Annotated in this window: 95 protein-coding genes (2 of these 95 cut by a window edge); 44 read left to right on the forward strand and 51 right to left on the reverse strand. The window is 60.5% G+C overall.

Features of this window, described 5'->3' with window-relative positions; all coding sequences use genetic code 11:
* Together FY528_RS09375 and FY528_RS09380 are read left to right on the forward strand one after the other, a co-directional pair.
* Positions 1-821, forward strand: the 3' portion of a protein-coding gene (locus tag FY528_RS09375) for an urease accessory protein UreD (protein ID WP_149070742.1). 37 nt of this gene lie to the left of the window's left edge; the window shows 821 of its 858 coding nt (coding positions 38-858); its start codon lies off the left edge, out of view; the stop codon is at positions 819-821.
* A gap of 92 nt (positions 822-913) precedes the next feature.
* Positions 914-1507, forward strand: coding sequence for a DUF4202 domain-containing protein (locus FY528_RS09380; RefSeq protein WP_149070743.1), 594 nt, complete (start codon positions 914-916; stop codon positions 1505-1507).
* Here FY528_RS09380 and cobA read toward each other — a convergent pair.
* From cobA to FY528_RS09455, 15 genes are all read right to left on the reverse strand, one after another.
* Entirely contained in the window at positions 1451-2245 is a 795-nt protein-coding gene (cobA, locus tag FY528_RS09385; protein WP_262383957.1) for a uroporphyrinogen-III C-methyltransferase, read from the reverse strand. The two genes, FY528_RS09380 and cobA, sit on opposite strands and share 57 nt — an antisense overlap.
* 17 nt (positions 2246-2262) lie before the next feature.
* On the reverse strand, positions 2263-2985 hold the full coding sequence (locus FY528_RS09390) for a precorrin-2 dehydrogenase/sirohydrochlorin ferrochelatase family protein (protein WP_149070744.1): 723 nt from the start codon (positions 2983-2985) through the stop codon (positions 2263-2265).
* A 49-nt stretch (positions 2986-3034) separates the two neighbouring features.
* Positions 3035-4540 carry a rubredoxin gene (locus FY528_RS09395; RefSeq protein WP_149070745.1) on the reverse strand — a complete coding sequence of 502 codons (1506 nt, stop codon included), beginning with the start codon at positions 4538-4540 and terminating at the stop codon, positions 3035-3037.
* Between the two features lie 35 nt (positions 4541-4575).
* Positions 4576-8091 carry a nitrate reductase gene (locus FY528_RS09400; RefSeq protein WP_149070746.1) on the reverse strand — a complete coding sequence of 1172 codons (3516 nt, stop codon included), beginning with the start codon at positions 8089-8091 and terminating at the stop codon, positions 4576-4578.
* Between the two features lie 37 nt (positions 8092-8128).
* Positions 8129-9457: an MFS transporter gene (locus FY528_RS09405; protein ID WP_149070747.1), complete on the reverse strand. Its 1329-nt coding sequence runs from the start codon at positions 9455-9457 to the stop codon at positions 8129-8131.
* Between the two features lie 64 nt (positions 9458-9521).
* Positions 9522-10763 carry an alginate export family protein gene (locus FY528_RS09410; protein WP_262383963.1) on the reverse strand — a complete coding sequence of 414 codons (1242 nt, stop codon included), beginning with the start codon at positions 10761-10763 and terminating at the stop codon, positions 9522-9524.
* Positions 10764-10863: 100 nt separating this feature from the next.
* Positions 10864-11220, reverse strand: coding sequence for a nitrite reductase small subunit NirD (gene nirD / locus FY528_RS09415; protein WP_149070749.1), 357 nt, complete (start codon positions 11218-11220; stop codon positions 10864-10866).
* 147 nt (positions 11221-11367) lie between these two features.
* Complete coding sequence (nirB, locus tag FY528_RS09420) at positions 11368-13872, reverse strand: nitrite reductase large subunit NirB (RefSeq protein ID WP_149070750.1); 2505 nt, start codon at positions 13870-13872, stop codon at positions 11368-11370.
* A 289-nt stretch (positions 13873-14161) separates the two neighbouring features.
* Positions 14162-14914 (reverse strand): urease accessory protein UreG, encoded by a 753-nt coding sequence (gene ureG / locus FY528_RS09425; RefSeq protein ID WP_149070751.1) that lies wholly within the window; start codon positions 14912-14914, stop codon positions 14162-14164.
* A gap of 94 nt (positions 14915-15008) precedes the next feature.
* Positions 15009-15692 (reverse strand): urease accessory protein UreF, encoded by a 684-nt coding sequence (locus FY528_RS09430; protein ID WP_149070752.1) that lies wholly within the window; start codon positions 15690-15692, stop codon positions 15009-15011.
* A gap of 134 nt (positions 15693-15826) precedes the next feature.
* On the reverse strand, positions 15827-17542 hold the full coding sequence (gene ureC, locus FY528_RS09435) for an urease subunit alpha (protein WP_149070753.1): 1716 nt from the start codon (positions 17540-17542) through the stop codon (positions 15827-15829).
* Between the two features lie 177 nt (positions 17543-17719).
* Positions 17720-18409, reverse strand: coding sequence for an urease subunit beta (locus tag FY528_RS09440; protein WP_149070754.1), 690 nt, complete (start codon positions 18407-18409; stop codon positions 17720-17722).
* A gap of 26 nt (positions 18410-18435) precedes the next feature.
* Complete coding sequence (locus tag FY528_RS09445; RefSeq protein WP_149070755.1) at positions 18436-19122, reverse strand: HupE/UreJ family protein; 687 nt, start codon at positions 19120-19122, stop codon at positions 18436-18438.
* A gap of 250 nt (positions 19123-19372) precedes the next feature.
* Entirely contained in the window at positions 19373-20746 is a 1374-nt protein-coding gene (locus tag FY528_RS09450; protein WP_149070756.1) for an NAD(P)/FAD-dependent oxidoreductase, read from the reverse strand.
* A gap of 166 nt (positions 20747-20912) precedes the next feature.
* A complete protein-coding gene (locus tag FY528_RS09455; protein ID WP_149070757.1) occupies positions 20913-21596 on the reverse strand; it encodes a carboxypeptidase-like regulatory domain-containing protein in 684 nt (227 codons plus the stop codon).
* A gap of 110 nt (positions 21597-21706) precedes the next feature.
* On the opposite strand from FY528_RS09455, the gene FY528_RS09460 reads away from it, so the two are divergent.
* The 16 genes from FY528_RS09460 to FY528_RS09535 all read left to right on the forward strand — a co-directional run bounded on the left by FY528_RS09460 (position 21707) and on the right by FY528_RS09535 (position 35339).
* A complete protein-coding gene (locus tag FY528_RS09460) occupies positions 21707-22105 on the forward strand; it encodes an ArsR/SmtB family transcription factor (RefSeq protein ID WP_149070758.1) in 399 nt (132 codons plus the stop codon).
* A 40-nt stretch (positions 22106-22145) separates the two neighbouring features.
* Complete coding sequence (locus FY528_RS09465; protein ID WP_149070759.1) at positions 22146-22460, forward strand: (2Fe-2S) ferredoxin domain-containing protein; 315 nt, start codon at positions 22146-22148, stop codon at positions 22458-22460.
* An 86-nt stretch (positions 22461-22546) separates the two neighbouring features.
* Positions 22547-23239, forward strand: a complete 693-nt coding sequence (locus FY528_RS09470; RefSeq protein ID WP_149070760.1) for a YjjG family noncanonical pyrimidine nucleotidase — start codon at positions 22547-22549, stop codon at positions 23237-23239.
* Between the two features lie 126 nt (positions 23240-23365).
* Positions 23366-23917, forward strand: coding sequence for a hypothetical protein (locus FY528_RS09475; RefSeq protein WP_149070761.1), 552 nt, complete (start codon positions 23366-23368; stop codon positions 23915-23917).
* A gap of 6 nt (positions 23918-23923) precedes the next feature.
* Positions 23924-24847 (forward strand): hypothetical protein, encoded by a 924-nt coding sequence (locus FY528_RS09480; protein WP_149070762.1) that lies wholly within the window; start codon positions 23924-23926, stop codon positions 24845-24847.
* A 93-nt stretch (positions 24848-24940) separates the two neighbouring features.
* Entirely contained in the window at positions 24941-26611 is a 1671-nt protein-coding gene (gene pruA, locus FY528_RS09485) for an L-glutamate gamma-semialdehyde dehydrogenase (RefSeq protein ID WP_149070763.1), read from the forward strand.
* A 166-nt stretch (positions 26612-26777) separates the two neighbouring features.
* Complete coding sequence (locus FY528_RS09490; protein WP_149070764.1) at positions 26778-27170, forward strand: NADH-quinone oxidoreductase subunit A; 393 nt, start codon at positions 26778-26780, stop codon at positions 27168-27170.
* A 70-nt stretch (positions 27171-27240) separates the two neighbouring features.
* On the forward strand, positions 27241-27795 hold the full coding sequence (locus tag FY528_RS09495; protein WP_149070765.1) for an NADH-quinone oxidoreductase subunit B: 555 nt from the start codon (positions 27241-27243) through the stop codon (positions 27793-27795).
* Between the two features lie 82 nt (positions 27796-27877).
* Entirely contained in the window at positions 27878-28444 is a 567-nt protein-coding gene (locus tag FY528_RS09500; RefSeq protein ID WP_187632063.1) for an NADH-quinone oxidoreductase subunit C, read from the forward strand.
* Between the two features lie 105 nt (positions 28445-28549).
* A complete protein-coding gene (locus FY528_RS09505; protein ID WP_149070766.1) occupies positions 28550-29818 on the forward strand; it encodes an NADH-quinone oxidoreductase subunit D in 1269 nt (422 codons plus the stop codon).
* A 22-nt stretch (positions 29819-29840) separates the two neighbouring features.
* Positions 29841-30410: an NADH-quinone oxidoreductase subunit NuoE family protein gene (locus FY528_RS09510; protein WP_149070767.1), complete on the forward strand. Its 570-nt coding sequence runs from the start codon at positions 29841-29843 to the stop codon at positions 30408-30410.
* A 122-nt stretch (positions 30411-30532) separates the two neighbouring features.
* A complete protein-coding gene (gene nuoF / locus FY528_RS09515) occupies positions 30533-31873 on the forward strand; it encodes an NADH-quinone oxidoreductase subunit NuoF (protein WP_149070768.1) in 1341 nt (446 codons plus the stop codon).
* A gap of 119 nt (positions 31874-31992) precedes the next feature.
* Positions 31993-32994, forward strand: a complete 1002-nt coding sequence (locus FY528_RS09520) for an NADH-quinone oxidoreductase subunit G (RefSeq protein WP_187632064.1) — start codon at positions 31993-31995, stop codon at positions 32992-32994.
* Positions 32995-33098: 104 nt separating this feature from the next.
* Positions 33099-34175, forward strand: a complete 1077-nt coding sequence (nuoH, locus tag FY528_RS09525) for an NADH-quinone oxidoreductase subunit NuoH (RefSeq protein ID WP_262383964.1) — start codon at positions 33099-33101, stop codon at positions 34173-34175.
* A gap of 63 nt (positions 34176-34238) precedes the next feature.
* Positions 34239-34808 (forward strand): NuoI/complex I 23 kDa subunit family protein, encoded by a 570-nt coding sequence (locus FY528_RS09530; protein ID WP_149070771.1) that lies wholly within the window; start codon positions 34239-34241, stop codon positions 34806-34808.
* A gap of 18 nt (positions 34809-34826) precedes the next feature.
* A complete protein-coding gene (locus FY528_RS09535; RefSeq protein WP_149070772.1) occupies positions 34827-35339 on the forward strand; it encodes an NADH-quinone oxidoreductase subunit J family protein in 513 nt (170 codons plus the stop codon).
* Positions 35340-35562: 223 nt separating this feature from the next.
* On the opposite strand, the gene FY528_RS09540 is transcribed toward FY528_RS09535, so the two are convergent.
* The 4 genes from FY528_RS09540 to FY528_RS09555 form a co-directional block, all read right to left on the reverse strand.
* Complete coding sequence (locus FY528_RS09540; protein ID WP_187632065.1) at positions 35563-35946, reverse strand: hypothetical protein; 384 nt, start codon at positions 35944-35946, stop codon at positions 35563-35565.
* Positions 35947-36008: 62 nt separating this feature from the next.
* Positions 36009-36611 carry an RNA polymerase sigma factor gene (locus FY528_RS09545; protein WP_262383958.1) on the reverse strand — a complete coding sequence of 201 codons (603 nt, stop codon included), beginning with the start codon at positions 36609-36611 and terminating at the stop codon, positions 36009-36011.
* Between the two features lie 285 nt (positions 36612-36896).
* Positions 36897-37379 (reverse strand): MaoC family dehydratase, encoded by a 483-nt coding sequence (locus tag FY528_RS09550; RefSeq protein ID WP_149070773.1) that lies wholly within the window; start codon positions 37377-37379, stop codon positions 36897-36899.
* 106 nt (positions 37380-37485) lie between these two features.
* Positions 37486-45276, reverse strand: a complete 7791-nt coding sequence (locus tag FY528_RS09555; RefSeq protein ID WP_149070774.1) for a T9SS type A sorting domain-containing protein — start codon at positions 45274-45276, stop codon at positions 37486-37488.
* Between the two features lie 400 nt (positions 45277-45676).
* Between FY528_RS09555 and nuoK the strand changes: the two genes are divergently transcribed.
* The 6 genes from nuoK to FY528_RS09585 all read left to right on the forward strand — a co-directional run bounded on the left by nuoK (position 45677) and on the right by FY528_RS09585 (position 52735).
* Complete coding sequence (nuoK, locus tag FY528_RS09560; protein WP_044004096.1) at positions 45677-46009, forward strand: NADH-quinone oxidoreductase subunit NuoK; 333 nt, start codon at positions 45677-45679, stop codon at positions 46007-46009.
* A 112-nt stretch (positions 46010-46121) separates the two neighbouring features.
* Entirely contained in the window at positions 46122-48068 is a 1947-nt protein-coding gene (gene nuoL / locus FY528_RS09565; RefSeq protein WP_149070775.1) for an NADH-quinone oxidoreductase subunit L, read from the forward strand.
* A gap of 15 nt (positions 48069-48083) precedes the next feature.
* A complete protein-coding gene (locus FY528_RS21435; protein WP_149070776.1) occupies positions 48084-48455 on the forward strand; it encodes a superinfection immunity protein in 372 nt (123 codons plus the stop codon).
* The gene (locus FY528_RS09575; protein WP_149070777.1) at positions 48455-49924 is read left to right on the forward strand and encodes a complex I subunit 4 family protein; all 1470 of its coding nucleotides are present in this window, start codon (positions 48455-48457) and stop codon (positions 49922-49924) included. The genes FY528_RS21435 and FY528_RS09575 overlap by 1 nt, the downstream gene beginning before the upstream one ends.
* 48 nt (positions 49925-49972) lie before the next feature.
* Positions 49973-51385: an NADH-quinone oxidoreductase subunit N gene (locus FY528_RS09580; RefSeq protein ID WP_149070778.1), complete on the forward strand. Its 1413-nt coding sequence runs from the start codon at positions 49973-49975 to the stop codon at positions 51383-51385.
* 240 nt (positions 51386-51625) lie between these two features.
* The gene (locus tag FY528_RS09585) at positions 51626-52735 is read left to right on the forward strand and encodes a S41 family peptidase (protein ID WP_149070779.1); all 1110 of its coding nucleotides are present in this window, start codon (positions 51626-51628) and stop codon (positions 52733-52735) included.
* A gap of 3 nt (positions 52736-52738) precedes the next feature.
* On the opposite strand, the gene FY528_RS09590 is transcribed toward FY528_RS09585, so the two are convergent.
* The 5 genes from FY528_RS09590 to FY528_RS09610 form a co-directional block, all read right to left on the reverse strand.
* Complete coding sequence (locus FY528_RS09590; RefSeq protein WP_222931802.1) at positions 52739-53533, reverse strand: 3'-5' exonuclease; 795 nt, start codon at positions 53531-53533, stop codon at positions 52739-52741.
* Positions 53534-53892: 359 nt separating this feature from the next.
* A complete protein-coding gene (locus tag FY528_RS09595; protein WP_149070780.1) occupies positions 53893-54549 on the reverse strand; it encodes a response regulator in 657 nt (218 codons plus the stop codon).
* A 95-nt stretch (positions 54550-54644) separates the two neighbouring features.
* Positions 54645-57731: a sensor histidine kinase gene (locus FY528_RS09600; protein WP_149070781.1), complete on the reverse strand. Its 3087-nt coding sequence runs from the start codon at positions 57729-57731 to the stop codon at positions 54645-54647.
* A 93-nt stretch (positions 57732-57824) separates the two neighbouring features.
* The gene (locus FY528_RS09605) at positions 57825-58478 is read right to left on the reverse strand and encodes an SdpI family protein (RefSeq protein WP_149070782.1); all 654 of its coding nucleotides are present in this window, start codon (positions 58476-58478) and stop codon (positions 57825-57827) included.
* Between the two features lie 21 nt (positions 58479-58499).
* On the reverse strand, positions 58500-58754 hold the full coding sequence (locus FY528_RS09610) for an autorepressor SdpR family transcription factor (protein ID WP_149070783.1): 255 nt from the start codon (positions 58752-58754) through the stop codon (positions 58500-58502).
* 106 nt (positions 58755-58860) lie between these two features.
* Here FY528_RS09610 and FY528_RS09615 point away from each other — a divergent pair, with 106 nt between their 5' ends.
* The gene (locus FY528_RS09615; RefSeq protein WP_149070784.1) at positions 58861-59367 is read left to right on the forward strand and encodes a DUF2314 domain-containing protein; all 507 of its coding nucleotides are present in this window, start codon (positions 58861-58863) and stop codon (positions 59365-59367) included.
* Between the two features lie 483 nt (positions 59368-59850).
* On the opposite strand, the gene aspS is transcribed toward FY528_RS09615, so the two are convergent.
* Complete coding sequence (aspS, locus tag FY528_RS09620) at positions 59851-61614, reverse strand: aspartate--tRNA ligase (RefSeq protein ID WP_149070785.1); 1764 nt, start codon at positions 61612-61614, stop codon at positions 59851-59853.
* A gap of 272 nt (positions 61615-61886) precedes the next feature.
* Here aspS and FY528_RS09625 point away from each other — a divergent pair, with 272 nt between their 5' ends.
* The 8 genes from FY528_RS09625 to FY528_RS09660 all read left to right on the forward strand — a co-directional run bounded on the left by FY528_RS09625 (position 61887) and on the right by FY528_RS09660 (position 71963).
* On the forward strand, positions 61887-62792 hold the full coding sequence (locus FY528_RS09625) for an ABC transporter ATP-binding protein (protein WP_149070786.1): 906 nt from the start codon (positions 61887-61889) through the stop codon (positions 62790-62792).
* Positions 62793-62914: 122 nt separating this feature from the next.
* Positions 62915-66538 carry an ABC transporter permease/M1 family aminopeptidase gene (locus FY528_RS09630; protein WP_149070787.1) on the forward strand — a complete coding sequence of 1208 codons (3624 nt, stop codon included), beginning with the start codon at positions 62915-62917 and terminating at the stop codon, positions 66536-66538.
* Between the two features lie 191 nt (positions 66539-66729).
* Positions 66730-67191, forward strand: coding sequence for a T9SS type A sorting domain-containing protein (locus FY528_RS09635; protein ID WP_149070788.1), 462 nt, complete (start codon positions 66730-66732; stop codon positions 67189-67191).
* Positions 67192-67456: 265 nt separating this feature from the next.
* On the forward strand, positions 67457-68023 hold the full coding sequence (locus FY528_RS09640) for a hypothetical protein (protein WP_149070789.1): 567 nt from the start codon (positions 67457-67459) through the stop codon (positions 68021-68023).
* Positions 68024-68130: 107 nt separating this feature from the next.
* A complete protein-coding gene (locus FY528_RS09645) occupies positions 68131-68577 on the forward strand; it encodes a nucleoside deaminase (RefSeq protein WP_149070790.1) in 447 nt (148 codons plus the stop codon).
* Between the two features lie 102 nt (positions 68578-68679).
* Entirely contained in the window at positions 68680-69288 is a 609-nt protein-coding gene (locus FY528_RS09650; protein ID WP_149070791.1) for a superoxide dismutase, read from the forward strand.
* A 177-nt stretch (positions 69289-69465) separates the two neighbouring features.
* Entirely contained in the window at positions 69466-70758 is a 1293-nt protein-coding gene (locus FY528_RS09655) for a nucleoside permease (RefSeq protein WP_149070792.1), read from the forward strand.
* Between the two features lie 89 nt (positions 70759-70847).
* Positions 70848-71963 carry an AAA family ATPase gene (locus FY528_RS09660; RefSeq protein WP_149070793.1) on the forward strand — a complete coding sequence of 372 codons (1116 nt, stop codon included), beginning with the start codon at positions 70848-70850 and terminating at the stop codon, positions 71961-71963.
* A 101-nt stretch (positions 71964-72064) separates the two neighbouring features.
* On the opposite strand, the gene FY528_RS09665 is transcribed toward FY528_RS09660, so the two are convergent.
* Positions 72065-72484 carry a nucleoside-diphosphate kinase gene (locus FY528_RS09665; RefSeq protein WP_149070794.1) on the reverse strand — a complete coding sequence of 140 codons (420 nt, stop codon included), beginning with the start codon at positions 72482-72484 and terminating at the stop codon, positions 72065-72067.
* Between the two features lie 328 nt (positions 72485-72812).
* On the opposite strand from FY528_RS09665, the gene FY528_RS09670 reads away from it, so the two are divergent.
* From FY528_RS09670 to FY528_RS09685, 4 genes are all read left to right on the forward strand, one after another.
* The gene (locus FY528_RS09670) at positions 72813-73856 is read left to right on the forward strand and encodes a DHH family phosphoesterase (protein WP_149070795.1); all 1044 of its coding nucleotides are present in this window, start codon (positions 72813-72815) and stop codon (positions 73854-73856) included.
* 39 nt (positions 73857-73895) lie between these two features.
* A complete protein-coding gene (locus tag FY528_RS09675) occupies positions 73896-74849 on the forward strand; it encodes an FKBP-type peptidyl-prolyl cis-trans isomerase (protein WP_149070796.1) in 954 nt (317 codons plus the stop codon).
* Positions 74850-74925: 76 nt separating this feature from the next.
* Positions 74926-75483, forward strand: a complete 558-nt coding sequence (locus FY528_RS09680; RefSeq protein ID WP_149070797.1) for an FKBP-type peptidyl-prolyl cis-trans isomerase — start codon at positions 74926-74928, stop codon at positions 75481-75483.
* Positions 75484-75496: 13 nt separating this feature from the next.
* Complete coding sequence (locus FY528_RS09685) at positions 75497-75925, forward strand: FKBP-type peptidyl-prolyl cis-trans isomerase (RefSeq protein ID WP_149070798.1); 429 nt, start codon at positions 75497-75499, stop codon at positions 75923-75925.
* A gap of 109 nt (positions 75926-76034) precedes the next feature.
* Here FY528_RS09685 and recO read toward each other — a convergent pair whose 3' ends face one another.
* The 4 genes from recO to FY528_RS09705 all read right to left on the reverse strand — a co-directional run bounded on the left by recO (position 76035) and on the right by FY528_RS09705 (position 80379).
* Positions 76035-76751: a DNA repair protein RecO gene (gene recO / locus FY528_RS09690; protein WP_149070799.1), complete on the reverse strand. Its 717-nt coding sequence runs from the start codon at positions 76749-76751 to the stop codon at positions 76035-76037.
* 113 nt (positions 76752-76864) lie between these two features.
* Positions 76865-79204, reverse strand: coding sequence for a type IX secretion system anionic LPS delivery protein PorZ (gene porZ / locus FY528_RS09695; RefSeq protein ID WP_149070800.1), 2340 nt, complete (start codon positions 79202-79204; stop codon positions 76865-76867).
* A 54-nt stretch (positions 79205-79258) separates the two neighbouring features.
* The gene (locus FY528_RS09700) at positions 79259-79894 is read right to left on the reverse strand and encodes a thymidine kinase (RefSeq protein ID WP_168682252.1); all 636 of its coding nucleotides are present in this window, start codon (positions 79892-79894) and stop codon (positions 79259-79261) included.
* Between the two features lie 152 nt (positions 79895-80046).
* Positions 80047-80379 carry a 2Fe-2S iron-sulfur cluster-binding protein gene (locus tag FY528_RS09705; protein ID WP_149070802.1) on the reverse strand — a complete coding sequence of 111 codons (333 nt, stop codon included), beginning with the start codon at positions 80377-80379 and terminating at the stop codon, positions 80047-80049.
* 36 nt (positions 80380-80415) lie between these two features.
* On the opposite strand from FY528_RS09705, the gene FY528_RS09710 reads away from it, so the two are divergent.
* The 3 genes from FY528_RS09710 (at position 80416) to FY528_RS09720 (ending at position 88181) form a co-directional block, all read left to right on the forward strand.
* Entirely contained in the window at positions 80416-81657 is a 1242-nt protein-coding gene (locus tag FY528_RS09710) for a DUF8457 domain-containing protein (protein WP_149070803.1), read from the forward strand.
* On the forward strand, positions 81650-82711 hold the full coding sequence (locus FY528_RS09715; protein ID WP_222931803.1) for a hypothetical protein: 1062 nt from the start codon (positions 81650-81652) through the stop codon (positions 82709-82711). The genes FY528_RS09710 and FY528_RS09715 overlap by 8 nt, the downstream gene beginning before the upstream one ends.
* 517 nt (positions 82712-83228) lie before the next feature.
* A complete protein-coding gene (locus FY528_RS09720; RefSeq protein ID WP_149070805.1) occupies positions 83229-88181 on the forward strand; it encodes an Ig-like domain-containing protein in 4953 nt (1650 codons plus the stop codon).
* A 446-nt stretch (positions 88182-88627) separates the two neighbouring features.
* Here FY528_RS09720 and rodA read toward each other — a convergent pair whose 3' ends face one another.
* The 6 genes from rodA to purH all read right to left on the reverse strand — a co-directional run bounded on the left by rodA (position 88628) and on the right by purH (position 96351).
* On the reverse strand, positions 88628-89905 hold the full coding sequence (gene rodA, locus FY528_RS09725) for a rod shape-determining protein RodA (protein ID WP_149070806.1): 1278 nt from the start codon (positions 89903-89905) through the stop codon (positions 88628-88630).
* A 101-nt stretch (positions 89906-90006) separates the two neighbouring features.
* A complete protein-coding gene (gene mrdA / locus FY528_RS09730) occupies positions 90007-91848 on the reverse strand; it encodes a penicillin-binding protein 2 (protein WP_149070807.1) in 1842 nt (613 codons plus the stop codon).
* 133 nt (positions 91849-91981) lie between these two features.
* Positions 91982-92500 (reverse strand): hypothetical protein, encoded by a 519-nt coding sequence (locus FY528_RS09735; RefSeq protein ID WP_262383959.1) that lies wholly within the window; start codon positions 92498-92500, stop codon positions 91982-91984.
* Between the two features lie 20 nt (positions 92501-92520).
* On the reverse strand, positions 92521-93444 hold the full coding sequence (gene mreC, locus FY528_RS09740; RefSeq protein WP_149070809.1) for a rod shape-determining protein MreC: 924 nt from the start codon (positions 93442-93444) through the stop codon (positions 92521-92523).
* 108 nt (positions 93445-93552) lie between these two features.
* Complete coding sequence (locus FY528_RS09745) at positions 93553-94578, reverse strand: rod shape-determining protein (protein ID WP_149070810.1); 1026 nt, start codon at positions 94576-94578, stop codon at positions 93553-93555.
* A 237-nt stretch (positions 94579-94815) separates the two neighbouring features.
* Complete coding sequence (gene purH / locus FY528_RS09750; RefSeq protein ID WP_149070811.1) at positions 94816-96351, reverse strand: bifunctional phosphoribosylaminoimidazolecarboxamide formyltransferase/IMP cyclohydrolase; 1536 nt, start codon at positions 96349-96351, stop codon at positions 94816-94818.
* Between the two features lie 312 nt (positions 96352-96663).
* On the opposite strand from purH, the gene FY528_RS09755 reads away from it, so the two are divergent.
* The 3 genes from FY528_RS09755 to FY528_RS09765 are packed head-to-tail and all read left to right on the forward strand — an operon-like array spanning position 96664 to position 99170.
* Positions 96664-97812 (forward strand): acyl-CoA dehydrogenase family protein, encoded by a 1149-nt coding sequence (locus FY528_RS09755; protein WP_149070812.1) that lies wholly within the window; start codon positions 96664-96666, stop codon positions 97810-97812.
* Positions 97809-98555, forward strand: coding sequence for a PIG-L deacetylase family protein (locus tag FY528_RS09760; protein ID WP_149070813.1), 747 nt, complete (start codon positions 97809-97811; stop codon positions 98553-98555). The genes FY528_RS09755 and FY528_RS09760 overlap by 4 nt, the downstream gene beginning before the upstream one ends.
* A 12-nt stretch (positions 98556-98567) precedes the next feature.
* Positions 98568-99170, forward strand: a complete 603-nt coding sequence (locus tag FY528_RS09765; RefSeq protein ID WP_187632066.1) for a class I SAM-dependent DNA methyltransferase — start codon at positions 98568-98570, stop codon at positions 99168-99170.
* Here FY528_RS09765 and FY528_RS09770 read toward each other — a convergent pair.
* The 9 genes from FY528_RS09770 to FY528_RS09810 all read right to left on the reverse strand — a co-directional run bounded on the left by FY528_RS09770 (position 99130) and on the right by FY528_RS09810 (position 106482).
* Positions 99130-100335, reverse strand: coding sequence for a glycosyltransferase family 2 protein (locus FY528_RS09770; RefSeq protein WP_187632067.1), 1206 nt, complete (start codon positions 100333-100335; stop codon positions 99130-99132). The genes FY528_RS09765 and FY528_RS09770 overlap by 41 nt on opposite strands.
* A gap of 106 nt (positions 100336-100441) precedes the next feature.
* Positions 100442-101590, reverse strand: coding sequence for a BamA/TamA family outer membrane protein (locus tag FY528_RS09775; RefSeq protein WP_149070814.1), 1149 nt, complete (start codon positions 101588-101590; stop codon positions 100442-100444).
* Positions 101591-101670: 80 nt separating this feature from the next.
* Positions 101671-102879: a BamA/TamA family outer membrane protein gene (locus FY528_RS09780; protein WP_149070815.1), complete on the reverse strand. Its 1209-nt coding sequence runs from the start codon at positions 102877-102879 to the stop codon at positions 101671-101673.
* An 86-nt stretch (positions 102880-102965) separates the two neighbouring features.
* Positions 102966-103862 carry a geranylgeranylglycerol-phosphate geranylgeranyltransferase gene (locus FY528_RS09785; protein WP_262383960.1) on the reverse strand — a complete coding sequence of 299 codons (897 nt, stop codon included), beginning with the start codon at positions 103860-103862 and terminating at the stop codon, positions 102966-102968.
* A 148-nt stretch (positions 103863-104010) separates the two neighbouring features.
* Positions 104011-104205, reverse strand: a complete 195-nt coding sequence (locus tag FY528_RS09790; protein WP_044511773.1) for a cold-shock protein — start codon at positions 104203-104205, stop codon at positions 104011-104013.
* A gap of 114 nt (positions 104206-104319) precedes the next feature.
* Positions 104320-104805, reverse strand: a complete 486-nt coding sequence (locus FY528_RS09795; RefSeq protein WP_149070816.1) for a KdsC family phosphatase — start codon at positions 104803-104805, stop codon at positions 104320-104322.
* A 111-nt stretch (positions 104806-104916) separates the two neighbouring features.
* Positions 104917-105153: a Fe-S cluster assembly protein IscX gene (gene iscX / locus FY528_RS09800; protein ID WP_149070817.1), complete on the reverse strand. Its 237-nt coding sequence runs from the start codon at positions 105151-105153 to the stop codon at positions 104917-104919.
* A 117-nt stretch (positions 105154-105270) separates the two neighbouring features.
* Complete coding sequence (locus tag FY528_RS09805; RefSeq protein ID WP_232066256.1) at positions 105271-105624, reverse strand: 2Fe-2S iron-sulfur cluster-binding protein; 354 nt, start codon at positions 105622-105624, stop codon at positions 105271-105273.
* Between the two features lie 36 nt (positions 105625-105660).
* Positions 105661-106482: a Rossmann-like and DUF2520 domain-containing protein gene (locus tag FY528_RS09810; RefSeq protein ID WP_149070819.1), complete on the reverse strand. Its 822-nt coding sequence runs from the start codon at positions 106480-106482 to the stop codon at positions 105661-105663.
* Positions 106483-106670: 188 nt separating this feature from the next.
* Between FY528_RS09810 and FY528_RS09815 the strand changes: the two genes are divergently transcribed.
* Positions 106671-109286, forward strand: coding sequence for a T9SS type A sorting domain-containing protein (locus tag FY528_RS09815; RefSeq protein ID WP_187632068.1), 2616 nt, complete (start codon positions 106671-106673; stop codon positions 109284-109286).
* Between the two features lie 84 nt (positions 109287-109370).
* Here the strand turns inward: FY528_RS09815 and ccsA are convergent, their stop codons facing one another.
* From ccsA to FY528_RS09845, 6 genes are all read right to left on the reverse strand, one after another.
* Positions 109371-111965 (reverse strand): cytochrome c biogenesis protein CcsA, encoded by a 2595-nt coding sequence (gene ccsA / locus FY528_RS09820; protein WP_149070821.1) that lies wholly within the window; start codon positions 111963-111965, stop codon positions 109371-109373.
* Between the two features lie 100 nt (positions 111966-112065).
* Positions 112066-112494, reverse strand: coding sequence for a cytochrome c maturation protein CcmE domain-containing protein (locus FY528_RS09825; RefSeq protein WP_149070822.1), 429 nt, complete (start codon positions 112492-112494; stop codon positions 112066-112068).
* Positions 112495-112596: 102 nt separating this feature from the next.
* Positions 112597-112899, reverse strand: a complete 303-nt coding sequence (locus tag FY528_RS09830; RefSeq protein WP_222931804.1) for a CcmD family protein — start codon at positions 112897-112899, stop codon at positions 112597-112599.
* The gene (locus FY528_RS09835) at positions 112880-113551 is read right to left on the reverse strand and encodes a cytochrome c biogenesis protein (RefSeq protein ID WP_149070823.1); all 672 of its coding nucleotides are present in this window, start codon (positions 113549-113551) and stop codon (positions 112880-112882) included. The genes FY528_RS09830 and FY528_RS09835 overlap by 20 nt, the downstream gene beginning before the upstream one ends.
* A 129-nt stretch (positions 113552-113680) precedes the next feature.
* Positions 113681-114322 (reverse strand): heme exporter protein CcmB, encoded by a 642-nt coding sequence (locus tag FY528_RS09840; RefSeq protein ID WP_149070838.1) that lies wholly within the window; start codon positions 114320-114322, stop codon positions 113681-113683.
* A gap of 226 nt (positions 114323-114548) precedes the next feature.
* Positions 114549-115343, reverse strand: the 3' end of a protein-coding gene (locus tag FY528_RS09845; RefSeq protein WP_262383962.1) for a hypothetical protein. Its footprint extends 2403 nt past the window's final position; only the last 795 of its 3198 coding nucleotides appear in the window; its start codon lies off the right edge, out of view — the gene reads right to left on this strand; the stop codon is at positions 114549-114551.

Here is a 115343-nt window from a genome sequence, read left to right on the forward strand (position 1 = left end):
CGGCCGTGCGCGGCCAGTCGGTGCTGACGGTGCGCCGCAACGTGCAACCCCTGAAACTGCTGAGCCCGCGCACCGCGGCCGGCAGCTGCCACGTGGTGCTCAGCAGCTACGGGGGCGGTCTGCTGGCCGGCGACGTTATCCGCCTGCGCGTGGCCGTGCAGCCCGGGGCGCGCCTGCTGCTCAGCACCCAGGCCAACACCCGCGTGTACCGCTCCGATGATGGCGCCGTAGCCGAGCAGCTCACGGAGGCCCACGTAGCGGCGGGGGCCCTGGCCGTAGTCCTGCCCGACCCCATTGTATTGCAGGCTCAGAGCCGCTACCGCCAGCACCAGCACTGGCACCTGGCCGCTGGCGCCCTGCTCCTGCTGGCCGACTGGTTTCACTCCGGCCGCATCGATAGCGGGGAGCAGTTTGCCTTCACCGGGTACGAGTCGGAGTTGCGCATCAGCCAGGAAGAACGGCTGACGGTACTCGACCGGTTCGCGTTTCGGCCCGAGGAACACATTGCCACCTCACCCGCCCACTTCCGCCAGCACCAAACGTCCCTGGCCGTGTACCTGGCCGGCTCCCCCCACGACGCCCGCTATCAACAGCTGGCAGCCGTGCTTCAGGCCCAGCAAACCCAGACCCGCGCCGGCCTGCCCGTTGATGTATCGGCCCACGACTGCGTGGTGGCCCTCACGCAGGCCCGCCCCGGCGTATTGCTGCTACGGGCCCTGGGCACCAGCCGCACCGCCCTGCAGCCCATCTACGACCAGCTGTACCAGGCGCTGGCCTCGACCGAATTACTGGCCTTCGCCGCTGGCTTGCGCAAGTACTAGCCGCGGCTTTCCCTTGACTTAGCCTAGGTGCAAGGTCTTATCTTTGGCTAACCCCGCCTTCGCCCGTTTCTTCCTCCCTACGTGTCCGTGCTATGCCTCTGCCCTCTGCCCGCTTTGCGGCGGCCCTCGAAAAGTTTGATACCCTGAATGGCGAAGATCCTAACCAGGATACGGACGCGGAAGGTCGTGCCTGGCCCAAGGAGCTACTCTACGGACACCGGATGAGTGCCTGCCTGGCCCGCGTAGCCCCCGCAGCCCCGGAGGCCGTGCAGCTGGCGGCCCGCGGCCAGCACATTCGCCGCTGGGTTATTCCGCGCCAGGACTTCCCCATGGACCGCGCCGGCTACCACCAGTGGCGCAACACGCTTAAGAAATACCATGCCGAGGTAGCCGGCCAGATCTTAGTCGAGGTAGGCTACGATGAGGCCACCATTGCCCGGGTGCAGGCCTTGCTGCAAAAGCAACAACTCACCCGCGACGCCGATGTGCAGCTATTGGAAGACGTGATTTGCCTAGTGTTTCTGGAATACTACTTTCTGGATTTTGCCCGCCAGCACCCCGAGGAGAAAATCATCGACATCGTGCAGAAAACCTGGCGTAAGATGAGCGCCCAGGGCCACGCACTGGCTCTACAGCTCCCACTGCCCGCCGAGGCCCAGAGCCTGGTGGCTAAGGCGCTGGCCTAGAAAATGCCCCGTAACATCGTGCCCCAGGCCCACCACCGCCCCTATTACAATAAGCGCGGGGTAGGTAATCTGCTGGCTGGCTACCAGCGCGGGCAGGGTGCGTACGGGCCCCACGGCCAGTTTGCGCTGGGGCAAAGTGAGGTGCTGCACCACGGCGGCCGGCGTGTCGCCCTTGCCCATTTCGCAGTAGGCGGCGGCAATTTCGGCGGCTTTTTTCAGGCCCATGTAAATCACCACGGTGGAGTTGCTCTGCATAGCCAGGCGCAGGTCGGCCGACAGGCTACCATCCTTTTTGGTGCCCGTTACCATCCAGACGCCCTCACTCACGATGCGGTGGGTCAGGGGAATATCCTCGAAGCCCAGGGCCTGCATGCTGGAAATGCCGGGGATATAGTGGGTGGCAATGCCGTGGGCGCGGGCAAACAGAATTTCCTCGAAACCCCGCCCGAAGATGAACGGGTCGCCGCCCTTGAGGCGGATAACGCGGCCCCGGCTCCGGGCTTTTTCCAGGATCAGGGCGTGAATGGTTTCCTGGGGCGTGTAGTCGCCGTAGGGCTTTTTGCCCACATACAGGCACTCACAGCCGGCCGGGGCCAGGGCTAGCAGCTCCTGGTTGGCCAGGTTGTCGTAGAGAATAACGGCGGCGGTTTGCAGCACCCGGTGGGCTTTGAGCGTGAGCAGCTCCGGGTCGCCGGGGCCGGCGCCTACCACGTACAGCTCCGGTACCACATTCATCATATTTTCCTGCGGGCTACTCAAGGGGTCTGGTCTTTGGAGTCGGAAGAGGAAAGCCAAGCCCGGGCCTGCACGGTGGCCAGGGCCCCGGCAGCCAGCAACGCGCCCCAGGCCAAGCGCCGCCACCGCCGCGTAGCGGGAGCCTCGTAGCCCGGGCCGCCGGCCAGCCCGGCCGTTACTGCGTTCAGGGTGCGGACCTTGGCGGCAAAGTCGCCGGTGAGTTGCTGGCGGATGGCGGGCATCTTCTGCAGCACTGCGTCGAGCTCCTCGGGCAGGGCTTCCTCCAGCACGGCCCGCACCCGCTTGGCCACCGTGGGCGACTGGCCATTGGTGGAAACCGCAATTTTCAGCGCCCCTTTCTGCACCACCGACGAGAGGTAGAAGTCGCACAGCGGGGGCGTGTCGGCCACGTTCACCAGCAGGTGGCGGCTGCGGGCGGCTTGTTTGATGCGCGCGTGCAGGGCCGGGTCGTCGGTGGCGGCAAACACGATGTCGGCTTGTTCCAGCAGGGCGTCGGTGTAGGGTTCTTCGCGCAGCTGCACCTGCGGATACCGGGCGGCCAGCTCCCGCAGCGCGGGCAGAAAGGTGATGCTGACCACCGTGACGGCCGTGGCCGGGCTGCTGCGCATAATGGCGGTGAGCTTTTCCAGGCCCACGTTGCCGCCACCCACGAGCAGCACGCGCAGCTGCTCCAATTTGAGAAAGACCGGAAAAAGCGGATTGGCACTGGGTGGGGAAAGCATGGAGCAAGGATTGGGTGAAGATGAAAGCGCAAGGCCATAACCAGGCTGGCTACGGAGCCGCCCCGATGGAGCTCAGCCCCGCAGCTACCGGCTCGTCCCAAGGCTCGAACTCGGCCGCCGGAGCCTCGCAGGTGGGGCAATGATAATTGGGCAGTGCGGCCCACGCCGTGCCCGGCGCGACGCCCTGCTGCGGGTCCCCGTAGGCCGGGTCGTACATCGTCAGGCAGCGGCGGCAGCGCGGCAGGGCCTCGGCAGCGGGCGGCGGGTTTTCGGCCGGGAGCTGCGCGGTTGTTTCCGGCTCCGGCGGCGTTTCGGCCCCGGTTTGGGCGTAGAACTGGTGGCATAGCTCGGCCAAGTACCAGCCCAGCATATCGGGGCGCACTTGCTGGCGGAAAGACACGAAGTCGCGGGAGTTGGGGTTGAAGTCGCGGGTATGCAGGACTTCGTACTGCTCGGCCCCGCCGGCGCGGCCCGGCTGGGTGCGGATGATGATGGAGCCGAACAAGCCGGTCTGGGGCCGGGTTTTGATGGCAAAGCAGAGCTGGTAGGTGCGCACATCTTCCTCGTTAAGGTAGCGCACCAGCTCGTGCTTGAGGGCCAGGCCGGTGGGGCAGTTATCCTCGACCTGCCAGTTCAGCTCGTTGGCCGCGTGCCGCACGTTGAGGCGGTGGCGGCAGAGCACGGCATCCCACTGCGGTCGGTCAGCCGGGGAAATTCCTTTTATAATCAACGACTTCCAGGGAGTGGTGCAGAGCTGCCCCACCCGCGTTTGCAAACACACCTGGGCCATATCCCGCAGAAAAGCCAGCGAAAACTGCTCGTTGCGTCGGTAGATACCCAGCCAGAGTTGCTGCCCGCTGCGGTTGAAGCCCTCGTAGTAGGGCAGCATAAACGGCGGCAGCGCCAGCGGCCCGGCCACCACCCGCGGGCCCAGGGGCTGGGCGGCGCTAACCTGGGCGTACAGCCGGATGCCGGCCGTCGTCAGGTCGTTGTCAAACTGGCCCACCGTCGGCAGCAGCACCCGCTCTATGGCCGCGCTCAGCCCCGGCACGTCTTCGGAATACACCAAGTGGGGCCAGGTGTAGAGGTGGCCGGTGCGGGGAAAGCGCAGGTGCAGGTGCCAGTAGTTGCTGGTTTCGGCGGCAATGAAATTAAGGTGGCCGGTAAAAAACGGCACAAACGTCTGCCGGCTGTCGACCAGGTTAATTTTCAGCCGGGGCCGGTAGTCGAACAGGTCCAGAATGTCTTTGTACACGCCCTCGCGCAGCCAAGCTGCGCTGTAAAATACGTCCTCGCCCACGTAGGAGCTAACGATATTAGGGCGGGCTTCCGGGTCGGGCTCGGCCAGCACATCGGCCGCGGCCAGGGCCTGTAGCAGGGCGCGCCGCCGGGCGGGCTCCACGGTGAGCAGCAGTTGCTGCCGGTGCCCGAGCTGCACCTGCTCGATGCCGGCCGCCTCGGCGGCGCTGAGCACGGCCAGCAGGTCGCCGGCCGGCACAATGCCTCCAGGCAGGTTTACGGCGACGAGCGAAAGGGAAGGTTCAGGGGAAGTCATGCGGAATTAGGCAGTACTGGCTGCCAGCGGGCGGTTTAAGTGGTGGGAACCAGAGCGGCCAGCTCTGCGGCCAGAAGCTGCTGCACCTCGGGCCGGCAGGAGCCGCAGCCGGTGCCCGCGCCGGTGGCCGTGCCCAGGCCCTTGAGCGTATCGCAGCCGGCCGCTATGGCCTGGCGCAGGTTGCCGGCGCCCACGTTATTGCAGCTGCACACGAGCTTGCCCAGGACCGGTGGGGCGGGCCGGCCACTGCGCAGCAGCTGCAGGCGTTTGTCGCTGAGCTCGGTTTTGCCCTCAATCAGCGCCCGAAATTCCTGGAACTCGGTTTTGTCGCCGATGAGGATGGCGCCGACGAGCCGGTCCTGGTGCACGATGCACTTCTTGTAGTAGCGCCGGGCCTTGTCGATGAAGGTAATTTCCTCGTAGCTGCCATCCTGCGCGGGGCACTCGGGCAGACCAATGCTGCAGAGGTCGAAGCCGTGAATTTTGATGATGTTCATGAAGGTGCTGCCCCGGTAGCGGCTGCCCACGTCGCCACTCAGGTAGCGGGCCACCACGGCGGCCTGCTGCTCGGCGGCGGCCGTGATGCCGTAGAGCGTGCCTTCAAACTCGGCAATTTCGCCCACGGCAAACACGCTGAAGTCAGAGGTTTGCAGCCGCTCATTCACCACCACGCCGCGGCGACACGCCAGCCCACTTTCCCGGGCCAGCTCCAGGTTGGGCACCGTACCGATGGCCAGAATCAGCGCGTCGCAGTCGAGGCGGCGGCCGCTTTTCAGGCCCACGCCACTCAGGCGGGTACGGCCGTAGAACAGCTCCACCTCGTCGTTGAAGTACAGCTCGCAGCCCTGGTCCACCATTTCTTCCTGCAGCAGCAGGCTGCCTAGGGCATCGAGCTGCCGATCCAGAAAGCGGGAAATCCGCTGAATGATGGATACCCGCACCCCGGTTTCGCGCAGAGAGGCTGCCATTTCCAAACCCAGCAGCCCCCCGCCCACGATGACGACGTGGGCATTCTGGGCCGGCAAATGGCTTTTGAACGCGTCGGCATCGAGGCGGCTGCGCATGGTGAAGATGCCGGGCAGGGCGGGCACGTTGCGGGGCACGGCCGCCCGGCTGCCGGTGGCCAGCAGCAGCACGTCGTAGTCGGTGCGCTGCCCGCGGGAGTCCACCACGTATTTCTCCGCCCGATTGATTTCCTCCACGCTCACGCCGCGGCGCAGCTCGATATTATAGCCGGGCTCCTCCTCGTCGCGCATTTTCACCAGCTGCTCCCAGTGCTGGTGCCCGCTGATGTAGTCGGGCAGCATCACCCGGTTGTAGAACGGGAAGTCTTCCTTGCTGAAAATAGTGATGCTGTCGGCCTGGTTCAGCTCCCGGTAAGCCTGCACGAAGCCAAAGGCGCCGGCCCCCGCTCCCACCACCACGATGCGCTGCCGGGGCTTGCGGTACTTTTCGAGCTGCACGGCGCAGAACTTAAAGTCGGGCTCCTTGGAAATGGGGTCCACCGCCCCCGAGGTCAGGTTGTTGGCCCGGTGTAAATCCGAGCCGAGCTGTTTGCCCCAGTGCATGGGCAGAAACACCACGCCCGGCCGAATGCCTGCGCTCAGCCGCGCCGCCACCCGCACCTCGCCCCGCCGGGAGCTGACCGTCACCAGCTCCCCTTCGGCCACGCCAAGCGCCGCCGCATCCCGGGGGTGCAGTTCCACAAAGGGCTGGGGAATGTGCTGGCGCAGCTTGCTGACTTTGCCGGTCTTGGTCATCGTGTGCCACTGGTCCCGGATGCGGCCGGTGGTCAGGATGAAGGGAAAATCCTGGTCGGGAACTTCGCTGCGGAATACGGCGGCCACGGGGTGAATTAGGGCCCGACCGGAGGGCGTGTAGAACTGGTGGTCGGTGAAGAGGCGGGCGGTGTCAGGATTAGCTTGGCCAGGGCGGTAGGGCCACTGCACCGAGCCGTGCTGGCGCAGTACCGCGTAGGTCAGGCCCGTAATGTCGAGCGTAGTACCGGCTGTCAGGCGGGTGTGCTCCTGGTAGATGGCTTCGGTCGTCGGGAAGTCGAAGCCAGCAAAACCCATCTTCTGAGCAAAGCGGCAGATGATTTCCGCGTCGGGCAGGGCTTCGCCGGGGGCGGCCACTACCTGGGGCAGGTGGCTGATGCGCCGCTCGGAGTTGGTCATGGTGCCTTCCTTCTCGGCCCAGGCTGCAGCGGGCAGAATCACGTCGGCGTAAGCCAAGGTTTCGGGCTTGGAGCTGATGTCCTGCACCACCACGAATTTGGCCTTGGCCAGCGCCGCCTCCGCCTGGCGCACGTTGGGCAGGCTGGTCAGCGGGTTGGTGCAAAGTATCCAGATGGCCTTAAGGCGGCCATCTTCCAGAGCTTCGAACATTTCGGTGGCCGTGTAGCCGGGCGTTGAGGCTAATGGGCCGCTGCCCCAGAACTGCTGCACCTCGGCCCGGTGGGCGGGGTCGGCCAGGTTGCGGTGGGCCGGCAGCAGGTTGGAGAGGCCCCCCACTTCCCGCCCGCCCATGGCGTTGGGCTGCCCGGTCAGGGACAAAGGCCCCGCTCCGGGCTTGCCGATCTGGCCGGTTATCAGGTGCAGGTTCAGCAAGCTCAGGTTTTTGTCGACGCCCACCACGCTCTGGTTCAAACCCATGGTCCACATCGACAGAAAGGCCCGGGCCGAGCCAATGTAGCCGGCCGCCAGGCGGATATCGGCCTCCGCCACCCCGCACAGCTCGGCGGCTTCGGCTACGGTGCGCTCCAGAATCAGCTGCTGGTACTGCTCGAAGCCTTCGGCGTGCTGCCCAATAAAAGCCAGGTCTAGGTCGCCATTTTCCAACAGCACCCGGGCCAGGGCCTGGTTCAGCACCACGTCGGTGCCGGGGATGAGCTGCAGGTGCACGTCGGCCAGGGCGCAGGTGTCCGTCACGCGCGGGTCCACGACGATGATTCGGGTAGCCGGGTTGGCGGCTTTGTGGGCTTCTACCCGGCGCCACAGAATGGGGTGGCACCAGGCCGGGTTGGCCCCGGTCACCAGCAGACAGTCGGAAAGCTCAATGTCGTCGTAGCAGACCGGCACGCTGTCTTCGCCGAGGGCCATTTTGTAGCCCACCACCGCGCTGCTCATGCACAGGCGGGAGTTGGTGTCGAGGTTGTTCGAGCCGATAAAGCCCTTCATCAGCTTGTTGAGCACGTAGTACTCCTCGGTCAGGCACTGGCCCGAGGCGTAGAACGCCACTGAGTCGGGGCCGTACTGCGCAATGAAGGTTTTGAACACGGCGGCCGTGCGCTCCAGGGCCTCGTCCCAGCTCACCCGCTGCAACGGGCGGCTGCGGCTGTAGCGCATCTGCGGAAACAGCAGCCGGTCCGTCCGGTCATTGACGGTGTACTGCAGATTCAGGCCCTTGCTGCACAGCGCCCCGCGGTTCACGGGATAGTCGGGGTTGCCCGTCACGGTCACGTCGCCGTTCTTTTCCGGCTTGACCAGCACCCCGCAGCCGACGCCGCAGTAGCAACAAGTGGACGGAACGGCATGAGAGGACAGGGCCATAATTACAGCGTGAGTAAGTCAGAAAATAACGTCCGGCCTAAGCGCCGGCCAGCGTGAGAGGGGCTTCCGGGGAAGCTTCGGCCGTAGTCTTGCCGATTTCCTTGCGCGCCAGGCGCACCAGCAGCACCAAGCCGCCCACGCCTATTACCCCGATACCGATGTAGAGAAAAGCCGTGCTGTAGCTGATGGAGGCCGACTTAAACAGGAAGCCCACCATCATAGCGCCCAGGTTGCCGCCCGCGCCTACCACGCCGCTCACGCTGCCCAGGGCCTGCTTGTTCACGAAGGGCACGATGGAGTAGGTGCAGCCGTTGGCCATTTTCAAAAACAGGGCAAACCCCAGCATGGCCACAATGGCCAGGGGCAGGCTCGGGGCCAGGGCAAACAGGGCAATACCCACGCCTTCCAGCACCAGCAGCCCACTCAGCAGCAGCCACTTGCCCTGCATGCCGTAGGCCCGCCCGGCCTTATCGCTCACCCAGCCGCCCAGGCCGCGGGCGAAGATGTTCATGAACCCGAAGATGCCGGCCAGCATGCCCGCCATAACCAGCGTAGCCCCGAAATGGTCGACGAAGTAGACGGCGGCCACGTTGTCGATGGTGATTTCGATGCCGAAGCAGGCCCCGTAGGCCAGGGCCAGCACCCAGGTGCGGTAGTCGCGCAAAGCCAGCAGAAATGTGCCCTTGGGCTTTTGGGCCGCGTCGCGCTGAATGTCGGCGTAGTTGCCCCGGGGTGTATCCTGGGTGTACTTGTAGTAGAGCCAGGCCATGATGAGCAGAACAACGCCCGGCACCACCATAGCCAGGCGCCAGGAGTTAGCCTGGTCTACGTAGCCCAGGGCGACGAAAGCGGCGGCCACCAGGGGCATCACCATGTTGGCAATGCCGCCGCCGAGGTTGCCCCAGCCGCCGGCCACGGCGTTGGCCGTACCTACCACGTTGGGCGCAAACATCATGGAGGTGTGAAACTGGGTAATGACGAAGGACGCGCCGATAACCCCGATAGCCAGGCGGAACAGCAAAAAGCTGTAGTAGCTGTTGCTCAGGCCAATGAGCATCACCGGCACGGCCCCCACCACGAGCAGCAGCGTGTAGGTCAGGCGCGGGCCCAGCGTGTCGCAGAGCTTGCCGATAACCAGGCGGGCCAGGATGGTGGCCGACACGGAGGCAATGACGATGTTGCCGATCTGGCCTTTGTCGAGGTGGAGCTGCTCGCGCACCAGGGGCATGAGAGGCGCAATGCCGAACCAGCCGAAAAAGCAGAAGAAGAACGTGAGCCAGGTCAGGTGGAAGGTGCGCATCTGTACGCCTTTGCCGGAAAACAGGGCGAGCTTATCCAGCGGCCGGGCACTCAGTGAATCGTCCATGTCGACAGAGGTTAGAGGTGAATTTGGCAGTGCGTGGTGGTAGAGCAGGGCTCCACGCCCGCGCTTAGTTTTTGAACAAAACCGGCTTGAAGGGGAGCATGGCCCAGGCCCACTGGTTGTGCGCCTGCCCGGCCCGGCCCTTCAGCGCATCGAGCGAAGCCGTGGCCAGAAAGTGCGAGTAGCCCAGCTTGAAGTTGAACTCCGGACTCACGTTGGCATTGAGCACCAGATCCAGCTCCTCCCCCAGCCGGGAGCTCAGGGCCTGCTCGGTCGTGCCCGGCGAATACACCACCGCTGGTGCCTCGAAGTGGTGCACATGCGCCAGCAGGCTGGCTTTGGGCGTGAGCTTGAAGTTAGTTTTCAGGTAGACGTCCACGAGGCCGGCGGTGCGGCCGTTCTGCCCGTGGTTGTTGCCCACGTAGAAGTAATCCATGTGGCCGTAAAAGGCGTGGTTAGTGCCGTAGAGCGGCACGAAGGCGTGGTTGTGGGAGTCGGTAGCGTCGGAGCCCGAGAGGTAGTCGACGCCCAGCGTGAGCGGGGTGAGCTTGGTAGTTAGCGTGACGCTGCCCGCCGCCAGGTAGGCCCGCACGGCGCGGCCGGCGGCATCATAGCCGGTCTGGTAATAGGCTTCGCCGGTCAGGGTTGCCCGGCCGGCGGTAGCCTCGCCGGTCAGGCCGTAGGTTTGCCGGTAGTAGGTGGTCGAATCAGTCCGCTGCCGGCCGTCATTGAAAAACAGGGCCGAAACCTTGCCGCGGGTCCAATCCTTGTGCAGCCAGAGGTACTGCATGGATTTGTAGTTGTCCACGCCGCCGTAGTAGGTATCGGTCAGCTTGGCGGGCTCGGGGGAAAACGCCTGGTTGAACCCCGCCCCGCCGTGCACCACGAAGCCCGCGCTGTCGGCATACAGGAGCTTCAGCGCGTCGTGGCTGCGGCCCTGCTGGGCCCAGTCGAGCCCGCCCAGAAACCGGGCGTTGTCATAGTCGAGCACTTGCCGGCCCACCCGCACGGCCAGCCGGGAAGTCAGCTGGTACTGCCCGTAGGCCTCGAACACGTTGAACAGGTTGGGGTCCGTTTTATAGATCTGGCTGGTGCTGCCCCAAATGCGCACGTCCTGCACCGAAAGCCGCACGCTTACCTTGTTGCGCCCATAGTCTAGGTTGAGGCGGGACCGTTGCTCAACGAAGAAAGCCGGCTTTTCGCGGGGCGTGTTCACCGTCCGAAACCCGTCGCGCAGCTCCGTGCGCGGCCGAATTTCCGCCGATACCACTACTTGCCCCAGCGCCGCCGGGCCGGGCAGCAGCGCCACCGCCAACAATGCCCAAGAAAGTCTATTCGCAGTACAGTGCTCGGGCATAAAAAGCGGTTAGCGGTAAGCAGACAGATTATTAGCGGCGGATGGTAAAGCCTTACCCGGCTTCCAGCCCGATGAACACCAGGCCGTCTTCGACCTTCACCGGGTAGGTCCGGATGCTGCACTCGTCTCCGTTCAGGCATTCCCCTGTGAGCAACGAGAAAGTGCGCTTGTGGAACGGGCAGGCTACTTTGGGCTCACAGGCCTCGCCGGTGCTGCCAATCATGCCGCGGGCCAGGGCCATCTGCTGCTTGTGGGGGCACAGATTCTGGGTGGCGTACCACTCGCCGCGGCGGGCAAAGTTGAAAATGGCCACCTGTTCGCCTTCCACCAGGGCACAGGCGCCCCCGTCGGCCGGAATGTCGGTGGTGCGGCACACGGCCACCCACGTCAGGTCAATGACAGCTTCCATCGGTTGTAGCTTATTTTGAAAGGTTTGGGCGGCGAATGAGCGGCTCTGCAACACCACCCACCGCACCCGGTTTGCTCGTTGGAATTCCGGGCCGCTCCGGGATGGGGCGGCTAGGTTTTCGTCTTAAAAAGTGCGTTGGAGGCCCCGTTACCAGGCTTTCACAATCTTCTGCCCCCGCACCGGCTCGAACTCAATCGAGGGGTCTTTGAGCGTGGGCGCATTCACGAAGTGGGTGAACTGCCGACGCAGCTCGGGGTTTTCGACCACCTCGCGCCACTCGCAGTGGTAGTTCTGGATGAGCAGGGCCATTTCCGCTTCCAGCTCGGCGCAGATGCCCAGGCTGTCGTTGATGACCACGTTTTTGAGGTAGGCCAGGCCGCCGTCCAGCTTGTTGAGCCAAGTGGCGGTGCGCATCAGCGGGTCGGCGGTTTTGATGTAGAACATCAGGAACCGGTCGAGGTAGCGCACCAAAGTTTCCTTGTCGATGTCGGTAGCCAGGAGCTGGGCGTGCTGGGGCTTGGCCCCGCCGTTGCCGCATACGTACAGGTTCCAGCCCTTCTCGGTGGCGATGATGCCGAAGTCCTTGGCCTGGGCCTCGGCGCACTCCCGCACGCAGCCGCTCACGCCGCTCTTGAGCTTGTGGGGGGAGCGGATGCCCTTGTAGCGGTTCTCGATTTCGATGGCCAGCGACACGCTGTCGTGCAACCCAAACCGGCACCAGGTGCTGCCCACGCAGCTTTTCACCGTCCGCAACGACTTGCCGTAGGCGTGCCCGCTCTCAAAGCCGGCATTAATAAGCTCCTCCCAGATATCGGGCAAATCACTCACGTGGGCCCCGAACATATCAATGCGCTGCCCGCCGGTAATCTTGGTGTAGAGCCCGTACTTCTGGGCCACCCGGCCAATGACCATTAGCTGCTCGGGCGTAACCTCGCCGCCCGCAATGCGGGGCACTACCGAGTAGCTGCCCCCCTTCTGGATGTTGGCCAGGTACCGGTCGTTGGTGTCCTGGATGGTGTTTTGCTTGACAATCAGATCGTTCCACAAACCCGACAAGATGCTGCCGATGGCCGGCTTGCAGGTTTCGCAGCCGTCGCCCCGGCCGAAGTGGTCCAGCGCGGCGTCGTAAGTGCGGATGTCGTTGATTTTGAGCAGGTCGAACAGCTCCTGCCGGGAGTACTCAAAATGCTCGCACAGCACGTTTTTAATGTAAGCGCCCTGGGCCAGCAGCGTGCTGTTGATAAGGTCTTTCACCATGGGCACGCAGCCCCCGCAGCCGGTGCCGGCCTTGTTGCACTTCTTCATGCCGTCCACCGTCGTGATGCCCAGCTCAGTAACGGCCCCACAGATGGCGCCCTTGGTGACGGCCTCGCAGGAGCAGATCAGGGCCTCGTCGGGCAGACTCATTACGCCCGCGCCTTCAGCGGCTTCCCCGCCCCGACTGCCCAGAATCAGATCTTCGGGATGGGGTGGCAACACGATTTTGTTGTTGACGGTTTGCAGCAGCAGGTTGTAAGCATCCGCGTCGCCGATGAGCACGCCGCCGAGCAGGTATTTGCCGTCGGGGCTGATGTTGATGCGCTTATACACCCCGCTATGGGCATCCTCGAACACGATGGAGCGGCTGTGGGGCTCGGCAATAAACGGGTCGCCGAAGCTGGCTACGTCCACGCCGATGAGCTTGAGCTTGCTGCTCATGTCGTAGCCGGTGAAGGCGCGGGCGCCCTGGGTCAGCTGGCTCACCACTACTTCGGCCATGTCGTAGCCGGGCGCCACCAGGCCGTAGATCATGCCCCCGTGCAGGGCACACTCCCCAATGGCAAAGATGCGCGGATCCGAGGTCTGCATCTCGTCGTTGACGACGATGCCGCCGCGCAGGCCCACTTCCAGGCCAGCCAGCTTGGCCAGCTCGTCGCGGGGCCGGATGCCGGCCGAAATCACCAGCATATCAACCTCCAGCACGGAGCCGTCGCCGAAGTGCAGACCGTCGATTTTATTTTCGCCGGCAATGCTGCTGGTCGCCTTATTCAGATGGATTTTCAGCCCCAGCGCTTCGAGCTTGGCTTGCAGCATCTGACTGCCGGCCGCGTCGATCTGCCGGGGCATCAGGCGCGGCGCAAACTCGATGACGTGGGTTTCGGGCACACCCAGATCGAGCAGGGCTTTGGCCGCTTCCAGCCCTAGCAAGCCGCCGCCCAGCACGGCCCCCGAGCGGGCGGTGGCGGCGCAGGCTTTGATATCGTCGAGGTCTTCAATGGTGCGGTAGACCATGACGCCGGCTTTTTCCACGCCGGGAATGTCGGGCACGAAGGCCGAGGAGCCGGTGGCCAGCACCAAATAGTCGTAGGGCTGTACCAGGCCGCTGCGGGCGTGTACTGTCTGGCTGGTGCGGTCAATTTCCTGGACCGCGTCGCCCAGGTGCAGGGTGATGTTGTTGTCGTAATACCACTGCAGCGGGGCCATTAGCAGGTCGTCGGCGGTTTTGCCCCCGAAGTACTCACTCAGATGGACCCGGTCGTAGGCCACGCGGGGCTCCTCACCAAAGACCACCAGATTGAAGGCTGAAGTTTTAGCAAGCAGCTTCTCGCAAAACTTATAGCCCACCATGCCATTGCCAACGACAACGACGGTAGGAACGTGCTTCGGTACCATAGGACCAGGGTATTAGAAAGTCAACGAATAGGCAGCAGCTTAAGTGGGTGGGATATACAGGAGAGTGCGGAAAGCGAAATATACGTAAACCGATAATCACCCCTTAAAATCTAGGGCCATTTCCGATTTACTTATAGCAATTATAGACAAACACCCCCTAATATCAAAAGGAATATTTTAAAATATCATGTTCTTTTAACACTATACCCCCTTAATATCTATAGGCAAATCAAAAGCCCCTAAGATACTTCTTAGGGGCTTGCCACAACATAATCTATACAGAGGCGGTCTAACGGCGGTCTTCCCGCACCGATTCCAGGGCCTGGGCTTTGGCAGCGTGAATGTGCTGGATTATCTCGTCGAGTCCCAGACCGTGCAGGGCACGGGCGAAGAGGAAAGGCCCGTCGCCGCGCATGCGGCGGGCGTCGCGGTCCATCACGCCGAGGTCGGCGCGTACCAGCTCGGCCAGGTCGGTTTTGTTGATGACCAGCAGATCGGACTGGGTAATGCCGGGCCCGCCCTTACGCGGCACTTTGTCGCCGCCCGCCACATCAATGACGTAAATAGAGTAATCGACCAGTTCCCGGCTGAAGTGCGCGGCCAGGTTGTCGCCCCCACTCTCCACGAACAGGTAGTCGAGCTTGTGGTCGAAGCGGGCCATGAGGCCTTCCAGGGCATCCATGTTCAGGGAAATATCCTCCCGAATGGCTGCGTGCGGGCAGCCGCCGGTTTCCACGCCCACAATTCGGTCTTCGCTCAGGGCGCTCTGGCGGATCAGGAACTCGGCGTCTTCGCTGGTGAAGATGTCGTTGGTGACTACGCCTAGCTCGAACTCGTGGCGCAGCCGCTCACACAGGGCTTTCAGCAGGGCCGTTTTGCCGGTGCCCACCGGTCCGCCAATACCCACGGTAAAAGCCCGCTTACGGAAGTTGCGGTGCGGGGGCAGGCGCCGGGTTTCGCGCTGGGTGTAGTCGCCGGGCGAGTCGTATTGCTCGTGCGCGTGGCCGTGGAGCAGCAGGGCAAGCTTATCGATGAAGGGCATTTTTTGTCAGTTGCCAGTGGTGATTTATGAGTTGTCAGGCTGTCATGCTTCGGCTGCGCTCAGCATGCCCCTATAATAGCAGCGGGCATTAGTTCTAATTCTGAAACAGGCGGGAGTAGACGTGTTCGTGCAGCATCTGAGCCGTGTCGAGCAGGCTGGCGGAGCGGGTAGCGGCGCGGTAGTCGAGGTGAGCAACGTCGGCCAGCAAGTCGTCGAAAATGGCGTAGAACTCGTGCTGAAGCCGATGCCCTTCCATGGGGCCGAGGCAGCCTAGCCGGATAGCGGCGCTGACTTGGTCACGCAGGGCCAGGTGCAAATAGAATGTGTGAGCTTCGGCCAGTGAGTAATTCAGCCGTTGCAGACTTAGGGCCAGCAAGGGCACGAAATGCCCCGGCAGCTGGTACTGCTTCAGCAGCTCGCCCAACTCCCGCAACCCAGCCGCCGGGTAAAATGACTGCAGCAGCTGCAGCCAGGTTTTGCCCTGGGTCAGGCTGGCTTTGTGCATGGCGGGCACCAGCAGCTGGGCATCGTATTCAAGCAATATGTCGGTCAGCGCCGCGGGGCCCAATGGCCAAACCAGCGCATAACAGGAGTTCAGAAACGGAATTTCCAGCCCCACGGCCTGCTGCAGATACGAGTACAGATAGTGCCGCAGCCCCGCCGGGTCGCGCACCAGCCCAAACGTGCGGCTGCTTTCCAACCCGTAGGAATACGCGAAGCCGCCCGTCGGCAGGGCCGAATCGGCAAGGTGGAGCAGGCGGGCGAGGCGGGTAGGCAAGAGACCTTAGAACTTAGAGGTGAGAGGTGAGAACTTAGAGCTGAGAACTCAGAAGTGAGAAGCAAGACTGGTACTGGTGGCTTGTTAGGCGGTGTACCAGTCTCGCTTCTCACTTCTGAGTTCTCAGCTCTTCATTAAAACAGATTATACAGCTGGGCCAGGGGCAGCTTTTCGGCGGGCTCACAAGTGAGGTGCACGCCGTCCACCGTCACGCGGTAGGTTTCGGGGTCTACTTCGATGTTGGGCAGGTAGTCGTTGAGGGCCATGTCTTTCTTGGTCACGCTACGGCAGCCCTGCACGCCCACTACCTGCTTGCGCAGGCCGTAAGCGGCGCGCACGTGCTCCACCGAGGCGCCCGACACGAAAGCCAGGGAGGTGCCGCCCACCGCCCCGCCAAACGCCCCGAACATGGGCCGCGAAAACGAGGGCTGGGGCGTGGGAATGGAGGCGTTGGCGTCGCCCATCTGGCTGCGCACAATCACGCCGCCCTTCACCACCATTTCGGGGCGGGAGCTGAAGAAAGCGGGTTTCCAGAGCACCAGATCGGCCAGCTTGCCTAGCTCAATGGAGCCTATTTCCTGGGCAAAGCCGTGGGCGCGGGCGGGGTTGATGGTGTATTTGGCGATGTAGCGCCGGGCGCGGAAGTTGTCGGCGGTGCTGGCGGCGTCTTCGGGCAGGGGGCCGCGCTGCTGCTTCATCTTGTGGGCCGTCTGCCAGGTGCGCGTCACCACCTCCCCCACCCGGCCCATGGCCTGGGAGTCGGAGGAAATGATGCTGAGCGCGCCCATATCGTGCAGGATATCCTCGGCGGCAATGGTTTCGCCCCGGATGCGGCTTTCGGCGAAGGCCACGTCCTCGGGAATGTTGTGGTCGAGGTGGTGGCACACCATCAGCATGTCCAGGTGCTCGTCGATGGTATTCTTGGTAAAGGGCCGCGTGGGGTTCGTGGACGAGGGAATGACGTTCGGCTCCCCGCAGATTTTGATGATGTCGGGGGCGTGCCCGCCACCTGCGCCCTCGGTGTGGTAGGCGTGGATGGTGCGCCCCTTAAACGCGCCCACCGAGTTTTCCACGAAGCCGCTTTCGTTGAGCGTGTCGGTGTGAATGCACACCTGCACGTCGTACTGCTCGGCTACCTGCAGGCACTGGTCGATGGCCGCGGGCGTGGTGCCCCAGTCTTCGTGCAGCTTGAAGCCCAGCGCGCCGGCCGCAATCTGCTCGTGCAGGCCCTCGGGGCGGGAGGAGTTGCCCTTGCCCAGGAACCCGAAGTTGAGCGGAAACGCGTCGGTGGCTTTCAGCATCATTTCGATGTAGAACGCGCCCGGCGTGCAGGTGGTGGCCGTGGTACCGGCGGCCGGCCCGGTGCCCCCGCCCAGCATGGTGGTCAGGCCCGAGGCCAGGGCTTCCTCAATCTGCTGAGGGCAGATGAAGTGGATGTGGCAGTCGATGCCGCCGGCCGTCAGAATCAGTCCTTCGCCGGCAATGACCTCGGTGGTCACGCCCACCACCATCCCGGGCGTGACGCCGGCCATGATGTGCGGATTGCCAGCCTTGCCGATGCCGCTGATGCGCCCGTGCTTCACCCCGATATCGGCCTTGTAGATGCCGGTGTAATCGAGTACCAGGGCGTTGGTGATAAGCAAATCCAGGGCCTCGGCCTGCGGAATACCAGCGGCCTGGCCCATCCCGTCGCGCAGGGTTTTGCCGCCCCCGAACTTGCACTCCTCCCCGTAGACGCAGTAGTCCTGCTCAACTTCTATGATGAGGTCGGTGTCGCCCAGGCGCACCTGGTCGCCGGTAGTGGGGCCGTACATATCGGCGTACGCGCGCCGGTCAAGGGAGAGGGACATAAGATTCAGATCTTAAGCGCGGGTTTAGTAATTCTATTCAGTTATAGGAGAGCAAAAAGATTCTTAGAACGTCATGCTGAGCCTGTCGAAGCATCTCTACTACTTCGTCCGAGCCGTTAAACGAAGCAGTAGAGATGCTTCGGCTGCGCTCAGTATGACATTTGCAGGCACTAGATATCAATCCACCTTCCCATTAATCAACCCATTCCCGCCATAGACAATCCGCTCCCCGGCGAGGGCCACGAGCGTCACGCGCTTCCGCTCGCCGGGCTCGAAGCGCACGGCGGTGCCGGCGGGAATATTGAGGCGGAAGCCCCGGGCGACGGCGCGGTCAAAGTCGAGGGCGGCGTTGGTTTCGAAGAACGGGTAGTGCGAGCCAACCTGGATGGGCCGGTCGCCGCGGTTGAGCACGTCCAGCGTGAGGGTTTCGCGGTCTTCGTTCAGGGTTAGCGGTTCAGTCTGCAAGTGGTATTCGCCGGGCTCCGGGGCGGCTTCGGCGGCAGCGGGCGGCACGGTGCGGGTGAGGCCGGAGCCGTAGAGGGCCAGTTCGGGTGAGCCGGCTTCGCGGCAGATGGGCTGGTGTACCGTCACGAGCTTGGTGCCGTCCGGGAAGGTGCCTTCCACCTGCACCTCGGCCACCAGGCCAGCCACGCCGGGCAGCACGTCGCGCAAGCCCAGGATCTGCTTGCCCTTATTCATCAGGTCGGCCACCGATTCGCCGTCGCGGATAAACTCCAGCAGCTGGGTAGCCAGCAGCGCCACGGCCTCGGGGTAGTTGAGGGCCAAGCCGCGGGCGTAGCGCTTCTGAGCCACCACGCCGGCCTGGTGCAGCACCAGCTTATCGAGGTCTTTGGGGGAAAGGTGCATTTGGCTTAGAACTTAGATAGTAGAGCTTAGAGGTTAGAAGCGGACGGGGAAATACGGGAGCTAGTAGGAGCAGGCGTGGAACGCATCTGGGCTCTAAGCTCTTGTTTCTCCGCGCTAAACAGATTCCCGTAAATCATCCAGCTGCCGTAGCCGATGCTGAGCAGGGCCGATACCACCACCATGCCCGTGCGCAGGCCGTAGCTGAGCCGCATGCGCTGGGTGAACGGAATGCTCACCAGCGCCGACGCGCCCAGCATGCCGGCCACTGAGCCCAGCCCAAACAGCAGCAGATAAGCCACGCCCAGCCAGGTAGTGCGCATACTGCCCATCAGGAGCACGACCAGCGCCCCACTGCCCGCCAGCCCGTGTACCAGCCCCACCGCGTAGGCCGCACCGCGCTGGTAACGGGGCGGCTTGGTTTGGTACTGGTTTTTGTCGGTGAGGCGGCTGAGGCCCATAAGTAGCAGCATGGCTCCTACCCCGGCCTCAAAGTAGTTGGAGTGCTCCACGGCCGACTTGCTCACGAGCAGCGCCCCGCCAAACAAGACGAGCGTGGTCGTGTGGCCTAACCCCCAGAAAAGCCCCTCCCGCACGGCCAGCAGGCGGCTGTCGTGGCGGGCCACCAGGTTGGTCACAGCAATCAGATGGTCTGCCTCGAATGCATGCCCCATTCCTACCAGGAAGGCAAACAGTAAAGGCAGCGCGTCGTGCATGGCAAGAAAATCTGATTCAAGTATTATCGGTGTTCAATCTAGGGCCTTATCCTTAAAATACATGTATTTTATATAGTATACACCCAAAAAAATAGCCCTACTTCTAAAGTAGAGCTATCCTAAACTATGTTACTACCTGTCATGCTGAGCGAAGGCGAAGCATCTCTACCACTTCGTTGCACTAGTAATCTGACGAAGCGGTAGAGATGCTTCGCCTTCGCTCAGCATGACGCCCTTGTCTTGAGAATGCCTACGCCTGGGGCGTCTGAATGGCGGGTGGCGGGGCATTGTACTGGGGCGTGGCGTTCTGCTGCTCGGCGGGGCGCTTGCCTTTGTCGTCCTTCATGTCGCGGCGGTTGAAGGGCCGGATGATGAGGCGCAGGGCCTTGTCGGCGGTGAGGTAGCTAAAGGCCCAGTCGATGAAGGCCACCACTTTGTTGCGGAAGCCTACCAGCGTCATCAGGTGCACAAACAGCCACGTGAGCCAGCCCAGGAACCCGCTGAAATGGCCCTTGGGCAAATCTACCACAGCCTTGTTGCGGGCCACAATAGCCATGACACCCTTGTTATTGTATTTGAAATCGACGGGCGTCTGGCCTTTGGCGAGGCGGCGGAAGTTGTCGGCCAGGTGGTCGGCCTGCTGCATGGCCACGGGCGCCAACATGGGCAGCCCCTTGGGCATGTCTTCCGTCACCATGTTGGCTACGTCGCCAATGGCAAATACGTTCGTGAAGCCTTCCACCTGGTTCCAGCGGTTCACATTGATGCGTTTGTTGCGGGCCACAACGTTCTCCGGAATGCCCGGCACGGCGGCGCCATTCACCCCGGCCGCCCAGATCAGGTTTTCCGTCGGGATGAACTCGGTATCGGAGTAGTAAGCTTTGCAGTCCTCAAACCGCTTGATGCTGGTGTTAAGCAGGATGTGCACGCCCAGCTCCTTGAGGTACTCATACGCCTCCCGCTGCGACTGGGGCGACATAGGCCCCAGGAGCTCCGCCCCGGCTTCCACAATGGTAATCTGCATGTGCTGGAAGTCCAGCTCGGGGTAGTCCTTGGGCAGCACGCTCCGGCGCATTTCGGCCAGGGAGCCGCTGATTTCCACGCCGGTGGGGCCGCCGCCTACTACGACAATGTTCAGCAGGGCCTGGCGGGCGGCGGGGTCTTCGGTGAGCAGGGCTTTTTCCAGGTTCTGGAAGATAAAGCTGCGCAGGTTCAGCGCGTTCGGAATGCTTTTGATCTGCATGCCATTGCGCTCAATGCTCTCAATCCCGAAAAAGTTGGTGAGGGAGCCGGTAGCCAGCACCAGGTAATCGTAGCGGATGTCGCCGATGTTGGTGTGGACGGTGTTGGCGGTAGTATCCACGCGCGACACATCGGCCATGCGGAAGAAGAAGTTCTTCTGCCCGGCAAAAATCTTGCGGATGGGATAGGCGATGCTGTCGGCCTCCAGGGCGCCGGTAGCCACCTGGTAAAGCAAGGGCTGGAAATTGTGGTAGTTGTTGCGGTCAATAACCACCACCTGCACTGGGTCGTGGCGCAGTTGCTGCGCGAGGCGCAAACCGCCGAAGCCACACCCGACGATGACGACGCGGGGCTGGGAGGTAACCGGAAGATTAGTATCCATAGGGAGAGAAGCTTGCTGCAAGGTCAAACAGTAGCTGTACCGTGAAACCGGAGTTCTGGTTACCGCGCAGCTTGCCTTGGCGGCGAATATAGGGGCCGAACAATACAAAAGGCCAGCGCCGATTATATCCGCGCTGGCCTTCTGCTGATAGGAATCTGACTACGCGTTAGTAATCTACGCCTTCCTTTTTCTTGAACTCACCTTTTTTCACTTGCTGAATCAGCTGCAACCAGCTGAAGGGGTTCAGCAAAGGGTTGTTGGACTGCAAGGAGGGACCCATGCCCATGCGGCGCTGCTGCTCCAGCTGCTGTTGCTGCAGGGTCTGGCGGTAGTTGCCTACGCTGGTCACGGGGGCGTTGTTGAAAATGCGCCGCATGATGTCCTCGTTTAGGTTTTCGGCAGTGGCTGAGCCCCGTTCTTTGGGCAGCTTGAGGGCCAGGAAGGCCCGTTTGAACTCCCGCTCGGTGGCGTAGGGAAAAATGCGGATTTCGGGCAGTACGGTGGCGTCTTCCTTGAGCGACACAATCACCGAGTAGCTCTGACGCGCGTAATCGGCCGGAATAACCACGTACTGGTTACGGTAGCCCAGGGAGCGAATCACGATACTATCCCCGGCCAGCACGGGCAGAGAAAAGTAGCCGTAGGCGTTGGTAGCGGTGCCGCGCCCGGCCTGGGGCACCAGCACGGAGGCGCCCGGAACGCCCAGCAGCGAGTCGCCAGTAGCTACGATGCCGGTGAACTGCACCACCTGGCGCTGGCCCTGGGCCCGTGCCTCGGTGGGGCCGCCCAACCAGGCAGCCAGGAGCAGCAACCCGACGAAAATAAAACGAAATCGAACCACTTCAGACATACGAAACGAACCTGACTACAAGTATACGGCGCTTTCGGGGGTCACTCCCCGCTTTGGCGTAAATTTGTGCCGGCCCTGTGCCGACCCTCCTCTCCCCGTTGCTACACAAGATGCGCCTGAAACATTTCTCCGTTGCATTTGGCCTGCCAATATTTAAGGCCCTCGGCGACGAAAGCCGGGTGCGCATCCTGCATTTGCTGTGGCGCAACCAGGAAATGTGCATTTCCGACCTGGAACAGGTGCTCGACTTCACCCAAACCAAAACCTCCCGCCAGCTGGCCACTTTGAAAAGCGCCGGCCTCGTGAGCTTCCGGCGCCTCGATAACTGGGTATTCTACTTCATCAAGGATGAAGCCCTGGATTTCGTTCAGCAACTGCTCAGCTACATGGAGCGCGACACGCAGCTGGCCAAAGACCAGAAGATTTACCAGACGCTCTGGTCGAACCGGGAACTAGCCGCGTATAAGCTCCAAAACCGCCGCTGGACGGGCACCGCCGAGCTAGAGTAACGCTGCTGCCGGCCGCCCAGGGCGCCATTGCCTTTTGCCTATGAAGTCTGTTGTCCGATTATTTGTTTGCACTGCCCAGAAAGATGAAATCGGTAAAGACGTAGCGCGGGCGCTGAAAGTTGAAGTCAAGAAACAGGGCCTGAAAAGCCTCTTCAGCGGGGGCGACAAGCACAAAATACGCGTGCAAACCTGCAACTGCCTCGACCTGTGCAAGCACTGCAAGAAAGGTCCCGGCGCTGCCCTGGTTGTGTACCCGGAAGGCCCCGTGTACGGGGACGTAAAGCCCCGCGACGCAGCCGACATTGTGCAGCACCTCAGCGAAGGTAAGCCGGTAAAGCGCCTGCTGCTGGATTAACTGCCAGGCCGACGGCGAAACCAACCTCCCCAAACCAGCCGCTTATTCCCTCGTTACTCTATTACCCGTCACTTCATTACGCCTTCGTGAAATACCGTCATCTTTTCTTTGACTTGGACCACACGCTGTGGGACTTTGAAACCAACGCCGACGAAACGCTGCGCCACTTGTTTACGCAGCACGATTTACAGCGCCACGGCATTGCAGTGGAAAAGTTTATCCAGGTATACTCCGATATCAACCACGGCCTGTGGCGGTTGTACCAGAGCAACAAAATCACGCAGCAGCAGCTACGCGTCACCCGCTTTCCGCGCACATTTGTGCAGCTGGGTTTGCGCGAGGAAGATTCGCCGGCGGGCATCTCCGAGCAGTTCACGGACATTCTGCCCCTGAAGTCGGCCGTATTTCCCTACACCTACGAAGTGCTAGACTACCTACAGGCGAAAGGCTACCAGCTGCATCTAATTACCAACGGGTTCAGGGATATTCAGCACATCAAGCTCAACTCCTCCCGCCTCACCAACTACTTCCAGGAGATTGTGACGTCAGAATGCTGTGGGCACCTCAAGCCCGATGTGCGCATATTCCAGCATGCCTTGGAGCGCACCGGCGCCACGGCCTCGGAAAGCCTCATGATTGGCGACAACCTGGAGTGCGACGTGCTGGGCGCCCACAATGCCGGCCTCGACCAAGTGTACTTCAACCCCGAAAAGCGCCGTCACTTCAACCAGATTACTTACGAAATCAGCTGTTTAAGTGAGCTAAAGGAGATACTGTAGACGCTCTTATCATCCTGAGCAGCGCGAAGGACCCTCCCACGCTTGTAGTTCTTGCGTGAGAAGGTCCTTCGCGCTGCTCAGGATGACAGCTGCCGTGAGAATGACAAGCCCTTACCTTTGCCGCCCATGACACAGTTGATTGGTTTTTCGGGCAAGCGCGGCAGCGGCAAGGATACGTTGGCCCGCCTGCTCCAGCGGCTGCAGCCCGAGCGTAAGTGGCACATCCGCTCCGTGGGCGAACCGATAAAGGCCGTGTGCGCGGCCCTAGCCGGTGAGGGTACAGCCCCGTACTTTTCTCAGAAGGGCAAAGCCGAAACGCTGGCGGCCTTTGGGCGCACCCGCGGCGAAATGCTCCAACAGGTGGGCCTGGCGCTGCGTCAGTGGGAGCCGGACATTTGGGTACAGGCTTTTTTCTCGCAGCTGCCCGCCGACCAGTGCACCCTCATTCCCGACGTGCGCTTTCCCAACGAGGCCGACCTGATCCGGCGCCGGGGCGGCCTGATGCTGCGCGTGGAGGGCGACCCGCTCGGCCAGCGCGGCGACGGCACCCGCGACGACGACCACCCCAGCGAAACCGCCCTCGACTCCTATCCGCACTTCGATTACACCATCCACAACACCGGCTCCATGACGGACCTGGAGCAACAGATCCGCGAGCTGCTGGCGCGGCAGCAGTAATTGGATATGGATAATGCAGAACAGGAGTGGCCGGGAAAACTCAAAGCAGCCTTGTTCTCCATCCTCTTGGTAGTAGGAGCTTTTTACGTTTATGGGCAGGAAAACGAGAAATTTCTGCTCAACACTGCTCCGGTAAAATTAGGCACTATCAAAGAGTTGAAAATCGACCGTAGGGGCAAAGGCAGGCCAAGGTATTACGTCTTTCTAAGACTGTTGCCGTTCATCAATACCGATTCACTTGTTGAGGTAAAAGTAGATTGGCTACAGTTTCAGCGTTTACGCGCTTCCGATACCTTAGCCGTTCACTATTCCCTCCAAAGTCAAAAAGCAAGTATTTCTCCTCAACCGGCTCCATTTATAGGGCATTGGCTGTTGGCCGGTGGCTTATTTTTCGCAGGAAGCTTGCTGCCAGGCCGCTGGAAAGAACGGCTACTCCCCCGCCTCAACCCTTGGCTATGGCGCTCAGCGGTATTCTTGCTTGGAGGCTGTATGCTGGGGGTTGGGTTGAAGGGCTGCGCTGAATGGGCTGGCCTATATAGCCATTTGCAGCCTTACCATACCGGTTATCATCTACCAGGACGGGTACTGGCAGCTAGCCCTACCGATTCATTTCCTGCTGCTTTGGTAGCCTTCCACCCAGTTGAGGATACCTCGGGCGCAACGGCTTATACCCGCTGGATGCCGCTGCCTTCTTTTTACCATTCCATGTTTCAGGAAGCACTCAAGCTGAACTGGAAACCGCCAGTGGAAGTTTGGTACCCTACTTATCACAAGGAAAAAGCGCGCCTACTGGTTGAAATCAAACCAGACGACGCAGATACGTTACAGATGGAATATTTTTTCATGTTTGCTGGTGGTTTTATCCTGCTCATAGTGCAGATCAATCCATTAGAAAAGCTGTGGAAACAACGGGCAAATTCGATGGATTGACAGTTTTGTTAGCTTCCTCTACAACTAGGCTTTCCTCTCTACCTTTGCTTTTCCACCCAACCACCATTTAGCAACCCCAAACCAGCACCCGCCATGGCTAACGGCTTTTTCAACGTTCCCACCCCGATTAACGAGCCTGTAAAAGGCTACGCGCCGAACTCGCCCGAGCGCCTCGAGCTCCTCAAGATGCTAAAGGAGCTTAAGCAGCAGCAGCGCGACATTCCCATGCACATCGGTGGCCAGGAAGTGCGCACGGGCAAACTGTTGAACATTACCCCGCCCCACGACCATCAGCACGTTCTCGGGCAGTTTCACGAGGGTGACGCTTCTCACGTGCAGCAAGCCATTGAGGCTGCGCTGGCCGCGCGCACCCAGTGGGCCGATATGCCCTGGGAGCACCGGGCCGCCATCTTTCTGAAAGCCGCCGACCTGCTGGCCGGCCCTTACCGGGCCCGCCTCAATGCGGCCACCATGCTGGGGCAAAGCAAAAATGCCTTTCAGGCTGAAATCGACGCAGCCTGTGAGCTGATCGACTTTTTCCGGTTCAACGTGCATTTCATGCAGCAGATCTACCAGCAGCAGCCCGAGAGCCTGCCCGGTATGTGGAACCGCTTGGAGCACCGCCCCCTGGAAGGCTTCGTATTTGCCCTCACGCCCTTCAACTTCACGTCCATTGCCGCCAACCTGCCCGCCTCGGTGGCCATGATGGGCAACGTGGTGGTGTGGAAGCCCGCCAACACCCAGGTTTACTCGGCCCAAGTGCTGATGGAGCTCTTCAAGGAAGCTGGCGTGCCCGATGGCGTTATCAACTTGGTGTACGTGGATGGCCCCACCGCCGGCGAGGTCATTTTCAACCACCCCGACTTCGCGGGCATTCACTTCACGGGCTCCACGGGCGTGTTCCAGAACATCTGGAAAACCATCGGCCAGAACATTCATAAGTACAAGAGCTACCCGCGCATTGTGGGCGAAACCGGTGGCAAGGACTTTATCCTGGCTCACCCTTCGGCTCACGCCAAGGCGGTGGCCGTGGGCATCAGCCGGGGCGCGTTTGAATACCAGGGCCAGAAGTGCTCGGCGGCCTCGCGGGTGTACTTGCCCTCCAACCTGGCCGACGAAATCCTGGGCTACGTGAAGGAAGATCTGGCCTCGTTCAAGATGGGCGATGTAGAGGACTTCTCGAACTTCATCAACGCTGTTATCGACGAGAAATCCTTCGATAAGCTGGCCAAATACATCGACGGAGCCAAGGCCGATGCTGCCGCCGAAATCGTGGCTGGCGGCGGCTACGATAAGTCGAAGGGCTACTTCATCGAGCCCACCGTCATCGTGACCAAGGACCCGAAGTACGTAACCATGTGCGAGGAGCTGTTCGGCCCCGTGCTCACCGTACACATCTACGATGCCGACAAGTTCGACGAGGTACTAACGCTGGTGGACACGACTTCCCCTTATGCCCTCACCGGTGCCATCTTCTCGCAAGACCGTTACGCCATCGACCTGGCCTCGAAGAAACTGGTGCACGCGGCCGGCAACTTCTATATCAACGACAAGCCTACCGGCGCGGTAGTGGGCCAGCAGCCCTTCGGCGGCGCCCGGGCCTCCGGCACCAACGACAAGGCTGGCTCCCTGCTGAACCTGCTGCGCTGGGTGTCGCCGCGTGCTATTAAGGAAACCTTCGTGCCGCCAGTAGACTACCGCTACCCTTTCCTGGGCGTAGAAACCGGCGAAAACCTGAACGCCACCGGGCAGGGCGGGTTTTAGCAAATACTTTCTGCCGTTTATAGTACAGCCGCTTCAGAATTCTGGGGCGGCTGTGGTATTATCTGGGCCTTTCCCCTGCCTCCCTATTTCACCTTTGTTCCCAACCGGCTAGATCCTACCTTTGCCTCCCATGCCGTTTCTACGCGGCGTTTATTTGTTGCCGTCTATGCTTCTCGCCGTTCCAACCCAATACCAGCCCCAGGATTTTCTGCCCATCGTGGTGCAGTTCGTGCTGGCCGTGGCCTTCGTGGCCTTTGCCATGGTTACGTCCCACTTGCTGGGCCCACGCCGCAAGAGCGTGGTGAAGGACGAAGCCTTCGAGTGCGGTATCGAATCGGTGGGCAACGCCCGTACCCCGATTTCGGTGAAATACTTCCTTACGGCCATTCTGTTTGTGCTCTTTGACGTGGAAGTCATCTTCATGTATCCCTGGGCCGTGAACTTCCGCCAGCTAGGCACCACGGGGTTTGTACAAATGATTGTCTTTCTGGCCCTGCTGATGGCCGGCTTCGCCTACGTTATTAAAAAGGGCGTTCTACGCTGGAATGAAAGCCGTTAAGTCAAACTTTTGCCCCCTGGCTAATGTTGGCTAACGTGGAGTAATCCGCTTGCTAACCTGACTTTCTCTCATGGAAAATAGAGTTCCTGAAATCAAAACGGTGGAAGCCCCCGAGGGCATCGAAGGCGCTGGCTTCTTCGCCACCTCGCTGGAAAAAGTAGTGGGCATAGCCCGCGCCAACTCGCTCTGGCCACTTCCTTTCGCTACTTCCTGCTGCGGCATCGAGTTCATGGCTACCATGGGCTCCCGCTACGATATTTCCCGCTTCGGCTCGGAGCGTCCTTCCTTCTCGCCCCGGCAGGCCGACCTGCTGATGGTGATGGGCACCATTGCCAAGAAAATGGCTCCGGTGGTGAAACAGGTGTACGAGCAAATGGCTGAACCCCGCTGGGTGCTGGCTATGGGGGCCTGTGCCTGCTCGGGCGGCATCTTCGACACCTATTCGGTGCTGCAGGGCATTGACCGGATTATCCCGGTGGATGTATACGTACCGGGCTGCCCACCCCGCCCCGAGCAGGTGCTCGACGGCCTGATGCGGGTGCAGGACCTGGCTAAAAACGAGTCGTTCCGCCGCCGGAATTCGCCCGAGTATCAGGCCTTGCTGGCGTCGTATAACATTAAATAGGTAACGAGTATTGGGTATTGAGTAGCTAGACTTTTTACTGTCGGCAGCTCAATACTCAATACCAGATACTCCATACTCAGAAATGGCTGACCAGAACGAAGAATCCCCGGTGGCTCAGGAAGCCGCGGCAGCCCAGGACCCCGCTGCGCAGAAAAACGCCCAGCTACTGGCCTTGCTGCATCGCCTGTTTGGAGCCGACGCCTTCACCGACGTGGAGGAGCCCTATGGCCTGCTAACGGCTACCACTACCCGGGAGCGGATCCACGACATCATTGCGGGCCTGCAACAGGATCAGGAGCTTCAGCTCAACTTCCTGACGACTATGTGCGGCATGCACTTTCCGGAAAAGGAAGGGCAGGAACTGGGCATGGTGTACCACCTGCACAGCCTGGTACACAACGTACGCCTGCGCCTGAAAATCTTCTTCCCGATTACTGATCCGGTAGCACCTACGCTGACGGACCTTTACGCAACGGCTAACTGGATGGAGCGCGAGGCCTTCGACTTCTTTGGCATCATCTTCCCCGGCCATCCCAACCTGATGCGCATCCTCAATGTGGAGGACATGGACTACCATCCCATGCGCAAGGAATATGCTTTGGAAGATGGTACCCGTGAAGACAAAACCGACCTGTTCTTTGGACGATAATTCTTAGAACTTAGAAATGAGAGCTTAGAACGTAGACTGTTCTTGTTTTCAGACCTCTTTCTCCAACTTCTAAGCTCTAAGTTCTAGGCTCTAAGCTCTGAAAAAATGGCAGTAAACGACACGCTGGAAGGCACGCATAAAATAATCGAAGAAGCGCGCGAGCAGCAGCCCCGGATTAACCCGCTGGCGCCGACTGTGAACGACTTCAACCAGGAGCTGACGACGCTGAACCTGGGCCCCACGCACCCCGCTACCCACGGCATCTTCCAGAACATTCTGCAGATGGACGGGGAGCGGATTGTGTCGGGCGTGCCGACCATTGGCTACATCCACCGCGCTTTCGAAAAGATTGCCGAGCGCCGGCCCTTCTACCAGATTACGCCCCTGACGGACCGCATGAACTACTGTTCGTCACCCATCAACAACATGGGCTGGCACATGACGGTAGAGAAGCTGCTGGGCGTGGAAGTTCCGAAGCGCGCTCAGTATATCCGGGTTATCCTGATGGAGCTGGCCCGCATCACCGACCACCTGATCTGTAACGGCATTCTGGGCGTGGATACCGGCGCCTTTACCGGCTTCCTTTACCTCATGGATGAGCGGGAGAAGGTGTACGAAATCTACGAGGAAGTAAGCGGCGCCCGCCTCACCACCAACATGGGCCGCGTGGGCGGCATGGAGCGCGACTTCTCCGACGTGGCCATTGCCAAGCTGCGCGCCTGGCTGAAGACCTTCCCGGCCGTGATGGCCGAGTTTGAGAAGATGTTCAACCGCAACCGCATCTTCATGGACCGCGTGGTGGACGTAGGCGGCATTTCGGCCGAACGCGCCCTCAACTACGGTTTCACCGGCCCCAACCTGCGCGCCGCCGGCGTCGACTACGACGTGCGGGTGATGAACCCCTACTCCAGCTACCAGGATTTTGAGTTTGAAATTCCGGTAGGCACCAAGGGCGACACCTACGACCGGTTCATGGTGCGCAACGAGGAAATCTGGCAGAGCCTGCGCATCATCAACCAGGCGCTGGAAAACCTGCCCCAGGGCCCCTACCACGCCGATGCCCCGCACTACTACCTGCCCCCCAAGCAGGCCGTGTACAAGAACATGGAGGCCCTCATCTATCACTTCAAGATTGTGATGGGCGAGATTGAGGCTCCGGTTGGTGAAGTCTACCACTCGGTAGAAGGCGGCAACGGCGAGTTAGGCTTCTACCTGGTTTCCGATGGAGGCCGCACGCCTTACCGCCTGCACTTCCGCCGCCCCTGCTTTATCTACTACCAAGCCTACACCGAAATGGTAGTGGGCCAGACCCTCTCCGACGCCATCGTGACCCTGTCGTCGATGAACGTCATTGCCGGGGAGCTCGACGCGTAGTTTTTTGCTGAATACAACTGATATGGAATCAACTGCTACCAAGCCGCAATTCTCCGAAGCCGCCCAGGCCGAAATTGCGCGCATCTGCAAGCAATACCCGGAGGAGCGCCGCAAATCGGCCATGCTGCCGGTGCTGCACATTGCCCAGGCCGAGTTTGGTGGTTGGGTTAGCCCCGAGGTGCAGGATCTGGTGGCCGAAGTGCTGGGTGTGAAACCCATTGAGGTGTACGAGGTATCGTCCTTCTACACCATGTTCAACCTCAAGCCGGTAGGCAAGCACGTGCTGGAAATCTGCCGCACGGGCCCCTGCATGCTGCGCGGCTCCGACGAGCTGACGGCCCACCTGGAGCGCATCACGGGTGCCAAAGTAGGCGGCCCGGCCTCCGATGATGGCCTGTTCACCCTGAAGGAAGTGGAGTGCCTGGCCGCTTGCGGCTTCGCCCCCATTGTGCAGGTACGCGAGAAATACTACGAGCAACTCGATACCCCGGAAGCCGTGGACGCCATGCTCACGGAGCTGCGCAACCAGGTGCACCGCCCCGCCCTGCCTTGGGAAGAAACCGGCCTCCCCAACGCAGTGGCCAATAATTAGGCTGTTGGCTGTTAGCTATTAGCTGATAGCCTTCTGCCCGAGTAATTTTGTTCGTCAGATCTTTCTGACAGCCTACTGACCTAGCTAACAGCCATCAGCTAACAGCTAATAGCTCCAAAACCATGGGACGCAAACTGCTGACCGAACATATTAACGTTGAAGGCATCGACACCCTGGAGGTGTACCGCAAGCACGGCGGCTACCGCTCGGTGGAGAAGGCCCTGAAAACGATGACGCCCGACGAAGTGGTGGAAGAAGTGAAGAAGTCGGGCCTGCGCGGGCGCGGCGGCGCGGGCTTCCCCACGGGTATGAAGTGGAGCTTCCTGGCCAAGCCCGAAGGTGTGCCACGCTACCTCGTCTGCAACGCCGATGAATCGGAGCCGGGCACCTTTAAGGACCGCCAGCTGATGTCGAAGCTGCCCCACTTGCTCATCGAGGGCATGATTACGAGCTCGTACGCGCTGGGCGCCAACACGTCCTACATCTACATCCGCGGCGAGCTGTTGTACGTGCTGCGCATCCTGGAAAAAGCCATTGCCGAGGCCTACGCGGCTGGTTTCCTGGGTAAGAACATCTTGGGCTCGGGCTACGACCTTGACCTGTTCGTGCACCCCGGTGGCGGTGCTTACATCTGTGGTGAGGAAACTGCCCTGTTGGAAAGTCTGGAAGGCAAGCGGGGCAACCCGCGCAACAAGCCCCCATTCCCGGCCGTGCAGGGCCTCTACGCCCGCCCCACGGTAGTGAACAACGTGGAATCCATTGCCGCCGTGCCGGTGATTGTGAACGAGGGCGGCGACGAGTACGCCAAAATCGGGGTGGGCCGGAGCACCGGCACCAAGCTGATTTCGGCCTGTGGTCACCTCAACAAGCCCGGCATCTACGAAATCGAGCTGGGTCTGCCCGTTGAGGAATTCATCTACTCCGATGAGTACTGCGGCGGCATCTGGAAAGGCCGTGACCTGAAGGCCGTAGTAGCCGGCGGCTCGTCCGTTCCGATTCTGCCCAAGGAGCTGATCCTGAAAACCGCCGCTGGCGAAAACCGCCTGATGACCTATGAATCGTTATCGGATGGCGGGTTTGTGACGGGTACTATGCTGGGCTCGGGTGGCTTTATTGCCATGGACGAGACCACCTGTATCGTGCGCAACACCTGGAACTTCTCGCGTTTCTACCACCACGAGTCGTGCGGGCAATGCTCGCCCTGCCGCGAGGGTACGGGCTGGATGGAGAAAGTGCTGCACCGCCTCGAGCACGGCCACGGCCACATGGAAGACATCGACCTGCTGGTGAGCGTGGCCAAGCAAATCGAGGGCAACACTATCTGCCCCCTCGGTGAAGCTGCCGCCTGGCCGGTAGCCGCCGCCGTGCGCCACTTCCGCCACGAGTTTGAGTGGCACGTGACCCACGCCAAGGAAGCCGCCCAACCCGGCGCGGTGTACCGGCCAAGCGGTGTACTGGTGTAATAACAGAACGTCATGCAGAGGCGCAGCCGAAGCATCTCGCTCGTGTAGTAATCAATAGTACCACAACGTCAGCACGCGAGATGCTTCGCTCCGCTCTGCATGACAGACGATTTTTGATAATGGCTAAAATAACCTTTGATGGCGTTGAGGTAGAGGTACCAGATGGAACTACTATCCTGAATGCAGCCCGCCAGATTGGCGGCAGCATCGTGCCCCCGGCCATGTGCTACTACACCCCGCTGAAAGGCTCGGGTGGCAAGTGCCGCGCCTGCCTGGTACGCGTGGCGGCCGGCTCGGCCAAGGACCCACGCCCCATGCCAAAGCTGGTGGCCTCGTGCGTGACGCCGGTGCAGGACGGGATGGTAGTGGAAAACACCACCTCGGAGCAGGTACTGAACGTGCGCAAGGGCATTGTGGAGATGCTGCTCATCAACCACCCGCTGGACTGCCCCGTGTGCGACCAGGCTGGGGAGTGCGACCTGCAGAACTTTGCCTTCGAGCACGGCGTGAGCACCACCCGTTACCAGGAAGAGCGCCGCACCTTCGAGAAAATTGACATTGGCCCGCTGATTCAGCTGCACATGACGCGCTGCATCCTGTGCTACCGCTGCGTGTACACGGCCAATCAGATTACCGACAACCGGGTGCATGGTGTGCTGGGTCGCGGGGATGCTGCCGAAATTGGCACCTACATCGAGAACATCATCGACAACGACTTCTCCGGCAACGTCATTGACGTGTGCCCGGTAGGTGCGCTGACGGACAAGACCTTCCGCTTCAAACAGCGGGTATGGTTCACCAAGCCCGTAAATGCCCACCGCGACTGCCCTAAGTGCTCCGGCAACGTGGTGCTGTGGTACAAAGGCAAAGACGTGCTGCGCACCACGGCCCGCAAGGACCAGTACGGCGAGGTGAAAGAGTGGATCTGCAACGAGTGTCGCTTCGAGAAAAAGGAAACCTCGGACTGGACTATTGAAGGCCCGGCGCATATTGACCGCTCTTCCGTTATTTCGGCCAACCACTACGAGTTGCCCGTGCTCAATCAATCGGTAATAGCCGACTTGCCCGAAAGCACCCAGCGCGACCTGGAAAAAAATCCTCCGCTGAAATTAGGCAACTGATTTTCGGCTGTTAGCTGATGGCTGATGGCTGTTAGCTTTCTTTGCTACTTCCCCGAACATAAAGCTAATGGCTAACAGCTATTAGCCAACAGCTCAAAAACATGATTGAACTACCCGCACTAGGCTGGCAATCCATTGTCATCTTCGTTGTTTTCGCGCTTTCGCTGCTCATTGCAACCTATTGCACCTATGCTGAGCGCGTGATTGCGGCGTTTCTGCAGGACCGGGTGGGCCCCGACCGGGCCGGACCCTACGGCCTGTTGCAGCCCCTGGCCGATGCTGTGAAGATGTTCACGAAAGAGGAATTCTTTCCCGGCGGCGCCAACAAAGCCCTGTTCGTGTTTGGTCCCTGCCTGGCCATGATTACCGCCCTGATGTCGTCGGCCGTAATTCCGTTTGGCAACAACATGAGCTTCGGCAACAATGCTTTCTTCCTGCAAGGCATTGAGGTGAACATCGGTATGCTGTGGGTGTTCGGCGTAGTATCGCTGGGCGTGTATGGCGTGATGATTGGCGGCTGGGCTTCCAACAACAAGTTCTCCCTGCTGGGCGCCATCCGGGCCGCTTCGCAAAACATCAGCTACGAACTCGCTATGGGTATGGCCCTGATTGCCGTACTCATGATTTCGGGCACCCTGAGCCTGCGCGATATTACGCTGCAGCAGTCGGTGGCCGGGGAATGGCATTTCTGGAACATCGTAAAGCAGCCGCTGGGCTTCATCATCTTTCTGGTGTGTGCCTTCGCCGAAACCAACCGCACGCCCTTCGACCTGCCCGAGTGCGAAACCGAGCTGGTAGGTGGCTACCACACCGAGTATTCGTCGATGAAGCTGGGCTTGTACCTGTTCTCAGAGTACGTGAACATCTTCGTGGTGTCGGCCGTGATGAGCGTGCTGTACTTCGGCGGCTTCAACTTTCCCTTCCAGTACGAGCTGCGCGACTGGTTGGTGAGCAGCCAGGGCTGGGAGCTGGCTTCGGCCCAGAACCTGATTACGCTGCTGGGTACCGTAGGGCTTTTCCTGAAGATCTTCGCCTTCATCTTCTTCTTCATGTGGATCCGCTGGACTTTGCCGCGCTTCCGCTACGACCAGCTGATGCGCCTGGGCTGGACGATTCTCATCCCGTTGGCCGTGTTCAACATCCTGCTCACCGGCGGCCTCATCCTGTTCGGGGTGATTTAAGTAACCTCTTCACTTACTTTGCCTTCCGGCTCATACGGGCCGAAGGGCGAAAGGAACCATAGTATGCAACTCACCAACCGAGCCAAGAAGCTAGAAAAGAAGCCGATGACGCTGGCCGAGCGGGCTTATCTGCCGGCCATCTTTCAGGGACTAAGCATCACGATGCGCCACTTCTTCATGAAGAAGGCTACCGTGCGCTACCCCGAGGAAGTACGGCCCTTCTCCAACGTGTTCCGGGGCCTGCACGTGCTCAAGCGCGACGAGCAGGGCCGGGAGCGGTGCACGGCCTGCGGCCTGTGTGCCGTGGCTTGCCCTGCCGAAGCCATTACCATGGTCGCCGGCGAGCGGAAGAAAGGTGAGGAAGGCCTCTACCGCGAGGAGAAATACGCCATCAGCTACGAAATCAACATGCTGCGGTGCATTTTCTGCGGCCTCTGCGAGGAAGCCTGCCCCAAAGCCGCCGTGTACCTGCAGCCCGACAAGATGGCCCCACCGCGCTTTGAGCGCGACGAGTTCATTTACGGGAAAGACCGCCTGGTGGAGCCCGTGTCGCCGGACGAGCGGTCCATTCGCGGCATTCAGCTCACGCCCGAGCAAGCTGACACGCTGCGCAGCAAATTGCAGTCGGCGTAACATATCCTCTTCTCCTCCATGTCTCCACTCTTCCTTTTTCTATCGTTTGTGGCGCTGCTGAGCGCGCTGGGTGTGGTATTCGCCAAGAATCCGGTGCACAGCGTGCTGTTCCTGATTCTGACGTTCTTCTCCTTGTCGGGGCACTATCTGCTGCTGAACGCGCAGTTTCTGGCCGCGGTGAACATCATCGTCTACGCTGGCGCCATCATGGTGCTGTTCCTGTTCGTGATTATGTTCCTGAACCTGAACGTGGATACCGAGCCGCACAAGCCCGCGCTGGCCAAGGTTGCCGCCGCTGTAGCTGGTGGGTCCCTCCTGCTCATTCTGGTGGCCGCCCTGAAAGACGTACAACCTACCGGCGTAGCCGCTGGCACCGCTTTCAACTCCCAAATTGGCATGGTAGCCCAACTGGGCATGAAACTCTACACCGACTTTTTGCTGCCCTTCGAGCTGGCTTCGGTGCTGTTCCTGGTAGCTATGGTAGGCGCCGTGATGCTGGGCAAGCGCGAAGCAGGCGAGCGGAATTTCTAATCAACAGCCCTCAAGCAACAAAAAGCAGCTTCTGAAGTATCAGAAGCTGCTTTTTGTTGCTTGAGGAAATATTTCCTTTCTAAGAGAACAGAAAGTACCGCTCTACTAATTTCCCTGTGAAGTTTACCCCTGAGGAGCTAAGCTTTTTACTTGATACTACAGGGCCAAACAACATCAAAGCCGTAGCGGCACCTGATTCCTCAGGTGCCGCTACGGCTTTTACCTATACCGAGGCCGGTTGATCCGGCTCGGTGGACCGGCGGCGCATCCAGGCCGGGCCGGTGCAGACGCCTTCCATCTTCTGGCGAAATTTTTCCTGTTCCTCAGGGGTCAGGCCGGCCATGCGCGACTCCATCTTGTGCTTCCACTGGCGGCGGTGGCGGGCCCAGCCTTTGTGGCCTTTACCGCCCCGGCCCCAGCCCCCAAACAGGATGCGGGAAAGCACCAGCAGCCCCAGCGCCTGCCAGAAGCCGATGAGCGGCAGGTTGAACAGCGCGGGCAGCAGCCAGTTCCACAAGTGCATGGTGACGTAGCCAGCTAGGGCCACAAACAGCAGAATAAAGAAGGTAATTTTGAGGCCGCGCAGCAGCCAAAAGGAGCGGTTCATGAGAGTTTGATTTATTTGTTGTCCGTTGTCGACAGCCCAGGGATGGGGCCTACTTCGGCCACTTAGTCGGTAAATAGCTCGGTGTAGAGCTTTTGCAGGCGTTTGCGCAGGTGCTGTACGGCGTAGTGCTTGCGCGAAATCAGGGTCTTGAGCGGCACCCCGGTTTCCTCTTCCATTTCCCGGAAGGTTTTGTCTTCCAGCTCGTGCCAGATAAACACCTGACGCTGGGCAGCGGGTAGTTCGGCCAGCGCCTCGCTGAGGGCCTCCATCAGGGTCTGGCGCAGAAGTCGGTTTTCCGGCGCGTCGTCCACGGCGGGCAGGATATCCGCCAGCAACAAGTCATTTTCCTCGTCGCCGGAGTACGCGGCCATTTCGGCTTCCAGAGAAGCCGTTTTCTTGCGCCGGTACAGGTCCGTGATTTTATTGCGGGCCACCCGGAACAGCCACGCGGCGGCCTGCTCTACGGGCTTGAGCATGCGGTAGCTTTCTACCAGCTCCGCAAACACGTCCTGCAGCACGTCTTCGGCCTCGTTGGGGTCGGGAATGCGGCGGCGGATGAATTGCAGCAGCCGGCCGCGCTGCGCGCGCACGGCGGCCTGTATCTGCTCGTCCTGGTGGCCGGCCGTCATCCGTGAGGCATCGAGAGGTAAAGCAATGGTTTCCATTCTACTGGCGCAGACGCACCAGCTGACAAAATATTTTAGCGCCGCCGAAAATAGTTCGGCCGCCCCCCGCCCCCCGTTTACGGAGGCGTAAACCTCCTTAGAAACGGCGTAAGTACCCTTAGAAGTGGCGTAAACCTCCTTAGAAGTGGCGAAACCTCCCTTAGAAACGGCGTAAACCTCCTTCGAAGCGGCGTAAAGGCGCATAGAAGGGGCGTAAACCCCTTACGAGCAGGCGTAAGTGCCCTTAGAAGGGGCGTAAGCGCGCGTAGAAAGGGCGAAGACGCCCTACGAAACGGCGCCGGGGCGTTCCAGGAAGTGGTAGAGGAAGGTGATGACGCCGGTGTAGGCGGGCTTTTTGCTGCCCTCGATTTCCAGCGTCACCTCGATGCGGGCCTTGGCAATGCCCCGCAGGTCTTTCACAGAAAGCAGCTTGGCCCGCAGCCGCACGGCGCTATCTACCAGCACGGCCTGGTTGAAGCGCAGGCTTTCAATTTCGTAGTTCACCTGCATCTTCAGGTTCTCAATAACCACCAGCTGCGACCAAAGGTAGGGCAGCAGCGCCACCGTGAGGTAGCCGTGCGCAATGGTGCCCCCAAACGGCGACTCCACCCGGGCGCGCTCCTGGTCGAGGTGAATCCACTGAAAATCGAGGGTGGCGGCCGCAAACTGGTTGATTTGCTCCTGGGTGATGGTGTGGGCGGCAGAGGTGCCCAGCTCCTGGCCTTCGTACTGCAGGAGTTCGGCCAGGCTGCGGATGGTAAGCGTCATGGAACGGGGACTTTTAGCGGGGATGAAGGTAAGCATCCTGGCGGCTTTGGCCACAAAAAAGGCGGCCCCGGAGGAGCCGCCTTTTCTGGTAGTGGCACGCTGCTGGCTATTCTACCACCAGCTTCTGCACGAGGCGGCCGCTGGCCGTTTGCAGGGACACCAGGTACACGCCGGCCGCCAGCTTGACGGTGGGCTGCACGGTGATGTCCTGCTGCGGCTGGGTCAGGCCAACGGGCATTTCCTGCACTACCCGGCCAAAGCCGTCGGTGATGCGCAGGGTGCCGGTAGCGCCTTGCATGCCCACCGCGCGCACCGTGAACTGCGTGCCGCTGGTGGGATTGGGGAAGGCCTGGAAGGAGGCTTTAGCCAAAGTAGTTACCTGTACCGTTACGGCTTCGCTATAAGCCGTACGGCCATCCAGGTCTACCTGGCGCAACCGGTAGTAGGCCAAGCCCTGGTAGGGACGGGCATCCACGGCCGTGTAGGCATGGCGGGCGGAGGTAGTACCCTGCGCGTCTACCTGGGTTACGGCTTCAAACGTGGTACCATTCAGGGAGCGTTCTACCACGAAGTAGGCGCTGTTGCGCTCCGACGAGGTAACCCAGTTCAGCTGTACCGTGGCGCCGGTAGCCTTGGCCGTGAAGCTCACCAGCTCTACGGGCAGTGGGTTGTCCACGGTGTTGGTAGAAGCCAGGGAGAAGTAGGTTTCGCCCACGATGGTGGTAGCGCCCGACACGGCGTATCCAGCCGGAGCAGCGGGCGAGAACACCCCCGAACCACCCGCGTTGGACCAGGGGCCCGTAGCGGTGGTAGCCCGGGCAATGCGCAGGTTACCGGGTACGTTCACGCCTTCGTCGGTACGGACGTTGGTGTTAAAGCTCAGCCGCACGGTGGGGCTGGTGATGGTGCCCGACAGCAGGTTGATGCGGTAGTAGCGGGTACGCGAGAGGTTGGCCAGGCCCGAGCCCGTGACGAAGGAGCCAGTAGGGGCTGTATTAAACATTTCTACCAGCACCACGGCGTTCGAGCCGCTAGCCTGCCGGATGGTAACCGGGCGGTAATACTCGGCGTTACCCACCGGGAAGCTGCGCGAGGCGTCGGCCGTATTGGGGAAGCTGATGGCCAGCTTGCCGAAAACGAAGGCAGACTGACTTTCCCCCACCACGGGCTGAATAGCCGTATTTGTGAGGGACAGCGTGTTGGTACCCGTTACGATGTTGCCGTTGTCGAGATTGAGCAGGTAAGAAACCGATGCGCTCTGCGCCAGGGTCAGAATCCCACTACCCGACTTGTAAACCTGATAGAACTGGGTGGGCACCGTACCGGCTACGGAGCGGTTACTGTTGCTCAGGAAGCGCACCGTGCTCGTACCACCGGTGTAGGTGGCCGAGTTCAGCCAGTTTCCCTGCAGTAGAATTTCTCCGCTGCCTCCGGCAAAGCTGCCCACGGTATTGGCAAAGTTGCCGTCCAGAGTGAGCTGATTTGCATTGGCCGTATATACGCCCGCATTAGTAAGCGTGCCCGTCACCGACATGGCGCCGTTGCTGGCGCTGAAGTTGCCCGATGTCGTCAGGTTCTGTCCCACGGTTACGGTACCCGTCTGGCCTGTCCCGTTGAAGGTGCCCGAGTTCACGAGGCTGGTTGCGACCTGCAGCGCCCCGGCATTCGAAGTGAAAGTGCCGGAGTTGGTGAGGGACGCTCCCGTGCTGATGTTGCCCACGCCAGCGGTAATGGTGCCGGCATTCACAATGGCTCCGGTAACCGTGGTTTTACCCGTGCCCAGGGTGAGCGTCCCCCCCGACTGGTTGCTCAGGGTATACGCAATAGTCAGGTTGCCATTGCCCAGGTTGATGTTCCCGCTATTGGTCAGCGACTTTGTGGTGCTGAGCAGGGTAACGTCGATGTTGCTGTTATTGGTAACGGTGGTTGAGGCGGCCACGTCGAAAGAGCCGTTGATTTGCAGGCTCTGGTTACCCAGCGACTTGGAAGTACCCGTACCCGAGAAGCTCAGGTTGTTGTACACCGAGCGGGGCGGCAGCGTCACGATAGTACCATTGTAATCGACGGTACCGCCCGTGCTGCTGGTGAAGGCCGTGAAGTTACCGGCCGGGAACGTAGAGGAATTGATAACCAGCGTCCCGGTACCCGTCACCACGCCAAAGTTGTTGGCCGTAAAACCGGCCACGTTCAGCGTACCATTCAGCACCAGGGAGGAAGCTCCCCGTCCTGGCCCGTTGGTATTGATCAGGTGCGTGGGCAGAATAACTACCGGGTTGGCAGCCGAGGGGAACGTGGTAGGCAGCGGCGAAGAGTCCGAGCCGTCAGCATTGAAGGTCCAGGAAGTAGAAGCATCCCAGTTGGCGCCGGAGCCCGTTTGCGTGGCGTTGCGGCTATAGTAGGTTTTAACCGCACCAAACTCGCTCGGAGCCCCCGCCGTGTAGTCCCCGTCCACGTAGTTCACGCCGGTCAGGGTTATGGTGTTGTTGCCCGTATTTATTGCCCCAGCAATGCCGTTCTGTGGTACCCATGCATTCGTTAGGTAGCGACCGGCAAAGAAGTTGGGTTCTGGGCTTGTCGCTGGAGCCACCGGAACTGGCACATCCGTCTGCTGGTAGGTATACTGCTGCGTAACGGTGGGGTTGCTCAGGCCCGTGCTGCTCACGCGCCAGTAGTAGTTTAGCTCCAGGTTGGAAGCATCCGTGGTGGAAGGATGCTTCACGTTCACAGGGTTTACCGTGATAGTACCGGCCGCGCCGTTGCTAGTTAGGTTGAAGCTGGCGGGCGTGAACTTGGAGACTGTGCCTACCGGGAACACGAAGGAGCCGGCGCCACTGGCAAAGGCTTTTTCCACGCCAGCATCGGCCACAATCCCGTTGGTACGGATAAAGCGCGTGGTGGTGGCAGCGGTAGTGGCGGCGCCTGCAATAGCAGTGCTGCTGGTGTTGGTCAGCTTCAGCAGGTTGGAGCCGATGCTCAGGATACCGTTGGTGAAGGTGAGTACCCCATCAATTTGCTGAGCGGCCAGGGTAGTAGCGCCCAGGCTGTTGTTGAGCTCCAGGTTGCCGAAGATACCGGCCCCGCTGCCCCCGATGTTCTGGTTGGCCGTGCCCTCCAGCACTATTTTACCCGTGCCGCTGTGCTTGGCGGAGTTTACCACGTTGCCCAGGGCCTTGATGGTGTTGCCCCCGTCGTTCAGCGTGCCTACAATCAGGGAGAAAGTCCCGTTCACGAGCAAGGCGGAATTTGGCTGCAGGGTTACTTGGCCGTTGGTGAAGGTATTGTTTACCGTCAGGTTGCTGAACACCGTCAGGTTGGCCGTGGTGCCAGCTACCAGCTGACTGGCCGTGCTGCCATTCAAAGTAGTGGTTTGCGTAGTAGAGCCCACGCGGTAGCCGCCGCCCGTGATAGAGGTACTGGCCGAGCCATTACCGTTGCTGAAGCTACCGGCTACCGATACATCAAAGCCGTTGGCGTTGAAAACGGAGTTGCTGTTGCCAATGCTGAAGTTGCCTCCCAGAATCAAGGGGTTCTGCACCAGCGTACCTGTGGTGGCGCTGCCGACCGGGGCACTGGCCACCGTCAGGCTGTACAGCGGGATGGTCGTGTCCACGTTCAGGTTTACGGTGCCGATGCCCGCCGTGCTGCCCAGGATGATTTCTCCCCCGGTTACGCTGCTGGCAGCTGGGTGCAGGTACAAGTCGGCAATAACGCCGCCATTGTTGTTGGTGCGGTGCAGCGTGAGCGTACCGCCCGACATAGTGAATGAGCTGTTGGTGTTCAGCACCTCAAACTGCGCCCGGGTACTGCTGGTAGAGCCGTAGCCTTTCACGAGTACCGCCCCCCCGCTTTGCGAGTAGGCCAGGGCCCCCTGGGTGGTCGTGAGGGGACGCCGGATCTGACCGTTTACGTTCAGGGTACCGGCGCCAACCGCAATTTCCGGCTCCGTAGCGCTGGAGTACTCAATGGTGTTGTCGGTAGCCGCCGCCTGGTCGCCCACGTTGAGCGTGCCCAGTAGTGAAGCCAGGCGGCCCGCCAGCAGCAGGTTGCCGCCGGTGGCTACGTTGAGCGTAGCGCCGGCGCCGTTCACCTGCAGGCCCGCCGTGCTGCCCACGGTGTAGTTGCCCGTGTTGACTTTCACGGTCCCGTTGACTTTGGCGAAGCTGAAGGTACCATTCGTCAGCACCAGCCAGTTGTCGGTGGTAGGTACGGTGAGGGCGCCAGCCACGTCAAGCGTCAGCGTGGGGGTGCGGGAAGCACCTTTATTTACGGTGAGCGTGTTGAAAGTAGTGGTGGTGCCCGTGCCCGTTATCTTGGCATCGGCCTCGTTCACAAAAGTTACATTCACCCGGCCGGTGCTGCCCGTAGGGGCCAGCGTAAACGTGCCGTTGTTGGTCACGCCGCCACCAATCTGCAGCGTGTTGGTGGTAGCACCGTTGCTGATGCCGAAGGAAGCCCCCGTACCGACCAGCACGTCTTTGCCCACTACTACGCTACGCGCCCCGGTGCCGTAGAACAGGCTGCCCAGCTGCTGATCAATTTTACCGTCGATGATCAGGTTGCCGGCTACACCCGCATTCAGGACGGCCGTGCCGGTGAAGCCCGTGCGCGTACCACCCCGCAAATCGTTGTAGATGCGCAAGTCCAGGGCGGGCAGCGTGAGGGTAAGGCCACTGCCGGAGTTCAGCACCAGGTTGTAGTAAGAGCTGAGCGTCTGGCTAGTGAAAGAGGTCAGAGGGATGCTGAAGGCAGTGCCGGTGGTGTAATACTCCACGGTGCCGCCCTGCTCGCCCAGGAAGCTGCCAAAGTCGCCGCCGGGAAACTGAGCCAAGGCGGTAGCGGAGGAAATGCGCAGCGTGCCTGAGCCGTTTACTTTGGCTTCGGGCAGCGCCCCAAAGTTGTGCCCGGTAGTGGTGCCCAGGTCCACTACACCGGTGTTGTCGATTTGCAGGCTGCCCGCACGGGTAGCGTTGGTGGTAACCGTTACGGTACGGCTGTTGCCCACGAAGGCGGGGTTGCCGGCTCCGGGAAAGGTGCCGGTATTCACGGCCGAGTTGTAGCCGACCGTCGACCAGGTAGACGCCTGGTTCCAGGGGCCGTTGCTGATGCTGTAGTACTTGGTGATGGCGCCGAAAGCACCGGTTTCACCCGCCGTAAACTCCCCGCTGGCGGGCACCGACGCAAAGTTGATGACAAACTGCGTGGTGCCTTCCACTACCTGGTTCACGTCAACCGTTCTTTCCCAGGTGGCGGTAGTCGGGTCGTAGTAGGCGGGGATGTAGCTGGAAATGGTACCCGTAGTCAAGCTGTTGTAGCCCGTGAAGCTCTGGTCCGTCATGAGCATCTGGCCCACGGGCAGCACGAAGTCGGAGTTGGTTACCTTCCAGTAGTAGCGCAACAGGTTGCTGCTGGTGGCAAAGGGGTTTGCTGTTTTCACCGGGGCCACGGTAATCTTGCCGTAGCGGGAAGGCGCAGCCGTCAGGTTGATAACAGCCGGCGTGTAGTAGTTGGCCGTCACGTTGCTGACCGTAATCTGCGTGCCCACGGGAAACACGAAGGCTTCGGAAGGCCCGAAGGCGCCGTAGGTTTTGCGGATGCCCCCGTCGCTCTGGTTACCGCTCGTCCGAATCATGCGGTTTTGCGAGAAGCCTCCGGTGCCCGCCGCAATGGCGTCGTTGCTGACGGAGGTAATCGACAGACGCTGGGTGTTGATATCCAGCAGGTGGTTGCTGTTTAGGGTGAGCTTGCCACTCACGGTTTGCGCGGCGCTTAGCGAGGCCGCTACGGCGCCCGCTGCCAGGGTGCTGTTGTTGATGATCAGGTTGCCAAACACGCCCGAACCATCCCCACCCAGCGTTTGCAGCGCGGTACCGGCCAGGGTGATGCTGCCCGTAGTGGTGCCGCTGCTGGTGTGCGTGGCCGAGTTGATAATGTTGCCTTGCACCGTCAGCGTTTTGCCGGCGTCATCAAGGACGCCGTTGCTGAGGGTGAGCAGGCTTCGTACCAGGAAAGGCGACGTACCGGCCAGCTGCACGGTGCCGTTGGCTTTGTCCATGAGCAGGTTGTTCAACCCGCTGGTGATGGTGCCGTTGTTGGAAAAAGCCTGGTCCTGGCTGCCCGTGAAGCGCGTGGTGTTGGCACCCGGCGTGTACACCGTACCCGAGGCAATGGTAAAGTCGCCCTGTACCGTCACATCCAGGTCGTTGGCCAGGAGCGTAGGCGTATTCGAGCCACTCAGGGTGAGGTCGTTTAGCACCACCAGAGGCCGCGCAATATTAGCTGACTCAATACCAGCCGCAAGCGAAACCACGGTGGAAGTTCTGCCAGCCAATGGTTTGGTAATGTTCAGGTTCCAGAAAGGAGCTGTGCTGGAGATTTTGAAAAGCTGATCCTTCCGGTTGGTTTCTCCCGGCAGCATAACATTTACGTTACCCCCGGTCACGGAATAGTTGGTAGCCTGCACGCCAATTTCAATACCGGTATTCTTGCCTGGGCCACTCGATTCGGTATCCTTCAAGTTAATCGTCCCACCGCTCATGGTGAAGGACTGCGTGGGATAAGGAACCGAAAACCGCGCAAACCCTTGTTGGTTGTTTAGCTGCGCGCCGCTATCCTGTAGGTTGAAAACCCCTCCACTGATGGTAAAGCTACCCAGCGGAGTTCCCGTTTTTACTGGGCTGAACTTTTCTACCGTCATGGTGCCACCTTCAATCAGGTAGCTGCCTTGGTCGCCGATTACAGAGCCGTCATTGCCGGTTGAGGTGAAGCTGCCAGCCGAAATCCGAAAAAGCCCTTCGCTAATCAGGCCACCTTTCACAGCGCTGGCCACCGTCACGGTGGCCCCATCTACCCACAGGCCGGCGCTGGCCGGAATGGTATAGCCGTCGTTGCCGTTGGTGGCATTTACGAAGTTCACAGTGATGTTGCTGGAAAGACGTAGAGTACCCTTATCCAGAATAATAATGTTGCCGCTGGTGGCATTCAGCGAAAACAGCCCGGCCGAAGCCGCTACAATGCGCTGCACAAACTGCGAGCTGGTGCCTTTGCTGACGGTAATGGCGTTCAGGGTAGTAGTGCCGTTGGCCGTCAGCGTCCGGTCGTTGGTGCCCGTGAAGGTGATGTTGGTGGTGCTGGTAACCTTGCGGCCCCCACTCAACCCGTTGGTATAGTAGAATACGATGGAGCCGCCACTGGCTACGGTAATGTTGCCGCTGGCCGTCACGGTGCTGGTTGCGTTGCCCGTTTGGTTGGAGCGCCAGGAGGTGCCGGTGCCCACGGTCACGTCGCCGTTGGTCGTCAGGGCCGCGCCGTTGCCCATGGTGAAGCTCAGGGTCCCGGTACCCGTCCGCGAGAGGGTTAGCGCACCGTTCAGGGTGAGGGTGCTGTTAAGCACCATGTTCCGGTTGGTGGCCAACGTGTTCAGCAGGCGCAACTCATTGTACTGCCCGCTGGCGGGCGTCGGCAGCACGGCGTTGTCGACCAGGTTGTAGTACTCCACAATGCCGGTATTGGCATCGTCGAAGTTGTTGGTAGTCACTACCGGAAAGCTTGTCGACGACAGCCGCAGCGTGCCCTGTCCCGACAAAGAAGGCAGCGTTTGGGTAAACTGGCTGGTGCCCATATCCAGTACCCCACCCTTTTCAATCGTCACGGCCAGGTTGGAGCTGCTGATGTTGGCCGTCATGGTCACGGTATAGCCGTTGAGGATCAGCACCGCATCGTTGGCACCAGGTACCACGTTGCTCGGGTTTACCGAAGTGGAGCCGCTGGGGTCCGTAGTCCAGGTGGCAGCGTTGTCCCAGTTGCCCGTAGTACCCCCACCCGTGAAGGTGTAGTACGTGGCAGCTCTGGCGAGCGTGCTACCTAGTAAGAGAAGAAAAAGCGTAACAAGTTGTTTCATGAGCAGCTAATATGGATTGAAGCAGGTTGGTGTTAAACGAGGCGATTAGCAAAGCAAGTTCCGCAATTTCCTTCAATTTAGCATATTACCTCAAATCACCGCATCAACTTCCGAAACAAATTATCCATAACTCAATTGTGGCTTTTTGACTAATCCAAGGAGGATTTCCAGCTTTCTATACCCGTTTTCCTTCCGGCTGGTGTCCCCAGCATATTCAATTTATTATCAACAAATAAATTTGATTAATACAATTTATTGCAAAAAGCGTCGTCCGGTGCATTCTTCGCCGGCCAACTCCGCCGCCGGGTATGGATTTCCCAATTTTCAGGATACATTTGCCAGCTAATTGCCCCGTCGTGCCCCGGCCGCAGGGGCTTCGTTCCGCCGCCAACGCTACCGCATGGACCAGAACATACCGCAGGTTATCCAAACGGTTCCTCTTCAGTACTACGTTTTCTTCGCCGCCGCCCTGTTTTCCATCGGGGTGCTGGGCGTCCTCACGCGGCGCAATGCCATCATCATCTTCATGTGCGTGGAGCTGATGCTGAATGCCGTAAACGTGCTGCTGACGGCCTTCTCGGCCTACCGCGCCGACCCCAACGGGCAGGTATTCGTGTTCTTCATCATGGCCGTGGCCGCCGCCGAGGTGGCGGTCGGGCTGGCCATCATCGTGATGATCTACCGCAACCTGCAGAATACCGACGTTAATCTGCTCAACCGCCTGAAGTTCTAGTTTTGGGTCTTGGGGGCTTGGGGTCTTAGGGGCTTGGTTTTTTTGTTCAGTTGAACAAGTTAAACCAACGAAACCTAAGCCCCAAGTCCCTGAGTCCCCAGTCCCTGACTATATGCAAGAAACTGTAATCCCCGCTGCCGGCGCGCCGTACTCCACGTTTCTGTACGTGCTTATTCCGCTGCTGCCGTTTTTGGGCTTTCTGATCAACGGGCTGCTCAACCGCAAGCTCTCGGGCACGGTGGCCGGCGCCATCAGCAGCCTGGCGGTGCTGGGCTCGTTCGCCATTTCGGTGTTCCTGTTCCTGAACTTCCAGTACCAGTACACCGTCACGCTGTTCGACTGGATTTCGGTCGGCTCGATGCAGATTCCCTTCTCCTACCAGATCGACCAGCTCAGCCTGATTATGCTGCTGCTCGTGACGGGCGTGGGCTTCCTGATTCACGTCTACAGCATCGGCTACATGCACCACGATGAGAACGTGGGCAAGTTTTTCGCCTTCCTGAACCTGTTCGTGTTCAGCATGCTGGTGCTGGTGCTGGGCGCCAACTTCGTGATTCTGTTCATCGGCTGGGAAGGCGTGGGGCTGTGCTCCTACCTGCTCATCGGTTTCTGGAACAAGAACACCGCCTACAACAACGCCGCCAAGAAAGCCTTCATCATCAACCGCGTGGGTGACCTGGGCTTCCTGCTCGGCATCTTCCTGATCTACCTGACCTTCGACTCGGTGCAGTACGCTGAGGTATTCCAGAAAGCATCAACGATGCAGATTGGCGCGGGCGTGGTAACGGCCATTACGTTGCTGCTGTTCGTGGGCGCTACCGGCAAATCGGCCCAGTTGCCGCTCTACACCTGGCTGCCCGACGCCATGGCCGGCCCCACCCCGGTTTCGGCCCTTATTCACGCTGCCACCATGGTAACGGCCGGTATCTACATGATTCTGCGTGCCAACGTGCTCTTCACGCTGGCCCCCGATACCCTCGAAGTTATTGCCATCATCGGCGCGGCTACCGCCCTGTTTGCGGCCACCATCGGCCTGGCGCAGAACGACATCAAGAAGGTGCTGGCGTACTCCACCGTTTCGCAGCTGGGCTACATGTTCCTGGCTTTGGGCGTGATGGGCTACAGCACTTCCCTGTTCCACGTACTCACCCACGCCTTCTTCAAGGCGCTGATGTTCCTGGGCGCGGGCTCCGTGATTCACGCCATGAGCAACGAGCAGGACATGCGCCGCATGGGTGGCCTGCGCAAGGCCCTGCCCATTACATTCATCACCTTCTTCATAGGCTGCCTGGCTATTGCCGGCATCCCGCCCTTCTCGGGCTTCTTCTCGAAAGACGAAATTCTGCTGCACGCCTTCGAGCACAGCAAAGTGCTGTACGCGGTGGGCTTGTTCACGGCCTTCCTAACGGCCTTCTACATGTTCCGCCTGCTGTTCCTCACCTTCTTCGGCGAGTTCCGCGGCACCGAGGAGCAGAAGCACCACCTGCACGAGTCGCCGGCCTCAATGACGCTGCCGCTCATCGTGCTAGCCATTCTGGCGGCCGTGGGTGGTTTCATGAACGCGCCCTTCTTCCTGGGTGAGGAAAACGCCTACCTCTCCAACTTCCTCGCGCCGCTGTTCACCTACTCCAAGCAGCTGAACCCGGCCGCCTTCGGCGTGCACGCCGACCACGCCACTGAACTCATGCTCATCGGCCTCTCGGTGGGCGCAGGTGTGCTAGGCATCATCCTAGCCTACGTACAGTACGTGAGCCGCGGGGTGCGCCCGGTGGAAGACGGCCAGTCGCGCAACTTCCTCGAAAACCTGATCTACCACAAATACTACATCGACGAGCTGTACAACGCCCTGATTGTGCGTCCCATCATGTGGCTTTCGCGCGGCCTGTTCCGCTACGTGGAAAACGGCGTCATCGACCCCATCGTGAACGGCTTCGGCCGCCTGACCATGGGTGGGGGCCAGCTCCTGCGCTACGTGCAAACCGGCTCCGTTGAAACCTACCTCATCCTGATGGTGGTGGGTATCGTGCTGGTGATGGCGCTGAACTTTGTAAAGCTTTAGAGGAGACGAAACCTAATGAAGAGTACGCTGCTATTTCTTGGTGATCTGGGGGGCATTGAGTTACTACTGATGCTGGTTGTGCTACCTGGAATCTGTATTCTTCATTTCCTTCCTTCCATTCTAGGCCGTAAGCGCCCTGATGCTTTAATGATCTTTCTGATCAACCTGCTTGCAGGATGGTCAATTATCGGCTGGTTTGTTGCGCTATACCTTGCCTTGCGCAACGCTCCGGTTTCGAACCCCTTCTCATCTTCTCCCGCTTTCGCCAGCGTTGCGGCTCCTGCTGTTTCAGTAGCAGATGAGCTAGCCAAGCTGCGTGACTTGCGCGACCAAGGCGTCCTGACGCCTGAAGAATTTGAGCGCCAAAAGAACAATTTGATTAGCTAATGCTGACTGTCCTTCTTCTACTCTGGCCCGTGGCGGCCGCCCTGCTGCTGCACTTCTTCAAAGGCCGTGCGGCCCGGGTTCCGGCGCTGGGCGCAGCCCTGGTTGAATTTGCGCTGGCCGCCTACGCGGCCTTCACCTTCAACGCCAACAACACCGGCCAATTCAGCTACAACCTGAACTGGATTCCCTCGGCCGGTATTCAGTTTGCGGTGGGCATGGACGGGCTGAGCCTCTTACTGGTGCTACTGACGGCCCTGTTGGTGCCCATTATTCTGCTGAGCGCCTTCCGTCGCAACTTCGAGAACGAGTCGGTGTTCTATGCGCTGGTCTTGTTCATGCAAACCGGCCTGATTGGCGTATTCACGGCCCAGGATGCCTTCCTGTTCTACTTCATGTGGGAAGTAGCCCTGATTCCGATTTACTTCCTGGCCGGCGTGTGGGGCGGCGTAAACCGGGCCCGCGTTACGTTCAAGTTCTTTCTGTACACCATTATCGGCTCGCTGTTCATGCTGGCCGGCTTCGTGTACCTCTATTTCCAGACTGGTCCCTCAGCTGATGGCCTCTCGGCGCACAACTCGGCCCTCACCTCGTTCTACAGTCTGAACCTGCCGGTCGACACCCAGCTGTGGGTATTCTGGCTGATTTTCGCGGCCTTCGCCGTGAAGATGCCCATCTTCCCCTTCCACACCTGGCAGCCCGATACCTACACCGAGGCCCCGGCCCCGGCCACCATGCTGCTCTCGGGCATCATGCTGAAAATGGGCATCTACGGCTGTATGCGCTGGCTAATTCCGGTCGTGCCGCTGGGGACTGACGCCTGGCAAAACCTGGTGCTCATCCTGGCCATCATCGGCATCATCTACGGGGCCATCATTGCCATCCGCCAGCAGGACGTGAAGCGCCTCATTGCCTACTCCTCCCTCTCCCACGTGGGGCTGATGATTGCCGGCGTATTCTCCCTTACCCAGATGGGCATGCAGGGCGCCAGTATTCAGATGCTGGCCCACGGCGTGAACGTGGTGGGCATGTTCTTCATTGCCGACGCCATTGAGCGCCGCACCGGCACCCGCAACATTGCCGACCTGGGCGGCCTCACCCGCAAAGCCCCCGTGCTTACGGTGTGCTTCCTGGTGCTGCTGCTGGGCACGGTGGCCCTGCCCCTCACCAACGGCTTCGTGGGCGAGTTCCTGCTGCTGGCGGGCGTGTACCAGTTTAACGCTTGGATGGGCGCAGTAGCCGGCGTTACCATCATTCTGGGCGCTGTGTACCTACTGCGCATGTTCCAGCGCGTGATGCTCGGCCCCGACTCCTCGTTCACCGAAACTTTCACCGACCTCACCGGCGCCGAGCTGGCCCTGCTGGTGCCGCTCATTGTGCTATTGTTCTGGATTGGCCTGTTCCCCAATACCTTCCTACACCTGTCGGAAGGCAGCGTGCTGAACATTCTGAACGAGGTAGTAAAACGCTAAACTGTGAGTGGTCTGCGGCTTCGGCCGTGGCAGCTACATTCTCTGCTAATGAATTCCATCATTCTACTTTCCGTTCTGGGCCTCGGCAACCTGTTCCTCGGGTTCCGCCGCTCCAACCGGCTGCTCCTGCCCGTGATGATGCTCATCCTGGGCGTGGTGCTAACGGTGAACTTCATCGACTGGAACCAGGGTGCGCAGTCGTTCTTCAACGGCATGCTCACCATCGACAACTTCTCGGTAGCCTTCACGGGCATTGTGCTGCTCACGGCCCTGGTGCTGGTGCCGTTCTCCCAGAAGTACGTGCTCGACGGGGAAGCCAACCTGGCTGAATATTACTCCCTGCTGCTGTTTTCGCTGGTGGGGGCCATCATGCTGGTGAGCTACAACCACCTGCTGATGCTGTTCCTGGGCATTGAAATCCTGAGCGTGGCCATGTATGTGCTGGCCGGCTCCGACAAGCGCAACCTGCGCTCCAACGAAGCCGCCCTCAAGTACTTCCTGATGGGTGCTTTCTTCACCGGCATTCTGCTCTTCGGCATGGCCCTGCTGTACGGCGCTACCGGCACCTTCGAGCTCAGCCAGATCAGCGCCGCCGTGCAGAACCCGGTGAATGCCTCGCTCACGCCCATGCTCTACATCGGCATGCTGCTGATGCTGATTGGCATCGGCTTCAAAGTATCGGCCGCGCCCTTCCACTTCTGGACGCCCGACGTGTACGAGGGTACGCCCACGTTCTTTGCGGCCTTCATGAGCACCGTGGTGAAAACCGCTGGTTTTGCCGCTTTCCTGAAGCTGCTGGTACAGGCCTTTCCGGCGGCTTCGGCCCAGGGTATCTGGCTGCCCACGCTCACGGCCATGTGCGTACTCACGCTGCTCATCGGCAACGTGGGCGCAGTAGCCCAAACCAGCATCAAGCGGATGCTGGCTTACTCCAGCATCTCCCACGCCGGCTACCTGCTGATTGCGTTGGTAGCCTACAACGGCCAGCTGGAAGGTGCTTCCGCCAACGGCATTCTGTTCTATTCTCTGGCTTACTCAGTAGCCACCGTAGCCGCCTTCGGGGTAGTGAAGCTGGTGGCCGATGCCCGCATGCGCGAGGATTACAACGGACTCAATGGCCTGGCCAAAACGAACCCGCTGCTGGCGTTTTCCCTCACGGTGTCCATGCTGAGCCTGGCAGGTATTCCGCTCACGGGCGGCTTCTTTGGCAAGTTCTTCATCTTCTCGGCCGCCGTGGAGAATGGCTACATCGGCCTCGTGGTGTTTGCCGTGGTGATGTCGATGGTGAGCATTTATTACTACCTGCGCCCCATCATTGCCATGTACATGCGCGACGCGGAAGACGAAACGACGGCCACTCCGGTGCCCGTTACCACCTTCCAATCCGGCGCCCTGCTGCTGCTGGCGGCTCTCACCGTGCTGCTGGGCGTACTACCCGGCCTGGTAGCCGGCGTGCTGTAAGCCATTTTTGCGCGTACCACTCGCTTTTGCTAAAGGATGCCTCTGCCGCCCGGTAGGGGCATTTTTCATGAACCACTCCTGAGGCACCGGCAAATGGGTACTACCTCGCGCTGCCGCTTCACCCTACTGTTGTAGCCTTTTCGCAGAGGTACGTAGGGTGTAGCAGGGCTGGTTGAAGGCAGATTTTAGGAGAATCGGCCTATACTTGTGGCTGATTTTCCGCTACTGTTCCTGCTTGCTATGAAACGCTTCCCTGCTCTGGCGCTTTTGCTTGGCATCCCACTGCTGGGCGCCGCACAGGCTCCTGCCCCGCCCCTCAGCCTCCCTGAGCAAAGCTTCGAAGTGTTCTGGCAGGCTTTCCGCGACCATTACGCCTTCTTCCCCCTCAAGCAGGTAGACTGGGACGCCACGTACCGCACCTACCGCCCCCGCATTACGGCCCAGACGCCCGAGGACTCTTTGGTGCAGGTACTCAGCCGCATGGTCGAACCGCTGCACGACGGGCACATCACCATCAGCCGGGGCGAAACCATCCTGTTCAAGGGAGAAAGCCGGCGCAACGCGTTTAAACAGACGTTCAAGGCGGTGCAGCCGGAGTTCTGGCGCGTGGCCGGGCAGCAGCTGCAAGCCGCCGGTTTCGGGCCGCTCAAGGTCCTGGGACCTGATTTCAAAGGCAAGAAGCCTGTCTATTTCAGCCGCAGCGGGACCATTGGCTACCTGCACCTCACCCGCAACTTCGCCGATATCACCGGGGCCATTGGCACCGACAAGCAAGAGAAAAAAGATCAGCAGCGGCTGGAAAAGCTATTTTCGCAGGCCCTCAGCCAGCTGGCCTCCTGCCAGGTACTGGTGCTAGACGTGCGCGACAACGGCGGGGGCCACAGCGGCGTGCAGCTGGCCGGCCACTTCGCGCCGGAGCGGGTGCTGACAAGCTACAAAGCCTTGCGCCGGCCAGGTGGCTACGAGCAATTCACGGAGCCGCAGCCCGTATACGTGACGCCCGCTGCCGGCCGGCGCTTTGCTGGCCCGGTGCTGCTGCTCACCTCCGACCAGACTGCCAGCGCCGCCGAGGACCTGACGCTGGCTCTTACCAGTCTGCCCCAGGTAACGCAGGTGGGCATGGCCACCAAAGGTATGCTCTCGGATATGCACAGTGTACACCTGCCCAACGGCCTAGACGTGACGCTTTCCAACCAGCGCTACACCACCCCTACCGGCCAGGTGCTGGAGGATGTGGGCGTGCAGCCCGACATAGCAGTAGCCAACACCCTGCCGGAGCTTGAGCAGCAGCGCGACGCCGTGCTGACCAAAGCGCTGGAGCTGGCCCGGCAGCAGCTGCGCCAACCCTGACCCTTATACCCGGCGCATCACGGCGCTCAGCTCATCGGCGTACATCACGGCCTCGTCGCCGAACGGTTCTTCGCCCCGGAATTTCTGGAGTAGCCGGGCGGTGGTGATGATGTCCTTCTGGCAGTAATGCACGATGCGCGGCAGGTCATTGTCGGTGTAGTACACGCGGGCTACATCGGCGCCGGTTATGTCGTCTTTGGGCGTGGGAATGCCAAACATGGCCGCCAGCAGCGCCAATGAAGTATAGGATTTCCGGTCGCCAAACTTCCAGAGCTCCATGGTATCGAGGTGGTTGATTTCCCAGGGCTTTTTGCCGGCCACGTCGAGCTGAGGCGGCAGCTGCAGGCCGTTGATAAGCAGGCGGCGGCCCAGGTAGGGAAAGTCGAATTCCTTGCCGTTGTGGGCGCAGAGCAGGTAGTTGGGCTTGCGGGCCAGCAAGGCGGCAAACTCGCGCAGCATGGCCTTTTCGTCGTGGTCAGCGAAGCTTTTCACCCGGAAGCGCCACCGTTCCTCCTGCTTGTCAAAGAAAAAACAGCCCACCGAAATGCACACAACCTTGCCGAACTCAGCGTAGATGCCGGCCTGCTCAAACAAGCTGGTGGCGTGCAGGTGGTCGGGCAGGGGTTCCACGTCGGCGGCGCTGGAGTGCCAGCCTTTCTCGCGGCGCAGGGCGTGGCACTTATGCTCCCAGAGCAGCTGCAGCATGTCATTTAGCTCGTCGTGGCAGCCTACGCAGGGCACGGTTTCAATATCGAGAACGAAAACCTGTTCGAGAGAAACCTTGTGTAAAATCTGCATAACCGGCGGCGCTACCTGAATGGGGATACCGAAGATAGGTTTTCCTGACAGAGAAGGGCAAAAAAAACCGCCGACTGACCCTGATTGGCCAGCCGGCGGGCGTTTGTTTTCATGGGAGGGCCGCAGTACAAAACTACGTGCCAGCTAAAGGCAGGGCAGGTATGCCACTGATTCGGAGTGCGCCTTACTGCGCACTCCGAAGCGGGTATGTCATGTAGACTGCGTCAGTGACTTGGGGCTTCACCGCTACGACCCGGATCCACTTGCGTTACTGACTCTACAAAGATGCAAACTACCTGCCGCCCTATCAATCACATGTTGATGTGAGGTAACTGTTGGGACTACAGCCACCCCGGGTTCTAGGTCAAGCCCTGGCGCAGGGCTTTGCTCACGGCTTCCGTCATGGAGCGCACGTGCAGCTTCTCGTAAATCTTCTTGATGTGGGAGCGAACAGTATCCAGGGAAATACCCCGATCGGCGGCAATCATCTTGTAGCTGTAGCCTTCCACCAGCAGGTTGAGCACTTCCTGCTCGCGGGCGCTCAGGTTGGCCGGCGAGTCTTCGGGCGGGGCGGCGGCTTTGGGCGGGGTGCGCGGAAAAAGCTTGAGCACCTGGCGGGCAATGGCCGGCGTCATGGGGGCGCCACCGGCCCGCACCTCGCTGATAGCGTCGAGCAGCTTGACGGGGGGAGTCTTCTTGAGCAGGTAGCCGTCGGCACCCGCGCAGATGGCCTCGAATACCCGGTCATTGTCCTCAAACACTGTCAGCATCACCACGCTCACGGTGGGCGACACGCCCTTGATGCGGCGCAGCCCTTCGATACCGGTCATACCCGGCATATCAATATCCATGAGTACTACATCGGGCCGGAGGCGGCTGATGTCGGCCTCGGTCTGGGTACAGTTGCCGAGGGCTCCGGCCAGTTCCAGGCCGGGGGTGCCGGCCAGCAGCTGGCTTAGACTGGCCCGTAGATCAGTATTGTCCTCGTAGATGAGGACCCGGGTATTTTTTTCCATAACGGTGGCACGAGGAGGGAATATAAAACAAGTAAAGATACCTGAACCCGCCGCCCATCCCACTCACACAATGATGTGACCAATGCCTGCTGAGCTTACGCCGCCTTCAAGGGCACGCTCAGCTCCAGCTTGGTGCCCTGGCCCGGGGCCGTTACAATGTCGAGCTGTCCGCGCAGGGCGGCGGCCCGGGCCCGCATATTCGTCAGGCCGTTGCCTCCGCCTTTGGCCGGGTCTTTCGGGTCGAAGCCCACGCCATTGTCTTCCACCGTCAGCGTAAGGCGGTTGTACTGGTAGTCGAGGTGAATGCGCGCCTCCTCGCACTGGGCATACTTTGCCAGGTTGTTGACGGACTCTTTGTAGAGTAGAAAAAACTCCCGGCGAGCCCGCATCTCCAGGCGCAGGCCCTGCACGTCGGGCGCTACAGTGAACGAGAAATCAATACCCCGGGCTTCCAGCACATCGGAGGCGAAAATGCGCATGCGCGAGAGAACGGCCTCCATGGAGTCGTGGGCGGGGTTGATGGCCCACACAATGTCATCCATGGAGTCGAGCATGCGGCGGGAGCTTTCACTGATCTGGTCGAGCAGCTGCGTGGCCTGCTCCGGGCGGTTCTGGTGCTGGTGGTTACGCGCCAGGGTGCTCAGAATGCCGATGCTGCTGAGCGTGGAGCCCATATCGTCGTGTAGGTCGCGGGCAATGTTGTGGCGCACCCGCTCCAGGGCCAGCAGCTGGCGCACCCGCACGCGGTAAGCCAGAAAGAGCAAGCCAATCAGCAGCCAGCTGGCCAGCACCCGAAACCACCACGTCTGGTACCAGGGCGGCGTCACCACTATTTTGAGCGTGGCCCCTTTCTGATTCCAGACCCCGTCGTTGTTGGCAGCCCGCACCTGAAACAGGTAAGTGCCGGGGTCGAGGTTGGTGTAGGTGGCCTCGTGGCGGGCCCCGGCTTCAATCCAGTCTTCGTCAAACCCGCGCAGGCGGTACATAAAGCTGTTTTTGGAAGGCAGCTGAAAGTTGAGGGCGGCAAACTCGATGGAGAAGAAGTTTTCGCGCGGCCCCAGGCGCAGGGTGCGCCGCTCGGTAATGGACGTATCGAGGCGCACCTGCTGGTTGAACTTGCGGAACCCGGTGAATACCACCGGCGGGGCGGTCTGGTTGACGGGCACGCCCCCAGGCCGAAACGTAATCAGCCCGGTGATGCCGCCGAAGTACAGCCGTCCGTCACTACCCGCCCACTGCGAGCCGGCGTTAAACTCATCCTGGGCCAGCCCGTCGCGCATGTCGTAGGTGCGGACCTGCAGCGTGGTGGGCGAAAAGTGGGCAATGCCCTTGTTGGTAGAAAGCCAGAGGTTGCCCTGGCGGTCAGGCAGCAGGGCGTATACCACATCGTTGGGCAGGCCCTGCGGCTCCCGGAACGTAGTGAACAGTCCTTTTTCGGCATCATCCAGCCGGTTTAGTCCCCCGCCTTCCGTGCCAATCCAAAGGGTACCGGCCCGGTCCTGCACAATGCCGCGGACAAAGTTGCTGCTGAGGGAGCGGGGCTGGCCGGGCACGTTGCGGTAGGGTTTGCAAAGGCCCGTGCGGGGGTCGAGCAGGCACAACCCTCCCCCACCCGTGCCCACCCATAAGCGGCCCTGCCGGTCGCGGAAGCTCATGCGAATGTAGTTGGTGCCAAAGCTGGCTTTGGGCGTCAGGGGCTTGTCGCGGTACACCGTGCTACGGCCCGTGTTGGGGTCGAACAGGTTTAGGCCGTTCTCGGTGCTTATCCAGAGCTGGCCCGTGGGGTCGAGGGCAATAGCGCGGATGGCGTTGTCGCTAAGGCTGGTGGGGTCGGCGGGGTTGTGGGCGAAATGCCGCACCTTGCCGGTGGCCGGGTCCAGGCAGTCCAGGCCGCTGCGCTGGGTGCCCACCCAGAGCTGGCCGCGGAGGTCGAAGCACAGCGCCCGGATAAAGTTTTCACTAAGGCTGTTGGCTGCCCCGGGCCGGTGCCGGTACTCCTGGCGCTGGCCGGTGGCCGGGTTGTAACAAACCAGGCCGCTTTCCTGCGTACCAGCCCACAAACGCCCGGATTTATCTTCACACACGGCCCACACGGGGTCGGGGCGCGGGGTAATGGGCACCGTGGTGAACGTAGCCGGCCGGGGCATGAAGGAGGCGACGCCCCCTTCCGTACCTACCCAAATCTGACCGTTACGGTCCTGGAACAGGGCCTGCACGGTATTTTCGGGAAGCATGTGCGGGCGCCCTAGTTGGGCGCGGTACGGAGCAAACGTGTTGCTGACCCGGTCGAGTTGGTGCAGGCCCTCGTCGGTACCTACCCATAGCCGGCCCTGGGTATCTTCTAGCACGCTGCGCACCGCGTCGCTGCTCAGGCTGCCTGCATGCCCGGGCTCGTGCCGATAAACCAGCTCTTCGTGGCCTTTGCTCAACGACAAAAAGCGAAGACCGTGTACTTCCGTACCCACCCACAAGCCATTGGCCTGATCAACGCACAAGGTCGTAATGCCGGAAGGTGCCTGCCAGTTGGGGCGGGCCTGTAGCTGGCCCGCCGCCACGTCCAGCCGGCTCAGCTGCCCGGCCCCGGTGCCTACCCATATCTGGCCCGCCGCATCCTGCGTGATAGCGCGCACGGAGTTCCGGCGCACATTCGCGGTGGTTGCAACAGGATGCTGAAACAGTTGGAAGCGGCCGGTTTTGGAGTCGAACCGGTGCAGACCGCCCTCGGTACCTGCCCATATCTGACCGATTCGGTCACAGAAAACGGCCCGGACGAAGTTGTCGGCCAGCGTGCCGGGCCGCCCATCCTCGTGCTTGAAAACCTGAAAGCGCCCGGTAATGGGGTTGTAGCGGTTGAGGCCACCCCCACCCGTGCCCACCCATAAAAAACCCTGTTTGTCCACGGCCATCGACAGCACAAAGTTGCTGCTCAGGCTGCCCTCCACTTGCGGGTCGTTGCGCAGCACTTTAAAGCTGGCTCCGTCGTAGCGGTTGAGGCCATCCTGAGTGCCCAGCCACAGAAAGCCGCGCGGGTCCTGGGCCATGCAGTACACGCTGTTTTCCGACAAGCCCTGCTCGGTGGTAAGGGTACGGAACGTGAGCGGCAAGGCCGGCTGAGCCGCAGCCGACATGGCCACGGCTAACAGGAATGACAGAAAAAAACCGAGAAAAAAACTACGCTTCATGTAGGCAGAGCCAGCCGGTTGATAGCAAACGCGGGGCAGGCCCTGCCAAATCTACTAAAATAGGTGCGTGCAGCCGAGCTACCGGATAAACTGCTACGCGGCGTTCAGCATTTGCCGATACAAGTAGTAGGAGTAGGCATAGGTAACAACCACTGTCACCAGCACGCCCGCCACCAGCACGGTGGTAGCTACCGGCGCCGACCAGAAGGCCAGGGCCGCGCTCAACAGCCCTACCCCAAAAAACAGGTAGCCCCCCACCCGGTGCGTCCGGGCCCAGATAATAGTCGACTCCAGGGCCCAGGGCGTGCGGATGCCCACAAAGTAGTTTTGGGGCACGGTAGTCAGGTAGTTGCCCAGCAGCGCGAAGAACAAGCCGAGTATCAGGGCCAGACCACTACCGGGAGGCGTGCCGGGGTGCTGGGCCACGTAGAGACTGTACAAACTCACGCCGCTGATCATAGCCAGCATAATAAACTGCAGCTTCTGGTAGTTCACACTCGTCGTCGTTAGGTGCTTTTTGGGGTCGAGACGGGGCAGGAACTGCAGCAGCGCGTACAAGCCCAGCGGCAAAGCCAGGCACAGCCACCACATGCTTTCTTTGGCCGTAAAGCCATTGGCCTCTCCATTCGCAGTAAAGTGAGTAGGAATCTGGGCTGGCAGCACATTCCAGCAATACGCCAGGTAGGCAGTGGGCAGCACCAGGGCAATCAGGGAAAGAATATGCCAGAGGGAGAAAGTCGTTTTCATAGGATTGGAGCTAGCTAAACGTTAGGATTTGAATTGCAGCAGCCAGCCCAGCAACTCATCCATCACCGTCATGTTGAGGGTGTAGAGCACAAACTGGCCCTGCTTTTCACTGGCCACCAGGTCGGCCTGGCGCAGCAAATCGAGGTGGTGGCTGATGGTGGGCTTGGAAAACTGAAAGGCGTCGGCAATTTCCCCGGCCGTGCAGGGCCGTTCGCGCAGCATCTCCAGGATAGCGCGGCGGGTAGGGTCGTTGAGGGCTTTGAAGAGGGCGTTCAAGAGCGGTTAGTTATTTAGGCAAATGTCTAACTATTTTTCGCTTGAGCAAATACCTTTGGCAATTATTTAGATATTTGTCTAAACACTCCGTTGCAGTCCATTCACGATGCGCATTTCTGTTTTATTTCTAACAGGGTTTCTCCTAGGCTTTGCGGGTTGTACTTCTGACTCAAGTAAGATTGAGCGGGAAGGCGAGCCAGCCATCTACACCACGGACGCCGATGACGAAGAGATGAACAGAGCAATGAGACAAGGTAAAGTCACATTGCCTGCGTTTCTACTCATGATAAGCAAGTCAGATTCAACCATCGCCAACTCAGCTATAAAAGTCCATTACGATGATGGGGCTCAACGAGAATACCTTTGGATAGGAAGCCTAAGTATAGAAAATGGCCAGTTGTATGGTGTTGTCGATAACAAACCGGAATTTACTAACCAAGTAGTAGCTGGGCAGCGCATTTTAGTAGATACGGCTACTGCCGTTGATTGGAATTACACCCAGAACAACCGCCTTTTTGGTGGCTATACGATTAAGCTTCTACGCAACAGGATGACTCCCGAGGAGAGAGCAGAATTTGACCAATCAACTGTTTTAACATTTGATACACCATAAACAAACGCGGCGCCTGATACATCAGGCGCCGCGTTTGTTTATGGTCATACGTTAACTGCGCCTGTACTGCTTTAGCAGTCGATCCAACTGCTCAGTGGCGCCGCTTAAACCTACCAGAGCAACTACCTCAAGCAGCTTCTGGGTTTGCCGATCTTTGATAATCAACAACTCAAATGACCCCGCCTTACCACTCGATACAGTATCAAGCGCAACTTGAATATGTCTCCAAGGAAAAAAACAAGCTTAGGAGTCCATAGACCGGCCCAAGTTTCAGCGCTGCCCTGGTATTTACCAGACTCAACACGCTTACCGCCCAGAGAGCAAGACCCACGAGCAGAGCGACAATCGTGACGGCTGTATTAAGCGGACTTTGGGTTCCGGCCCACACGGCTAGTACGAAGCTGATTGAGCCGATGAACAGCCCAAGAAACCCACCAGTCGGGGAATTGAGAAGAACGTGTGCATACTCCTTGGGCTCCACTGCTACTTCCCAACCACCGCCGTGGCAATGCTCAGCTCCTTGAGTTGAGCCTCGGAGATGGGCGAGGGCGAGTCAATCATGACGTCGCGGCCGGAGTTGTTTTTGGGGAAGGCAATGAAGTCCCGGATAGAGTCGGCGCCGCCGAAGAGCGAGCAGAGACGGTCGAAGCCGAAGGCAATGCCGCCGTGGGGCGGGGCGCCGTACTCGAAGGCGTCGAGCAGGAAGCCAAACTGGGCCTGCGCTTCCTCGGCCGAGAAGCCGAGCAGCTCAAACATGCGGGCCTGCACCGCGCGGTCGTGAATGCGGATGGAGCCGCCGCCCACTTCCACGCCGTTAATCACCATGTCGTAGGCATTGGCGCGCACCTCCCCTATCGTGTCGGGCGAGTCGAGCAGGGCAATGTCCTCAGGCTTGGGCGAGGTGAACGGGTGGTGCATGGCGAAGTAGCGGCCTTCCTCCTCAATGAACTCCAGCAGCGGGAAGTCAACCACCCACAGCGCCGAGAAGGTATTTTTGTCGCGCAAGCCCATGCGCTGGCCCATTTCCAGGCGTAGTTCGCTCAGGGCTTTGCGGGTCTTGTTCGGCTCCCCGGCCAAAATCAGCAGCAAGTCGCCGGGTTGGGCATTGAAGGCGGCTTTCCACTGCTGCAGTGCCTCCTGGGAGTAAAACTTGTCTACTGATGACTTCACCGAGCCATCCTGCTCCACGCGGGCATACACCAAACCGGTGGCGCCAATCTGCGGGCGCTTCACGAATTCCGTCAGCTCATCGAGCTGCTTACGGGTATACATGGCCGAGTTGTGCGCGTTGATGCCCACCACCAGGCCGGCGTTGTCGAACACGGGGAAGCCCTGGCCTTTCACCACGTCGTTGAGCTCCACAAACTTCATTTCGAAGCGGGTGTCGGGCTTGTCGTTGCCGTAATAGCGCATGGCATCGGCGTAGGTCATACGGGGCAGCTGGCCAATTTCGAGGTCCTTCACCTCTTTAAACAGGTACTGCACCAGCGCCTCGAAGGTGTTCAGGATATCTTCCTGCTCCACGAAGGCCATTTCGCAGTCAATCTGCGTGAACTCCGGCTGGCGGTCGGCACGCAGGTCCTCGTCGCGGAAGCACTTCACAATCTGGAAGTACCGGTCAAAGCCCGACACCATCAGCAGCTGCTTGAACGTCTGGGGGCTCTGGGGCAGGGCATAGAACTCGCCGGGGTTCATGCGGGAGGGCACCACAAAGTCGCGGGCCCCTTCGGGCGTGCTTTTGATGAGCACGGGCGTTTCCACTTCGATGAACTTCTGGCCGTCGAGAAAGCGGCGGGTGGCCTGGGCCACGCGGTGGCGCAGCATCAGGTTCTGACGCACGGGCGAGCGGCGCAGGTCGAGGTAGCGGTACTTCATCCGCAGGTCGTCGCCCCCGTCGGTTTCGTCTTCGATGAGGAAGGGCGGCAGCTTGGCGGGGTTGAGCACCTCCAGCTTTTCCACCCGGATTTCGATGCCGCCGGTGGGCATTTTGTCGTTTTTGGAGTAGCGCTCGGCTACTTTGCCGGTTACCTGCACCACAAACTCGCGGCCCAGCTCGCGGGCAGCGGCGCGCATCTCCTCGGCTTCCACGCCTTCTTCCAGGGTGAGCTGGGTGAGGCCGTACCGGTCGCGCAAGTCCACCCAGCTGATGCCGCCTTTGTCGCGGGTGCGCTGCACCCAGCCGCAAAGCGTGACGGTTAAACCAACGTGTTCGGGGCGAAGTTCGCCGCAGGTGTGCGTACGGAGCATAAACAAAAGGTGTTCTGATGAAAGAAGCCGGCGGGCCGGGCGCAAAGATAGAAGACCGGGCCGGGCCCGCCACACGCCGTCCCTGCTCCTGCTTGAATTTACGGCCGGCCCGCGTGCCGTTGGGCGGGCGCACGGTGGTGTTGGTTGAAAACCAGCGGCAGTTGATAGGTCTTTGGCTATGTTTGCCTGGCAGCCTGCCGCGGGTGTTTTCAGGCCCGGGCAATAGCGCCTCCGCTTGCTCTCACGCTCTCTTACAAAACACTTTTTCAGCTATGGAACTGGTTATCGACCACCTGTCCAAGACCTACCCCAACGGCACCAAGGCCCTCAACGACGTGAGCCTGCGCATTGCGCCCGGCATGTTTGGCCTGCTGGGGCCCAACGGTGCCGGCAAGTCCAGCCTAATGCGCACCATCTCCACCCTGCAGCAGGCCGATGCCGGCACCATTCAGCTGGGCGACATCGACGTGCTGCGGGAGCCGGAGCGCGTGCGTCAGGTGCTGGGCTACCTGCCTCAGGAGTTTGGCGTGTATCCCAAAATCACGGCGGCGGAGCTGCTGGAGCACTTTGCCGTGCTCAAGGGCCTCAGCAACAAAAGTGAGCGGCGGCAGGTGGTAGATGCCCTGCTGCAGCAAACGAACCTTTACCAGGTGCGCAACAAAAACCTGGGGGGCTACTCCGGAGGCATGAAACAGCGCTTCGGCATTGCGCAGGCGCTGCTGGGCAACCCCAAGCTCATCATCGTGGATGAACCCACCGCCGGCCTCGACCCCACCGAGCGGAACCGCTTCCACAACCTGCTGGCCGAAATCGGGGAAGACCGCATCGTGATTCTGAGCACCCACATCGTGTCGGACGTATCGGACCTGTGCCGGCAGTTTGCCATCATCAACAAAGGGCAGGTGCTGTATACCGGCGACCCGCTACGGGCCATGGAGGAAGTGCGCGGGCAGATCTGGCGGCGCAGCATCCGCAAGGACGAGCTGGCGACCTACCAGCAGCAGTTTGCAGTGATTTCCTCGCGCCTGTTTGCGGGCCAGACCATTATTCACGTGCATAGCCTGAGCCAGCCTGGCAACGGGTTCGAAGGCGTGGAGCCGACCCTAGAAGACGTGTACTTCGCCCGCATCCACGCCGCCGAGCAGGTGGCCAGTGCAGCTGCACCAGTAGCTAAGTAACTCAAACATGTCTGTCATGCTGAGCTTGCCGAAGCATCTCTACTGCTTCGGCTGAATAGTCTTGCAACAAAGCGATAGAGATGCTTCGGCAAGCTCAGCATGACCTTCCTGATATTCTGACCATGTTTCTCGAAATCTTTCTGTTTGAGCTGCGCTACCGCTTTAAGCGGCCGGCTACTTACATCTACTTTGTGCTGCTGGCCCTCATGGCCGGGCTGTTTATGCTGGCCGTGGCCGGCGTATTTGGCGTGAACGTGACCATTGGGGGCGGCAGCGGCAAGATGCTGGCCAACTCAGCTTACCAAATCAACACCATTCTCACGGTGGTAAGCTTGTTTGGCGTCTTCATAACCTCCGCCATGATGGGCACGCCAGTGTTCCGCGACTTCGACCACCGCACTCACTCGCTCTACTACACCGCCCCCATCAGTAAGGCGGGCTACCTGGGCGGGCGCTTCCTGGGCTCGTTTGTGGTGACGGTGCTGGTATTCCTCGGCGCTGCCCTGGGCGCCTGGCTGGCTACCTACTGGCCTACCATTGAGCCCGAGCGCCTGGGCCCGAACGTGGCCGCGGCCTACCTGCTGCCCTACCTGCAGCTGGTGATACCCAACCTGCTGCTGTCGGGAGCCATTTTCTTCACGGCGGCCACGCTCACGCGCTCGGCCCTGGCCATTTACCTGGGCGGGGTGCTGTTCCTGGTGCTGTACACCATCAGCGGCACGCTGCAGCAGGACCTCGACAACGACACGCTCAGCACCCTGCTTGATCCACTGGGCGGCAGCGCCATCGACCTGACCCAACGCTATTGGACGGTGGCCGAGAAAAATACCCGCCTGCTGCCCTGGAGTACCTGGCTCGTGCAAAACCGCCTGCTGTGGCTGGGTGTGGCCTTCACTACGCTGGCGGCCTGCTTTGCCTTCTTCCGGTTTTCCTTCGCCAACAAAGCGGATTCGGGTCCCCGACCTAAGGCCGGAGCACTGGGGGTGGCCGAGGCAGCCCCAAACCTGACGCTGCCCCGGGCTACGCCGCGCTTTACGGCGGGCCTGGCCTGGGCCCAATTGGGCCGACTGCTGCGGCTGGAGTTCTTCGGCACGGTGCGCAGCGTGTATTTCATCGGCATTGCCGGGGCGGGCTTACTCTTCCTGCTGGTTACGGGCATGCAGGTGGGCAAAATGTACGGCACCAACACCTTCCCCACCACGCCGGTAGTGGTGCAACTGCTGGCCAGTACGTTTGCCTTGTTCCAGCTCATCATCATCACCTTCTACGCCGGGGAGCTGGTGTGGCGGGAGCGGGATGCCAAGATCAACCAGATTTACGACGCCATGCCCATGCCGGCGTGGGTGCCATTTCTGGCCAAGCTCGGCGCGCTGATGCTGATTCAGGTGGTGCTGCTGGCCGTGGTGATGCTGTGCGGACTGCTGCTGCAGACCTTCAAGGGCTATTTCAACTACGAGCTGGGGCTGTACGTGCAGGAGCTGTTCGGCTTCCGCCTGGTGGGCATGCTGCTGCTGTGCGTGCTGGCCATGCTGGTGCAGGTGCTGGTCAACAACAAGTACTTGGGGCACTTCATCATGATCCTGTACTATGCCTTCAACCTGTTTCAGGGCACACTGGGGCTGGAGCACAACCTGTATTCCTTTAACGGAGCCCCTGAAACGCCTTACTCAGCTATGAACGGCTACGGCCATTTTGTGGGGCCGTTTCTGGCCTTCAAGCTCTACTGGGCGGCATTTGCCGTGCTGCTGGCCTTGGGCAGCGCCTTGCTCTGGCCCCGGGGCACCGAAACGCGGTTTTCCTGGCGCTGGCAGCAGGCCCGCTTTGGCTTGTCGCCAGCCCTGGGTGTGGTAGCGGGCGTGGCTCTGCTGGCCTTTGCGGGGCTGGGCGCCTATATTTTCTACAACACCAACATCCTGAACGACTACCGCACCTCCGACGAAAACGATGCCCTGGGCGCGGCGTTTGAGCGCAAGTACAAGCGCTTCGAAAAAACGCCCCAGCCCCGCATCACGGCCGTGCAGGTGAACGTGGACATCTTCCCTCAGGAGCGCGACGTGCGTTTCCGGGGCTCCTACTGGCTGCTCAACCGCACCCGGCAGCCCATCGACTCGGTGCACCTGGTGGGCGCGACTGAGGCTGAGGTAAAGCAGATGGCTCTGAGCCGCCCCGCGAAAGAGGTGCTGCACGACCAGGTGGGCGACGTTGATTACCGCATCCTGCGCCTGGCTCAGCCCCTGCAACCCGGCGACTCCCTGCAGCTGAACTTCGATCTGGCTTACACCAACCCGGGCTTCAAGAACAGTGGCTCCAACACCAGCATCGTGGAAAATGGCACGTTCGTCAACTCCCAGCTGCTGCCCCACATCGGCTATCAGCCCGAGGCCGAGCTGTCCGGCGACGACACTCGCAAAGAGCAGGGCCTGGCGCCCCGGCCCCGCATGGCCCCGGTGGGTGACTCGGCGGCCCGCATGAATACCTACATCACCAACGACGCTGACTGGATTCGGTTTGAGGCGACGGTGAGCACCTCCCCCGACCAGGTAGCCATTGCCCCCGGCTATTTGCAGCGGGAGTGGACGGAGAAAGGCCGGCGCTATTTCCACTACAAAATGGACGCGCCCATCCTCAACTTCTACTCCTTCCAATCGGCCCGCTACCGGGTGTATAAGGACAAGTGGAACTCGGTGCCTATCGAAATCTACTACCATCCCGGCCATGAGTACAACCTGCGGCGCATGGCCCAGGGCGTGAAAAAGGGCTTGGAGTACTATACCTCACACTTTGGTCCCTACCAGCACCGGCAGGTACGCATCATTGAGTTTCCCGGCTACTCTGGCTTTGCCCAGAGCTTCCCCAACACCATTCCGTTTTCCGAGAGCATTGGCTTTGTGGCGGAAGTGGACTCCACCGACCCCAAGGACATCGACTACCCGCTCTACGTGACGGCGCACGAGGTAGCCCACCAGTGGTTTGCCCACCAGATTATCGGGGGCAACGTGCAGGGCGGCACGCTGATGTCGGAAACGCTGAGCCAGTACGGCGCCCTGATGGTGATGAAGCACCTCTATGGCCCCGACAAGATGAAGAAGTTTCTGCGCTTTGAGCTGAACTCTTATCTGACGGGCCGGGGCTTTGAGCGGAAAAAGGAAGTACCCTTGTACCTGGTTGAGAACCAGCCCTACATCCACTACCGCAAGGGTTCTTTGGTGATGTATGCCCTGCAGGATTACCTGGGTGAGGAAGCGGTGAACAGCGCCATCAAAGAGTACCGCGACAAAGTAGCCTACCAGCGGGGCCCTTACACCAACTCGGTGGAGTTTATCGGCTACCTGCGCAAGCACACCCCCGACTCGCTGCAATACCTGGTGACCGACCTATTCGAGAAGATTACCCTCTACGAGAACAAGGTTGACTCGGCTTCCTACCGCAAGCTGCCCAACGGCCAGTACCGGGTGCAGTTCACGGTAGATACCAAGAAAATTTACGCCGACTCCCTGGGCAACGAAACCGACGTGACCAACGCCCGCGACTTGGTGGAAGTAGGCGTGCTGGGCCGCAAAAAGGTGAATGGCCAGTGGCAGGATGTGCCCATGCTGGTGCAGAAGCGCCACCTGCGCCCCGGCCGCAACCGCCTGGAGTTTACCGTACCCCAGAAGCCGGAGCGCGTGGGCATCGACCCCTTCAACAAGCTGGTGGACCGCAACCCCGACGACAACGTGAAAGCCCCCGAGGAAAAGAAGGCATAATGCTCTGATCTGAACCTCTGCCGAAGCCCGGTCGTTCTGCGACCGGGCTTCTTGTTGGGCAGCTGCCCAACTGCGGCGCGTGCAAATCCGTAGCCTCACCCGAAGCCGGGCTTCGCGCAAGTTTGGCCCGACTTCTGCAAAGCGCCTTTACACGGGCGGTTGCCCGCTTCCTCAGCCTTCCTTCTTCCGATATGAAACGTTTCGTCCTTCTCGCCCTCGCCTCTGCCCTCAGCTTCTCCGCTGCCCAGGCCCAAACCAAAATCAAGACTAAAGCCAAGGACGAAGATGCCTCGGTGAAGTCGAAAAGCACCGCGGAGCCGGTGGTGCTGGACGGGCCTATTAAGCGCGTGGAAACCCTTTCCGGCATCGATGTATATCCCAACAGCAGCACCAACACCATCCTGCTGAGCTTTACCCAGCAGTTCACGGTGCCCGGCACGCTGGTGATGACCAACTACAAAAACGAGCCTATCTATACCACTGCCCTGGACCCGCAGAACAACACCGGCCAACCCGTAGACCTGGGCCGCATTCCGGCCGGCACTTACCTGGTAGAAGCCAAAACCGGCAACTACGTGTACTGGAAGAAGGTGCGCATCAAGTACCCCACCGTGTCGAGCAGCAGCACCAGAAACAAGCGCAGCCGCCGCTAAGCGTGGTTTTGCCCTGCTTCATCTGGCGTCCGCCCAGCCGAAGCATCTCTACCGCTTCGTTGGGGGTTACCACACTACCAAGATGCTTCGACTACGGCTTTGCCTTCGCTCAGCATAACGTTTGCAAGAAATTCTGTTGCCTCCGCTGCCGTTCGGTAGCGGGGGCATTTTTTTAGTGGCTGACAATGGCCCGTCGGCGTTTCCCGTTTTTCCCGCAGATTGCGGCCCCAAGCGCCGCTCTTTCTCTTTCGTTTTTTCCCTTTCTATGAAAACGCGTTTCAACCGTTTCCTTTTCCTGCTGGTGCTGCTTACGACCTTCACGGCCCTGGCTGCTCCTAAGCCCAAGCTCAAGAAAACGCCTCTGGCCGGGGGCATTACCCTGGGCGTACCCGAGGGCTTCACGCCCCTGCCCGACGAAGGCATTGCTGCTAAGTTCCCCGCGCCGCGCAAGCCCCTGGCCGTTTTCTCCGACCGGGCCGGCCGCGTAGACCTCAGCGTGGCTCAGAAGGAAACGCCCTTCGGCAGCGGCGACTATGGCCTGCTACTGAAAATCTACAAGGCCAGCATCCAGAACATGTACACCAAGGTGACTTTCCTCACCGAAGACATCCGCACCATCAACAAGCGGGACTTTATTGTGCTGGAATTCACTTCTGAGGTAGCCGACACCCGCCGCAACAGCAACCTGGCGCCCATCCGCAAGTACCAACTGGTGCAGTATGCCATTGAAGGCAAGACCCTCACCGTCTTCACCTTCAATGCCCCCGCCGAAGAGCAAGCCCGCTGGCAGCCCACCGCCCAGGCCGTAATGCAGAGTATTTCGATGAAATAGAGTCTTAGGATCTTTGGGTCTTAGGGACTTGGTTGATGTTCAATGAAGCATTCGATATCAACAAAAATCTAAGACCCCAAGACCCTAAGTCCCTAAGACCCCAAGTCATGACTCTTTCCCTGTATTCTGATGAGTACTACATGCGGGAGGCGCTGAAGCAGGCCCGCTACGCCCTGGAGGAAGAGGAAATTCCGATTGGGGCGGTGGTAGTCCTGGACCGCCAGATTATTGCCCGCGCCTACAACCAAACCGAAAAGCTGCGCGACGTAACGGCCCACGCCGAAATGCTGGCCCTCACGGCGGCGGCCAACCACCTCGGTAACAAGTACCTGCAGGATTGCACCCTTTACGTGACGGTGGAACCCTGCGTGATGTGCGCCGGTGCCTCCTTTTGGGCCCAGGTGAAGCGCGTGGTATATGGGGCCGCTGAAGACAAGCGCGGCTACCGCCGCTACGGCAACCTGCTGCACCCGCGCACCGAGCTGGCTACCGGCATCATGGCCTTGGAGTGCGCCGCCCTCATGCAGGAGTTTTTCGCCCGCAAGCGCAAATAGGCTACTTTTGGCCGTGCTGCCGACCGGGCACCGCAACCCCGGCCGCCCTTCGGCGGTTATACTCTGAACTCGTTTCTTCTTTCACCCTAACCCTACATTGCTATGGCTTTTGAACTGCCCCAGCTCCCCTACGCCTACGATGCCCTGGAACCGCACATTGATGCCAAGACCATGGAAATCCACCATACCAAGCACCACCAGGCCTACGTAACCAACCTCAACAACGCCATTGCCGGCACCGAGCTGGAAGGCAAGAGCCTGGAAGAGCTGATGCACAACATTGCAGCGGCTCCCGCGGCAGTGCGCAACAACGGCGGCGGCCACTGGAACCACTCCCTGTTCTGGACCGTGCTGGGCCCCAACGGCGGCGGTGAGCCTACCGGCGCCGTGGCCGAAGCCATCAACAGCGCGTTTGGTAGCTACGAGAAGTTCAAGGAAGAATTCACCAAAGCCGCTACTACGCGCTTCGGCTCCGGCTGGGCCTGGCTGTGCAAGCAGCCCGATGGTTCCCTGCAGATCTGCTCCACGCCCAACCAGGACAACCCACTGATGCCCGACACCGGCTGCAAAGGCACCCCCATCCTGGGCCTCGACGTGTGGGAGCACGCCTACTACCTCAACTACCAGAACCGCCGCCCCGACTACATTGCGGCTTTCTATAACCTCATCAACTGGGACGAAGTAAACCGCCGCTTCTCGGCCGCGGGCTAACTAACCCGGCTCCCGGTACTTTCATAAAAGCCTTTCTGCAGCCCGCGGAAAGGCTTTTGTGCGTTTACGGCTCCCCCCAAACGCCGGCCGGGGCAGTGTCGGCGGGCGGCCTATCCGGTTAGATTTCTTGTATATTTAGCAGTCATTTTCCTTAAGTTCCCTCCAACCGCGTTCTGCATGAGTACCAAGTTGCGGCTCATTCTTCTGAGCTTTTTACAGTTTTTTATCTGGGGCTCATGGCTGATAACCATTGGTGCTTACTGGTTTCAGACCAAGCAGTGGTCGGGGGCCGAGTTTGGCGCCATCTTCTCCACGATGGGCATTGCGTCCATCTTCATGCCCTCCCTCATGGGCATCGTGGCCGATAAATACGTGAATGCGGAGAAGCTCTACGGCATTCTGCACATCCTGGGTGGTATTGTGCTCTTTACGGTGCCCATGGTTAGCTCGCCCGGCACCATGTTCTGGGTGATGCTGCTGAACATGATTTTCTACATGCCCACGCTGGCTTTGTCCATAGCCGTGTCGTACTCGGTGCTGAAAAGCCGGGGCGGCGACGTGGTAAAGGACTACCCGCCCATCCGGGTGTGGGGCACGGTGGGCTTCATCGTGGCCATGTGGACGGTGAGCTTGCTGGGCTTCGAGAAGTCGGCCAACCAGTTTTACATAGCCGCCGGCGCCGCCATCCTGCTGGGTTTCTACTCCTTTACCCTGCCAGCCTGCCCTCCGCCGTCCAAGGACACGCCTAGCCGCTCGCTCATTGATGTGCTGGGGCTGAAGTCATTTGCCTTGTTGCGCGACACGAAGATGCTCACCTTCTTCGTGTTCGCCATGCTGCTGGGCGCGGCGCTACAGCTGACGAATGCCTACGGTGACACCTTCCTGCACGATTTCGACAAGGTACCGGCGTACCAGGACACGTTTGCCGTGAAGTATCCGGCCATCATCATGTCCATTTCGCAGGTGTCGGAAACCCTGTTTATCCTGGCTATACCGTTCTTTCTGCGCCGCTTCGGTATCAAGCAGGTGATGCTGTTCAGCATGATTGCCTGGGTGCTGCGCTTCGGTCTGCTGGCTTTCGGCACCCCCGATTTCCCCGGCATCTCGCTGATCATCCTTTCCTGCATCGTGTACGGCATGGCCTTCGACTTCTTCAACATCTCCGGCTCCCTGTTCGTGGAAACGCAAACGGCTTCGAGCATTCGGGCCAGCGCTCAGGGGCTGTTTATGATGATGACCAACGGCTTTGGAGCCGTGCTGGGCAGCTCCGTCAGCGGTATCGTCATTGAGCAGTACTTCACCGCCGCCGATGGCGTTACCAAGGACTGGCACGGCATCTGGCTCACGTTTGCCCTCTACGCCCTGGTTATTGCGGTGCTGTTCGTCATTCTCTTTAAGCACAAGCACACTACTCAACCTGCTGAGCCCGAGCTGCCCGCTGAGCCTCGGCTGAGCATAGAACAAGCTTAACACACTCTTGCTTGTCCCTTTTAACCGCCTGCTACCTGCCTCGTTGCGCAGGTGCAGGCGGTACTTTTATCTCCCTTCTATTGCTTGCTATGCACACTAATTTACCCCGCCCCGCCCCGCTCGACTGGACCGGCACATTTGATAAGGCGCATTATTTCTTACCGCTAGCGTGGTTCCACCAAGCCTTTGGGGTAGTTCCACGCAAGCTCATCTTTCAGCTCGCCAACGCCGATGCGCGCTCCGCCGTGCTAACGGCCCTGGCTACCCGCTACAACCTGGAAGCCGCTACCGTAGCTCACTCCGTCTACATCGAAAAGGCCACAAAAGAGCCTGAGTTGAACGTGTGGGCACTAAACGTTGCGCCCCACTTGCTCTTGCTTGTCGGCGACCAGGGCGTGTACAACGAGCGGGGCGTACAGGTATTCTACTCCGCCAGCACCGCCGCCGAGGAGTTGACTTTCGTGCGGGAGCTGCTGGTGGCGCACCTTGAGACCGGGCAACAGGAGCGGCAGCGCATCCATGTGCTGCGGCTGGCTTACAATGACCTGGAGTTTACGCCCCTCGAAATCAAAATTCCGGCCCTGGACCTGGCCACTCATTATAACGACGATTTGCTACCGGCCCACAACACGATTGTGCGGCGTTTGCAACAGCCCCAGGATAAAGGCATCGTCATTCTGCACGGCCCGCCCGGCACGGGCAAGACCAGCTACATCCGCCACCTCTGCGGCCTTACCGATAAGCCTAAGCTGTTTATTCCGCCTAACCTTGCGGCCCGAATTGCTGATCCGGAGTTTATCAATCTGCTCCACGACAACACCAACTCCATTCTAATCATCGAAGATGCGGAAACGCTGCTTACCAAACGTGATGCAGCGGGCGGTGGCCCCAGCGCGGTAAGCAATCTGCTCAACCTTTCCGACGGCTTGCTGGCCGACTGCTTTCACATTCAGATTGTGTGCACCTTCAACACTGATCTATCCCACATCGACAGCGCGCTTCTTCGCAAAGGCCGGCTAATTGCCGCCTACCACTTTCAGCCCCTTGCCGAGCCCAAGGCCGAAGCCCTGGCAACTAGTTTAGGCCAGGCCACAGCACTAGGCGCACCTACGGCCCTCGCCGACATTTATAACCGTGAGGAGCAAGAGTTTGAAGTAGGTAAAGCAACTAAGCGTATAGGCTTTGGTGCCCGCGAGCAGAAGTAGTAGCATAAACCTGGTATAAGCCTAGCACAAAAACAGTATAAATAAAAAGCCGCTCTGGGTCTTCCAGAGCGGCTTTTTGCGTTATTTAAGCAGTATTCCTCTTAGAATTGCTCGTCGGCTGAGAAAAAGAAGTCACCTTCGATTTGAGCGTTTTCGTCGGAGTCGGAACCGTGTACGGCGTTGGCTTCGATGCTCTTGGCGTACTTCTTCCGGATGGTGCCTTCGGCGGCCTGGGCCGGGTTGGTAGCGCCAATCAGGGTGCGGAAGTCAGCAACAGCATTGTCTTTCTCCAGAATAGCCGCTACGATGGGCCCCGATGACATGTACTTCACCAGGTCGCCGTAGAAAGGACGCTCTTTGTGAACGGCGTAGAATTCGCCGGCGCGCTCGGGCGTCAGCAGTACTTTTTTCAGGCTAACGATGCGGAAGCCACCTTCTTCAATCATGCTCAGGATGCCACCGATGTGGTTTTCCTGGGTAGCATCGGGCTTAATCATCGTGAACGTGCGGTTCGTGGCCATACAGCAGGGTGTGGGGGTTATGGTGAAGTAGACGAAGTGTCTCCGTAAATTGCGGGGCAAAAATAGTGGCTTTTTTTCCGTTTGGGTAGCATCTACCCTAAGCTGGGGTCCAGCGGCTGGGTTGCTGCCAGTGCAGGTATTCTGTTTAAGCGGGGCCTGAAAGGCCCTGGCGGCAGCCCGGGGAAGGCATTCACCGCCGCTTTGCCCGTGCTCCACCCGGCAAATGCACCATTCTACCGCGCGGTTTGTTGAAACCCGGAATATTTCCGATTTTTGCGCCCTTGTATCCGGCCTAAATTCCCGGATTTCAGTTACCTAGCAGCAGGCAATGCACGATACTAGCGCCCTGCAGGAGTTGCTTGCGCAACCCCGGCAGATTTTCATCACCACGCACCACAAGCCCGACGCTGATGCCTTGGGCTCCTCGCTGGGAATGGCCGGCTACCTTCGCAAGAAAGGCCACCACGTCACGGTGGTCACGCCCTCCGACTACCCCGATTTTCTGGCCTGGATGCCCGGCAACGAGGAGGTAATTGTGTATGAGCCCGACCAGAACGATGCGCAGGTTCGAGACCTGATCAGCCGGGCGGAGGTTCTTTTCTGTCTTGACTTCAGCTGCCTGGGCCGCATCAGCGAGCTGGGCGAGTACATCCGGGCGGCCAGCGGTACGAAGGTCCTCATCGACCACCACCAAGAGCCCGAGCAGTTTGCTGACCTCGACTTCTCGAATGCCAAAGCGGCGGCCACGGCCGAGCTGGTTTTTGAGGTAATCCGGGACATGGGCGACCAAGCCCTTATTGATAAAGGCATCGGGGAATGCCTGTACGCCGGCATCATGACGGACACCGGCTCTTTCCGCCACCCCAGCACCTCGCGCAACGTGCACCTCATCATTGCCGAGCTGCTTAATGCCGATATTGACTTGTCGGCCGTACACCGCCGCATCTACGACTCGCACTCCGAAATGCGCCTGCGTTTCCTGGGCTTTGTGCTGAAAGACAAGCTCACTGTTCTGCGCGAGTACAACACCGCCTACATTGCCATTACCCAGGACGAGCTCCGCCAGTACCAATCGAAAACCGGTGACACTGAGGGGTTGGTGAACTTTGCCCTCAGCATTGAAGGCGTCGTATTTGCCGCTATCCTCATCGACCGTGGCAACGCCGTGAAGATTTCCTTCCGCTCGGTGGGCGACTTCTCGGTAAGTGACTTCTCGCGGCGCCACTTCCAGGGCGGCGGCCACCACAACGCGGCCGGCGGCATCAGCTACGAACCCCTGGATACCACCGTGCAGCGGTTTTTGGACCTGCTGCCCCACTACCAGACCCAACTCGTGACCAGCCCCTTGGCAGTTGCGCAGCCAGCGGCGTAACTTGCCTGAAATTTACGTTTACACCCTCTTCCTTTTTACATGCGTCTTAACAGCACTTTTCTGTACCTGGCTCTGGCCGCCGGTACCCTCAGCCTGGCTTCCTGTGAGAAGGGCAACAAGGGATTCGACAAGACCAAGTCGGGTATTGAATACCAGCTTTTCTCCAGTGAAGGCGGCAAATACTCCCGCAAAGAAGTAGCGGCAACTGACACCGCCTACAAAAGCCGTATTGGCAAAGTCCTGGCCCTGAACGTGGAATACCGCACGGCCAAAGACTCGGTGCTGTTCAGTTCCCGCAAGCAGCAGGGTACGCCCGTGATGGTGCCCCTGCAGGAACTCACCACCAAGGGTGGCCTGGAAGACGCTATTTCCCTGCTCCAGCCCGGCGACAGCGGCGTGTTCCGCTTCAACCTCGACACCATTTTCGCCAAGTCGTTCCGGGTGCCCGTGCCGCCTTTCATGAAGAAAGCTGGCAACGTGATGACCGTGTACGCCAAAGCCACCAAGCTGATGACCCGCGACGAGGCCATGGTGGAGCAGCAGAAGATGATGGCCGTGCAGCAGCAGAAGATGATGGCCTACGCCGAGCAGCAGCTGAAGAAAGACGACGTGGTGCTGCAGGACTACATCAAGAAAAACAACCTGAAGGCTCAGAAGGATGCTTCGGGCATCTACTACGTGGTAGCGCAGCAGGGCACGGGCGCCAAGCCCAAGTCCGGCCAAACGGTTTCGGTGCAGTACAAAGGAACCCTGCTCGACGGGAAGGAGTTTGACTCTTCGGCGAAGAGCAATGGTGGCAAGCCCATTGAATTTCCGCTGGGCGTTGGCCAGGTGATTCCGGGTTGGGACAAGGGCATTGCCCTGCTCAACAAAGGCACCAAGGCTACGCTGCTCATTCCCTCTACGCTGGCGTACGGCCAGCGCGGTGCTGGCGCCGACATCCCCGCCGATGCGCCCCTGCGCTTCGATGTGGAGCTGGTAGACGTGAAATAACGCAACCTTTTTCGGTTGTGGCATACTCTTCTTCGCGCCGCCCCCGTGGCGGCGCGAACTTTTTTCTTCCTTTTTTATGAACCGCACCCTTTCTTTTCGTCGACGCCTGTTGCTGCCCGCTTTCCTGCTCGTGCTGGGGGCGGCACCCGTGGTGCTGCCCGGCTGCAAAACCGACTACGCCAAGGAAACCGAAAAGCACACTGCCGAGCAGAAGGTGAAAGATGATGCTGCCATTCGGGAGTATCTGACGGCCAACAACATCACCAACTTTACCCGCACCGAGTCGGGTCTGTACATCGTCCCCGTTACGGAGGGAACAAGTGAGCAACTCACAGTTGGTAAGACAGCGCAAGTAAAATATATTGGCAGCTATCTGAACAAAACCAAGTTTGAGTCATCAGTAGATAATGGGTCGCCTTGCGGCTGTATCAGCGTAATAATCGGAGTAGATAAAGTGCTAATTGGCAATGGTTCTGCTGTAGAGGGCTGGAATCAAACGATTCCTAAAATGAAGGTAGGAGACAGAAAAATCTTGCTCATCCCATCTTACCTTGGATATGGGACGTGTACCACGTGTGGCGTTCCCGCTGATACCCCTTTAGTATTTGATGTAGAAGTTCTTTCCCAGCGTTAAAATCCTGAAGCCCATGCGTATCCTTTGGAGCCTGGTGCTCGGCATACTGCCCGTGGCAGCTTTCGGCCAGGCGGCGCAGGATACGCTGAGCCTTCCTTCCGGCATCCGTTACGTGGTGCATTCCCTGGGTACCGGCGCGGCCGGCCACAACGGCAACACCGTGCTGGTGCACTACACCGGCTTTCTGCCCGATGGGAAGATGTTCGAGTCGTCGGCGGTGGAGGGGCGGCCGGTGAAGGCCCACCTGGGCGAGCATGATGTGATACCGGGCTGGGAACAAGTGCTGCCTTTGCTGCCGGCCGGCACCCGCGCCTGGGTGTACATCCCGGCGGCCCTGGCCTACGGCAAAAAAGGCGTGCGCGACCCTGATGACGATAAACGCTTCACCATTCCGCCGAATACCGACTTACGCTTTGAGCTAAACGTGGTGCGCGTGAAGTAGAGCTTAGAGCTTAGAGCTTAGAGCTTAGAGCTTAGAGCTTAGAGTGTATGTAAAAGGGCCCGCAGTGGTTGTTGCGGGCCCTTTTTTCGTATTTCCTTTTTGCGTTTCCCTACTCGGCCAATACCTCCGACAGCACTGCCAGGGACCGGATTTCGCCGAGCTTATCCACGTGCAATTGGTAGTAGCGGATAAGCACTTGGAGTAGCTCCCGCCGGACGCGGCCGTTGGGAATGGCCACCTGGGCCGGGTTCCGCAGCAGGTCGTCGAAATACTGGTCAAATTCCTGGAAGCGGAGGGCTACGGGGCCAGTATCCTGCGCCGTGGGCGCGGAGCCGGCAAAGGCCACCTGCGAGGTAATTTCCTGGCCCGACTCGGCCCCAAAACCCAGGTAGCCGGCCAACTCAAGCAGGAAGCGCAGGGCAAAGTTCTCGAAACCCTCCGCCTGCCGGTCGAACTGCAGGATGGCGTCGTGCAGGAAGGTGAAAAGCGGCTCGTTCTGCTCTTCCTCCAGCACCGTGCGGCCCACTACCTCGGCCAGAAATAGTACCACGCTGCTTTTGCGTACGTCGTAGGGAATAGCCGAAAACGGCTCGGCGCACCGGAACTCCGACAGCCGGGTGATACCGCCCTGCCGGGAAGTGTAGGCCACCAGCTCCAGCAGCGTAAACGGCTGAAACAAGGCAATGCGCCCCGGGGGCTTGGCCTTGCGCACCCCGTTCACTACGTACGACTGCAAGCCCAGCTGCTCGGTATAGACGCGGGCAATGATGGACGTTTCGCGGTACCGAATGTAGTTGAGAACAATACCGCGGGTTTTGATGAGCATACTTGGGGAATGGCTGAATGGTTGAATGGCTGTCTGGCTGGTAAAAAAGGGGCGCTATTACTTGCCTTGGTGAACAAACAACAAGTAAGCCATTGAGCCCTGCAGCCATTTACTCATTGTTCTACTACGGCAATCTTGCTGATGCAGCCGTTCTGGCCATCCGCGTCGGATGAAAGCACCAGGTATACCCCCGACTGCACGCGGCGGCCGTTGTAGTCCTGCAGGTTCCAGACCACGGTGCCGCCGTTGGCGCGGGTTTGGTAAACGAGCAGCCCGCTTACGTCCGTGATTTTGACAATGGCATTATTGGCCAGCCCCGAAATGCCTACCTGCCCGGTAAAGCTGCGCCGCACGGGGTTTGGGTATACTTTCGCGCAATCGGGCTTGCCTTCCGTTACGGTAGCAGCCCCACGATACGTCACCAAGCCGGCTTCCGTCGCCACGAACACCTCACCGGTTTTGTCATTCACGGCCACATCCACAATTTTGTTGGAGGGCAGCGGACTATTATCCGTGGTGAAGTGCAGCAGGGCCTCGTCGGCATCTTCGTTGAAGAGCCACAGGCCGGAGTCGGTGCCGAACCACTTGCGGTTGCCGCCATCTACAGCCACTGTTTTCACCAGCTCCGTAAACAACGTCGGGAAATTGCTGCCCGTTCCACGTTTGACGATGGGCAGGCGGAAGCCCGGGTTGTCGGCCGTAAACACCAGGCTCGGATCATCGTAGACGGCCACGCCTTTGGCCGTAGCCACCCAAATAGCGCCGCGCCGGTCCTTCACCAGGTCGTAGATGTTGCCGCCTTTTTCGGGTAGGCCGCCGGCGCTTTCCGTAAAGATTCGGTAGTCTCCACTGGCATTCACGGCGACCATGCCCGTGCCTTCCTTGCGGGAGCGGGAAATCCAGGCCACGCCTTCATCATCTAAAGCAATGCGGTCTAGGTTTTCGGCCGCCGGAAAGTAGGGCACCGTGCGCCAGGTGCCGGCTGCTGGGGTAAAGATGTGCACCCCCGACACGTTGGCTACCTCCAGGTGGCGGTTGATAACCCACACGTCGCCGTTGCGGGCGGCGGCCACGTCAGTTACGCGGGTGTAGCCGGGGTCAGCCGGGATGGAGCTGATGAGCGGGTTGGGCTGATTATCGGTGGGGTTGAACAAGCGGAACTTGCCCGGGCCTTTCCATTCCAGCAACCCGTTGGCGTAGCTGCCCACGTACAAGGTGCCATCGGCGGTACGGGTGCCCCGGGCCAGGTCCTGCGGGTCGGGGTACTGGGCACGGTCGGGAAAGGTCTGGGGCGTGATGTTGGTCCACTTTCCATCCAGGTACTCGAAAAACCCTTCGTGCTTACCCGATTGCACGAATCGGTCGGTAAAGCCTCCCGCAAAGACGGTGGTACGCCCGGTGGCATCGGGCAGGATGTTGAAGGCACTGGCCGTAGCCGGGGCATTGGTCACAAAATTCTCAAACTGCCGCTTATCCACCGACGACACCACCAACCCGCGCTGGTAATCGGCCACGTAAAGGCGCCCGTCGCGGCCCCGCAGCGCCGCACGCGGGTCTTTCACCAGCTCGTGCGGGTAAGTCTCCAAGGTTCCATCGGGTTGCAGCAGGGAAACATTCTCCTGATCTGCCACGACCAAGCCGGCGCGCGAAGGCGTCAGCTGCCGGTAGGCCCGACCAGCCAACGCACTCAGCGGTACCCACTCCCGGCCCGTAAAGCGGAGGATAGCCGCGTAGTTCAGGCCGGCGTATACGTGGCCATTGTAGGTGGCCAGGGCGCGGTACGGGTCACCGTCGCGCGGCCCGCCTCCAGAGTCAGTCGTCCAGTTGCGGTAGTCGAGCAGGTTATCCTTCAAGTGCCCCCGCCGCAGGCCCGCGGAGGTAGCCACATAGAGGGAGTCGCCGAGGACGGTGGAGGCGAAGGTGCGCACGGCCGCGCCGCCCGGGCCAATGTTGGTATAGGTTTCGCGCACCTCCAGCCGGCCCATATCCAGCACCACCAGCCCAAAGCTACCCGCCAGATAGCCCCGTTTGGCATGGAAGTACAAGCTGTGGATGGTGTTGTCGCCGGCCAGCTGCTTGCGCAGGATGTCGTTGAGGTTGCGGATAGATCCATCGGGCCGCAGCACGTCGAGGTTGGCGTTGCGGTAGGCCACCACTACTTGCTGGGTAAGAGAGTCGTAGGCTACTGTGCGCACCCCCACATCGTGCAGCCCGTCACGCCGGGACAACAGGCGGGTGGTGTGCAGCTCTTTGTCGAAAACGAAAAAAGCATCTTCCGTGGCCACGTACACCAATGGGCCCGTGTCGGCCAGGGCCAGGGCCCGGTTGGTGGGCAGGTGCAGCTGCCAGTCGCCGTAGCCAACGCGCCCCTGCGCCTGCCCGGCCATCCATACCCCGCAAACCAGTACGCCAATCAGAAAGCCAACTTGAAACGCACGTAGAAAAGGCCGCATGAAGAAAAGCTAAAAACCGAAGGATAGTGGCAGTCTAACGCTGGCGCGGGCAGATTAGTGCTGGGCCTGAGCCGTGGCCGTCAAGGGCTCTTCTTCGCCCTGCTTGCCTTTCTGGCCTTCCAGAAAACACCCGCGGCAACGAGCTTCGTACGAATCGGTTTCTCCCAGCAGAATCTTGCTTTCGGAGGCCGCAATGCGGAAGGAGTAGGAAGCAATTTCGCCGCAGCACACGCACACGGCGTGCACCTTGGTTACGTATTCGGCCACGGCCATGAGCACTGGCATGGGCCCGAAGGGCTGACCCAGGTAATCCATATCCAGGCCTGCCACGATGACGCGCTTGCCGTGGTTGGCCAGCTGGGTGCAGACTTCTACCAGGGAGGCATCAAAAAACTGGGCTTCGTCTACGCCCACCACGTCGCAGCTGCTGGCCAGCAAAAGCATTTCCTCGGGCAGCTGAATGGGCGTTGAGCGGATGCTGTTGGCATTGTGCGACACCACATCCTGGGCGTGGTAGCGGGTATCGAGGCCGGGCTTGAAGATTTCGACGTGCTGCCGGGCAATCTTGGCGCGGTTCAGGCGGCGGATCAGCTCCTCCGTCTTGCCCGAAAACATGGACCCGCAGACCACTTCTATCCAGCCCCGGCGGGGCACGTCGCGGGCATTGCCCACACGGGGTTCTATAAACACAGCGTTTTTTCGTTGAGCGTTGCCAGCTGCCAGCTTCCTGGCACCCATCAGAACCTCTAAGGTACGGCATTCGGGTGGCAGGCTCAAACGCTATTTGGTGTTCGAGTAGCTACTTCTCAGGGAATCAGCGGCTAGGATTATCCTGCCCGTCACTACTGCTCCTCACGGCTATACTGCTGGTGGGGCAGTTGGGTGGCCTCCGGCACGCGCCCCCTGACACTGCCCGATTCCAGGCGCGTCTGGCACGTGAGACGTTCCTGAGGCAACAGGCGGCCGGCGGCCTGGTAGCGCAACTCGGGGGCGGTGGGCGGCGTTAGGAACTCCGCCCCCGCCGTCACCGCTATGCGACACGTGGTGCAGCGGCCTTTGGCCCCGCAGGCGTGCATCCAGTCGTAGCCGGCGGCCTGAATGGCGGCCAGCAGTGTAGCGCCAGTGGGCACTTCCAAGGTGGCGCCGGGCAGGTTCTGCACTGTTAGTGTGGGCATCTTTCTCTAACTTTCCCGCCCCGAATCAGGCTTGCAATGAAGGACAAATATAGTCAACCCAAACTCGAAGCGTACGGCCAGAAGCTGGCCGCTCAACTGTGTGAACGGCATTTTGGCCCCCAACCCAACGCTACGCTTGATGGCCCCGCCGTGCTGCGCTTTACGCCGGTGCGCCAGGTAAACCTGTTTGTGGTGCAGCAGCTGCTGGCTAAGTGGACGGCCGAAATGGCCCAGCTTCGCAGCCCGTACTTCGATTTTGAGGATGCCGAGGTGCGCCAGGCCCTTACCCAGCTCATGAACCTGCTTTCCCGGCGCATTCGCCTGACGCGGGAAACCTTTGAGCCGTTGCTGGCCCGGGCCGTGACGGATACCCTGCGCGTGGCCGCCGAGCCCGCCGTGGGCTTCGACGAAAAGCTGCTGCCCGCGCAGCAAACCGTCACGCGGGAGCAGCTGCAGGAAGGCCTGCGCTATTTCGACGTGGAAAAACCGCTGTTTCAAGGCTTCGTAGAGTCGTTGCCGGCGGGCACGGCCCTGGACCGGGAGCTGCTTAGCAGCCGTTTCCGACTGTATCAGCAAACCAACTTCCAGTCGATGCACCCCATGGAAACGGTGGTAAACGAGCTGAGCGCCCTGCTGCCTTTGTCGGAAATAGACTTGCGGGCCGACGAAGCCGCTACCCCCCCCTTGGCTCCGTCTCCGGTGGCAGCGCCGGCCCCCGCGCCCCGTGCTGTGCCCCAGCAGCCCTCCGAGCCCGCACCGGTTGCAGCCAAACCGGCTCCTCCCGTTTCAGTACCACCTAAGCCGGCCGCTCCCGCGCCGCCAATAGCTCCTGCCGCTACCACCCCAGTACCGGTGCCGCCCGCGCCCATTCCTGCTCCGGTAGCTGCCCCGGCCCCAGCAGTGCCACCAGTTGCTGCTACGCCAGCTGCGGCTGAAGTTCCCCTCTACGAAAAGCTCCGGACAGAGCACAGCTCCCCCGGCCTGGCCGAAACATTGCGGGCAGAGCGCCCGGCTACGGCCTCCCTGGCCGATAAAGCGCCCAAGGTGGAGTCCCTGCGGGAGGCTATTTCCATTAATCAGCGCTTCAGCTTTATCAATGAGCTGTTCAATGGCGAAAACATGGAGTACCACGCCGCCATTCAGAAGCTCGACGCTCTGCCCGATGCTGCCTCGGCCCGGCGCTACGTGCAGGAAGACCTGACAAAGCAGTACGGCTGGGTACGCAAGGACGAGCATATCAACAAGCTGCTGCGGCTGATTGACCGCAAGTTTGAGTAAGCGCCCCGGCCCGATGGAAACTGTGGCCCCGGCCTGGCCTCGCCTGTTGCGGCGGCATTGGCAGCGCCTGCTGCTGGTGTATGGGCTGGCCGTGGGCGTGCTGGCCGGCCCGGCCTATACTATGTACGTGCACTACGACTTCTCGCACTCCCTCGACACGCGCAGTTACCTAAGCGTGGCGCGGGGTGAGTTTCGGGGCGTGAGCGTTACGCGCCGCTACCGGGTGCTGGTGCCCGCGGCAGCCGCTGCTATGGCCTGGCCCCTGGAGAAAGTGTACGCGCGTGTCTGGCCCCAGCGCGCAGCCTCGGAGTGGCCATTGCGGCTGGCGTTTTATGTAGTAAATACGCTTGTAATGGGAGCAGCCGGGCTTTTGTGGTACCGAAGCAGCCGCTGCTACGGCGCTACCCGGGAAGCGGCTGCGCTGGCTACGGCGCTGGTGCTCAGCAGTCGTTGGGCCGTATACATTGCCGGCCTGCCCATGGTTGACAGCCTGTATTTATTGGTCTTTGCGCTGGGCTATTACGCGGCGGTAAGCCGTTCTCGGATGGCTTTGGTAGCGTGCATTCTGCTGGGGCCGCTGGCCAAAGAGTCGTTTGTGTTTCTGGTGCCGTGGCTGCTGGCCTTCGCGCGGGGCGCGGGGCGCTGGCCGGTACAGGTAGCTTGGCTGGCGGTAGCCGGGGCCCTCACTTTCGGCATCCGGCACTGGATTGACGCGCAAGCGGGTACGCCCGCCAGTGCAAGCGTTAACAACGCGCTCAACCACTTCGAAAACGTTGTTTATTCGCTTCAACGGCTGTTTTCGGTGAAAGGCGCAGGTGAGTTATTCAGTGTGTTCGGGTTTGCGACGTTGGCTTTGCTGCTGGTTCCCGTCCGCAGCTGGGCCCGGCCGCTGGGGTGGAAAGGTGCGGCCCTGGGTGCCGTAGTAGGGGCACACATGCTGCTTTCCGGAGAGTTGGCCCGCATGGCCTATTTGGCAGCCCCCGCCTTTACGGTAGCCCTGGCGCTAGTCATCACGAAAGTACAAAGCAGCCTGCCCAGCCGGCTGCTGTCGTGACCTATCCACGGACCTGCGCGGAAGTCAGCGCCCCAAACAGCGTTTTTCAGCCCTACCATTGCTGGTCGTTCTGGCAGGTTTTAGCTTTAGCATCAGGAAGTTCAGCCTGAAGCTGAGGTCCGCTTCTTTATTTTCTGTCTTATCTGAATCCAGGTTGAATAAAATTCGGGCTACTGCCCATTTTTTACGTTGTTTTTTACCTGCGCTGCCCACCACTGTTAGCTGCTACTGCATTACTACTGCCCAAACGAGCCCGCCCCTGGCTTGCGCAGTAAGCGTATAAGTCACGTGCGGCCTAGCCGAAAAACGGGGTTTTTACGGTACTAAAGCACGTTTTATTAGTTGCTTTCCAAGAAACAATGCCGGTATATTTGGTCACCCTCCAAGTACCGAGTATCTAGTTTTAGCGGATTTTCATCGGCTAGTTCAGGTTCATTGCGCATTGCGGCATCTGAGCCTTCTGGTTGCCCGGGTTCTTGAGGGTTTCGCGCTGCCCCTCTTCCATAACCCCACCACAATGAACACAATTTCTACCCCCTCGGGCCGCAGGCTCGGGCGCTGGGCCGGCCTGGCTATGGCCCTCGGCTTCAGCTGGCTACTGCAGCCCACCGCGGCGCAAGCCCAGTGCAACCAGCTGGTCTGGCAGGACGAGTTCGACACCCCCGGCAACTTTGACAAGTGGCAGGTGTACAACGGTGACGGCTGCAACGTGGGCAACTGTAACTTCGGCAATGCTGAGCTGCAGGTGTACCGCCCGGCCAACGCCACCGTTGCGGGCGGCGTCCTGAACATTGCCACGCGCTACGAAAACTCCGTGGAAGGCGGGCGCACCTACAACTACACTTCCGCCAAGCTGCAGTCGAAAGTGCCCGCTACCGGCGGGCTGCAGACGTTTAAGTACGGCCGCATCGAGGCCCGCATGAAGCTGCCCTCCGCCCAGGGTGCCTGGCCCGCCTTCTGGATGCTGGCCGACCCCGGCAACTGGCCCTTCACCGGGGAAATCGACATCATGGAGGCCAAGCACAAGAACCCCAGGTCGGTGGGTGGCACCATTCACTACGACGCGGGCGGCTGGCACTTCACCGGGCGCGACTATATTTCGTCCATTGACTTGTCGCTGGATTTCCACGTGTACGCCGTGGAATGGGGCCCCGACCAGATTAAGTGGTTTGTAGATGGAAACCTGTTTCACACGGCCACGCCCAAAACCACGTTTGGGGGCGGCTGGCCCTTCAACGACGGCAACTTCTACATCATCCTGAACACGGCCGTGGGCGGCCCCGGCACGGCGTACACCGGCTTCCAGCAGCCCACCCCCGCCGACTTCCCGGTGAACACGCAGGTAGACTACGTGCGGGTGTACAAAGGCACCTACAACTACGCGGTGTTCGGGGCCGAGCAGGTGCACCAGGGCGACCAGAACAAAACCTACCGCATGGACGCCATTACCGGCGGCACCTACACGTGGTCGGTGCCCAGCGGGGCCACCATCACCAGCGGGCAGGGCACCAATGCCATTCAGGTGAACTTCGCCAGCGGAGCCGTGAGCGGCAACGTGACGGCCTCGGTGGCGGTGAGCGGCTGCGCTACGGCCACCTACACCAAAGCCATTACCGTGACGCCCGCCCTGCAGCTGGACCGCGTGTATGAGGACTACGAAGCCAACCGCGTCATCACCTACGGCACCGTGACGGGCACGCTCACCCAGGCCGTGGCCAACCCTTCGGCGGTCATCAACACCTCCGCGGCGGTGGGCAAGTACGTGCGCAATTCCAGCGAGCAGTACGACGTGCTATACGTGCGCAACCTGGGCATCAGCAACGCCAACGACTTTATCTCGGGCCGCCGCAAGGTGTTTATCGACGTGTACTCCACGGCTCCGGCGGGCAGCAAGGTCACCATGCAGTTTGAAAACAGCCAGGTAACCACGGCCACTAACTTCCCGGCGGGCCGGCACAGCGCCTACCGCGCCTATACCACCCGCCAGAATGCCTGGGAAACCCTGGAATTCGAGTTCGAGAAGAGCCTCGACGCCAATACCAGCATCTTCTCCATCAACAACGTGGCTTTCCTGTTCCAGCCGGCCACCAACTCCGCCGCTACCTTCTACGTGGATAACCTGCTGATTAAAAAGCAGCCCGAAGCCCCGGTGGTTTCGACGGAAGTGCTGCTAAACTACGATGGCACCAGCAAGCTGACCTTCAACGCGGCCGGCACCAACGGCGCGTACACCGCCCCCACGGCCAACCCCGGCGCAGCCGGCGTGAATACTTCCGCCAACGTGGCCAGGTACGTGCGCAATGCCACCCAGCAATACGACGTGCTGTTCCTGGACGCCGGCGCGCCCGGTACCGTCATTCAGGACGCCGCGCTGTTTAAGAACCAGACCTACCAGCTGCAGGTGGACGTGTACACCTCGGCCCCGGTGGGTACGCCCATCAACATTACCCTTCAGAATAAGGCCCTGGCGGCCCCGCTGAACTCGTTCCCGGCCGGCCGCAACAGCACCTACCTGGCCAATACCACCAGGCAAAACCAGTGGGAGACGCTCACCTTCGCCTTTAACAACGCGCCCGACGCCGGCACCGCCAACGTGGCCATCGACCAGCTGGCGGTGCTCTTCAACAGCGGCTTTTTCACCGGCGAAACGTTCTACCTCGACAACCTCCGCATTGCCAAGAAGGCCACGCCTACCTACTCGGCCGCTACTACCTTCGAGAACTACGACGCCATCCGGAACCTGCCCTTGCGCAGCGCCAACGGTACGTACGTAGCGGCCGCCAACAACCCCTCTGCTACAGGTATCAATACCTCGGCGAAAGTGGGCCAGTACACTCGCAACACGGCTTCGCAGTACGACGCCCTCACCCTGACCAGCACCCAGATCAAAGATGGTAGCGCCTATGTCTCGGGGCAGAAAGTGTTTGCCATGGACGTGTACACGTCGGCCCCGGTGGGCACCGTGGTGTCGTGGCAACTGGAAAGCAGCGCGGCCTCTACGCCCGGCAACTACCCCTCAGGCCGGCACAGCATCTACCAGGCCGTTATCAAGCAAACCAACGCTTGGCACACGCTTACCTTCTCCTACGCCAACTCGCCCGACGCCGGCACCGCCGACGCCGACATCGACAACGTAGTCATGCTGTTCTCGCCCAACTCCACCAACGGCTCGGTGTACTACATCGACAACCTGCGCAGTTTGTCGGCCGGCACTACGCCCACCAACGTTGCGCCTACGGTCAGCCTGACTTCCCCAGCCAATGGGGCTAGCTTCACGGCCCCAGCCAGCATTACGATTAATGCCAACGCCGCTGACTCCGATGGTACGATCAGCAAAGTGGAGTTCTATAACGGCACCACGCTACTGAACACAGATACGGCTAGCCCTTACTCCTATACATGGACCGGTGTGGGCACAGGCACCTACTCTCTCACAGCTAAAGCCACGGATAACGCGGGTGCGGTAACGACGTCTACAGCCGTGAGCGTGACAGTCCCAGCAGCGCCCACAGCGCAGCCTATTCCGGGCACGATTGAAGCGGAAAGCTACACGGCTCAGCAGGGCACGGACAAGGAAGCCACCACCGACACAGGCGGGGGGCAGAACGTAGACTGGTACGAGACGGGCGACTGGCTCGACTACTCCGTCAACGTCGCTTCGGCCGGCCAGTACACCGTCGGCATCCGCGTGGCCTCGGCCAATGGCGGGGCCACGCTGCAGCTGCGCAACAGCGCCGGCACGGTCTTGGGCTCGGTGAACGTAGGCAACACCGGGGGCTGGCAGAGCTGGCAGACGCAGACCACAACGGTCACGCTGCCGGCGGGGGTGCAAACGCTGCGCCTCTACGCCTCCGCCTCCACCGGCACGAATGTGAACTGGCTCAGCTTCACGGCTGTGACCACGAACACGCCGCCCACCGTGAGCCTAACCTCGCCTGCTGCTGGCGCGACCTTCACGGCCCCGGCTTCGATTACCATCAATGCTAACGCGGCTGATGCCAACGGCACCGTCAGCTCGGTAGCCTTCTACAACGGCACGACCTTGCTTGGCACCGACACGTCCTCGCCCTACTCCTACACCTGGACCGGCGTGGCCGCTGGCACCTACTCAATTACCGCCCGCGCAACGGACAACGCAGGAGCCGTAACCACCGCCTCGGCCGTGAGCGTCACGGTCAGCAACACTCAGAGCGGGCAGACCATTCCCGGCACGATTGAGGCCGAGAGCTACGCGGCTATGCTCGGTATCCAGACCGAAGCCACCACCGACACGGGTGGGGGCCTGAACGTGGGCTACATCGAAACCGGGGACTGGATGGACTACGCCGTGAACGTGACCTCGGCCGGTTCCTACACCGTGGGCTTCCGCGTGGCTAGCCAGCCTGGTGGCGCTACCCTGCAGCTGCGCAACAGCGCCGGCTCGGTGCTGGGCTCGGTGAACGTGGGCGCCACGGGCGGCTGGCAGAGCTGGCAGACGCAGACGGCGACGGTGAGTTTGCCGGCCGGAGCGCAGACGTTGCGGGTTTACGCGGCCGCCGGGGGTGTGAACGTAAACTGGCTGAGCTTCGCGGCCGTGACCACGAACACGCCGCCCACGGTCAGCCTGACCTCGCCTGCTGCTGGCGCGACCTTCACCGCTCCAGCTAGCATCACCATCAACGCCAACGCGGCTGATGCCAACGGCACGGTTAGCTCCGTGGCGTTCTACAACGGCACCACGCTGCTCGGGACCGACACGAGTGCACCGTATTCCTACACTTGGACTGGCGTGGCCGCCGGTACCTACTCACTCACAGCCCGTGCCACTGATAATGGCGGAGCAGTAACGACCTCCTCGGCCGTGAGTGTGACGGTGAGCAACGCCTCTACGGGCAGCTACTGCGCCGTGACCTCGGACTTCAGCTACGGGGCTGTGAGCAGCGGGGGCAACGTGACCATCACCTTCCACCCGCTGGGGGCTACGGCTGGCGGCAACCTGGCCATCCTCTACCTGCGCCAGGGCACGAGTGGGGCCTACCCCGGCTACACCATGACTAAGAACGCGGCCGGAGACTTCACCTACACGCTGCCCGTGGCCAATGGCACGCTCGTCAACCTCTACTTCACCTACCAAGTGGGTGCCGGCGGGCCCGAGCGTAACAACGCCGCCACGCCCTTCTCCTACACCGTGGGCACGGCCTGCTCCATGCAGGCCCGCACTGGCACTGCCCTGGCCAACCACAATGCCAGCAGCGTGTCTTCGGCCAAGCTCTACCCCAACCCGGCCAGCAGCCAGCTGCGGGTAGAAACCCTCGTAGCCGCCGAAACGCTGACGGTTACCGATGGTCTGGGCCGCGTGGTGCTGAAGCAACAGGTAGGCGGGCGCCAGCTAGTTTCTGACCTGAACATCAGTTCCCTGAACCGTGGCGTGTACTTCCTCACCATCCGAAGCAGCCAAGGCACTGAGGTACAGAAGTTCATCAAGCAGTAAACGGGGCCAGTACCCAACAAGCAAAAGGGCCGCAGACTAGATCTGCGGCCCTTCTTTGTGCCCATCGAAAAAGGGCTATCAACTCTGTTCGGAATATTTTTTACACAAAATCCGGCGCTTGAATTTCAAAAGTCCAGTCTATGGTTTCAAGCGTTCCGGCTGATGTTCGAAGCGCTCCGGCTACAGCATCGATTGTTCCGGGCCATGTTCCAGGCGTTCCGGCCTATGTTTCAATCGTTCCGGGTCATGTTCAGGCGTTCCGGGTGCAGCGTCAGTCGTTTCGGCCTATGTTCGAAGCGTTCCAAGTCATGTTCCAATCGTTCCGGCCTCAGACACGGTCATTCCGGGTCATGTTTCAACGATTCCGGGTACGGACGCGGGTTTTTCCTGGCTGCTTCGTTACCTCTTGGGCCGGCGGGGCGTGGTAGCAAGAAAACTAGCCGGCTCTAATACCGCTCCAAATCCTGCTTGCGGTAGGCGTCAATGGCCAGCAAGATGAACAGCAGCGTGGTAAACGACCAGAGCGAGGAACCCCCGTAGCTGAAGAACGGCAACGGAATGCCCACCACCGGGGCCAGCCCAATCGTCATGCCGATGTTGATGCAGAAGTGGAAGAAGATAATACTGGCCACGCAATAGCCATAGGTGCGCCCAAACACCGATTTCTGCCGCTCGGCCACGTAGATGATGCGCCCCAGCAAGGCCACAAACAGCGCAATCACCGTCATAGTACCCAGCCAGCCCCACTCCTCCCCCACGGTGCAGAAGATGAAGTCGGTACTTTGCTCGGGTACAAAGTCAAACTTGGTTTGCGTGCCCTGCAGGAAGCCCTTGCCCGCAAAACCGCCTGAGCCAATGGCAATTTTGGACTGCGTCACGTTCCAGCCCACGCCCAGCGGGTCGGCGGAGGGGTTGATGAGCACCTCGATGCGCTTGCGCTGGTAGTCGTGCAGCACGCTGTTGAAGAAGTAATCCACCCCAAACACCATCCCAATCACCACGGCCCACACGCTGAGCGTGAGCGGCAGGTGATGGCGCAGCACCCGGGTATTAAAGCCAAAAATCAGGAGCAGAATGAGCGTGAAAGCCGCTACCAGCCACAGCTTGGGCACCAACAAGGCCAGAATGAGAATCAGGGCCGCCGCCGCCAGCACCAGCAGAATCAGCGGCGACATGCCCTCCCGGAAGTAGGCCAGCAGGAAGGCTCCGAACACCAGCGCCTGCCCCGTTTCGTTGGCCGCCACAATGAGCACTGGCGGCAGCAGCGTGAGGCCGGCCAGCACCAGCTGGTCGCGCCAGTTCTGGTTGCGCAGGTTGATGCCCGCCATGTAGCGCGACACGGCCAGGGCCGTAATGAACTTGGCAAACTCGGCGGGCTGCAGGCGCACCGGCCCCAGCTCCAGCCAGGAGCGGGAGCCCGCAATGGGACGCGCAATCAGCGGGGTCACGATCAGCAGCGCAATCATCACCCCATATAGCACAAAGGCAAACGTGTCGTAGGCCTTGTAATCAATTACCAGCAGGATGACGATGAGCACCACGGAGGTGCCAATCCACACCAGCTGCTTGCCGTAGTTGAAATCGAAGTTGAACAGGGAGGCTGCCGGGGCCTCGGGCGAGTAGCTGGCCGCGTACACGTTCAGCCAGCCCAGTAGCACCATCAGCGCATACAGCCCCACGGTTACCCAGTCGATACTGCGGCTATAGCGGGCGGGAGAAGCCATTTTTAAAGGAGTTTCGGGTTTCGAGTTGCTGGTTTCGGGTTACCAGTTTCGGGGTAGGGTTAGCAACTCGAAACCCGAAACTAGCAACCCGAAACTCTTTATTAGTGTCGGCGGGAAAGGAAACGGTCGGCGGGGCCGGGCAGCCAGTTTTCCCAGCGCTTCCGCCAGGGGGCTACCTTGCCCCGCAGGTATTTTTCCATGAGCAGGGAAGCCAGCGGAGCTGCCGAAAGCCCCCCGAAGCCCGCATTTTCGATAAACACGGCTACCACAATCTTCGGGTCTTCGGCCGGGGCAAAGCCCGCGAAGGTGGCATGGTCCTCGCCGTGGTAGTTTTGCACGGTTCCGGTTTTGCCGGCTACCGAAATACCCACGTCGGCCAGCGAAGCCAGGTTAGCGGTACCTCCGCGCCCGTCTACCACTTCCTGCATGCCCGGCACCAAGGCCTCGAAGTGGCGCGGCTCGATGGGCAGGCGGTGCTGCACCTGAAACTGCGGGAGCGGCCCCTGCTTACCGATGCTGCGCACAAAATGCGGGGTGTAGTACCAGCCCCGGTTGGCGATGATGGCCAAAATATTGGCCATTTGCAGGCCCGTAATGCCAATTTCACCCTGCCCGATGCTGAGCGAGTACACCGTGCGGAAGTTCCAGTGGTTTTTGCCGTACTGCTTGTTGTAGAAGTTAGGCGAAGGAATCAGCCCCATCCGCTCCCCCGGCAAGTCCACACCCAGGTGCTGAGCCAGCCCGAAGTTGACCACCTGCTGGCGCCAGTCGGCCAAACCCAGGGCCGCATCCTCGGTTTTGCGGGTCGAGCGGCCACGCATTACCATGGCCCGCATCACCTGGTAGAAGTAGGGGTTGCAGCTTTGCTTGATGGCAATGTTGACGTTGTTGGGCGGCTCGTGGCGGTGGGTGCAGCGCACCAGCTTCCAGTTGCATTGGAAACCGGTGGTAGGCGTCACCACCCCGGCCTGCAGGGCAATGGCCTCGTTCACCAGCTTAAACACAGAGCCGGGCGGGTAGGTCGCCATCAGGGGCCGGTCGAATAAGGGCCGTTCGGGGTTGCGCAGCAGCTCCATGTAGCGGTTGCCCAGCCCTTTGCCCGTCAGCTTGTTGGGGTTGTAGCTCGGGGCTGATACAAAGGCCAGGATTTCGCCGGTCTTGGGGTCGAGGGCCACCACAGAGCCGCGCTTGCCGGCCATCAGCTGCTCCGCCAAACGCTGCAGCTCCCGGTCAATGCTCAGGTGCAAATCTTGTCCGGCCCGGGAAAGCGTATCGAATTCCCCGCCGCGAAAAGCGCCTTTCTCAATGCCGCGCACGTTCACCATGCGGTACTGCACCCCGCGCTGGCCCATCAGCTGCTGCTCATAGAACGACTCCAGGCCCGAGATGCCGAGGTTGTCGCCGGCTATGTACTTAGCATACTTCGGCTTCTCCAAATGAGCCGGCGTTACGGGCCCCACGTAGCCCAGGGCGTGGGCCATAATGGTATCCTGGTAAGACCGGGCCATGCGGGCCTTGATGCTGAAGCCCGGGAAGTCCATCAGGTTGTCCTGAATAGCGGCCAGCTCGGGCGTGCTCAGGTTGGGCACCAGCGGCGAGGCCTTTACCCTGGAATACGTTTTGGCCGCCAGCAGCCCCGCCCGCAAGTCCTCCACCGGCAATTGCAGCAGCTGGCAAAACCGAGCCGTATCAAGGGTTTTCACCTCGCGCGGCACCACCATCAAGTCATACACGGGCGTGTTCTGCACCAGAAGCTTGCCGGCGCGGTCGTAGATGAGGCCCCGATAGGGCGTCTGCACAATGCGCTGGAGCGTGTTGCGGTCGGCAGCCAGCTTGTAGCTGCCATCGAGCACCTGGATATAGAACAACCGCGTCGCAAACACCACTGCCACAGCCAGAAAAATGGCCATCACCACAAACTTGCGGCCTTCTAAGTATTGCAAAGCAGAAAAACCTGAGAAATACGATGTTCCGATGCACTCACCGGAAGCGCAAAGATAACCAGATAGCCGTTGAGTAAGTTGCAAATAACCGGGCCGCGCCGGCAGTACCTACGTCGCGCAGGCAGGGAGTCGGCTAGCGGCTGCGGCGGCCAGCCGGGAAGAATACCAGCTGAATAATGAGCAGCACCAGGCCTGTGAACAGCACGCTCACAAAGATTTTACCCAGCGTGAGGCCAATGGTGCGGAAGCCGCCCAGCTCCACGAAGAAAAACGCCGTGTGGTGGATAGCCAGCAATAGCACCAGGTACACGCCAAACCACTGCCAGCCCATGCGGTGAATGTTCACGGAGTCGGAGGAGTCGTAGCCGTCGCGCGGGGTGAGCAGGCGCAGCACCCAGGGGCGCAGGTAGGCCACCAGCACCGTCGCCACCGCGTGCACCCCGCCCGAGTCGAAAAACACATCCATGGTGATGCCCATGGCAAAGCCCAGCAGCAGCTGCACCACAATGGGCGTGGCAATGGGTAGAAATAGCAGGAAGCCCAGGTACAGAAAGCACCAGCCCAAGCCAAACAACCCGGTGGGCGTGATGTGGCTGATGATAAAAACCTGCACAAAGGCGTACAGCACAAACCGCAGCAGCTCAATAATCAAGGTACCAACTACTCCACGCATCAGGGCGTCCCTCCTTCCGGTTTAATGCCCGTGCGAACTTCCAGCGTATCGCGCTGGGCCTGGGAGCGGTTGCTCACCACATACACATAGGTGAGATTAGCGAAATTGGTAGCCAGGCGCACCTGCACGGTCCAGAAGTTCTTGTCGGGCTCTTTCACGAAGCTTTCCACGCGCCCGATCAGCACCCCCTCCGGAAATACCGCATTGTAGCCGGAAGTTACCACGGTGTCGCCGCGCACGAGGCGGTTCTGCCGCGGAATGTAGTCGAGCTGCACGTGGGTGGGGTCGTCGCCGAGCCACTTGATGCTGCCAAACGTGCCGTCGCGCAGGATTTTGGCCGAAATAGCCGTTTTGGAGTGAAGCACCGAGGAAACCGTGGCGTAGTTCTCACTCACCACCTTCACCCGGCCCACCACGCCCGCGGCCGCCACCACGCCCATACCCGGCCGGATGCCCTGCTGGCTGCCTACGTTCAAGGTCAGGTAGTTATCTACCCGCCGCAGGGTGTTGCTGATCACGCGCGCGGGTACCAGCGGATAAGCCGGGTCCTGAGCCGGGAGGCTGCGCAGCCCCAGCAGCAACGAATCGGGGCGGCCCAGGCGCTGGATGCGGGCCTGGCTGAGGCTGTCCTGCCGCACGGGCAGCACGGCGGCCACGCGGCGGGCCGTATCGGGCGGGTACAGCTGCTCGCGCAGCTTCGCATTTTCCTCTATTAAGGCCCGGTTCACGTCTACCAGCCGAAAGTAATCGTACACGCGCGTCCGGAAGGCCAGAAACTGCCCGGTGTAGGCATTGGCCGAGTTGAAGAAGGCCGCCCGCTGGTAGGAGCTGTTCCGCAACAGCAAAAACACACTCAACACCTCCAGCAGGCCGAATACCAGCATACCCCGGTAACGGAACAGGAAGGCGAAGAGGTTATTCATGGAAGAGAGCTATGAGAACGTAAGAAGTGAGAAGTGAGACTTCGTTCAAACAACCGGAATAGGGTGCCAGAACCAAAGTCTCACTTCTCACTTCTGCTTATCTCAATTCTAGGTCAGCAGCACGCTGCGGAAAGCCTGGATATTTTTGATGGCGGCGCCGGTGCCGCGTACCACGGCCCGGAGCGGGTCTTCGGCAATGTGAATGGGCAGCTTGGTTTTGGCCGCCAGGCGCTTGTCGAGGCCGCGCAGCAGGGCCCCGCCGCCGGTCAGGTGAATGCCGTTTTCGTAGATGTCGGCCGACAGCTCAGGCGGGCTGATTTCCAGCGCCTTCAGCACGGCTTCCTCAATCTTGGCCACCGACTTATCGAGGGCAATGGCAATTTCCGACGAGGTAACTTTGATAACCTTCGGAATACCCGTCATCAGGTCACGGCCGCGCACCTCAAAGTCGGGGGGCGTCTGGTCCAGTTCGGTAAGGGCGGCGCCTACCTCAATCTTGATCCGCTCGGCGCTTCGCTCCCCAATGAGCAGGTTGTGCTGGCGGCGCATGTAGTCCAAGATATCCTGGTTGAACACGTCCCCGGCGGTTTTAATCGACTGGTCGCACACGATACCCGACAGGGCAATTACCGCAATTTCGGTGGTGCCCCCTCCGATGTCGATAATCATCGAGCCCACGGGCTGCTCCACGTCGATGCCGATGCCGATGGCCGCAGCCATAGGCTCCTGAATCATCCATACTTCCTTGGCGCCGGCGTGCTCGGCGGAGTCACGCACAGCGCGCTTTTCCACTTCCGTGATGCCCGAGGGAATGCAGATCACCATCCGGTGCGAGGGCTGAAACAGCCGCGTCCGGGTGTCAATCATCTTGATCATTCCCTTGATCATTTCCTCCGCAGCGTGGAAGTCGGCAATTACGCCGTCTTTCAGCGGACGAATGGTTTTGATGTTGTCGTGGGTCTTCTCGTGCATTTGCTGCGCTTGCCGGCCCACGGCAATTACTTTATTGGTCGTGCGGTCTTTCGCAATAATGCTCGGCTCATCCACCACGATTTTGTCGTTGTGAATGATGAGCGTGTTGGCCGTGCCCAGGTCAATGGCAATGTCGCTGGTCAGAAAATTGAAGAAACCCATTGAGTAGCGGCAAATGAATGAGAACGGGCGGGTTGCGCCCGTCAAAAGTGGGGGCAAAGGTAAGCACTAACCGGGGATGTAACAGATAGTGGACGGATAAGAACGGATAATGCGTACTAGATGGTGTATCAGGATTGGAAGTAGCCGGTTGATGCCTGAAAAGATACGGCTGCCAACGGCAAGGGGACGGATAGAACGAATCCGTTCCATCCGTCCCCTTATCCGTTTTATCCGCAGTTAGTGTTTGAAGTGCCGCACACCCGTCAGCACCATGGCCATGCCCAGCTGGTTGGCGGCCGCAATGCTGTCCTGATCCTTGATGGAGCCGCCGGGCTGCACCACGGCCCGAATCCCGGCTTCGCCCGCAATTTCCACGCAGTCGGGGAAGGGGAAGAAAGCATCGGAGGCCATAACGGCACCCTGCAGGTCGAACCCGAAGGCCTTGGCCTTCTCAATGGCCTGCCGCAGGGCATCCACGCGGGAGGTCTGGCCTACCCCGGAGGCTAGCAGCTGCCCGGCGCGGGCCAGCACAATGGTGTTGCTCTTGGTGTGCTTGCAGATTTTGAGGGCGAATTCCAGGGCCGCCACTTCCTCGGCCGTGGGCGCCGACTCCGTCACCGTGCGGAATTCGTTGGCGCCTTCCACTACTTTATCGAAGTCCTGCTCGATGATGCCATTGAGCAAGGTCTTGATTTGCTTTTGCGGAAATGCCACGGGCTTCTGGCGCAGCAAAATGCGGTTTTTCTTGCTTTGCAGCACCAGCAGCGCATCGGGCGCGAAGTCGGGCGCAATCAGCACCTCAAAGAAAAGCTTGTTCAGTTCTTCGGCCGTGGCGGCATCCACCACTTGGTTCACAATGATAACACCGCCAAATGCCGACACCGAGTCGCAGGCCAGGGCGTTCAGGTAGGCTTCGTGCAGGGAACCGGCCTGGGCCACGCCGCAGGCATTGGTATGCTTGAGAATGGCGCAGGCCGCCGGACCATCGGCCTGAAATTCCTGCATTAGCAGCACGGCCGCGTCCACATCCACGAGGTTGTTGTAGCTGAGCTGCTTGCCGTGGAGCTGGTCGAACAGGGCCGACAGGTCGCCGTAGAAAGTGCCCTGTTGGTGGGGGTTTTCGCCATAGCGCAGGGGCGTGGCGGGCTTCTGGCTTACTTTCAGCGCGGCCCCGTGCTGGGTGGTACCCTGGCTCAGGTACTGGAAGATGTGGGTATCGTAGTGCGAGGTAGCCTCGAAGGCGGCGGCGGCGTAGTCGCGGCGGTCAGCCAGGTCGGTGGCGCCTTGCTTTTCGGTTAGCAGCGTGGTCACGGCTTCGTATTGGTCGCGGCTGCTTACCACTAGCACGTCGCGGTAGTTTTTGGCGGCGGCCCGCAGCAGGGAAATGCCCCCAATGTCGATTTTCTCAATCACGTCGGCTTCCGCCGCACCCGAGGCTACGGTTTCCTCGAAAGGATACAGGTCCACAATCACCAGGTCGATGGGCGGAATCTGGTGCTGGGCGGCCTGCGCTACATCGGTGGCTTCGTGGCGGCGGTGCAGAATCCCCCCAAACACCGTGGGGTGCAGGGTTTTCACGCGGCCCCCAAACACCTCCGGGAAGCCCGTCAGGCTTTCCACGGCCGTAACGGGTACCCCCAGCTCCTCGATGAACTTCTGGGTGCCGCCCGTGGAATACAGCTGCACGCCGTGCTGGGCCAGCACGCGAATGAGCGGCTCCAGCCGGTCTTTGTAATACACGGAAACCAGGGCAGAGCGAATGGGCTGCATCATAACAAGAAAAGGTTGGGCTGAACGACGCCGCGAAGGTAGGCAGCGCCCGGTTAGCCACCCAAGCCCCCACAGCAATTTGCTGGCAGGTTCCGCGGGGAGGCCACGGGACAGGTCTAGCCACTCCTGTTACAAACCTGGGAACCTATGGGAAAAACTTTGGCTAGGGGCACAAGGCCTTTGCCCAAACAGGTGACGCACTTCACTGCGGGATGCCAAGAAGTGCTGGCAATACCCACTTGTCTTGAGGTAGCACACAACCCACAAGCTCAACTGTCGGTATCAGAGGTACTGTTGTGCTTATCTACTTTTTTCATGCCTCTTCTCGTTACTCCAGCCGAACTGCTGCCGCCTGCGGTATTGCCTGCCCCCGAAACGGCCGCTGCGCAGCTCGTTCCTCGCCTGTTTGCCCACGCACCCTTATCTGATTTCGACGGGGCCTTCCCGGTAGAGGAGTTTTCTTGGCTGCGAGCGGCGGGCTTGCTAACGGCCGTGCTGCCGCCCGCGCTGGGGGGAGAGGGCCTGGCCGATGAGGCGCTGCTGCGGGTGCTTTGTCACATTGGGCGCGGCAACCTGGCCGTGGGACGCGTGTTCGAGGGCCACGTAAATGCCCTCCAACTCATGCTGCGCTTTGGCACGCCCGATCAGCAGGCACATTGGGCCGCCGAGGCGCGGGCCGGGCACTTGTTTGGCGTCTGGAACACCGAGGCCGCCGACGGCGTGGAGCTCCTGCCCCAACCCGATGGACGGATGGCCTTGCGCGGAGCCAAAACCTTTGCCTCGGGGGCGGGCCACGTCACGCGGCCCCTGCTCACGGGCCGCCTCCCGGATGGGGGCTGGCAGATGCTTATCCTGGAGGCGGATGCGCAGCCGCCCATACTCGACCCCTCGTTCTGGCAGCCGCTGGGTATGCGCGCCTCGGCCAGCTTCCGCGCTGATTTTACGGGGCTAACGGTGACATCGGCGCAGCTCCTGGGCCAGCCCGGCGACTACTACCGGCAGCCTTGGTTTAGCGGAGGAGCCATCCGATTTGCAGCCGTGCAGCTGGGCGGGGCCGAAGCCGTGCTCGATGAAACCCGCCGCTTTTTGCGTCAGCTGGGCCGCACCGATGACCCCTACCAGCGGCAGCGCCTCGGCGAAATGGCGACGCTGGTGGAAGGTGGCCACCAGTGGCTGCGCGCCGCCGCCGAACACGCTGCCCGCCCCACTGCCGCCGAGCAGGCTGAGGCCACCGTAGCGTACGCCAACATGGTGCGCACGGCCGTGGAGGAAATCTGCCTGCGGGTGCTGCCCCTGGCCGAACGCTCCGTGGGGGCCCGCGGCCTGCTGCGCCCCGAGCCCCTGGAGCGCCTGCACCGCGACCTGACCCACTACCTGCGCCAGCCCGCTCCCGACGCCGCCCGGGCCGATGTGGGCCGCTTCGCCATGGATTCTGACACGCCTACTTACCAGCTCTGGAAATGAGTAGCGCAGTTAGCTTTTTTACCGATTTGCCGCTGCGGCCCGCTAAGGCGGCCCTGGTTTTTGGGCCTACGCTGGTAGTTGCTCCTCACCCCGATGACGAAACCCTGGGCTGCGGGGGGCTGATAGCCTTGCTGCGCCAGGCGGCCGTTCCCGTATGGGTAGTGTTGGTCAGTGACGGGACGATGTCGCACCCAGGTTCCCAACGCTTTCCGGCGGCGGCCCGGCAGGCGTTGCGGGAAGCCGAGCTGCGCACTGCCCTGGCCCGGCTCGGTGTGGCCGATACGGCCCTCACCTGCCTGAGGCTGCCCGATGGACGCGTGAGCTCCCAGGATACCGCGGCCATAGCTCAGCTGAACCAGCTGCTGCTAGCCACGCGGCCCGTCACCGTCCTCACCCCCTGGCGCCGCGACCCGCACCCCGACCACCGCGCCACCACCGCCCTCGTCCAGCATGCCCTGGCCCAGCTGCCTACTACGCCCCGCGTGCTGGAGTATGTGGTATGGGCCTGGGAGCGGGCCGCCCCTGCCGACCTCCCCCAGCCGGATGAAATGCAGGGCTGGCGGCTCGACATCCATTCCGTGCTCGACCAAAAGCAGCATGCCTTGGCTGCTCATGCCTCCCAGTTGCCCAACGGTCCCATCGATGATGACCCTACCGGGTTTTATCTGACGCCATCGATGCTGGCTCATTTTGCCCAGCCCTTTGAAACCTACCTGGAGCCCCTGTCCCCGGCCGAAGCTTAGTATTGTCTGCCTATGAACCCCAACCAGCCGCACAACCTGCCGCCAGCTTACTTCGACGAGGTATACCGGGCTAACGACGACCCGTGGAACTTCGAAACGAGCCCCTACGAGCACGAAAAATACCGGGCTACGCTGGCGGCGTTGCCCCAACCAACATACTCTCGCACGTTCGAGATTGGCTGCTCCCTGGGCGTGCTCACGGCTCAGCTGGCGCCCCGCTGCCAGGAGTTGCTGGCCATTGATGTAGCCGAAGCCGCTTTGGCTAAAGCCCGGCAGCGGTGCCAGGCGTTTCCCCATGTGCAGTTTCGTCGGATGCAGGTACCCGCCGAGTTTCCGACGGGACAGTTCGACTTAATTCTGGTGTCGGAAGTAGGGTACTACTGGGATGAGCCTACCTTATGCCAAGCCGCCAATGCCATTTTTGAGGCCCTCACGCCGGGCGGACAGCTGCTGCTGGTGCACTGGACGCCACCAGTGCACGACTACCCTCTCACCGGCGACGAAGTACACGCGCTGTTTCTGGAGTACACCCAGCCCGGCGGCCCGGCGCGCCACCTCCTGCACCAGCGCCAACCTACCTACCGTTTAGATCTGCTGGAAAAGAAATCAGCGTAGCCTGCCCCAGCTGCGCCCTGATTTCGGCCAGCGCCTGCCGCAGCGGCACCAGCGCCAGGGGCCGCACCTGCCGGAAGCGCCCCAGCGCCCACTCCCACAACACCCCAAAACAAGTAGCGGCCGTTAGCCGGCAAATGAGCTCCTCGGCGCCCACCTTCAGTTGCTTGGCCAGCGACAGCAGCCCGGCCAGGGGTCGTTTCGCCGACAGCCACAGCCGGCGCAGGCGGCGGCGCAGCATGGCTTCGGCAGTTACCTGGTGGCCGCCTTCCACCAGGGGTTCCTGGCCCGCAGCACACTGCCGGGCCCATTCGCTTAGCTGCCAGGAAAGGCCCACTGCTACCCGCCCCGCCCGCCGGTCGGAGGTAGCCACGCGCACGGCCGGGCAATGGCGTACCCGCAGGTCGTGGCGGAGCAGAGAGTGGTACAAGGCCTCATCTTCCAGAAAAGGCACCACCGGCAGGCCACCCACGGCGCGGTAGGCCGCTGCGGTTAGCGCCAAGCTCGCCCCGAAGTGCTGGTGATGGCGGGGCCAGGGGTCGTGGGAGCTGGCGTCAAGGGACGCTTCCAGTTGGGTACGGGCCAGGCGGTAAGCGGCATCGAGTAGGTGCTGGCGGCGCACGGCGCAACGCATGGGGCCACTATGCCGGGGCAGAATGCGCCCTCCCACGGCATCGGCGCCCGCGCTGATGGCCTGCTCTGTGGCGGCCAGCCAAGTGGGGGTTACCTGCGTGTCGGCATCAGTAGACAGAATCAACCCTTGAGGGCGGCCCACTGCCTCAAGCCGACAGCAGGCCTCATCCATCAGCAGGCGCCGCGCCCGGCCTACGTGCGCTTCGGCGGGCGGCAGCTGCTGCTCGGCTACCTGAATGGCCCAGGCCGGATGCTTGGCGGCAAAACGGCGTACTACCTGGACCGTGGCATCGGTGCAGTTGTTGGCCAGTACCAGTATTTCAAACGTAGTAGGGTCCAGCGGCCGCCCGGCCAGGGTGGTTTGAGCCACCAGCGCCGCCAGCGTGGCCGGCAGCTCGGCGGCCTCGTTTTTGGCGGGAATGATGATGGAGGCCCGTAGCGCCGGGTGAGGCGGCAGGGCCATGCGCAGCGGCGCTACGGGTAGCTCAGTCGGGGCCGCGGCGTGGTGAAACAGTTGGGGAGAAACCAAATCCATAGGTCCCAATCCTACGGAATTGCCGAGCTTTGGATGAAGCTCGGCAGCAGAAATGTGCGCACCGGTACCAGCTGGCAGTGGCGTTACCAGTAGGCTGAGGCCGGAATTAAAACGCCTCGTTGAAGGCGAAGTACAACCCGCTGGACTGCCCCGACCCCACCCCGTAGTCGATGCGGATGCTGAGCCGGTCCTGGCGGTTCACGTCGATGCGCAGCCCTGCGCCCCCCGCCAGGTTAAACTGCCCGGGCCGAAAATCAGTGACCTGGGGCTGTACCTGCCCAGCGCTGCCAAACAGCACGCCCCGCAGCCGCCAGAACAGCTGCTGGCGCAGCTCTACCTGGGCGGCCAGCAGTTGCCGGTCGCGGAAACGGCCTTCGTAGATGCCGCGCATCATCCGCTCCCCGCCCAGCTGGGCCAGTTCCCGAAACGGCACGGTGCCCCCGTGGAAAGTGCCCAGGAGCTGCCCAGCCAGCACAGTATGCTCCGCTTCCTTTGACCCTAGCACCCGGTAATGCCGAGCGTCAAACTGCAGCCGCGTAAACGAGAAGTCACTGCCCAAGCCTTTGGCCATCAGCAGCGCTGTGGCATCCAGAAAGTTGCCGTGGTGGGCGCTTAGAATATTATCGCGCGTATCGTAGAGCAGAGCCGGCCCCAGGCCCGAGGTGAGCGTAGGTTGCCGCTCCCGCTCGGGGCGCTCCAGCAGCCAGTTAGGCCGGGTAGCATCGTCGGTGAGCGGGTCGTCTACCCGAATGCGGTAGAGGTTGGTGAGCCGGTAGACGCCGCCCACGAACAAGCCTGGCCGCAGGCGCTTCAGTACGCGCTGGTTGAGAATGAACACCCGGTACGAAATGTCGCTTTTCTCGCTTTTGCGGGTGTCGTTGCCCACGCCGTAGTAGTAGATAGGCAGGTTGAAGTACTGGGCTTCCCCGCTGATAAAGTACCGCTCGCCGGGCGTGAAGATGGCGTGCGTGAGGCTGGCGCTGGACTGCTTGCGCTGGGTGCGGTAGGCCAGCACGCGGGCGTTGGAGCTGCGCGTGGTAGTGTCCTGCCCGAAGCGCCACACCGGCAGCACAGCCGCCCCGTACGCCAGGCCGGTTTCGGGCTGCGAAAACACGATAGGCAGGGCGGCCACTTTCACGCGGCGCGGCTTTTTGGCGGGCTTGCGGGCTGCTACCGAGTCGGCAGCCGATTGGGCGTGGGTGGCCAGGGCCAGCAACGTCAGCAACAAGGTGGCTCCGGCACGAAGTACAAACATAAACAGCGGGGAGAGTGGTGCCTAAATGTACAGAATTAGGCCCTACTCTCCCCGCTATTGTCTTGGCCTTGCGCCGGGCGCTAAAACGCCTCGTTCACGCCGAAGTACAGCCCGCTGCTGCCGCCTGAGCCCACCCCGTAGTCGAAGCGAATGTTGAGCCGGTCGCGGCGGTTGAACTGAAAGCGCACCCCGGCCCCACCGGCCAGCTTAATGCCGCTGAACGACATGTCCTGCAGGTGCGGGGCCACTTGGCCCACCCCCGCAAACACGGCGCCGTTCAGGCGCCAGAACAGGTGGTGGCGAATCTCGGTCTGGGCGGCCAGCAACTGCCGGTCGCGGAAGCGGCCTTCGTAAATGCCGCGCAGCAGACTCACGCCGCCCAGGTTGGCCAGTTCCCGGAATGGCACGGTGCCATTGTGGAAGGTGCCGATAACCTGACTGGCCCAGATAGTACGGTTAGAGCCCAGAGGCTGAAAGTAGCGCCCATCCACCACGTAGCGCGTGAAGGTATAGTCGCTGCCCAGTCCTTTGAGGTTGAACAGCGTCTGCAGGTCCAGGTAAGCCCCTTTGTACGTACTCAGAATCACGTCCCGGCTGTCGTAGATGAAGGTGGGGCCGGCCCCGGAAATGCGGAACGGATCCTTCTCGCGGGGCGTCAGCTCGGAGTAGTACAGGTTGGGGCCGGTTTCCTCGTTGTTTAGCTCCAGCTTGGGGCGCAGGCTCCGCAGGTCGGTGAAGCGGTACTGCAGGCCCACAAAGGTGTAGCGGTGGATACTTTTCAGGGCCCGCTGGGTGATAGTGAGCAGCTTATAGGCAATTTCACTTTCTGCCTCCTTCCGGGTATCGTTGCCAATGCCATAGAAGAAGATGGGGTAGTCGAAATACTGAATATCCCCGATGAGCAGGTAACGCTCCTGCCGGGTGAAGATGGTGTGGGAGAGCTGCAGATTCAGCTGCTTCTTCTGGGAAAACCAGCCCCCCAGCCGACCGTTGGACTTGCGCACGGTGGTGTCGCGGCCGTGGCGCCAGGTAGGCAGGAACGTAGCCCCCGCCGCAAAACCAGTTTCGGGCTCGTAAAACACGACTGGCGCCGGAATAAAGCTAGGTTTATCCTCCGGGTTTTTGGGGGGCTGAGCCGTGGTGAGAGCCGGAGCAGCCGTTGGGGTGGGCGCAGTGGGCGTAACCGGCACCGGCGCAGCGGCGGCAGAATCAGAAGCGGTGGGCGTGGTTTGGGCAAAGGCAGCCGGTGCCAGCCACAACGCGGCCAGCAGCAGGGTAAGAGTACGCATGAGGTCAGAAAAGCGAAAGGTGAACGGCCAGCCCGACGGGCCCGCCTGCTTTCCTAACGTGCGGGCAGGAGCCCGGGTTATATAGTTCAGCTTACCCCCACCAGCAACATGGACAGCACCCCGGCCAGCATGATGAGCTTACACCACAAGCTCAGCTGCGCAAAATGCGCTTTGCGGTCGGCACGAGCCAGCTGCCAGCCCAGGGCCAGCAGCGGCCCCAGCACCAGCAGGAGCAGCCACCCCGCCAGCCAGTACCAGCCCAGCGCATACGCCTGCCCCACGGCCCCCACTACCAGCAGCACCAGGCACAGCCAAAAAAAAGCCACTACCCACTTCGTGCGCGCCACCCCGGCCACGATGGGGAGGGTGCGGCAGTCGTGCTGGGCATCACCGCGCATGTCCTCTACATCCTTGATGATTTCGCGGACTACCGACAGCAGAAACGCGGCCAGGGCGTAAATCCAGACGGTGCCTACCCCCGTGCGCAGCTGCAGCTCCGGAGTGAGCACCGACGCCGCCGTCAGTGCCGCTATGCTCAGATTGCCCACTAGGGCCATGCGCTTCAGCCGCACCGAATAGCCCCATAGCAGCAGGGCCGAGGCGGCATGCACCAGCCCCAGCAACGTCGACAAGGCTCCGCTGACCAGGATACCTACGCCCGTGAGCAGCAAATGCGCGAGCATGGCATGGCGGCGGTTTATCACACGCCCTACCACCAGCCGGTCGGGGCGGTTGATGGCGTCTATTTTCACATCGTAGTAGTCGTTGATGATGTAGCCAGCGGCAGCAATGCACAGCGTGGCCAGCAGCAGCAAGGCAAAGCGGACATCAAGCCAGGGCGTGTCCGGTGTGCGTTGGTGCAACAGGCCCACGCGCACCAGCCCCATGCACAGCACCAGCAGCAGCAGATTGGGCAGGCGCACCAGCTGCGTGAGCTCCCGCAGGCCGCCGGAGCCGGGCCGGCCGGGGAAGTTCTTATCCATTCGGGAAGTGGGCTGCGCCATCTTATGTATCACCAGAGGTTGCAAAGATGCCACCCGGGCGGCAATGGCCGCTACGGCGCCAGTCAAAAAGAAAGCCCCTCCAAACGGAGAGGCTTTCTGCAAGCAAAAAACCTTGTTGGCGCTACGCCTACAGTTTCTTTACGTTCACCGCATTCACGCCTTTCCGGCCTTCCTGGGTATCAAATTCCACGCGGTCATTCTGTTGGATCTGGCCCCCGTTAAGGCCGGTAACATGGACGAAGAAGTCTTCCTTCGTGCCGTCTTCTGTAATGAAGCCGTAGCCCTTCGACTCATTATAGAATTTTACGGTTCCTGTTTTCATGAAAAATGCGAAAAAATGTGAATGGATGATGTGGTAAAGATATAGGGATTTACCAAAATCACAACTCGCCTTTTCCGCGTCTTTCCAACGGCAATCCGGCCCCACAACGGGCTTCTACCAAGTTCCTTGCTGCTTCATGGTGGCTTCCAGCAACTCGCGCACGGCGCCTTTGCCCCCGGGCAAAGAAGCCACGAATGCGCTGATGGCGCGCACGTCGTCAGCGGCATCGGCGGGGCAGGCGGCCAGACCGCAGCGGCGCATCACTTCTACATCCGGCATGTCGTCGCCCATGTAGGCAATAGTGGCGGGGTCGAGGCGGTGCAGGTTGATGTACTTGTTGAAGATAACCATCTTGTCATCGACGCCCAGGTAGATATCCTGCACGTCCAGGGACTCCAGGCGGCGGCGCACCCCCTCTTCCTGCCGGCCCGAGATGATAACGATGCGGTAGCCCTTGCGCAGGGCATGGCGGATGGCGTACCCATCGCGGATGTGAAACGTGCGGGCCTGCTCCCCCGAGTTGAGGGCCAGCAAAGTGCCGTCGGTCAGCACCCCATCTACATCCAGGATAAACGCTTTAATAGCCGATAAATCAACCATATTTCTGCTGACAACGAATGATGGAGTAACCGGCGCTTAGCAAGAAAGCGCAGTTTCTGATGGCTATACGGCAAAAGGCGCCGACGGCCGGCCGCTGAGCCTGTATTCTATTTATTGGTTGTCGCGCCATTCGTACACCCACTTGGCCTGAATCTGCTCCAGGTGGCCTTCGGTGGCCTGCTCCCGGGTGCCTTCAAAGTTGGGCAGGCTCAGCACCCAATCTAGCAGATCAGTGAACCGAATGCGGTAGATTTTAGCTTCCGTGAAATCGTCGCCAAACTTCTCATACAAAGCCATGGCAATGTCCTCGTGGTCCTGCCAGTGAATCGGGGGCTCGAAGTACGTCATTTTAAGTAATGTGACTAATGTGGGGAATGTGCTAATGTGGGGGAATGGGCTGATGTGCTATTTGTCGTTCTTTTGTTAGCACATCAGCCCATTCCCCTACACTAGCACATTAGAAAACTAGTGGCCCAGGAAGTTCTGGGGTGGGATGCGAATCACGAGCTCCTGGGTGGCGGCCTGCACCACGCACTGGCAGCCCAGGCGGGAGTTGATGCGCGGGTTGACGGCGCGGTCAATGAAGTCTTCTTCCTTGTCGCTGATTTCCGGGAGGTGTTCCTCGCCCTTCACCACGTACACGTGGCAGGTGCTGCACCCACACACCCCCCCGCAGTTGTGCTGCAGCTGAATGTCGTTGTTGAGGGCCACGTCGAGCACGGATTCGCCTTCGGCGGCCACGTGCGTCTGCTCGGGCTGCCCGTCTTCGAATTGAAAGGTGATATTGACGGTGTTCACGGCGTGAAGGTGTATTGGCAAATTGAGGGCGCAAAGGTACGCACCCCGGCTCCCCCATCAAAGCTGCGGCGGCTTTGGCTCCGGCTGTGCCTGGATAGATGCCGTTAGCCGGCTATATAGGTCCTGCCAGGCGGGGTGCCCGGCCAACAACCGCTGGTGGGCCTGCAATGTTGGCGTATCCCCGCGGGCGGCGGGTCCGGTTTGCCCCTGAAACGGCAAACTGCCCAGGGCTTTTTCCACCGTCTCGCGAATAAGCGGCTCCAGCAAAGTCCAGGGCAGACTGGCTTCGCGCAGCAGCTCCTGGCTGATACCTAGCAGGTGGTAGGGGAAATTGCAGGCAAACACTGCCGCCACGTGCAGAGCCTGGCGCTGGGGCGTGGCCACTAGCTGCGCGCGGGCCGGGCTCAGGCTGCGGGCCAGGGTGAGCAGCAGCGTTTCGGCGGCCGCATCGTGGGCTTCCACGCAGATGGGCACCTGAGTCCAGTCTACTACCCGCCCCGGGCTAAACGTCTGAAGCGGGTACCACACGCCCCCCCGCACCCCGGGCACAATCTCAAATACGGCCAAGGGAACCGAGCCCGAAGTGTGGGCCACTACGCTGTCAGTCGGAAAGGTTACTTCCTGCAGCACCAGCGGCACCGCCGCATCGGCTACGGCCAGTAGGTACACAGCGGCCGGAGGCAGCGGCGTGTTGCCGGCTACCGCTACGGCCCCGGTAGCCAGTGCTGCCAGCGCCGCCGCCGCTTCTGGCCGTCGGCCCCACACGGCCACCACCTGATGCCCTGCACCAACCAAGGCGGGCACCAGCTGGCTGGCCACGCGCCCGGTGCCCAGTACAACTACCCGCTGAGCCGGACCTGTAAATGAATTGCTTTGCATAAGCTCAAAGGTGAAAGGAATAAATGGCCTATACCAAGGCCAGGGGCCAGCGCAGCGCTGCCTGTCCTCTTTTTTCCTCAATTTAGCCGCGCAGTTCCGCTGCTTTTCTGTCACTTCCTTTTTTGCTGCCTATGGCCTATCCATACATCCTTCAAGGTTGCCGCCAGTTGCTGGCCGCCGGCTTAGTTATGCTCTCGACCGGGGTCGGGGCCCAAACGCTGAATTATTCGGCCCGAGGGTTTAGCGCGTCTACGGGTACCTACACCGATCTGGGCTCCACCGGGGTGGCTATTGCCACGGCCAACACCGACGACGCCAACTCTGCGCCCCAGGAAATCGGCTTCACATTTCGCTACAACGGGCAGGAATTCACTCAGTTTGTTTTGAACACCAATGGCTTCGTGCGACTGGGCACCAGCGCCCCGGCGGCCATGGTTGCGGAGGCGCCGGCCAGCCTAGCGGGCTCCCCGGCCCTAAGCACCAATGCGGCGGACGTGAACCTGCTGATGCCGTTTGCGCATGATCTGGTAGCCAGCACCGCCCAGCCCGCAGAGTATCGGGTAGCTACCACGGGTACTGCCCCCAACCGGGTGTGTACGATTCAGTGGAAAAACGTAGCCGACAAAGCTGCCGGCACGGCCGTCACCCAGTTTGATCCGCTGAACTTTCAGCTGCAGCTGCACGAGCAAAGCGGCATCATTGCGTTTGTGTACGGCTCCTTTACCGCCACGGCAGCGCCCGCGCTGAAGGCGGCCGGTGTGGGGCTGAAAGGCTCGGGCACGGAGCCCGGTCAGCTCACCGTCCTCACCAAAACGCCCTCCAATGCCTGGAGCGTGGCCAAAGCGCAGGATAAAGCGTATAGCGGCACTTCCTTTTTCGTGCGCCGGCCCACGGTGCCAGCCAGCGGCCTTACCTACCAGTTCGCCCCTATTCCGGAGCGGGATGCTACCGTCAGCACCATGTACACCCTCGGCCAGTTGCCTATAGGCTCGGCCACTCCCCACGTACTGACGGCAAAAGTGGCCAACGTCGGGCTCAACAGCCTTACGGGCGTGCAGGTAACCCTGCAGGTGAGCGGGGCCACGGAGTTTACCAGCACCAAAACCATTGACTTGGCGGCCCAGGATACCGTACTGGTAACCTTCGATGCCTACACGCCTACCGTAGCCGGCACCAACCAGGTGCAAGTACGCGTGGCCGACGATGACAACAACGCCAATAATGCCTTGGGTCTCACGCAGCAGGTAACCACCAACCTGCTCGGCTACGCCGATGATGCGCCCCTGATTTCGGGACCCACGTTTGCCGATGAGCGGCTGCTTCTGGCCCGCTACCGCCTAACTCGGGCGCAGGCGGTACAGGCCGTGAATGTGCTGGTGCCCACTACCGCCACCAACGAGGGGCAGACGGTGTACGCGGTGGTCCTCGATGCCGGGGGCGCATTGGTGGGCCGCTCCCTCAACTACGTGGTGCGGCCGGTCGACCTGGGGCGGGAACTCAGCTTAACGCTGTTGTCGCCCATCAAAGCAGAGGCGGAGGTTGATTTTTACGTAGGCCTGGCCCAGACGCTGCGCACCAATACCCAGGTAGGCACCACGGCGTACAATGTGGTGGGTCTGCAGGCCGAGAAGCCCGTTCGGCCCGATAGCGCCTATTTCATGGCTCCGCTTGAAGGCGGTATGCCCCATTCCTACCGCGGCGGACGGTTTGCCATTACGGCCCAGCTCACGGATGTTCCTGCCTGCCTGGCCCCGGGCCAGCTGACGGCTACCAACACCACGGCTACCAGCACCACGCTTACGTTTAAGCCCGTGGAAGGCGCGAGCAGCTACGTGATAGAGTATGGCCCCTACGGCTTCCTACCGGGCAGTGCGGGGGCTACGGCCATCCAGAACGTACCGGGTGGGTCCCCTTACCAGCTTACCGGCCTTAGCAGCGGGCAGCGCTACGATGTTTACCTGCGCAGCACCTGCGCCAGCGGCAGCAGCGGCTACGTAGGGCCTGTTACCATTCAAACGGCCTGCGCCACCCCCACCCCCGCCCTGGCCGGCCGTATCCGCCTCGACTTCGACAACGTGAAAGCCGGGGACTTACCCTGCAACGTAACGGTGCTCAACAGCAACGACGACCCCCAAACCTGGCAAACGGTAGTGGACTACAAGGCTGATTTTTCCAACGCCATCCGCCTGTTTGCCGACTACGACACGGGTAAGGCGGCCGACGACTGGTTTTTCGTGGGGCCCATTCAGGCCGATGGAGGCCTGGACCATAACCTGACCTTCCGGTACCGGGCCGAGAGCGAAGCGTTGGCCGAAGGCTTGGAAGTCACAGTAGGCGCGGCGGCTACTCCGGAAGCCCAAACCACCCTGCTCTGGAAAAAGACGGACATCACCAATACCGACTACGCTAATCCCGACGAAACGCTGCTGTGGAAGCCAGCCACTACCGGCGAATATTACCTGGGCTTCCACGGCATCAGTGAAAAGGAGCGTTCCTACCTTTTCGTCGATGATATCCGGCTGGAAAGTATTGTTACGTCCGTTCAGAAAAGCTTAAGCAGCCACCTCCACCTCTACCCCAACCCCGTGGCCAACCAGCTGTGGCTGGATTTGCGGGGTACCAATGCCCGGGGGCCGCTGCAGGTAGAAATCCTGAATATGCTGGGCAAGCGCGTGTATGCGGGCCAGGCGGAAGCGACTAGTCCTACAGCCCTGGACGTTTCCCGCCTAGCGGCGGGCCACTACGTACTCCGGGTGCAAGCTGGCAACCAGGTGGGCGTCCGCCCCTTCCAGGTACAGCGCTAAGCCCTCGGTACAGCTCATAAGAAAAAGCCTGTCCTCCACGATAAGCGGAGGGCGGGCTTTTTCTTGGACGTTACCTGACAGTACTTACGCCACCTGAACGGGCCGTTTGCGCACGGCAGCTGGCTTGTTGGGAGCGGAAGGGCGCCGGTCTTCGCGTCGACGCTGTACCACGGCAATGCCAAAGCCCAGCGCCATGAGCAGAGTACCGCTCCACAACAGGTTGATGAAGGGCTTCTCCACGGCTTTCAGAATGATGTAGTCTTTCTGCGTGGTGCTCACACCGAACGTAAACTTCTTGGTAGCGGGGTCTACGTTGTTGAACGTCACGCGCAGGCCCAGGTCCGTCACTTCGTCGGGGACGCGGCCTACCAGGTTGCTGCGCACCACAAAAATGGGGTGTACATGGTACTGGCGCTTTTCCCCGTGCACGATAATGTCGCCCTGAATGGCCACGTCGCCGGCGGCCAGGCCCAAACCGGCCGTAGCGGATTTCTGAGCCGGCTCAATGGCGCGCAGCACGGCAAAATAGTCGTTCAGGTAAATGGTGTCGCCTACGCTCAGCGTGTGCTCTTTTACTTCGCTCCACTCCTTTTCCTTGGAGGGGTCGGGCACGGTGCTGATGTGGGAGTAGATATCGTGGTTCCAGAAGGGCTTGATGTCGGGCGAGGCCAGGAGGCCGCCCATTTCCTCATTTACCTGGGCCCGGGGATAGAGCGTGAATGCCTCGCCCGACTTCCGGTTTTTATATTCCACCCGGTAGTACGTGTCCTCGGGGCGGATTTCGAGCGTGTCGCCGGCTTTGTGGTACACCCGGTCCCCGCGCTTGATGTCGCCGCGGGCCAGGGCCCGAAACTCATCATTGATACCTAAAAACAGCAGGTCTTTGTTAACGTAGCCCGGCACGCCGGGTACATCAAGGTATTGCCCGGTGTAGGTTACGTCGTAGTCCTTCATTGGCGCCGACTCGTTGCGCCAAAGCAGCACGTTGTCGCGGTTGATGTCCTCGGGGAAGTCCTTGGAGTACACCAAGCCCGAAACGTTTTGCGAAACGATGTTGGAGTAGCCCGCCGAAGCCAGTACGCCCAGCAGCATCAGGGCAATGCCAATGTGCGATACGGCCCCACCCGACAGGCTTACGCGCCGCCGGATCAGCACCAGCAGCATACTCAGGTTGGCCAGCACGCCAAACAAACCGGCCGTCAGCAGCACGATGTAAGCGGGCGTCATCTTCAGGCCAAAGTAGCGTACCAGCAGGATAACCAGCGCTGCGCCCAGCAGTGTCAGGATTCCGGGCACGGTGAAGGTATTGGTCACCGTTTCCTTGTCGTTGCGCTGCCACCACATCAGCTGCGCAATACCCGACACCAGGGCCACGGCTACCCCCATCCACAGCTGGAACTTAGTGTAGTGGGCAATCTGGTCGGCGGGCAGCGCCAGGTTAGATTTGATGCCAATGAAGCCTAGAAAAGCATTGTATACCGGAATGCTGGTCGTCACCAGTACCTGGAAAGCCCCGAGGCAGAGCACCGTGGCGCCCACGAATACCCACAGCTCGGGGTTGTAAGCCGTCAGCTCTTTCTCCGAAATTGGAATGCTTTTCCACTTCACCACCAGCAGCGCCGTAGCCAGCACCACGAAAGCTCCCAGGTAAATAATGAGCTGCCCGGAAAGGCCCAGGTCGGTGAAGGAGTGCACAGAGGCATTGCCCAGCACGCCGGAGCGCGTCAGGAACGTGGCGTAGAGAATCAGCAGGAAGGTACTAATGACTAGCACGAAAGCCGTGCGCAGGCCAATGCGGCGGCGCTGCCACAGTACCAGGGCGTGCAACGAAGCCACCAGCACCAGCCACGGAATGTATACGGCATTTTCTACCGGGTCCCAGTTCCAGTAGCCGCCGAAGTTCAGTGTTTCGTAGGCCCAGTAGGCACCCATCATGATGCCCACGCCCAACACGGCGCCGCCCACCAGGCTCCAGGTAATGGCGGGCTTTACCCATTTAGTTAGCTCGTTTTTCCAGAGGCCGGCAATGGCAAAGGCAAACGGCACCAGCGTGAGAGCAAAGCCCAGGAACAGCGTGGGCGGGTGAATCACCATCCAGTAGTTCTGGAGCAGGGGGTTCAGCCCGGTGCCATCCGTGGGAACGAAGTTGGGGTTCAGGCGGAACACCGGGGCATCGGTGAGGAAGTCGCGCAGCAGAATAAAGGGCGAGGAGCCGATTTTCACATTCAGCACCACCACCCCCAGAATCATGGACGTGAGAAACAGCTGCACGCCCGCAAACACGGCCATCACGGGGGCTTCCCACTGCCGGTTGAAGCGGATGATGAGCCCACCCAGCAGCACGTGCCAGAAAATCCAGAGCAGGAAAGAGCCCTCCTGCCCTTCCCAGAAGCAGGAAATCATGTAGTACACCGGCAGGTGGTTGCTGCTGTGGCTCCAGGCGTAGTAGTACTCGTAGCGGTGCCCGTAGATGATGCCGAACAGGCTGGCAATAATGGCAATGACCGCCACGCCATGCACGAAAAACGCGCCCCGGGCCAGACGCAGCCACGTGGGCTCCGCTTCACCCAAAGCACGGCCGCGGGCCGCCTGATAATAGGCATAAGCCGCCACCAAGGAAGCCACAAACGCCACAATGACACTTAGGTGCCCAACGTCGCCAATGAAAGTATTCAGCATGAATTCTCAATTAAGAATTAAGAATCAACAATTAAGAATTGCTCCGAATCAAGAACACCAGGCTAGCTACCGCACATTCTTAATTCTTAATTCTCAATTATTAATTAACCGAGGCGGTTGCGCCTTTGATGTCTTTCTCCACGTATTTCGACGGGCACTTCAGCAGGATCTTGTCGGCCACGAACACGTCGTTGCGCATGGCCCCGGTAATGACCACCTGCTCCGATTTGTCGAAGTCCTGGGGCTTGGGGTTGAAGTAGACTACCCGCTGGGCCAGCCGGTTGGTATCAACCAGCGTGAAGGCGAAATAGTTGGGGTCGAGCGTCGGGTTGTACTCCAGCCCCACAATGTTTTTCTGCAGGTCGCGCGGGAGGCGGCCCACTACGTGCACCTTGGTGAGGTTGCCCTCGGCGGCCAGTTCCCGGGCCTCCTTAAACGACACATACTGGCTAACGTCGCCAGCCGTGGTAACCAGGATACTGATGGCCACCGCAATGACGGCCAGAATGAGCAGGTGTGATTTTTTCATGGCGCTACGAAGCGAAAGAAACTCGACGCCAGCCCCCGGCCAGCGCTTCAGAACAACCAACTGGGCCCGAAAAATCCCCCGGGCCCACTAAGGAGAAAACTATTATTGGGCGTGAACTTCTTTTTCGAGGCGGGTGAGCTTGCGGTCCAGGGAAATCAGGTAAACCAGCAACCCGGCCAGCACCACCGCAATAACGGCCACTACCACGTAGATTTTCCCGTCCTGGCGCAGCGTATCGGCCATTTCAGGGCCAGTTGCGGCTGCTTGCGCCAGGGCCTGGCTTGCTGGTAGCAGCAGGCTCAGCAGCAGCACCAAAACGGGGCGAAACTTCTTGCAGGCGAACTTCCACCCAAGGCGAGCAGCCCCCGAAAATCCAAGATCCTGGTTAGGCAAGCTGTTTTTCATGAACATGTTGTTTTAAGAGGGACAACCGCACGCTGAGTTGCGTAATCCACACCCCCAGCAGCGTCCAGCCAATCACGGCCGGGTAGAAGACCAGCCGCATGTTGCTGTCGAGGTCGTACTTGGCGAAAGCCGGGTTACCGCCGGCGCCGGGGTGCAGCGAGTCCGTCAGCCGGGGCAGAATAAAGAACAGCGGCATAGCCGCGGCAAAGGCAAAAATGTTGTAGATGGCCGATACCCGGGCCCGCTGCTGGTCGTCGGCAAATGAGGAGCGCAGCACCAAGTAAGCGCCGTAGATTAGCATGGCAATGGCGGCGCCGTTGAGCTTGGGGTCGTTGGTCCACCAGGTGCCCCAGGTAAAGCGCGCCCACAGGCTACCGGTAGCCAGGCCCACCAGCCCCATCAGAATCCCGGTTTGGGCAAAGCCGTGCGAGAGGGTGTCGAGCCGCGGGGACGGGTTGCGCAGGTAGCGAATCGAAAATACCACGGAGGTCAGCAGGATGATGGTCATCCCAAACCACATGGGCACGTGGAAGTATAAATTTCGGATGGTTTCGTTGAGAATTGCCAGCCGCGGCACCGGCAGCAGCAAGCCCGCTACGGCCGTGTAAAGCAGCAGCAGCACCGTTAGCGCCTTCCACCAGTTTTTAGCCATGAATCAGAAAAACAAAAGAATGAGGAGAGCGGCCAGCTTCGACCAAGGAAGATACAACCCGCCCGGCGTCCTCACAACCACCCGTTTGGGTGAAATAAGCGCACAGGTTTACTGACTGTATCATAACCATCAGGACCGCCACAAAAAAGGAAACAGCACGTAGGACACTGCCCCCACAATCAGGTTCAGAGCCACCAGGGTCAGCACCGAGCTCCGACTAGCCGACCAATCCAGCCCATCCAAAGCGTTTTTGGAGATTTTGATGAGCATGAGCAGCATCGGAATCATGATGGGGAAGCCCAGCACGGCCATCAAGGTATGGCTGTTGGCGGCTTTGGCGGCTATGCCCGATACCAGCGTGAGCGTGGAGGCAAAGCCCAGCGCACCCAGCACTACCGTGCTCAAAAACAGGGGCATGTCCTGCACCGGGTTGCCCAAAACCAGCGCGTAGGCACCAAAAGCGACCAGAGCCAATCCCAGCAGCAGCAGGGCATTGTATCCGATTTTCGCCAGAATAACCGCCTGCGGCTTCACCAGGGCGTAGTAATACAGCTGTCGGCCGCGACTTTCCTGCAGAAAGCCCTTCGCCACGGCGTTTACGGCCGTAAACAGGAGAATAATCCAAAACAGCGCGTTCCAGGCCGGCACCGGCAGGTTGCCGCCCCGGAGGGCAAAGCTCAGGTAGCACACAAATACAGTGCTGCCCACGTACAGCAGCATGCCACTGAGGGCGGCACGCTGCCGCCATTCCAGACGGAAGTCCTTCTGCATCAAATACCAAATCTGGCTGAGGAGCGGCACGGCAACAGGGGTGGTGAACGGGACCGCAAAGATACTACACGAATGGTTAGGGGCGGTTATTGCGTTCTATTTGTTCGTATTTATGCCAGCGGCCCTGCCCTTCCTGGCAAATAAAAAGCCTCATCCGCTTAAACAGATGAGGCTTTCAAAATGCCCTGGGCCTTTCGGCACCGACGGCCGTTAGGCTGCTGATCTTTTAAAAGTCGTATCCCAGCGTGAAATAAAACTTGGGACCGGTCTGTTCCTGGTCTTCCTGTCCCCAGGCCACATCGAGCTTGCCGTAGAAGCCGAGCAGGGTGGTGCGGGCACCCAGGCCATAGCCCAACAGCAGCGGATTGCGGAAGTCGATGACCGTGGCCGAGAAAGCGTTGCCGTTGCCCAGTACCTGACGGGTGTTATAGGAGTTCTTTTCGTTGAAGGGGTTGGAGCCGGCGTAGGCCGAGCCGGCATCGGCAAAGGCCGTAAGCTGCAGGTTGCGGAAGAAACCCGATTCGATGGGCTTACGGGAGAAGTACTGAATGATGGGCACCCGCAGCTCGGAGTTGAACAGCACGTACTTGGGCCCGGTGCGGGCGTTGTAGTTGAAGCCGCGCAGGTTGGTTACAAATTCCTGGTAGAACACATCGGCCGGCTGCCCGCGGAACAGGTCCCGGTCGTCGCCGTCGAAGCGGTTGTTGAGCCAGTTGTCCATGCCCCCCAGGCGGAACGTTTTGGGCGCGTTGCCGAAGAAGTTGCCGTAGCTGGCGCGGTTGGCCCAGATAATCTGGCGGTGAATTTTCTGGTAGTGCCGAATGTCCACAAAGAACTTGTTGAAGCTCTGCTCGTCGGTGCGCAGTCCATGCAGCATTTGTACGCCTGCCTTCATGCGCGTGCCTTCCAGCATGTTCACGCCCGTACTGATGGCATTGTCGAACACCAGCTCGGCGCTGCCGCCCAAAAAGTTTTCCACCGAATCCCGCTGGCTAAAGTCGGCCAGGCGGGAGCGGCGCGC

Origin of the sequence: Hymenobacter lutimineralis, from assembly GCF_008271285.1 — a bacterium.
Classification (GTDB): Bacteria; Bacteroidota; Bacteroidia; order Cytophagales; family Hymenobacteraceae; genus Hymenobacter; species Hymenobacter lutimineralis.

What these genes read in the sequence shown, in the direction of transcription:
- FY528_RS09380 (WP_149070743.1), top strand. Translation starts at nt 914, where the DNA reads ATGCCTCTGCCCTCTGCCCGCTTTGCGGCGGCCCTCGAAAAGTTTGAT.
- cobA (WP_262383957.1), bottom strand. Translation starts at nt 2,245, where the DNA reads ATGATGAATGTGGTACCGGAGCTGTACGTGGTAGGCGCCGGCCCCGGC.
- FY528_RS09390 (WP_149070744.1), bottom strand. Translation starts at nt 2,985, where the DNA reads ATGCTTTCCCCACCCAGTGCCAATCCGCTTTTTCCGGTCTTTCTCAAA.
- FY528_RS09395 (WP_149070745.1), bottom strand. Translation starts at nt 4,540, where the DNA reads ATGACTTCCCCTGAACCTTCCCTTTCGCTCGTCGCCGTAAACCTGCCT.
- FY528_RS09400 (WP_149070746.1), bottom strand. Translation starts at nt 8,091, where the DNA reads ATGGCCCTGTCCTCTCATGCCGTTCCGTCCACTTGTTGCTACTGCGGC.
- FY528_RS09405 (WP_149070747.1), bottom strand. Translation starts at nt 9,457, where the DNA reads ATGGACGATTCACTGAGTGCCCGGCCGCTGGATAAGCTCGCCCTGTTT.
- nirD (WP_149070749.1), bottom strand. Translation starts at nt 11,220, where the DNA reads ATGGAAGCTGTCATTGACCTGACGTGGGTGGCCGTGTGCCGCACCACC.
- nirB (WP_149070750.1), bottom strand. Translation starts at nt 13,872, where the DNA reads ATGGTACCGAAGCACGTTCCTACCGTCGTTGTCGTTGGCAATGGCATG.
- ureG (WP_149070751.1), bottom strand. Translation starts at nt 14,914, where the DNA reads ATGCCCTTCATCGATAAGCTTGCCCTGCTGCTCCACGGCCACGCGCAC.
- ureC (WP_149070753.1), bottom strand. Translation starts at nt 17,542, where the DNA reads ATGTCCCTCTCCCTTGACCGGCGCGCGTACGCCGATATGTACGGCCCC.
- FY528_RS09440 (WP_149070754.1), bottom strand. Translation starts at nt 18,409, where the DNA reads ATGCACCTTTCCCCCAAAGACCTCGATAAGCTGGTGCTGCACCAGGCC.
- FY528_RS09445 (WP_149070755.1), bottom strand. Translation starts at nt 19,122, where the DNA reads ATGCACGACGCGCTGCCTTTACTGTTTGCCTTCCTGGTAGGAATGGGG.
- FY528_RS09450 (WP_149070756.1), bottom strand. Translation starts at nt 20,746, where the DNA reads ATGGATACTAATCTTCCGGTTACCTCCCAGCCCCGCGTCGTCATCGTC.
- FY528_RS09455 (WP_149070757.1), bottom strand. Translation starts at nt 21,596, where the DNA reads ATGTCTGAAGTGGTTCGATTTCGTTTTATTTTCGTCGGGTTGCTGCTC.
- FY528_RS09460 (WP_149070758.1), top strand. Translation starts at nt 21,707, where the DNA reads ATGCGCCTGAAACATTTCTCCGTTGCATTTGGCCTGCCAATATTTAAG.
- FY528_RS09465 (WP_149070759.1), top strand. Translation starts at nt 22,146, where the DNA reads ATGAAGTCTGTTGTCCGATTATTTGTTTGCACTGCCCAGAAAGATGAA.
- FY528_RS09475 (WP_149070761.1), top strand. Translation starts at nt 23,366, where the DNA reads ATGACACAGTTGATTGGTTTTTCGGGCAAGCGCGGCAGCGGCAAGGAT.
- FY528_RS09480 (WP_149070762.1), top strand. Translation starts at nt 23,924, where the DNA reads ATGGATAATGCAGAACAGGAGTGGCCGGGAAAACTCAAAGCAGCCTTG.
- pruA (WP_149070763.1), top strand. Translation starts at nt 24,941, where the DNA reads ATGGCTAACGGCTTTTTCAACGTTCCCACCCCGATTAACGAGCCTGTA.
- FY528_RS09490 (WP_149070764.1), top strand. Translation starts at nt 26,778, where the DNA reads ATGCTTCTCGCCGTTCCAACCCAATACCAGCCCCAGGATTTTCTGCCC.
- FY528_RS09495 (WP_149070765.1), top strand. Translation starts at nt 27,241, where the DNA reads ATGGAAAATAGAGTTCCTGAAATCAAAACGGTGGAAGCCCCCGAGGGC.
- FY528_RS09500 (WP_187632063.1), top strand. Translation starts at nt 27,878, where the DNA reads ATGGCTGACCAGAACGAAGAATCCCCGGTGGCTCAGGAAGCCGCGGCA.
- FY528_RS09505 (WP_149070766.1), top strand. Translation starts at nt 28,550, where the DNA reads ATGGCAGTAAACGACACGCTGGAAGGCACGCATAAAATAATCGAAGAA.
- FY528_RS09510 (WP_149070767.1), top strand. Translation starts at nt 29,841, where the DNA reads ATGGAATCAACTGCTACCAAGCCGCAATTCTCCGAAGCCGCCCAGGCC.
- nuoF (WP_149070768.1), top strand. Translation starts at nt 30,533, where the DNA reads ATGGGACGCAAACTGCTGACCGAACATATTAACGTTGAAGGCATCGAC.
- FY528_RS09520 (WP_187632064.1), top strand. Translation starts at nt 31,993, where the DNA reads ATGGCTAAAATAACCTTTGATGGCGTTGAGGTAGAGGTACCAGATGGA.
- FY528_RS09530 (WP_149070771.1), top strand. Translation starts at nt 34,239, where the DNA reads ATGCAACTCACCAACCGAGCCAAGAAGCTAGAAAAGAAGCCGATGACG.
- FY528_RS09535 (WP_149070772.1), top strand. Translation starts at nt 34,827, where the DNA reads ATGTCTCCACTCTTCCTTTTTCTATCGTTTGTGGCGCTGCTGAGCGCG.
- FY528_RS09540 (WP_187632065.1), bottom strand. Translation starts at nt 35,946, where the DNA reads ATGAACCGCTCCTTTTGGCTGCTGCGCGGCCTCAAAATTACCTTCTTT.
- FY528_RS09545 (WP_262383958.1), bottom strand. Translation starts at nt 36,611, where the DNA reads ATGGAAACCATTGCTTTACCTCTCGATGCCTCACGGATGACGGCCGGC.
- FY528_RS09550 (WP_149070773.1), bottom strand. Translation starts at nt 37,379, where the DNA reads ATGACGCTTACCATCCGCAGCCTGGCCGAACTCCTGCAGTACGAAGGC.
- FY528_RS09555 (WP_149070774.1), bottom strand. Translation starts at nt 45,276, where the DNA reads ATGAAACAACTTGTTACGCTTTTTCTTCTCTTACTAGGTAGCACGCTC.
- nuoK (WP_044004096.1), top strand. Translation starts at nt 45,677, where the DNA reads ATGGACCAGAACATACCGCAGGTTATCCAAACGGTTCCTCTTCAGTAC.
- nuoL (WP_149070775.1), top strand. Translation starts at nt 46,122, where the DNA reads ATGCAAGAAACTGTAATCCCCGCTGCCGGCGCGCCGTACTCCACGTTT.
- FY528_RS21435 (WP_149070776.1), top strand. Translation starts at nt 48,084, where the DNA reads ATGAAGAGTACGCTGCTATTTCTTGGTGATCTGGGGGGCATTGAGTTA.
- FY528_RS09575 (WP_149070777.1), top strand. Translation starts at nt 48,455, where the DNA reads ATGCTGACTGTCCTTCTTCTACTCTGGCCCGTGGCGGCCGCCCTGCTG.
- FY528_RS09580 (WP_149070778.1), top strand. Translation starts at nt 49,973, where the DNA reads ATGAATTCCATCATTCTACTTTCCGTTCTGGGCCTCGGCAACCTGTTC.
- FY528_RS09585 (WP_149070779.1), top strand. Translation starts at nt 51,626, where the DNA reads ATGAAACGCTTCCCTGCTCTGGCGCTTTTGCTTGGCATCCCACTGCTG.
- FY528_RS09590 (WP_222931802.1), bottom strand. Translation starts at nt 53,533, where the DNA reads ATGCAGATTTTACACAAGGTTTCTCTCGAACAGGTTTTCGTTCTCGAT.
- FY528_RS09595 (WP_149070780.1), bottom strand. Translation starts at nt 54,549, where the DNA reads ATGGAAAAAAATACCCGGGTCCTCATCTACGAGGACAATACTGATCTA.
- FY528_RS09600 (WP_149070781.1), bottom strand. Translation starts at nt 57,731, where the DNA reads ATGAAGCGTAGTTTTTTTCTCGGTTTTTTTCTGTCATTCCTGTTAGCC.
- FY528_RS09605 (WP_149070782.1), bottom strand. Translation starts at nt 58,478, where the DNA reads ATGAAAACGACTTTCTCCCTCTGGCATATTCTTTCCCTGATTGCCCTG.
- FY528_RS09615 (WP_149070784.1), top strand. Translation starts at nt 58,861, where the DNA reads ATGCGCATTTCTGTTTTATTTCTAACAGGGTTTCTCCTAGGCTTTGCG.
- aspS (WP_149070785.1), bottom strand. Translation starts at nt 61,614, where the DNA reads ATGCTCCGTACGCACACCTGCGGCGAACTTCGCCCCGAACACGTTGGT.
- FY528_RS09625 (WP_149070786.1), top strand. Translation starts at nt 61,887, where the DNA reads ATGGAACTGGTTATCGACCACCTGTCCAAGACCTACCCCAACGGCACC.
- FY528_RS09630 (WP_149070787.1), top strand. Translation starts at nt 62,915, where the DNA reads ATGTTTCTCGAAATCTTTCTGTTTGAGCTGCGCTACCGCTTTAAGCGG.
- FY528_RS09635 (WP_149070788.1), top strand. Translation starts at nt 66,730, where the DNA reads ATGAAACGTTTCGTCCTTCTCGCCCTCGCCTCTGCCCTCAGCTTCTCC.
- FY528_RS09640 (WP_149070789.1), top strand. Translation starts at nt 67,457, where the DNA reads ATGAAAACGCGTTTCAACCGTTTCCTTTTCCTGCTGGTGCTGCTTACG.
- FY528_RS09645 (WP_149070790.1), top strand. Translation starts at nt 68,131, where the DNA reads ATGACTCTTTCCCTGTATTCTGATGAGTACTACATGCGGGAGGCGCTG.
- FY528_RS09650 (WP_149070791.1), top strand. Translation starts at nt 68,680, where the DNA reads ATGGCTTTTGAACTGCCCCAGCTCCCCTACGCCTACGATGCCCTGGAA.
- FY528_RS09655 (WP_149070792.1), top strand. Translation starts at nt 69,466, where the DNA reads ATGAGTACCAAGTTGCGGCTCATTCTTCTGAGCTTTTTACAGTTTTTT.
- FY528_RS09660 (WP_149070793.1), top strand. Translation starts at nt 70,848, where the DNA reads ATGCACACTAATTTACCCCGCCCCGCCCCGCTCGACTGGACCGGCACA.
- FY528_RS09665 (WP_149070794.1), bottom strand. Translation starts at nt 72,484, where the DNA reads ATGGCCACGAACCGCACGTTCACGATGATTAAGCCCGATGCTACCCAG.
- FY528_RS09670 (WP_149070795.1), top strand. Translation starts at nt 72,813, where the DNA reads ATGCACGATACTAGCGCCCTGCAGGAGTTGCTTGCGCAACCCCGGCAG.
- FY528_RS09675 (WP_149070796.1), top strand. Translation starts at nt 73,896, where the DNA reads ATGCGTCTTAACAGCACTTTTCTGTACCTGGCTCTGGCCGCCGGTACC.
- FY528_RS09680 (WP_149070797.1), top strand. Translation starts at nt 74,926, where the DNA reads ATGAACCGCACCCTTTCTTTTCGTCGACGCCTGTTGCTGCCCGCTTTC.
- FY528_RS09685 (WP_149070798.1), top strand. Translation starts at nt 75,497, where the DNA reads ATGCGTATCCTTTGGAGCCTGGTGCTCGGCATACTGCCCGTGGCAGCT.
- recO (WP_149070799.1), bottom strand. Translation starts at nt 76,751, where the DNA reads ATGCTCATCAAAACCCGCGGTATTGTTCTCAACTACATTCGGTACCGC.
- porZ (WP_149070800.1), bottom strand. Translation starts at nt 79,204, where the DNA reads ATGCGGCCTTTTCTACGTGCGTTTCAAGTTGGCTTTCTGATTGGCGTA.
- FY528_RS09705 (WP_149070802.1), bottom strand. Translation starts at nt 80,379, where the DNA reads ATGCCCACACTAACAGTGCAGAACCTGCCCGGCGCCACCTTGGAAGTG.
- FY528_RS09710 (WP_149070803.1), top strand. Translation starts at nt 80,416, where the DNA reads ATGAAGGACAAATATAGTCAACCCAAACTCGAAGCGTACGGCCAGAAG.
- FY528_RS09720 (WP_149070805.1), top strand. Translation starts at nt 83,229, where the DNA reads ATGAACACAATTTCTACCCCCTCGGGCCGCAGGCTCGGGCGCTGGGCC.
- rodA (WP_149070806.1), bottom strand. Translation starts at nt 89,905, where the DNA reads ATGGCTTCTCCCGCCCGCTATAGCCGCAGTATCGACTGGGTAACCGTG.
- mreC (WP_149070809.1), bottom strand. Translation starts at nt 93,444, where the DNA reads ATGAATAACCTCTTCGCCTTCCTGTTCCGTTACCGGGGTATGCTGGTA.
- FY528_RS09745 (WP_149070810.1), bottom strand. Translation starts at nt 94,578, where the DNA reads ATGGGTTTCTTCAATTTTCTGACCAGCGACATTGCCATTGACCTGGGC.
- purH (WP_149070811.1), bottom strand. Translation starts at nt 96,351, where the DNA reads ATGATGCAGCCCATTCGCTCTGCCCTGGTTTCCGTGTATTACAAAGAC.
- FY528_RS09755 (WP_149070812.1), top strand. Translation starts at nt 96,664, where the DNA reads ATGCCTCTTCTCGTTACTCCAGCCGAACTGCTGCCGCCTGCGGTATTG.
- FY528_RS09760 (WP_149070813.1), top strand. Translation starts at nt 97,809, where the DNA reads ATGAGTAGCGCAGTTAGCTTTTTTACCGATTTGCCGCTGCGGCCCGCT.
- FY528_RS09765 (WP_187632066.1), top strand. Translation starts at nt 98,568, where the DNA reads ATGAACCCCAACCAGCCGCACAACCTGCCGCCAGCTTACTTCGACGAG.
- FY528_RS09770 (WP_187632067.1), bottom strand. Translation starts at nt 100,335, where the DNA reads ATGGATTTGGTTTCTCCCCAACTGTTTCACCACGCCGCGGCCCCGACT.
- FY528_RS09775 (WP_149070814.1), bottom strand. Translation starts at nt 101,590, where the DNA reads ATGTTTGTACTTCGTGCCGGAGCCACCTTGTTGCTGACGTTGCTGGCC.
- FY528_RS09780 (WP_149070815.1), bottom strand. Translation starts at nt 102,879, where the DNA reads ATGCGTACTCTTACCCTGCTGCTGGCCGCGTTGTGGCTGGCACCGGCT.
- FY528_RS09785 (WP_262383960.1), bottom strand. Translation starts at nt 103,862, where the DNA reads ATGGATAAGAACTTCCCCGGCCGGCCCGGCTCCGGCGGCCTGCGGGAG.
- FY528_RS09790 (WP_044511773.1), bottom strand. Translation starts at nt 104,205, where the DNA reads ATGAAAACAGGAACCGTAAAATTCTATAATGAGTCGAAGGGCTACGGC.
- FY528_RS09795 (WP_149070816.1), bottom strand. Translation starts at nt 104,805, where the DNA reads ATGGTTGATTTATCGGCTATTAAAGCGTTTATCCTGGATGTAGATGGG.
- iscX (WP_149070817.1), bottom strand. Translation starts at nt 105,153, where the DNA reads ATGACGTACTTCGAGCCCCCGATTCACTGGCAGGACCACGAGGACATT.
- FY528_RS09810 (WP_149070819.1), bottom strand. Translation starts at nt 106,482, where the DNA reads ATGCAAAGCAATTCATTTACAGGTCCGGCTCAGCGGGTAGTTGTACTG.
- FY528_RS09815 (WP_187632068.1), top strand. Translation starts at nt 106,671, where the DNA reads ATGCTCTCGACCGGGGTCGGGGCCCAAACGCTGAATTATTCGGCCCGA.
- ccsA (WP_149070821.1), bottom strand. Translation starts at nt 111,965, where the DNA reads ATGCTGAATACTTTCATTGGCGACGTTGGGCACCTAAGTGTCATTGTG.
- FY528_RS09825 (WP_149070822.1), bottom strand. Translation starts at nt 112,494, where the DNA reads ATGAAAAAATCACACCTGCTCATTCTGGCCGTCATTGCGGTGGCCATC.
- FY528_RS09830 (WP_222931804.1), bottom strand. Translation starts at nt 112,899, where the DNA reads ATGAAAAACAGCTTGCCTAACCAGGATCTTGGATTTTCGGGGGCTGCT.
- FY528_RS09835 (WP_149070823.1), bottom strand. Translation starts at nt 113,551, where the DNA reads ATGGCTAAAAACTGGTGGAAGGCGCTAACGGTGCTGCTGCTGCTTTAC.
- FY528_RS09840 (WP_149070838.1), bottom strand. Translation starts at nt 114,322, where the DNA reads ATGCAGAAGGACTTCCGTCTGGAATGGCGGCAGCGTGCCGCCCTCAGT.